Raw genomic sequence first — 115,343 nt, forward strand, 5'->3', positions numbered from 1 at the left:
CGCTGAACGAGCAGAACCTGAATGAAGCCCCAACATCATCTGGCGGAGTTATCACAACTGACGAAGATACATCAACCTTCATTGAATGGGATTCATTCGGAATTACCGATGTTGATTCACCTGATTCAGCTCTAGGTATTGAGATTACCGATTTACCAGATAACGGTCAGTTTGAGTATTTCGGTGATGATGGTCAGTGGCATGACATTTCGGTTGGTCAAGTTATTGACAAGGGCGAGTTTGATGCAAATAGAGTTAGATTTACTCCGGATGAAGATGAATCTGGGTACGATAGTCACTCAACTCCAGGTATCGGGGATCAACAACAAGATTATGCACAGATTGGTTTCAAACCAACGGATGGTGTAAACGTAGGCCAAGAGTCGACTATAGCGATAAATGTTACGCCAATTGCTGATGCGCCTAACTTGATTACTAACATAGACGGTATTGAACTACCGGATCAACAATTCAACGTAAATATGTGGAATAGTGTCTCTGTTGGTTCCCAATATGGGGTTGGTAATGGTGTGGACCCTGTTACCTTGATAAATGTCATCGATGGTTTGGATAGCAACAGTAGTTCTCCAAGTAATGTCAACGATGTGCGTGATGCTAGTCAAGGTGCGGGTCAAGCTACACTCATCACTGGCTTAATTTATTTAGAAGCAGGTAAATCTTATGATTTCGTTGGTAATGCGGATGATAGTTTAGCGATAAAAATTGGTGGCGAGCTTACAGATGATGCTCGATGGGGAGATAGTAGTGGGAGTATCCAAGGGATTGCATTTACACCGACTGTGTCAGGTTTCTATCCGATAGAGGTTTACCACCATAACCAGAGTGGCCCTGGTAATTTCGATGTCAATGTTTCTGTAGATGGCGCGAGTCCTGTCAACTTAGATAACACGAACTTTGGTGTAGTCAGTGATGTGTCTCAGCTTGATAATATTGACATAAGAACATCACAACTAATTAACGAAAATGGCGTTGAGTTCTATCAGGTCTATACAACGAATGAAGGTCCGCAAGACACCCTTATTCCACTGACGGAGCTGCAAGCAAATTTAAATGATACTGATGGTTCAGAAACTTTGGCTGTTAATGTAAGTGGTTTCCCTATCGGTTCTGAGTTAAGTGATGGAGTTAATTCTCACACATTCACTAGCACTAATGAGACGTTTGATATCAGTAGTTGGGAGATGACAAATCTAACTGTCTTACCGCCTTCGGGAAGTCACGACGATTTTACTATTGATGTGGAAGCGATCGCTAGTGAAAAGGATTCAACAAGTACTGCTACGACTACGACAAGTATTGATGTGGTTGTTCATGAATACAATGTTACAAACACGCAGCCAGACACCCGTACTGTAGATGAAGATACAAGCGTCTCTGGTAACGTTTTAACAAACGATACTGATGCAGATAACATATTATCACTGCAGTCAATTGAAGTAGGAGGAACCTCCTATAACGTTGGTGAAACTATCACGCTAACTGGTGGTGAGTTGACGGTTGAGCAAGATGGTAGTTACGCGTTTGTACCATCTGATCATTGGTCAGGTAACGTTCCGACGGTGACTTACACTACAAATACTGGTGTGAGCGATACTCTCGATATTACCGTTAGTGCGGTTGCTGATGCTCCTCGCGTAACTATTGCGGTCGGAGAGCTGCAACAATCACAAGCTGTGCCTGAATTTGGTACTTCACCTAGTGATATTAGAGACCTTGTAAGTAGTGGTGAGACATCTATTGGGGGTGTTAACTTCGACCACGTTGATCAGTCTCCAGCTTTCAATAATGGCAATCAAGGCGATGACTTGATGATCGCACCGGACAATGCGGCGGCTCAGCAGTTTGTTGGCGATCAGCAAGCCGTTAACCTGAGTCAGCAGGGTAGCGATACGTTTGTTGGTACTAGTGGCAATGATTCGTTTTATGGTGGTAATGGGTCTCAGGATAGTAAAGTTGAAACGGATACAGTTATCTATCAAGGTAAATTGTCTGAATACGATCTTGATTTTAGAGGCCTGGAGCATAGCCAAGTACCTTATTGGTTAGTTAAAGATTCTCTTGAAAGAGATACATCTAGTGATAATTCACCTTCTACTGAAGATGGTGATCACTTATATGGTATTGAACGAATTATTTTCTCAGATGCTGTTGTTGAGATTGATAGTGAGACCGGAGAATATACAGTCCTACAAGACAGCGTAATACCGCTAGATATTTCAGCGGAACTCGTTGATAACGATGGTAGTGAATCGCTAGGTAATGAATTTACTCTTGAAGGCATCCCTCATGGTGTCGACTTGTACGTTGGTGGTCAGCTTATATCTCCAAACATCGACGGTTCGTATTCAATTGTTATACCTGTTTCTGGTGATGTTAGTGCAGAGCTTCGAATTCCTTATTCTTATGAAGGAGACCTTGATTTTGAGCTTTCTGTATCTGCATCATCTTCTGAATTGATTAATAATGATGAAGCAATAACTATCACGTCAGCAGATATAAGTTTCAGAAGCTATGATTTGGAATCTGGTTCCCACGGGGATGACAATATCAAAGGGACAGAGAACAACGATTTGATTGTTGGTGATGTTCAAGGGATTCAAATTGTTGCCGGTGAGGATTACAACATAGCGTTTATTCTCGATACGTCGGGTAGCATGGGAAGAGATGTCGAAACCGCAAAAGATGAACTGTTGGTTGTTTTTGACGCGATTTTTGCTAGTTCACAGGGGCAACATTCAGGGCAAGTTAATATTCTAATCACGGATTTTTCAAACAACTCAAATACGTCAGTATCTGTCGACTTGAGCAGTCAGAACCCAAGAGAACAGTTTGTCGCAGCACTTGACTCCATCACTGATGTTGGCGGAGGTGGTACCAATTACGAAGCTGGATTTCAATCTGCTGTTGAATGGTTCGCTGACCAAAACGGTGGGAACAACATTTCATATTTCATTTCTGACGGTGAGCCGACTTCCTTTACTGACAGTAGGTTAATGAAAAGTGAGTTCGATGAAATATTGATCGATTATGATTTGAGTTCGAACCAAGTTATAACACTGGCCGATTTGTTACCTACCGGATATACAAGTGGTGTTGTTAATTATAAAGGTAGTGTATTAATTGATGATAATGCCAAGTTATATTCACCATTAACAGGGGATAGAATTGGTGACTTAAGCATTAATGGTAATTCTTACGATTACTATGATAAGGGTGGCGTCAATAAACAAGGTCAACATATGTATCAATTGCTCGCATTGATGTCATCTGTTGATGCTATTGGGCTCGGTAATTCATTAGATGAAGATGTTCTCGAAGATTACGACTCTGATGGCCTAGTTGAAACGTCAATAGACGTAACGAAATTATCAGAGGTTATTCTTGGTAAAGAGGTTAGCTTGTTGCAAGGTGAAGACCAGATCGATGCCTTGGCTGGTGATGACATCATGTTCGGTGACTTAGTGCAATTTGACGGTATTTCAGGACAGGGCGTCGCAGCGATACAGAAGTACGTAGCTCAAGAAACTGGTGAGCAATTATCTTCTGTGTCAGCGCGAGATATACACAACTATATTTCAGATAACGTACAAGATTTTGACCAATCTCGAGTGAACGACAAGGACGATGTTTTATCGGGCGGCGAAGGCGACGATATTTTGTACGGTCAAGGTGGTAAAGATACGCTTATCGGTGGTCTTGGTGATGATATCTTAACTGGTGGTGACGGTGACGATCTGTTCAAGTGGGTCGACGAACCTTTCCAAGGTGATGTCGATACGATAACCGATTTTGCTCTAGGGGAAGACCATCTTGATATCTCTGAGTTGTTACCAAACGAAAGTTCAATGTTTGATCTTCTTGATCATATCACTATTGAAAAGGTTGATAATGGCGGCGGTGATAAAGACCTCGTGATTACCATTTCAGAAAACACAGATAATACAGGCCAAAGTCAAACGATTGTTCTCGACAACGTAGGTAATCAGTTCGACTCGGTAAATTCACAAGGTGATGGCTCTGTTGTTAATGGTGATTTGACCAACTTGGTGAGTCAGTTGTTCGTGAACTTACCTGACCAATACTAAAAAAGGGCCGAAAGGCCCTTTTTTATTAACTCGTTATCTAAAGCTTAACTGTCTACAGAACTTTACAAGCAAAGCCTTTTAGGTAGAAGCCTTCTGGGTAAGCAGTGTCAGTTAGGTGGTCGGCTGCTTGCTCGAAGCGCTCTACGAACTTAACAGTGCGGCCTGCGTCTAATGCTGCATCAGCGATGATCTTTTGGAATAGGTCTGTACCCATTAAGCCAGAGCAAGAGTAGGTGAGTAGGGTGCCGCCTGGTTTCAGGATTTGCATTGCAAGCATGTTAACGTCTTTGTAGCCGTTAGCGCCTGAAGTTAGGTTGTTCTTGCTTGAAACAAACTTTGGTGGGTCCATGATCACTACGTCAAACTTAGTGCCTTGGTCACGGTACTCACGAAGCAGTTTGAAAACGTCAGCGTTAAGGAACACAGCGCGCTTTTTCGAGATATCAAACTCGTTAAGTTCAGCGTTGAATTTAGCCGTATCAAGAGCAAGTTGAGATACGTCAGCGTTGATAACACGCTTCGCGTCGCCTTTGAGTGCGTAAAGGCCAAAGCCACCTGTGTATGAGAAACAGTTAAGGACATCTTTGCCTTTAACGTACTTCATCGATTCTTTGCGGCTATCACGTTGGTCCATGTAGAAGCCCGTTTTGTGGCCTTCCATAATGTTCACGCTGATCTTAACGCCGTTTTCTTCAATCACGATAGACTTCGGTGGTTCTTCACCGTGAAGAACGCCAACAACCTGTTCTAAGCCTTCTTTCTTACGAACTGCCACGTCTGAACGCTCGTAGATGTTACAGTCAGGGAAGCATTCAATTAACGCTTCAACCAACACGCTTTTGTTAAACTCAGCGCCAGCACTTAGCAGTTGGCAAACAAGGAAGTCTTGGTATTTGTCGATTGTGATGCCAGGCAGGCCATCAGACTCTGCAGCTGTTAGACGGTAACCCGTTAGGCCGTCACGTTCGATGATGTCTTCACGTAAAGACTGTGCATCTTGAATTCGTTTTACAAAGAACGCCTTGTTGATTTCTTCTTTTTCAAATGTCCAAACACGAGCTCGAATTTGAGATTCTGGTGAGTAAGCCGCTTTTGCAAGCCACTGACCATTTTGAGCATATACGTCTACAGTTTCACCTTGTTTTGGTTCGCCTTCGACCTTATCGATACCGCGAGAAAATACCCAAGGGTGTTTGCGGCGTAGTGATTTATCTCGGCCTTTAGCTAGATGAATTGAAGGAGTCATAATTTACTCTGTTTGTTGAATTTGAAGGAGGGGTATTGTCGGGGAAGTACAGGTGAAAAGCAAATAAGAAAGGGCTGCAGAAGCAGCCCTAGTATGATTAATCAACACTTAGTGGTTGGATATCAGTATTAAGCTTTAAGACCTGTCAGCAAACCTTCCATCGTATCGCTTTGTTTACGAAGTTGGTCGACATTGGAATTACTCTTACTGATCATCTCGCAGATACTGTCTGATTGATGACGAATCTCTTCAACACTTTGTGCAATGTTGTCAGCGACTACGCCTTGTTCTTCAGCCGCGGTAGCAATTTGAGTGCTGCTATCTGAAATAGACTGGTTCTTTTCAGCTAATGAACCGATCTCAACGTTCACTTCCGACATCAGTGTTTGGCCTTCACCAGCATTGTTTACCGTTACTTCCATCAGTTTGGTCAGTGATTGGCTGTTACGTTGTAATGACTCAATCATACTTTGGATTTCAACCGTTGCTTGTTGAGTACGACCAGCAAGGGCACGAACTTCATCGGCAACAACAGCGAATCCACGACCTTGCTCGCCTGCACGTGCAGCCTCTATGGCAGCATTCAGTGCCAATAGGTTAGTCTGCTCTGAAATGCCATTGATGGTTGCGACCACTTCATCGATCTGCGCCGCGTTGGCATCAAGTTCTTCTACTGCTTGTGAAGCGGATTGGATCTCTTGAGATAGGTTAGAGATAGACTCCAATGTATTTGAAACCTTGACTTGACCACTCTGCGCAACGCCGCGAGCGTCCATCGTTTGTGAACTAGACTCATGAGCAAGGGTAGCTACTTCGCGAATCGTAGCAGCCATTTGCTCCGTTGCACTTGCTAAGCTATTCAGGTGTTCTTGTTGGTTACCAGAGATGTCTGAACTTTGTTGTGTTGACTGGTTTAAGTCCGAGCTGATCTGCTGCATTAGAGCGACAGACTCTTGGATTGACAGAACCATGTTTTGTTCACGCTCTGCTACTTTGTCGATCGTAATAGCGATTTCACTAAACTCATCACGAACTAAGAAGTAGTTCATGCGGCAAGTTAGGTCACCATTAGCCAGTGTGTTTAAAGCTTTGTTCATAGAGAACATCGCACCACCGATGAAGGTCATGATGTAGTAAACACCCAGCGCGATAAGCGTTAGGGTTACAGCGATGATAGAAACCTGAGTCGTAGACAGAGCAGACCAAAGGTTTTGGTCATGGTTAGCAACTAGGCTGAATGCACCATTCATTACCGAAACAGAACCAGCACCGTAGCCCAAAGAGATGGTTTCAGAGCTGCTGACAAGTTGAGCGACTTGATCTTTAGTGAGTTGACCTGCTTCGATAAGTCCTTTCATCAAGAGCATTTCTTCTTGATAAAGGTGAGCAAGCAAAGAGTCCGCGGCGCTATCTAAAACGAGAGTTAATATAACTAGGGCGAGAAGAGGTAATAAGAAGAGTAGATAGAACTTTTCTTGGATTTTTAGGTGAATGAGATATTTGTCAATCCAACGAAATGGGATTTCTTTCATAATCGTTATACTCGAAGTAAGTCCACCAATAAGTGGTGAATGAATAGAAGCTCAACTATATCATTCATATAAATTATGAGGCAACGTTATGGAAAGTTCACAATATATTTTTGTCGTGTCAGGCGTAGTTCAATGTGTTGGGTTTCGTTACCACACCAGTAGGCAGGCGCAAGCTATGGGTCTCTCAGGCTATGCGAAGAACTTAAATGATGGTCGAGTTGAAGTATTAGCTGTCGGAGAGAGTCAGCAAATAGAGAAGTTGCATGCTTGGCTCAACATAGGCCCTTCGAGTGCAATCGTAGACAACGTAGAGATGCATCAAGTTAAAGATAGTGAGCGCCAAGACGTACGTGTAGGGACGTTTAAAATACTGTAGTTATGGCACTACAGTATTTATATCGAGCGTAATTAAATAACTTAAAGCGGGTTAGGTTTTTACAAGCACTTTGCTGGTTTAGGTAAACCGGCGAGCTTGGTTGCTTGTTTTGCCGGCCCTTTTTTGAATAACTTGAATAGGTACTTGCTGTTACCTTTTTCTGGGCCGTGCGCTTTTTGCATCGCTTTAACTAGCATACGAACCGCTGGTGAGGTATTGAACTCTTCGTAAAAGCTCCTTACAAAATGGACGACTTCTAAGTGTGCATCCGTAAGTTCAATAGCTTCATCTTGAGCAAGTATTTCAATCATACCTTCTTCCCATTGCGTGTAATCCAATAGGTAGCCTTGAGCGTCGGTTTCGATTTGCTTGCCGTTATATTCAAACATGTTTAATCCAGAATCCAATTAACTATGCGGGTAGGGTACATGACCAAGTTTATCTTTCTCAACTGAAATTGTAGCTATCCATAGAAATATCGTACTTATAGATACAAAAAAGCCCAAGAGGTAGGCTCTTGGGCTAGATATTCTTCAATGATGGGAACGATTAGTCGTCGTTGCCCATGATGCCTAGGATGCTTAGCAGGCTGATGAAGATGTTGTAGATTGATACGTACAAGCTGATCGTTGCAGAGATGTAGTTTGTTTCACCGCCACGAATGATGTTTTGCGTTGTAAGCAAGATAACACCAGTCGAGAATAGGATGAACATACCGCTCATTGCCAATGATAGTAGAGGCATCTGTAGGAAGATATTTGCAACCATACCTACAAGCAGTACTACAAAACCAGCTAATAGCATGCCGTTAAGGAACGACAGGTCACGCTTAGTTGTTAGCGCGTAAGCTGATGCGCCCATAAACGCCAGTGCTGTACCGCCAAGTGCAGTTAGGATTACATCACCCATGCCTGCGCCAACGTACATATTAAGAATTGGACCAATGGTGTAGCCTAAGAAACCTGTAAATAGGAATGTGAAGACTAGACCCATGCTGTTGTCACGGTTCTTCTCTGTTAGGAAAAGTAGGCCGTAGAAGCCAACAAGCATGATAATAAGACCCGGGCGAGGAAGGTTCATCGCCATGGATACGCCTGCTACAACAGCAGACCAAAGTAGTGTCATAGACAGTAATGCGTAGGTGTTACGCAACACTTTATTGGTTTGCAGAGCACTTTCTTGAGATGCTGTGCGTGAAAACATAGGGCTGTTCATAATCTTCCTCGTAAGGTGACTTCAATAGTTATTAGTACATTTATGGGGGTGAAAGTTCGAAAAATCAAGTCTTTCATTCCTCCTGTATACGTAAAATAATAATAAAAATAGTCGGTTAAGTGTTTCTGAAGGTGTAACAAAGTATTTCTTTAGGCTGTAATTAAGTATAGCTAAAATACGATCTTCAACCTTTAGTCGTCATAGCCAGTTATTTAGAACTTTAGAAAACCATCTATAACCTTGAAAAATAAAGAGGCGACCTAAGCCGCCTCTATAGTTTATGCATCATAACACATTAATGGTGTAAGATTTGACTTAAGAAGTTCTGCGTTCTGTCTGATTGTGGGTTTTCAAAGAAGTCGACAGGGTTGTTCTCTTCTATGATTTCACCGGCATCCATGAAGATAACGCGATCTGCTACCTCTTTAGCAAAGCCCATCTCGTGCGTCACACAAAGCATTGTCATGCCTTCTTCCGCTAGCTCAACCATTACGTCTAATACTTCACGAACCATTTCTGGATCGAGTGCCGACGTTGGCTCATCAAACAGCATCACTTGAGGGTTCATACACAAAGAGCGAGCGATAGCTACACGCTGTTGTTGACCACCTGAAAGTTGACCTGGGAACTTGTCTGCTTGCTCAGGAATTTTCACACGCTCTAGGTATTTCATCGCAATCGCTTCAGCTTCTTCTTTCGGCATCTTTTTGACCCAGATAGGGGCCAAAGTACAGTTCTCTAATACCGTCAGATGTGGGAACAGATTGAAGTGCTGGAAACACATGCCTACATCTCGGCGAACGGCTTCGATGTTCTTGAGATCTTCCGTCAATTCATTACCTGAAACAAAGATATGACCCTTTTGGTGCTCTTCTAATCGGTTGATACAGCGGATCATCGTTGATTTACCTGAGCCGGAAGGGCCACAGATAACGATTTTCTCGCCTTTTTTAACTTCTAGGTTGATGTTCTTAAGTACGTGGAATTCACCGTACCATTTGTTCATGTCTTTCAACTCGATCATAAGACCTTGGGAGTTGTTTTCTGTCTGCTGCGTCATAATACGTCCTTGATCTTGTTAATTATCGTTTGTGACCGGTGTGAAGTCTGTTTTCTAGCCATATCGAATATCTCGACATGCCAAAACAAAACACCCAGAACACTAACGCGACAAATACATAACTTTCTGTTGAATACCCAAGCCATTCAGGGTCGGTATTCGCGGCTTGGCCAATTCCTAACACATCAAACATACCAATAATTAAAACAAGACTGGTATCTTTGAACAAACCAATGAAGGTGTTCACAATTGAAGGAATCGTGATTTTAAGAGCTTGAGGAAGAATGATAAGCCCTGTCTTTTTCCAGTAGCTTAGTCCCAGAGCATCAGCCGCTTCGTATTGGCCTTTTGGTATTGCTTGTAAACCACCACGAATTACTTCTGCCATGTAGGCTGCACTGAATAGTACTACCCCAACAAGTGCTCTAATCAGCTTATCGGTTTCTGTTCCTTCTGATAAAAAGAGCGGGAGCATAACTGAGGCCATGAATAGAACGGTAATGAGCGGTACGCCACGCCAAATTTCGATGTATACGGTACACATACTACGAATGATCGGCATCTCTGAACGACGCCCAAGCGCAAGTGCAACACCAATAGGGAGTGACACTACAATACCAACAAGTGCGATGATCAGTGTGACCAGTAGACCACCCCATTTATGGGTATCGACAACTTCTAACCCAAAGACACCACCGTATAGCAAGCCAGCAATGATAAATGGGTAGATGTTTACGAAGAACAACCAGATCCACGTACGTTTAGGTGTTTTTTCGTAGGCCAGTAAGGCCACAAAAATGGCTAACGTAGCGTAGAAGAGGCGAGGTCGCCACAGTTCAGCTTCTGGGTAGAAGCCATACATGAATTGCTCCCAACGAACGCTAATAAAGACCCAACAAGCGCCTTCGCTAGTGCAGGCATCGCGTGTGGTTCCTATCCAGTCGGCACTGATGAATGCCCAATCCGCTACTGCCCATATAAGGGTAAAAGCAAAGTAAGCAAGAACCACAGTGACGACGCTGTTAATTGGTCCATTAAATAGATTTTTTCTTAACCAACCGACTGGCCCAACGGTATTCGCTGGAGGCGGAAGATCAGGTTGAAATTGATGTGTACTCATCTTATCTCTCCACCAACGCTACTTTGCGGTTGTATATGTTCATTAGAGCAGATGTTAATAGGCTCAAGGTCAGGTAGACGCCCATTGTCATCGCGATTACTTCGATAGCTTGTCCAGTTTGGTTTAATGTTGTTCCTGCAAATACAGAGACAAGATCAGGGTAACCAATGGCCATCGCAAGTGATGAGTTTTTGGTCAGGTTTAGGTACTGACTGGTTAGTGGTGGGATAATAATTCTTAATGCCTGTGGGATAATGACAAGCTTAAGGGTTCTAGATCGTGGGATTCCTAGAGACATAGCAGCCTCTGTTTGCCCATGGTTTACGGCGTTAATACCTGAACGAACAATCTCGGCAATGAACGCTGCTGTGTAGATACTTAAAGCAAGCATCAATGCAGCAAGCTCCGGGATTATGCTAATACCACCCTTGAAGTTAAACCCTTTTAAAACAGGGTAATCCGCAGAGATAGGCATACCCATAACAAAGTAAGTCACCAACGGTAAGCCTAAAATCAACGCTGCAGCAATTCGAAACATCGGTGTTTGTTGGCCGGTAAGTTTCTGTTTGTTATTCGCCCAAATGTTGATAATAAACGTAGCGATAATACCAACAATCAATGATGCGATAACAATGCTACTGCCTTGCTCTAACACTGGTGCAGGGAAGTACAATCCACGTACGTTCAAGAAAATTGCTTCACCTAGGCTCATGCTTTGACGAGCAGAAGGCAAGGCTTGCAGAACGGCGAAGTACCAGAAAAAGATTTGCAAAAGAAGAGGGATATTTCGGAATATCTCAATGTAGACAGCTGCAAATCGGCTAACTAGCCAGTTTGAAGAGAGTCTAGCGATACCCATACTAAAGCCCAGTATCGTGGCTAGCATGATGCCTAGTACTGAAACTAAAGCGGTATTGAGAAGACCGATAAAGAATGTACGACCGTATGAGAAGGTCTCGTCGTATTCAATTAGTGTTAAGCCGATGCCAAAACCAGCTTCTTGGGAGAGAAAATCAAAACCAGTGGCGATACCACGGGAATCTAAGTTAGTGAGCGCATTATTTACAATCGTGTAAAAGAAAGCACAAAGCGCCCCGACGGCGATAATTTGGAAAATGATGGAGCGAAAAGTGGGGTTGTAAAATAAGTTGGCACTTTTGGCCTGTGGCTTTGCCTGCGCTGGAGAAATAGTTTCATTAGGTTTCATACTACTATAACCTCAAATCCATTTAATAAATAGGGCGGAAAACTCCGCCCTAATTGATGCTTGAAAATTTATTAACGGATTGGTGGAGCGTACATAAAGCCGCCCGCATTCCATAATGCATTTACACCACGAGAGATTTGAAGTGGAGAACCTGTACCAACAGTACGCTCAAAACTCTCACCGTAGTTACCAACTTGCTTAATTACTTGGTAACCCCAGTCGTCACGAATGCCAAGGCCTTTACCTTTAGGACCGTCTACACCAAGAATACGTTTGATGTTTGGATCTTTTGACTTAAGCATTTCGTCTGCATTTTTAGAAGAGATGCCGTATTCTTCCGCGTTAATCATTGCTGAAAGTGTCCACTTAGCAACGTTAAACCATTTGTCATCATCTTGACGAACAACAGGACCTAGAGGTTCTTTAGAGATGATTTCAGGAAGTACTTGTGCAGATTTAGGGTCAGCGAGGTTTAGGCGAAGTGCGTATAGACCAGATTGGTCAGTCGTTAGCACGTCACAACGACCTGCGTCGAAGCCTTTAGATGTTTGTGCTGCCGTATCGAATACCACTGGCTTGTAAGACATGCCACTGTTACGGAAGTAATCGGCTAGGTTAAGTTCAGTTGTTGTACCTGATTGAACACATACAGAAGCACCATCAAGCTCTTGAGCACTTGTTAGGCCAAGCTCTTTCTTAACCATGAAGCCTTGACCATCGTAGTAGTTAACGCCTACGAAGTTCAGACCTAAAGCAGTGTCACGATGTAGTGTCCATGTTGTGTTACGAGATAGTACGTCGATTTCGCCAGATTGAAGCGCAGTAAAACGCTCTTTTGCGGTTAGAGGTACATACTTAACTTTAGTCTTGTCACCGAGTACAGCCGCTGCAAGAGCTTGACAATACTCAACATCAATTCCTTCCCATTCACCTTTTGAGTTAGGGTTAGAGAACCCTGGAAGACCTGTACTTACACCACAAGTTAGAAAACCTTGAGATGTGACTTTGTCCAGAGTGCTTTCTGCCGCTGATGCTGATGTTGCCATCATCGCAGTTGATGCAGCTACTACTGAAGCAAGAAGTGTTAGTTTATTTGTCATTTGTATCCTTCCTTGTTAACCAGGTGACACCTGATACTCGTGCTCGTTTGAGTGTCTCTTATGTGTTGCGTTTTCTATGACCTTGTTGCTCAAATTACAAGAGTTGCATTTTGCAAATGAAACTGTGTGCGATTTAAGCAACTGTTTATAAGGTTAGGAAAGGATCCGTAGTTTCACAAATGTATAATTTAAAAAGAATTTTGAATGAAATCACAAATCCGAACACAATTAGAATGACCAAATGTTAACTAAATGTAAATAGTGCAACAGTTCACACTGTTGGTGCAACGAGATTTAGAGTTTTATATTGATAATTGACTAGATAAATATTCTGAATGAATGTCACAGTTGTGGAGCATTAACCTTAAAAAAGATTGAAATTTGGTCAATAAATATTTTTATTGCACTTCGATAGTTATGAATATGCTCCAAATTTGGTAGCATGGCTGAATAGTTATTGAAGTAATCTCAAGGAAGAACATGCGTTATTTCCCAATGTTTTTGGATGTAGAAAATAAGCCAATCTTAGTGGTTGGTGGAGGTGAGGTTGCTTGCCGTAAAGTCGACAGCTTGTTACGCGCTGGGGCTGATGTGACTTTGGTATCTCCCAAGGTCGCACCTTACTTAAAGCAGCTTGTTGATGAAAATAAACTTCACTGGGTGCAAAATTTTTACTCGTCACAGATCATATCGAATAATTACCTTCAGGTGTGGGCGACGACAGACAACCCAAGCTTGAATCATCAAGTACATAATGATGCAAAAAAATTAGGTATTCTTGTCAATGTGGTTGATGATTTACCCTATTGTGACTTCATTACGCCATCAATGATTAATCGCGGAAGGATCCAAATTGCCATCTCTAGTGGCGGTGCATCACCTGTTTTGGTGAGAAATATTAGAGAAAAACTCGAAACGGTATTGCCACAAAATATAGGTTTGATAGCAGATTTCGGTGCATCAAAACGCAATTCGATCAAAGAGTCATTCCCAACCGTCGACGAGCGTCGTAAGTTTTGGGAGCGTTTCTTGTCATCCAGTTTTATCGAGCAGGTGACTGACAGAGAGCAGTTAGAGTCTTACTATCAGCAAGCGCTAACGGAAGGCATTGATAGCGAAGGACAGGTGACTTGGATTGAATTCGAGCAGGACGTTGAGTTGCTGTCTATGAAGGCTTTACGTTTGATGCAAGAGGCAGAACTCGTACTTTCACCGAGCGATTGTCCATTTGAATTTATCGACCTGTGCCGTCGAGACGCAGAAAGAGAGAGCTATGCTAACAGCGGAGAGCTATCAACCAAGCTTGAGCAGGCAAGAGCTGAGAAATTGCGAGTGTGTGTGTTTATTCCACCAGCAAGCGTAGAGTTTAATCTGTTGGTCGGTAAAGACCTAAAATTGTCAGCAGCCCAAGTACTCAGTTGAGGTAGTTGTTTCTAGTTGAAATAAGAGCTTTCTGGTTGTTTTAAATCGGCTAGAGGCTCGGAATAAAACTAAAACTGGACCTGATAAATAAAAAGCCACTTCCGATAAAGAAGTGGCTTTCTGCTATTTCATACACGACATTGTGATGATGAATGAGCAACTGAAACAAGCGGTCGCTCATACTCAAAAATTAGTCGCGGAAGTTGTCAAACTGGAATGGTTGACCAAGCTCACCGCTGCGAACTAGAGCCATAACAGCTTGTAGATCATCACGTTTCTTACCTGTTACACGAACTTTGTCGCCTTGGATAGAAGCTTGAACTTTAACTTTGTTGTCTTTGATTAGTTTAACGATCTTCTTCGCTACATCAGTTTCAATGCCTTGCTTAAAGATAACCGTTTGGTGCCAAGTGCGACCTGTTTGGTCTGCCGCTTTTGCTTCCATCGCGTTAGGATCAACATTACGCTTTGTTAGGTTGCTACGAAGGATATCGCGCATTTGCTTCAGTTGAAAATCGTCTTGAGCAGTCAATTTTACTGATTCATCTTTGTAATCAAAGCTTGCTTCAACGCCGCGGAAATCGAAACGAGTCGATAGTTCACGGTTTGCGTTGTCTACCGCGTTACGCAGTTCTACTGCTTCTACTTCAGAGATAATGTCAAATGATGGCATTGTGTTGTTTCCTTAAGCTAAGTTTCTATCTTTAATTGCTGTTGCAAGCATGTCTAGCATTGTTGCCGTATCTTCCCAGCTTAGGCATGGGTCAGTAATTGACTTGCCATATTCTAGGTTGTTGATGTCGGTCATTGGTTGGTTACCTTCAACAATGAAGCTTTCTGCCATGATGCCTGCAATTTGGTTCTTGTTAGATTTAATTTGCTCACAAATGTCTTGTGCAACTTCTAACTGCTTACGGTGCTGTTTCTGACAGTTAGCGTGGCTGAAGTCTACAACCAAACGTTGAGGCAGGTCGAATTCAGCCAGTTGCTTACATGCGGTATCTACAGATTCAGCGTCGAAGTTAGGGCCTTTATCACCACCGCGTAGAATAACGTGACCGTATGGGTTGCCAGAAGTACGGTAAACCGTCATGCGGCCATTCTTATCTGGAGAGTAGAAGTAGTGTGACGCATGCGCTGCACGAATTGCATCGATAGCAATCTTGATATTGCCGTTGGTCGCGTTCTTGAAGCCAACTGGGCAAGACAGTGCAGAAGCCATTTCACGGTGAATCTGAGATTCAGTTGTACGAGCGCCAATCGCGCCCCAAGTGATAAGGTCTGCAATGTACTGACCTGTGATCATATCAAGGAATTCAGTTGCTGTTGCTAAGCCAAGCTTGTTGATGTCTAACAGAAGCTTACGAGCTTTGTTTAAGCCCGTTTCAAGTGCGTATGAACCATCAAGGTTTGGATCGGTAATCAAACCCTTCCAACCTACAACCGTACGAGGCTTCTCGAAGTAGGTTCTCATTACAACGAACAGTTCATCTTTGTACTGGTCTTGAATCTGGCTTAGGCGCTCAGCGTAATCAAGCGCCGCATCTGTATCGTGAACAGAGCAAGGGCCTACGATAACTAATAGGCGGTTATCACGACCAGTTAGGATGTCTTCGATTTGGCGGCGAGAATTTTTAATGCGCTCAGCAACGTCGTCAGTAATAGGGTGTGCATTGCCTAGTTCGGCAGGAGTTGGCATAGGACCCAGAGCTTGGGTTCTCAACTCATCAGTTTTTAATGGCATGTGATAGCTTTTTTATTCTATTGCGAAGTGGTTAAGATAACGGAATTGAACAGAGGAATAAACTCTATTGAGTCAAAGTTATCTCAGTTATTGCTAATATTCTTATTTTTATCAGCAGGCCAGCGTCAAATAAGGGATTTTCACTTGTATTAACAGGCAGCTATCGGTATTTTCGTTTGAACACAACATAAAAATGCTGGAGCAGCAATGACTCAAGAAAATCAAAGCACTTTGCACCCAGAACTTGTTTTAGGTGATGTGCTGCCTTCTTACAACGATAATAATAATTCCAACCACTTATACGTTTCATTATCCGAATTGGTAATGGACCGCGTCTTCTACCACCCAAGTATTGAAAGTCATTTAGATACACTTACTGATATCGAAAAAACGTCTTTAAATGCGATCCTTGGTGATAAAACAGTTGATGAGCATTTTGTTTCGACCTTGGTGATTGCGATTCAAGCTGCCGTTCAGCCAAATCACACTTCTGTTCGTATCGCATTAAGCAGTGCAGACAGTTATGGCTTCCGTTCGCTGCTTGGCGGTAACTGTGAAGCTGAAGAGATTAACCCAGCACTAGGCGTTCGTGGCGTTGCTCGTTACGCGACACCAGAGTACAGCAAGGCTTTCGCTTTAGAGTGCCAGGTCATTAAAACGTTGCGAGAGCAGGGCATTAACGTTGAAGTGGTTGTACCGTATGTACGAGCATTAAGCGATGCAGCTAAGATTATTGATCTGCTTGCAGAGCAAGGCTTACCACGCGGCCTGAATGGTTTGAAAGTACTGTTCTCGTGTGATGTGCCGTCTGCAGTGTTACTGAGCGAACGTCTACTACATTACTTTGATGGTGTTGTGGTAAACGTTGATAGCTTAGCGTCTTTCACTTTAGGTGTAGATAAGGACAATGAAGCTCAGAAACACGCTTTCGATCCACAAAACGAGGCTGTTATTACCTTGTTAGATATGATTGTTAAAGCGACGCTGCATGCGAAGAAGCCTGTACTGCTGGTGACTCAAGGCTTGGTGGATTACCCGCGTCTACAAGGTTACATTGCCGATCTTGAAGGCGTAGAAACGGTCGTGACTGCATAAATCGGCTTGCTGTTTAAGTTAAATCAACTTGCTTGAAGCGCTAAAGCTTTGAGAATGAAAGAGATATCATTATGCGATGATATCTCTTTTTTGTAACATTTTTTTGACATCCCTATCGCTAATCGATTAACTGGTCTGATGACTGATTTGACTAGGTAATCCGAATGTTGACCCCTCTACAAAAAGCAAATTTCTACTTGAGCATGTTTGGTTTTTTCAAAGTGCCTCTGATCTGGCTGTGCAGGCCAAAATTGCTCGCACTGGATAACCAACATGTTGAGGTCAAAATCCCTCTTAAAAGACGAACGAAGAACCATCTTAATAGCATGTACTTTGGCGTATTGGCTGTGGGTGCTGATGTGGCGGGGGGCTTTCTTGCGATGAGCAAATCTCAGCAGCAAGGTGAAAAGATTTCGTTGGCATTTAAAGAGGTGACGGGTAACTTCTTAAAGCGTCCAGAAGGCGATGTGCATTTCACTTGTAACGACGGTGAGTTGATCAACACTATGCTTGCAGAAACCATTTCCACTGGGGAGCGAGTGAATCAACCCGTAACTATTATCGCGACTTGCCCATCTTTGCATGGCGACGAGCCGATGGCCGAGTTCACGCTAACGCTTTCGATTAAGAAAGTCCCGTCTCGAAAATAGTTTGAAAGTAAAAGGTAACCGTTGAATTAGTGACAAGAACGGTATGTGAATTGAATATCCACATACCGTAACAAGATTAAGATTCTTGAGTGATTTGCTCGATGTCGACGATCTTTGAACGGTTCATCACGATTTTCCAACGGTAATAGGTCGGTTCGTTATCGTGATTATTTTCTTTAATGATCAGGTTGAGTAAGTGGCGCTTTTCTACTGATTCACGGCTGACTTGCCCTTCATTCAAGCGATATACCTTATTTGAACCCTTATCCATTAATCGTGTCAGCGCTCTTAAGCTGATGGATAAAGTTTCACGGGTCTCTTCATAACCACTCATGAACGTCGATGTCGACATCTCAGTATGAGAGCGATAATGCAAGATCTGCTCTTCACGTTGCACTACACGCTTCTTACGAATTGATTGAATACGATCTGCAAGCTTCGAAAAGTTCGCGTAGTCCAACCATTCCAGTTTATGGCCGACAGACTTATTGGTCGTTGGGTCATAGTAACGACGCTTCCATTTCGGCTTGCCTTTACGCAGCCATCGCCACAGGATGTCTCTCAAGTCATCTTTGAAGATTTCACGCAACGCATAGATGAATGACATCGCCACGATGAAGGAGGCGGTAATCTCACCAAGAAAGTCACGAGCCAAGATTACGGTAGTGGTCACGACAACCATCACCAAACCTGTCGCAATACCTTTAACGGCACGTTTGACGTTTTTACCCATGGAAGTGGTCTTCTCCTTGAGGACGATAGGGTGTTCTATCAAACGTCGCAGCAGTCGCATCTTGTTACTCAGGCGGGTGACGTCTTCACGTACCTTAGCTGAGTTGTAACGGTTGAGCTTGCGGTGAGCGGTTTCCTTATCACAAAGCGTCAAGAGTCGCTCTTTTATCGTCGAGTATTCGCTGCCACGTGGCATATGTGACACCAACGATAAGAATTTTTGCTCTGTGTACCATGAAAGGTAGTTATCAATGTTTGCGTAGTAGCGTTTGAGGTTCTCTTCATAAGGAATACTACGACGAAGCTTTTTCAGTATGTCTAACGCGAGCTCAATAACTTCATCTACTTCATCAGCCGTTACGTCGTCACTATCATTTTTATTCAGGCTACTTACCGCTTTATCTAACGCGATAACATATTGATAGGCGAACAAACTCAAACTGACACGATACTGCGTAATCGACAATCGTCCACGCTTAGCTAAGCGACTGTGCACCAACGGTAAAAGTGTTTTGTCACTGTAGTAGGCACGTTTTTGAGTGATTGAGCTGTAGAAAAAGGCACTTTCAGAAAGTACTTCAGGAGTTAGTCCAAGTTCACCGGGAATGAATAGATAAACGTCCATGTCGAGCTTTTTTGTCTTAGCCATGGCATGGTTAATTTTAAGTGTTATCGCATCTTGTTTATCAACGGTGATCAACGATGTCTCCTAGAATGTAAAAATATGAATGAAACTAGCGAAAGCATATCAGAGATCACGTATAATCTCTGCCAAATTTAAAGTAGAGACAATCTTGATGATTAATATTGGTCAAATAAACAACTTAGAAGTAGTAAAACAAGCAGACTTCGGTGTATTCCTTGACGCTAGCGACTATGGAACCGTGTTGCTGCCGAAACGATTTACTCCTGAAGGTGTTGAAATTGGTCAAAAGCTAGATGTTTTTTTATACATTGATTCTGACAACCAGATCGCTGCAACCACTGAAAAACCGATCGCTCAAGTAGGCCAGTTTGGTTTAATGACGGTTGAAGGTGTTAACAGCACTGGTGCATTCATGAGCTGGGGCGTGAAAGGTAAAGACCTTCTTGTTCCTTTCAGCGAGCAGCGCGGCCGTTTAAACGAAGGTCAGTCAATCTTAGTATATGTCTACATTGATAAAGCATCGAGCCGTATTGTTGGTACCACGAAGTTCAACAAATGGTTAGACAAAACGCCAGCGGCTTATAAGCAAAATGAACAAGTCGATCTAATTATCGCTGAGCGCAGCCAATTGGGTTACAAAGCGATTGTGAACGGTGAACACTGGGGCATGATTTTCCCGTCAGACATCATCGGTAAGCTATTCATTGGTAAAACGCTAAAAGGCTACATTAAAAACGTTCGTGAAGAAGACGGTAAGATTGATCTGTCTCTTCAGAAAATTGGCGTCGCTAAGATGGATGACCTAAGCACTAAGGTTCTTGACCTGCTTGAGAAGAAAGGCGGTTACCTGCCTTTGAATGATAAGTCTTCACCCGAGGTTATTTTCTCTGCATTTAGAACCAGCAAAGGTACGTTCAAGAAGACGATTGGTGGTTTGTACAAATCTGGCAAGATCACGATCGACAAAGAAGGCATCAGCTTAGTTAAATAAGCGATACTCTCGGTCAAAAAAAAGCCCAAACCTTCCTGTTTGGGCTTAGGGGAAAGGGCTCCGAAGAGCCTACGCTAATCGTTTTAATTCTTTAACTGTTAGATTGAAGTCTAGTTTAAATTCTCCAGTAAGCGATTTTTGTTATTAAAAATAGTGACTTGAATTGATATTTGTATAAATTAACTATTGATTTTACAATGCTTTCCCTCGAAATAAAGTTGCCGACGAGAATAGAAAAAGCCCAAACAATTAACGTTGTTTGGGCTTTTTGTTGTTTCATTACAGTGTGAGCTTTTATCGAGCGACTAGAAAAGGTTCTTATCGCGGACGAGTTCGCGTGGTAAACCATTCTTCACTCGGTTGCCAACCCACTTACCAAGGCCGATGATTGCACCATTGTACTTCACTAGTACTTCGCCTTTACCTGACAAGCCTTCCGGGCGAACATCTCGTCCCATGAACCACTCACGAGCGTCTTGGATGCTCAGGTCTACAATGTTGGCTTCATTGCCTGTGGCTAGCGTCGTTGCCACTTGGTGTTGCCAGCGGTAACCCTTTTTATGAGTTTCTGCGATCTTGATGCCCATACGAGAGAAGCGGAATTCACCGATCATTGGCTCGAGCGCTTCTGGGAATAGCCAAACGTCTTTGTCACGAATCCAAACTTGAGTGTCACTTGGCAGTTCGATATCGAGAGCACTTATTAGTTGTTCAGCGACTTCTTGCTGAGTTTTCTTTGATACTTTTTCAAATGGGAATTTACCCATACGCTTTTTAACTTCTGGTGGTGTCACAGACGCTAGCTTGCGGATACGTGCAACGAAGAAACCTTCTGAGTCATACACCTGTGGGAAGATATGAAGGAAACCTTCCTCTGTCGTGGTTGCTTTTGCGTTGTCGAACAGTGACTCTAAAGATTCAAATTCAACCGCGTCACCAAAGGTCTCTTTTAAGTGATGACACACTTGTTGGTTCTCTTCGGTGCTAAGCGTACACGTTGAGTAAACCAACACACCATTAGGTTTAAGCGCGTGGAATGCACTTTCAATCAGATCTTTTTGCGTGTCGGCAATGTCGACCACAGATTGATACGTCCAGTTCTTCATCGCATCAGCGTCTTTACGAATGGTACCTTCGCCAGAGCAGGGTGCATCAAGCAGTACAGCATCAAATTGTTCTGGTAGCCATCCACCAAATACACGGCCGTCAAAGTTACTTAGAGCTGCATTACGAACGCCACAACGTTCAATGTTAGCGTGAAGGACTTTCACACGGCTTGCTGCGTATTCGTTGGCAACCAATACGCCGCGATTATTCATTAGCGCAGCGATTTGCGTTGTTTTAGAACCGGGTGCAGCCGCCGTGTCTAACACCGCTTGGTAATCAGCTTCGCCTTGGAAAAGTGCCGAAGGTGGCATCATCGAGCTGGCTTCTTGGATGTAGAAAAGACCAGACATGTGTTCTGCCGTATTACCTAGTGGCGCTTCACTTTCGTCCGCTGTAATCCAAAAGCCCGTTTCGCACCAAGGTACAGGTTCCAGTTCCCAGCCTTTCTCTTTTGCTCGTACTAGGAAGTCTTCAACACTGATTTTCAATGTGTTGACTCGAATACTTTTACGAAGTGGTTTTTGGCATGATGCGACAAAAGAAGCCATATCTAGATGACTAGGCATGATTGCTTCGATGTGCGTTAGGAATTCTTCAGGAATATATACGTTAGCGTGCAAAAGAGTATCTCGATTTATTGCATTAATACGTGGAGTTTAAAGCAAAATGAGGCCGCCCTAAACCATATTTACAGCAAACAACAAAAATGCAGCCTAATGGCTGCATTTTGATGAAGAATTAATCTTCCTGGAATGTCAGGGGATTCACTATGGGCGAGGAATCGCAGTTCTCCATGACTTCCACTCATCTTCGGCTTTAGGATAGAGGTAGAAAGACTGATCTTCGCTTGCCACTGGTTGAAGTTCATTCGTCGGTGGCGTTGAGAATGTAATACCACCTCGTAATAAACTGTCTACCGTTCCAGCTTTGATGTTTGCGCCTGACAGACCGATAGAGACATCGACGCCCGATACGTTCCAGAACACAGTGTTTGCGCGGATTAGGTAGGCATAGTCTGGCTCGATTTGAATTGTAGAGATGATACGGTCAGCAAACTCGCCTAGCTGAACATCGATAACACTGCCGATTTCTAGCTCACGGAATAGGATAGGTGTGCCTTCAGATACCGAGCCTCGCGTTTCGCTTTGTAGCTGGAATATCTTACCTTCAGGCTGCACTGGTCCTTTGCTGAGCTTAAATTTCGTGTTTCTTTCGCCTTTGCCAGGATCTACATTTATGTGCTTAGAGAGCAGCGCAGAGACGTTTTTGATGCCGTTAAGGCCAATCTCAGGTTCAGCTAACCAGAAGTGACTGTTCGCCACGGCAATCTTGTCGACGTACTCTGGTAAAATACGCGCAGTAATTTCAATACCGCCCTTGTTGAAGTTCGGAATCACCAAAGTAACCTCACCAACAGTGACACCTTGATATTTGATCGCCATGCCCTTGCTGACTTCTTGATCGCCGGAAGAGGTGATGGTAATCGCGCGGCCAAATTTTCGAGCGGATTTCGAATCTTTATAAAGCTTCCACACATCGCCGAGTTTGTTGTCGATTCCCGGCAGAGAGTCAAAAGCAATACCGCCTTGGATAAGGGTTTTAACCGGTGCAGCTTTAATACTTATACCCGATAGCGACGCATCAACCTCAACGCCTGAACGGTTCCAGAAAACGGTATGTTTATTGAGTAAGTGCGTGTAACGATTTTCGATCGTGACCTTAATTCTTACGCCACCGTCTGCAAGCTGAAAATCAGAAATACTACCCACTTGTAGGTTGCGGTAGAGTAGTGGGCTGCCTTTAGAAATTGATGGCAGTTCACTCGCAAACAACGAAAGCGTCTTTGAACCAGACTGATTAAACTTGGCGATTTCTGCTAACGATTTACTTTGGAAAAGCTGGTAATTCGTTCTAGCCTCAGATTTTCCTTCACTCACAAAGCTAATTGAGCCAGTAAGAAGCTGCTTCGCCGGTGGGACCGTAACACTCAAGCCTGACTCGGTTAGCTCTGCCGTCGCACTGCCTGTCACAAAGAAACGGTTGTGGCTTTTGATAAGGTGCGCGTATTCATTATCGATAAGTGCATCCATGAACACTTCGTGCTTATCAGAGCCCGTCCCAACACCATCAACCAATCCCACATGGATGATAGAGCCAACAGCAATACCTTTGTAAAGAAGCTGTGTACCGACATCCAGCCCGAATGAATTGTTTGAGGTTAAGCGAATCGCGACCGACTTTTCTTGTTCCTGACTGAACTCGTTTTTACGGATCGCAGTAAATCGACGTGCTTTTTCACCTTCACCCGGTACCAAGGTTAAAAAGTTACCTGTCACTAAGTTGGCAATATTTTTCATGCCTGTAAGCGACAGTTCTGCTTCTTCTAGAACGAATTTACTGCCGCTATTCAAAAAGTCACTGAATGCCGGTTGGATAGCGGCAGATGCAACGACGTTTTCGCGACCTTCGCTTAACGATAAATCGGTAATTTGACCGATTTCGATGCCGCGATACATGATCGGAGCACCCGTTGCACTGATCTTGTTATCATCGGGAACGGCGATCTTGATAGAGATACCACGACCCGCTGTTTTCAAATCTGGGTAGAGCTTGAACTTGGTATTCATCTCAACCGGTTGGCCTTCTCCCGGAGAGTCGACCGCAATTGAACCGCCAAGCAATGCACTTAGGCTTTCTAAGCGAACATCAACACCAGAAAAACCAATACTTGCACCCAAACCACTGACATTCCAAAAGCGGCTTTGGTCGGTGATGATATGGCTGTATTCGTCTTTAATCGATGCTTGAATCGTAACGGATTTAGCGTTGTCGTTTAGTTGGTAGTTGTAAACCTCACCAATTGGAATTTTGCGGTAAACGATTTGAGAACCAACAGACACACCGCCTAGATCTTTGGTCGTCAGTGAAATATTCAAACCTTCAGAAGCCAGTAAGTCGGAAGGGGATGATTCTAAGGCTTGGAAAACGGTTTCTGGGTCTTCTTTGGTTTCGCTCGGGTGTATAGCAATATAGTTACCTGAAACAAGAGCGTCTAACCCTGAGATACCCGACAAACTTGCCGTTGGCTTCACAAGCCAAAAACGAGTGCCTTTTGAGAGAAGCTTCTTAGCTTCTGGGTAGATGTCAGCATCAACGTAGATGCTCGATAAATCTTTGGACAAGGTGATGTCACGCACCATACCCACCTCTAAGCCTTGGTAACGAATCGTTGTTCGACCTGCGACTAAACCTGCGGCATCTGAGAAGTATATCTGCACACGTTGCCCAGCATCGTGTATCGATTTCATGACCAACCAACCGGCTAATGCAACGGTTAATATCGGTAGAATCCACAAAGGTGAGATGCCTTTGTTTTTCCTTACTTCTGGTGAATATGACGTTTGTGATTGGTTATCGTTGTTCATTCACTGACTCATCTTTAGAGGTATAGTTATCCCAAATTAGCCTAGGATCTAAGCTTTCCGCTGCCAGCATCGTGAGAACAACTACGACGCCAAAAGCGACTGCACCATAACCTGGTGTAAAGTTTAAAATCTGTCCACGGTCGACCAAGGTCATCATGATCGAAATAACGAACAGGTCCATCACCGACCATTTCCCCACCCATTTCACAATGAAATAGATGGTCATGCGTTGTCTGTGGTAAACGGCGCGCTTCATCTTGATACAGATTAAGATGTACGCGAGGCCGAGTATTTTCGCGACGGGCACGACGATACTGGCAATAAAAATGATCGCTGCAATGCCGTACATATCGCTATTTATCAGCGACGCGACACCAGAAATTATGGTGTCTTCTAGCCTTTGTCCGTTTGTTATAAGGATAGAAATCGGAATAACGTTGGCTGGCACAATAGCCACTGATGCGGCAAACAGCAGAGCCCATGTCTTCTGTATAGAGTAGGGCTTGCGGTGGTATAAGTCATGGTGACAACGCACGCAAGTATGTCCATCCGGTTGAGATAGGTGGCAGTTGTGACAGTGTATGTTCTTACTTTCAGCAAAAGAGTAGTCAGATTCTTTTGCCCAAGCTTCCCAGTAGCGACGCACACTGATACGGCTTACCAACAATACGCTGAAAAGTTGCAGAAGAATCAAGCCAACCAATCCTGGGCCTACAAAAATATCTGAGTAATCTTGCAGTTTGAAACATGAGACCGCCAAACTTACCAGAAACACATCCAACATCATCCAATGTTTGAGGGTCTGAATAATGGCTAATGCATAGCGAAAGGGTGTGAAGATCTTAAAACGCAGTGATACATGGGTGATGAGCACCGAGCTACATACAAGCAACGGAGCGATCGAACTGCAGAACAGAATCAGCAAACCAAGCAAAGGGAAACCTTCGCCCATTAAGGTAAAGACGCCGGATGGTAAAGTCGCGGGTATCATGACACCAATCAAGCGAATACTGATGAATTCGAAAAAGTGCGATGGGATAAATAGCAATAAACAAGTGACAGCGATTGCTAGGTTTCCAGACAGGCTAGGGGTGCCGCCTCTATAAAGCTGAGTGCCACACCTTGGGCAGTAAGCGGATTTCCCTAAAGGGATGTCCATTTTATCAACGGGGAGTTCGCAGCCCTGACAAAGGCGCACTGAGCTACTATCGCATTGATGCTGAGTTGATAAAGGGTTGGTGGGGAATGGGGAGGTCACGCGACCTCCCAAGTTGAAACGTCAGTTAGGCTCGATGCCCGACTTAAATGCTTAGGACTACAAACATCAGGCGTGCGATTGCACACTGCCGTAGAGTGTTTGATAAAGTCCTTGTTGTTCAACCAATTCACCATGTGTTCCCGTTTGTGTGACTTGCCCATCTTCTAAAACATAGATTAGATCGGCTTGTTTCACCGCTGATAATCGATGAGCCACTATCAAAGTTGTGCGATCTTTCAAAAACTCGCTCAACGCTTTATGCAGTGCTGACTCTGTTGCTGTATCGAGTGCAGATGTCGCTTCATCAAGAATAACAAACTTAGGATTGCTCAGCACCATACGAGCTATTGCTAAGCGTTGTCGTTGACCGCCAGACAGTCGGACTCCATTCCTACCAATCTGTGTATCTAAGCCATTGCTGAGTTGCTTGATGACATCTTGCATTTGAGAGACTTCAAGCGCACGCCACAACGACATTTCATCGTATTCAGCACCAAGGGTCAGATTATGCCTCAATGTATCGTTAAAGAGTATAGGTTGTTGTAAAACAACGGCAATTTGATTACGTATTACATCAAAGCTGATGTCGTCGGTTGTTTCACCGTTATAGCGAATGCAACCTGAGTCCGCTTGGTAAACCCCAATTAGCAACTGGATTAAGGTAGATTTACCACCACCACTCGCACCCACCAAAGCGACTTTCTTACCTGCAGGGATGTGTAGTGATAGCCTATTTAAAACAGTGTTTTCTAATGTGTAAGAGAATGTAACGTCTTCGATGTCGACTGTCACTTCTTGATCTTCATAAAACGGGTTTACTTTGCTAATCGGGCGCTTCTCTTCTTCTAATTGAAGTAGATCGTTGATGCGTTGCAGTGCCGCTTTTGCACTATACCAAGAGAATTGAATCCCTAGCAGCTCTTGAACCGGGCCCAACATGAACCATAAGTAACCAAATACCGCAAAAATCTGACCAATGGTTAAGTCACTGAATAGAACCATTAGCATAGCGACAGCGCGGAAAAGCTCGAAACCTAACAAGAAGAGGAGAAACGAAACGCGGCCAGCAGCTTCAGATTGCCAAGCGTATTTGTCGGCATCGATTCTTACTTGGTTTGCTTGAATCTTAAGCTCATCGAGAAAAATGCGTTCTTTATTCGCTGCACGCAGCTGATAAATACCATCTAAGGTTTCCACCAAGCGATTCTGAAAACGTTCGAAAGATTGGTTCTCGTACTTTTTAAGGTGCTTAACCTTGCTGCCTAGTTTACGAGAGAAATAAATAACAACAGGATTGACCAGTAGAATGAACAACCCTAAACGCCATTCTAACCATAACAACACGATCGCGGTGCCGAACACAGTTAAGAAGCTGATGAGGAACTTAGAGAGCGTTGAGCCAATGAACTTATCGATTGTCTCTATGTCTGTTATTAGGTGAGCATTAATGCCGCCGCTGCCTTTGGTCTCGTATTGTCGAATACTAATACGGCCAAGTTTATCTATCATCTTGCTACGCATTTGATAGGTAATTGTTTTGGAGACGAGCGTGAATTGACGCCCTTGTAGAATGTTCAACGCTTGGCTAACGGTACGCATGATAATGACTAACAGTAAAGTCAGTGCAATATAGCCAGTGGGTGTCTGCAACGATGTTGGAAGTAGGTGGTTCATCATATCTAAGCCAGAAGCCGGCTTATCAAGTAATACTTCATCAACCATTAATGGCATGAGCAACGGGATAGGGACACTGATGAGAGTTGCAAGTATGGCAATAATGTTAGCAAACAGTAATTTGGACTTGTGTTTTTTTACTTGAGTTATTAACCAAGAACGGCTAATAGTGTCTTCTGAATCGTTCATTGTAATGAGAATAAGTCCTATTTAGTTTGATGGTCGCATTCTACTGCGTTCTCTTGATAATGGAAGTCTCAATTTAATTGGAAGTTAATATGAAAATAGAACATTACCAACGCTTAACCAAACAAGCCGTTGCATTAATTGAATCAGAAATCGATCTAACTGCTAATCTTGCTAACATCAGTTCATTATTATTCATGGAATTGGATGACTTGAATTGGGCGGGTTTCTATTTAATGAAGCAGGATCAAGCTAAGGAAAAAGACGAACTTGTACTGGGTCCTTTCCAAGGTCAACCTGCTTGTGTGCGAATTCCGGTAGGGCGTGGAGTGTGTGGAACTGCGGTTGCGACGAATACCGTTCAGCGTATTCATGATGTTCATGAGTTCGAAGGTCATATCGCTTGTGACGCTGCAAGTAACTCTGAAATCGTAATTCCGTTCTCTATTGGTGGAAAAATAGCGGGTGTTCTTGATATCGATAGCCCAAATGTTGGCCGTTTTTCTCAAATTGACGAGGACGGATTGACATTTTTCATGGCAGAAGTGGAAAAGCTGCTTAATTCGCACGCGAACAAGGCATAAATTATTCTCTTACTGTGGTTTTTCCCAAGCATCTCTCTATAATACGTAAAAATATTTTCTTAATGCTCGCGGAAAACCGCAAAAACCAGGAACCCACATGGAAAACACTGAAAAGTTAAAAAACAGCAAAGAAGTTATCGCATATATTGCTGAATGTTTCCCTAAATGCTTTACTCTAGAAGGTGAAGCGAAGCCACTTAAAATTGGTATTTTTCAAGATCTTGCTGAACGTCTTAATGAAGATGAAAAAGTAAGTAAGACTCAGCTTCGTGCAGCGTTAAGACAGTACACATCATCATGGCGTTACCTGCACGGCGTAAAAGCTGGCGCAGAACGTGTTGACTTAGACGGCAACGCGTGTGGCACTCTAGAAGAAGAGCACGTTGAACACGCTAAAGCTACACTTGCAGAAAGCAAAGCGAAAGTTCAGGCTCGTCGTAAAGAACAAGCACAAAAAGCTCGTGAAGAAGGCAAAGCGAAACCTAAGGCGAAGAAAGCTCAACAGCCTCGTCGTCAAGCGCCTAAAGCACCAAAAGTAGAAAAGCCTGTAGAAACACGCGCTTTGAACGCTGACGAATTCATCGCTGGCAAAGAAGTAAATGTGAACATGGGTAAAGGAAACATGGCTGCGACCATTGTTGAAATCAATAAGGAAGATGTGCGTGTTCAGTTAGCAAACGGCCTACAAATGGTTGTTAAAGCGGAGCACTTGCGCGCTTAAAGGAGATACTCCTACGCATGAAATGCCGTTCAAAATTGACACTGATTGCTGCTAGCTTTTGGCTAGCAGCTTCAGCTCAGGCTCTCGAAGCCAAATTAGATCAGGACGATTTACCTCTACTCGCTCCTGAGGTCCAACACGAAACTGCTAGTAAACGTGTTACTTCTCGATTTACTCGTTCTCACTATAAACACTTCAATCTCAACGATGATTTCTCTCAAGCTATCTTTAATCGTTACTTAGAGATGCTGGATTATAATCGTAATATCTTCACTCAAGCTGATATTGACTCTTTCGTTGCGTCATCTACACAAATTGATGATCAACTGAAAGCGGGTAATAACCAGATTGCATTCGATGTTTATAATTTGTCTATGCAGAAGCGTTTTGAACGTTTTCAATATGCATTGTCTTTGCTAGATACAGAGATTAAGTTTGATACCGATGAAAGTATTGAGCTAAATCGTAGCGAAGCGGAATGGCCAAAAGATATCGCTGAAGTGAATGAGCTTTGGAGAAAACGCGTTAAATACGATGCGTTGAATCTAAAACTTACTGGTAAAGAGTGGCCAGAGATTCAAGAAGTTTTGGAAAAGCGTTACAACAATGCGATGAAGCGTATTACGCAATCGCACAACGAAGATGCTTTCCAAATCTACATGAACGCATTCGCGCGAGAAGTTGATCCGCACACCAGTTACCTTTCTCCAAGAAATGCAGAGCAATTCCAATCCGAGATGAATCTATCTCTAGAAGGTATTGGTGCTGTACTTCAGATGACAGACGACTACACCGTTATTCGATCTTTAGTTGCTGGTGGCCCTGCGTCAAATAGTAAACAATTGAGCGATGGCGACCGTATTGTTGGAGTTGGTCAAGATGGTGAAGAGATTGTTGATGTTATCGGCTGGCGTTTAGACGATGTAGTGCAATTAATTAAAGGACCGAAAGGGACTAAAGTTAAGCTACAGATCTTGCCAGACGGTAAAGATGCAAAAAGTCACGTTGTCACAATTGTACGCGATAAGATTCGTTTAGAAGACCGCGCTGTAAAGTCAGAAGTTATCGAGAAAGATGGCAAGAAGGTTGGTGTACTAGAAGTACCAAGTTTCTATGTTGGCCTTTCTAAAGATACCGATAAACTGATCACCGAGCTTAAAGAGCAAGGTGTTGAAGGTATTATTGTTGACCTTCGAAACAACGGTGGTGGTGCACTGACTGAAGCAACCGAACTCTCTGGTTTGTTTATCAAAGAGGGACCTGTTGTTCAGGTTCGTGATAGCTACGGTCGTGTTAAAGTGAACAGTGATACCGATGGCCAAATCAGTTACCAAGGTCCGTTAACGGTATTGGTGAATCGCTATAGTGCTTCAGCATCTGAAATCTTTGCAGCAGCGATGCAAGATTACGGTCGTGCAATTATCTTGGGTGAAAACTCTTTCGGTAAAGGTACGGTGCAACAGCATCGCTCTTTGAATCATATTTATGATTTGTTCGATAAAGAGTTGGGTTACGTTCAATACACAATCCAGAAATTCTACCGAATCAATGGTGGTAGTACGCAAAACAAGGGCGTAGTGCCTGATATTGCTTACCCAACGCCAATAGATCCTGCCGATACTGGTGAAAGTGTTGAAGACAATGCTCTTCCTTGGGACAGTATCGACAAAGCGAAGTACTCAGTGTTACAGCGTAACAATGAGCAGATCGCAGCGTTGACGGCTAAACACCAAGCTCGTATCGCAACAGACATGGAATTTGGCTTTATCGCGCAAGATATTGAAAAATATAAGGCAGATAAAGACGACAACGACCTTTCTCTCAATGAAAAGGTTCGTCAACAAGAGAGTGATGATGCGGATGTGCTTCGTCTAGAGCGTATTAACCAACGTCAAAAAGCCGCTAAATTAGAGGCATTTAAAACGTTGGATGATATTCCAAAAGACTACGAAGCCCCGGATGCTTATCTTGATGAATCAGTTGCTATCATGCTGGATATGATCAAAAAATAAACAGAATGCCTGTTAAAAGGTGATTGTTTATAGACGTACTATTTTAAAAAGCGAGCCTAGGCTCGCTTTTTTTGTGTCTATGATTTGACAGGAATATCTGATTGTAACCGTTGAGATCGTCGTAAAGAACACGCAATATTAAGGGGTATTTAGCTCTGTTTTTCGTTGAATAATGACATTTAAGTTACTTCGTACTTAAAATTTAGTGACTTGGATCATATTTTTTCGCTTTCTAATCATTACGAGCCTAAGCTTAAAGAAAACGAGGGGGCGCGTATGAAATGGATTCTACTAATTTTATCTTGTTTAAGTTTTGTTGCTTTTGGGAGCGAGGTTGCTTCGAACAGTCAACAATCCAAAAGTGATAGTAATCTATCTCACTTTGACCTTCCTCTGTTGCTTGGCGATTGGTATTTGATGAATCCAGATCCTGAGCAAGGTACTGAAAATTTTAGAGCAATCAAACTCACTCTCGATTCAAATTACTCATTCACTATCGATATCCAAAAGAAAGACTACAGTGTTGATCATTGGGAAGGTTTGTATAACGCCAATGAAGATACGATTATTTTGGGTTTGAATACTTCTGAGCCCCAGGTTTACGCGTACAGCAGCAACCATAATATGCTGAATCTTAATGGTGTTATGTTCACCAAAGCCTTGCCCAACGCCCTGGCTGGAATTTGGTCAAGCGCCGAACTGTCTGGAAGCGATTTGCGTGCGAGTAACATTCAAAAAATGGATTTAGTGCTTCAACCTGATTTTATCTTCATGTTCCGAGTGTCAGATGAAGAAGGCGGTGAAGTCATTCGTCGCGGTGTGTATTACACCGAAGGCGACCAGCTAGTGTTACTTTATGAGAACGGTGAACACGGTACTCGATATACACTGAACAGTGATGTCTTGACGCTGCAAGGTGAAGAGGGAGACATGTTAGCAGTGCTTAATCGCATACGTTAAGTACGAGTTTTAGCTATAACATCGGCTCGTTGAAAATATGGTACACAGTTCATTTCTTAGCCGTTCCTTTCTGATTTGATTGATAAAATAGCAAAACATGGAGGCATTTTCCTACAATGCCTCCTTTTTTTAATATTCCTCTTGTGTTCTTGGCGTTCAACCTTTAGATATATACAGTTAACAAATAATTACGTATAACGATCAAAAGGAACCCGTCATGGCACATACACCTCAAGCCAAGTATCGTAAAGATTATCAATCACCATCTCACACTATTTCTGATATCGATCTTACTTTCGATTTATACGATTCAGCATCCATTGTTACGGCTGTTTCTAGTGTTAAGCAGGAGAAAGACAACGCGACATTAGTACTTGATGGTGAAGGCTTGAAGTTGGTTTCTGTTTTGGTTGAAGGCAACGAATGGACTCAGTACGAGCAGTCTGAAACTCAACTGACGCTGAATGACCTTCCAAAAGAATTCACTCTAACCATCGTTACTGAAGTGAATCCTGAAGGGAATAGTGCACTTGAAGGCTTGTATAAGTCGGGTGGTGCGTTCTGTACTCAGTGTGAAGCCGAAGGTTTCCGTCGTATTACTTATTACATGGATCGCCCAGATGTGTTGGCGAAATTCACCACCACAGTAATCGCAGACAAAGCAGAAAACCCATTCTTATTAAGCAATGGTAACCGTGTAGATGAAGGCGAAGCTGAAAACGGTCGTCATTGGGTGAAGTGGCAAGACCCACATCCAAAGCCGGCATACCTATTTGCTTTAGTTGCAGGTGACTTTGACGTACTTCGTGACGCATACACTACACAATCGGGTCGCAAAGTTGACCTAGAAATCTTTGTTGATAAAGGCAATCTAGACCGTGCAAACCACGCGATGGTTTCTTTGATTAACTCAATGAAGTGGGACGAAGAGCGTTTCAATCTTGAATACGACTTAGACATATACATGATCGTAGCCGTTGATTTCTTCAACATGGGTGCGATGGAAAACAAAGGCCTGAACGTATTTAACTCTAAGTTTGTTCTAGCAAACGACCAAACTGCAACGGATACAGATTACCTTGGTATTGAAGCAGTAATCGGCCATGAATACTTCCACAACTGGACTGGTAACCGAGTGACTTGTCGCGATTGGTTCCAGTTAAGTCTGAAAGAAGGCTTAACCGTATTCCGCGATCAGGAGTTCTCGTCTGATCTTGGCTCTCGCGCAGTAAACCGAATCAGCAACGTTCGTATGATTCGCGGGCCACAATTCGCTGAAGACGCAAGCCCAATGTCACACCCAATTCGTCCTGAAAAAGTGATAGAAATGAATAACTTCTACACATTGACTGTTTACGAAAAGGGCAGCGAAGTGATCCGAATGATCCACACATTGTTGGGTGAAGACGGTTTCCAAAAAGGCATGAAGCTTTACTTTGAACGTCATGATGGCACGGCTGCAACATGTGAAGACTTCGTCGCGGCAATGGAAGATGCATCTGGCGTTGACCTATCTCAGTTCCGCTTATGGTACAGCCAGTCTGGTACGCCGACGCTGTCTGTTGAAAGTCATTACGATGCAGAAAACAAACAATACACGTTAACAACTCGCCAAGTAACGGCACCAACGCATGAGCAAACTGAAAAGCAGGCTTTGCATATCCCTCTGGATATCGAGCTGTACACGGCTTCAGGTGATGTTGTTGAGTTACAATGTAACGGAAAGCCAGTTAATAACGTATTAGATGTCAAAGAATCGGAACAAACCTTCGTGTTTGAAAACGTTTCTGAACAACCAATCCCATCACTACTTCGTGAATTCTCTGCGCCAGTGAAATTGGAGTACGACTATTCAGATGAAGAGCTTATCTTCTTGATGGTGAATGCGCGCAATGAGTTCTCTCGTTGGGATGCTGGTCAAATGCTATTGGCTAAGTATATTCGCAGCAACGTTGAGAAGGTTCAACAGGGTCAAGCATTTGAGCTTTCTGATTCTGTTGTTGATGCATTCCGTGGCGTACTGCTGAGTGATTCACTAGAGCCTGCGTTTATCGCAGAAATGCTTTCACTGCCAAGCCATAATGAAGTATCAGGTTGGTACGAGCGTGTTGATATTGATGCGGTTGCATCTGTTCTTAACTCAATGAAAGTAACATTAGCCGCTGAACTTAAAGACGAGTTAGCTGCGGTTTATCACAGCAATGCTCTCACTGAATACACAATCGATCACGATTCGATTGGTAAGCGCACTTTACGTAAAGTTTGCCTAAGTTACTTAGCGCACACAGAACAGGGTAACGATTTGGTTGTTGCAATGTACCAACAAGCAAACAACATGACCGATACAATGGCAGCAATGGGTGCGGCAAACAGTGCGCAACTACCATGTCGTGAAACCTTGATGGCGGATTACAGCGACAAGTGGAAACACGATGGTCTGGTTATGGATAAGTGGTTTGCTCTACAAGGTACAAACCCAAGTTCCAATGCTCTTGAAGTGATCAAAGCATCGATGTCACATCAAGCGTTTAGTTTGAAGAACCCGAATCGAATTCGTAACTTGGTTGGTTCATTCTTAAACATGAACCCGGTACAGTTCCATGACAAGTCAGGTCAGGGCTATGAGTTTGCTGGCGAGATCTTGCGTGAGCTTAACAGCAGTAACCCGCAAGTTGCTTCACGTCTGATTGACCCGCTTCTTAAATTCCGTAAGTACGATGATGAACGCCAAGTTCTGATCAAGAAAGAACTTGAGACTTTAAAGGGGATGGACAACCTAGCTAAAGACTTATTTGAGAAAGTAACGAAGGCACTAGAAGCTTAAGTTAAACGTTCTCAAGTAACGGTTTACTTAAATCTGTTTACTGATCAAGAAAAGTCGTCAGTGGTAGAGAATATCTGCCACTGATTTTTTGTTTCTGGTTCATCGAATTTTCGATAAGCTAGAGCAGTTTCAAGTTCAGTTTCAAGTTCAGTTTCAAGCTAGGTTTCACAGTCAGACATCGTCAAGTGCCAAAAAATACTGGCACTGTATATTTATACAGGTATCGTATGAATCGCTATATTTTCCAACTTAACATCTCATATCAGCAGTTTTTAGCCAGCTATTCTGGTGCGGCGAGTAAAGTTCAAGTGATAACAACAACAGGTTTACGTTTACAGTTACCTGCAACTCGATTCAGACCATTTCTTACACAAATAGGGGTTAGAGGGCAGTTTAGGCTGACAACTGACCAAAAAAATAAGTTTATTAAGTTGGAAGCTCTGTAAACCTTGGCGTGCCTAGTGAGTTAAAAGGAATCTTAATCACATAATCAAACATTTCACCTCTTACCACCTCCAAAACAATTAACTATTTTTCAATAATGCTTTTACAATAAATGAATGCATTACCTTTGCTTAACTCGTTAGTAGAAAAGCGCTCAGCGGCACGTTTCAAACACTAGCTTAAGTGATCCCCCTAATAATAAAATATAATTCTAATTGTGGAGTGTGACTATGACCGCACGTGAAACTGTGGTTCCAGTTTTACTTGAAAAAGTTTACAAGCTGATTCAAGACAAACTTGACCTTGCTCATCGACCTCTCGTAACTCAACTTGCTCAACACTTGTTTAGTAACGTTTCTCACGACGATCTAACTCAGAGAAACGAATCCGATTTATATGGTGCTGTAGTTAGCTTATGGCATCACATCAATGAAAAGAAAGCCGACGAAATCTCTGTACGCGTTTTCAACCCGACGGTAAGTCGTCAAGGTTGGCAGTCTACTCATACTATCGTTGAGATAGTCGTTCCAGACAGCCCATTCCTTGTTGATTCCGTAAAAATGGCATTGACTCGCCTAGACCTTTCTTCTCACCTTATGCTTCATAACCCAACACAAATCTCTCGCTCAGATAAGGGCAGTGTTGTCGGTGTAAGCAATAACGAAGGTGCATTCCAATCGCTTTTCCATATTGAGGTTGACCGTCTTAGCAGTAAAGCTGAAATGACAGCGCTTAAAACGGAGCTACTGGATATCTTTACCGATACTAGCTTAGTTGTGAACGATTGGTTGAAGATGGTAGAACGACTTGAAGAAGTAACCAATCAAGTAGAAAAGCAGAAAGAGAGCATTCCTGTAGATGGCCAACGTTTTGATGAAACGTTGGCGTTTCTTCGTTGGTTAGGTGAACACAACTTTACATTCATGGGTTATAAGGAATATGACCTAGTTTCAGTTAACGGCGACACTGAACTGCAACCGACCAAGGAGCAAGGTCTTGGTTTGTTTGCGAACTCAGATCGTGTACGTAACGTTAAGTTATCTGAGTTTTCTGATTCGGCACGCCTTGAAGCGAAAAAGCCTTATGTACTTATCGTAACCAAGGGCAACACGGCTTCACGCATTCACCGCCCAGCTTACAACGATTACATTGGTATTAAGAAGTTCGATAAGAACGGTAAGGTCATTGGTGAGCACCGCTTTACTGGCCTTTACACATCTGCCGTTTATAACCAAACCGTTGAAACGATTCCTCTTGTTCGCGAGAAAGTAGAACGTATTTTGGATGCGAGTGGTTACCGTGAAGGTTCATACTCTTACAAAGCGCTGCACAACATTCTTGAAAACTACCCACGTGATGAACTGCTGCAAGCTCGAGAAGAAGAGCTACTAGAAGTCGGTACGGGCGTAGTACAAATGCAAGATCGCGATCTTCTGCGATTGTTTGTTCGCAAAGACCCGTTTGGTCGTTTCTTTAGCTGCATGGTTTACGTAACAAAAGATCGTTACAACACTGAGCTTCGTCGCCAAACACAGCGCATCTTGAAACAGTACTTTGGTTGTGAAGAAGAGGTTGAATTTACAACGTACTTCTCTGAAAGCCCGCTAGCAAGAACGCACTATATTGTTCGTGTTGATAACAACAACATGGATGTGGACGTGAAAACAATTGAGCAAAATTTAATGGAAGTATCGTCTACGTGGGATGACCGTCTGTCTGAATCAATCATTGCAAACTTCGGTGAGAGCAAAGGTCTTCCATTGTCGAAAGAGTACATGCGTGCATTCCCACGTTCGTACAAAGAAGACATGATGCCAGGTTCTGCAGTTGCGGATATTGAACGTTTAGAAGCACTAAGTGAAGACAACAAATTGGGTATGCTTTTCTACCGTCCTCAAGAAGAGGCGGCAGATTCAAAAGCAGTTCGTTTGAAGTTGTTCTACCACAGCGATGAGCCAATTCACCTTTCTGATGTTATGCCAATGCTTGAAAACTTTGGCCTACGCGTTATTGGTGAATCACCTTATGAAGTGCGTAAAACTAATGGTGTGACATATTGGATCCTTGATTTCTCGATGTTGCACAAGAGCGATAAGACTATCGATCTTCGCGAAGCGCGCGATCTTTTCCAACAAGCGTTCGCAGCAATTTGGGCGGGTGAGTTAGACAGCGATGGTTTCAACCGTTTGGTACTTGGCGCTGGTCTTTCTGGCCGTGAAATCTCAATTTTACGTGCTTATGCTCGTTACATGCGTCAAGTGGGTTTCCCATTCAGCCAACAATACATTGAAGACACATTGTCTCATTACCCAGAGTTAGCAAAAGGGCTAGTGAGCTTATTCGGCAAGCGTTTCGATCCTAAACTGAAGGGCAGCGTGAAAGGCCAACAAGATCTTATTAAGAAGATCACTGAACAGTTGGATCATGTAGAGAGCTTGGATGATGATCGTATCATTCGTCGCTACATGGAAATGATCACTGCAACGCTTCGTACTAACTACTACCAAGTAGATGAGAACAAGCAGTCTAAACCTTGGTTGGCTCTGAAAATGAGACCAAGCGAGATTCCAGATATCCCTGCGCCGGTTCCTGCGTTTGAAATCTTCGTTTACGCACCAGATATTGAGGGTGTTCATCTACGTGGCGGTAAAGTAGCACGTGGTGGTTTACGTTGGTCAGACCGTCAAGAGGACTTCCGTACTGAGATTCTAGGTCTAGTTAAAGCGCAACAAGTTAAGAACACGGTTATCGTTCCGGTTGGTGCTAAAGGTGGTTTTGTTTGTAAGCGTCAACACACTATGTCTGGCCGAGATGAGATCTTTGCTGAAGGTCAACGTTGTTACAAGCGCTTCATCCGTGCCTTACTAGACGTATCAGACAACATCATTGAAGGTGAGGTTATCCCACCTAAGAGTGTTGTTCGTCACGATGAAGATGACCCGTACTTGGTTGTAGCTGCCGATAAAGGTACCGCGACATTCTCAGATCTAGCGAACTCGGTAGCTGAAGAGTACAACTTCTGGTTAGGTGACGCGTTTGCCTCTGGTGGTTCTAACGGTTACGACCATAAAGCTATGGGTATCACGGCGAAAGGTGGTTGGGAATCTGTTAAACGTCACTTCCGTGAAATGGGCATCAACTGTCAAAGCACAGACTTCACTGCAATTGGTGTAGGTGATATGGCGGGCGACGTATTTGGTAACGGTATGCTGCTATCTAAGCATATTCGCTTACAAGCTGCGTTTAACCACATGCATATCTTCATTGACCCGAATCCAGAGTCGGCATCAAGCTGGGTAGAGCGTGACCGTCTGTTTAATCTGCCTCGTTCAAGCTGGGAAGATTACAATAAAGACCTGATTTCTCAAGGTGGTGGCATCTTCTCTCGTCGAGCGAAGTCTATTTCCCTAACACCTGAAATTCAGAAAATGCTGGGTACCAAGAAAGCTTCTATGGCACCAAACGACTTGATCAAAGCGATCTTGTCTATGCAGGTTGATCTACTTTGGAATGGCGGTATTGGTACTTACGTTAAGTCTTCTAGCGAGACTCATACTGATGTGGGTGACCGTGCAAATGACGTGCTACGTATTGATGGCCGTGACCTAAAAGCTAAGGTTGTTGGTGAAGGCGGTAACTTGGGTATGACTCAATTGGGTCGTATTGAATACGCTCTAACGGGCGGTCGAGTGAATACTGACTTTGTTGATAACGTTGGTGGTGTAGATTGCTCGGATAACGAAGTTAACATTAAGATCTTCTTGAATGGCTTAGTGTCTAATGGTGATCTAACCGTTAAGCAACGTAACCAAGTGCTTGAGTCAATGGAAGATGAAGTTGGTGAAATCGTACTAGATGATGCGTACTGCCAAGCTGAGTCCATCTCTGTGACTGAGCATCAAGGTGTTGGCTTAGTGAAAGAGCAAATCCGCTTCATCCACACAATGGAAAAAGCAGGGTATTTAGACCGTGGTTTGGAATACATCCCAGATGACGAAACGCTGTTAGAGCGTGAGAAGCAAGGCCAAGCACTAACAAGACCTGAGCTATCAGTATTGATCGCTTACGGTAAAATGGTTCTAAAAGAAGATCTTGTAAGTGATGATATTGCGAATGATGAGTTCCATGCTCAACAACTGATGCAATACTTCCCAACGGAGTTACGCCGTAACTACTCCCAGCACATGGATAACCATCCACTACGTGCCGAGATCATTGCAACTGCGCTTGCTAACCAAATGGTTAACGAGATGGGCTGTAACTTTGTGACTCGTTTGCAAGAAGAGACGGGCGCGAACATTGTTGATATTGCGAATGCTTACGCGGCATCACGTGAAATCTACGGTCTAGGTAAGGTACTAAAGAGCATCCGTGAACTGGACAACATCTCAAGTTCTGAAGCTCAATACGAATTGCTTTACCATGTGCGTCGTACGCTTCGTCGCCTAGCACGCTGGTTGCTAAGAAACCGTACGGGTAAACAGTCAGTGAACGCATTGATTGAGCTTTACCAAGGTGATGTGGCTGCGATTACTGAAAAACTGGACGAAAACCTAGTCGCATCAGAAGTAGAAGAGCATCAAGCAATGGCTCAACTATGGATTGATCAAGGTGTAAATGCTGAGCTGGCTAATTCAGTGGCTCGTTTGTCTAGCCTGTACTCAGCACTGGATATATCCACAGTGGCTCGTGAAACAGGTAAAACAGTCCAACAAGCGTCTAAGCTTTACTTCAACCTTGGCGACCGTTTGTCACTGCATTGGTTCTTGAAGCAAATCAATGGCCAAGCTGTAGACAACAACTGGCAAGCGCTGGCACGTGCTGCATTCAGAGAAGATCTGGATTGGCAACAACGTCAGCTAACTGGCCAAGTACTTAACTGTGGCTGTGCTTCAGACATCGATGTGATTAAAGCGCTTGATGACTGGATGGAAAGTAACTCTGTTTCTCTGCATCGTTGGGAGAGCATCTTGAACGAATTCAAAGTGGGTTCTGTTCATGAGTTTGCTAAGTTCTCAGTGGCGTTACGTGAATTGATGTTGTTGAATCTAAACTGCATGTCGAAAGACTAGTCACTAGATAAAACGAAAAATATAAGGGCAGGCCACAAGGTCTGCCTTTTTCGTTTCGGTAAAGTGGGATCAATAGAACTAACGATTTTTGAAGGACCAACCTCGACGGACACGTGGTTTGTTGTTAAGTGAGTTGGTGGCTGTACTAAGGTTGAGATTAGAAATGGGTTAATAACCTGAAGAAACGATAACGTTTGCTTAATAATGAACCTCATTCGTTAGCAAACTCGATTATCTTACCCTTACAGACAGTAATAGATTGAATAGTTGGGTAAATAAGTAAATAATATCGCCCCGTTTACACGGGGCTTTTTTCTATCGGAGGCACAATGCTTTACCGTCTAGCCAGAACTGGCTTTTTCCAACTTGATGCCGAAAAGGCACATGATCTTGCAATTCAAAATTTCAAACGCTTTACAGGCACACCAATTGATCTTTTGTATCGCCAACAATTACCTCATCGACCTGTAGAGTGCATGGGTCTTACTTTTAAAAACCCAGTTGGCCTCGCGGCAGGCCTAGATAAAAACGGCGAATGTATTGATGCATTTGGCGCTATGGGTTTTGGTTTCGTAGAAGTAGGAACAGTGACTCCACGTCCACAAGCGGGTAACGACAAACCTCGTTTATTCCGTCTTGTAGAAGCTGAAGGTATCATCAACCGCATGGGCTTTAACAACCTAGGCGTCGACAACCTTGTTGAGAATGTTAAGAAGTCGAACTACGATGGCATCTTAGGTATTAACATCGGTAAGAACAAAGACACACCAATTGAAAAGGGCGCTGAAGATTACTTGATCTGTATGGAGAAGGTATATCAATACGCTGGTTACATTGCTGTGAACATCTCTTCACCAAATACTCCAGGACTTCGTTCTCTACAATACGGCGAAGCTCTAGACGATCTGTTGTCTGAACTTAAAACCAAACAATCTGAACTGGAAGAGAAGCATGGTAAATATGTGCCTCTTGCTCTTAAGATTGCTCCGGATCTAAGTGACGACGAAATTAGCCAAATTTGTGAATCATTGATCAAAAATAAGATCGATGGTGTGATCGCAACAAATACAACATTGGATCGTTCAATCGTTGAAGGTATGAAACATTGCGATGAAGCGGGTGGCCTAAGTGGACGTCCAGTTCAATCTCGCAGCACTGAAGTAGTTCGCAAACTTCACGAAGAGCTTGGTGACAAACTGCCGATCATTGGAGTAGGTGGTGTTGACTCGTATGTTGCTGCAAAAGAGAAAATGATGGCAGGCGCGAAGCTTGTACAAGTTTACTCTGGTTTCATCTACAAAGGTCCAGGCCTAGTTGGCGACATCGTTAAAAATCTATAAGCTTAAAATTGCTTTTATTCTTGAAAAGCGACAATCTGGCATCGTCTTACTAAAAGAGACACTGTAACTTACTGAGTTGTAGAGAAAAGCGATAAGAAAGAGGAATTGATTTCCTCTTTTTTTTTGCCTATTGCTCAGTAAAATTACTGTAATTGAAGGTAATTTTGCGTTTTACCTAATGGAATGGTTCAACAGTGTGAGACGAAATGATGCTTAAACCTAGCGATACATGGAGTTGGTATTACGATGAGCAGCAATGTTCATTAATGCTAAACCTCGGAGAGGATATGATTTTCAAAACGAATCTGGTCCGCAATAAGCTGGTGGACTGCGCGTTTAGAGATAATGAATTCACCGTTGATGACGCATCTTCATACCAAACCTTCAAAGAACAAATTTCTGGCTTAGAACTGTCTGAGCCTCGTCAAGCTGAACTCGCGCTTTATTGTGTGGCAGCAAAACGCTTCCATAAGCCTGTACAGCCTAAGAGTTGGTTCTTCGACTCACAGGGCGCTGGGCATGAATATCCTCAAGAAGGGGATATCGTACAAATGAATAACGAACATAGCTTAGGGTATTTCATTGTATTAGAAGTGGGAGAGTGCGCGAGCCTATGTGCATTTGTCGACCTAGAAGAGTTTCTGCTTACACCTTCAAAAGGGTTACGCTTTGGCGACTCGATTAAGGTCATGCACGATAGAATGATAGACGCGAACGCTATTCTTCATCAAACGCACATTGCGATGGTCGGTTAGCCTTCTATTCAGTCCATCATTTCTCACACACATCGCAACGCGTAAACCTGTCAAACCTTCCCCAAAATCGGCTCAATAGCCGATTTTTTTGTGCCTAAAAAACCTCATCCTGATAAATACATCACTGCTTAACCATTTAAATAGTGAACTTACGACTATTTTTTCGCCTTAATTTCAGCTTTTTTTCATCGCTAGAAGTGTAGTTGGTCCATCTTTATTCCCTGTTTTTGGTCTTTTGTAGCTAAATTTCACCCATAAATCCCTCCTGGTATATACCAGTTTAAAGGTGAATATAAATTCACATTGCTGTTTTGGTTAACAAATGGTCAGAAATGGAGTTGGTTCGATAGGTCTTGTGTTCTAAGGGGATGTGGGTAAGCGATCGCTTCAAGACTGTGCATTTGCTAGCCAGTTAGTCGAAAGATTCAATGAAAAGACGCGTTTAGTGTGATGCTCTAGTTACAAATTCAGGTATAATCGAGCTCATTTTTATCAATAAAAGAACACTATGAATCAATATCTAGCGGTTACCTCAAACGGCCTTGAGAATTTATTAGTTGAAGAACTAACCCAACTAGGGATTACAAACGCAAAACCTGTTCAAGCAGGTGTTAAATTCAAAGCGACCAATGAGCAAATTTATCGTTGTTGTTTGTGGAGCCGTTTGGCTTCTCGATTTGTACGTGTCCTTTCTGAATTCACTTGTATGGACGACATGGATTTGTACCTATCAACCACTGCGGTTAACTGGGTAAATCAATTCCATAGCTCTAAGCGTTTCGTTGTTGACTTTAATGGTACGAACAACGAAATCCGTAACAGCCAATACGGTGCGATGAAAGTAAAAGATGCCGTTGTTGATTGCTTCGAGAAGAAGTCTTTGCCTCGTCCTTCTATCAGCAAAGAGAACCCAGACATTCGTATTCACGTTCGTCTACACCGTGATAAAGCGATTCTTGGTGTTGATATGGTGGGAAGCGGTCTTCACCAACGTGGTTATCGTCCTGAATCAGGTCGCGCACCTCTGCGTGAAACGCTTGCTGCAGCGATTCTTCTTCGTAGTGGTTGGGATGCAACGAAACCATTCTTAGACCCTATGTGTGGTTCAGGTACGTTAGTGATTGAAGCGGCAATGATGGCTGCAAACATGGCTCCTGGTGTTAAACGCCAGAAGTGGTGTTTTGAATCACTAGAAGATTTCGAACCAGAGCTTTGGGCTGAAGTTAAAGCTGAAGCGAACGTTCAAGGTCGTCGTGGCGTTAAGAAAGTAGAATGTAAGTTCTATGGTTACGACAACGATGAACGCATGATCAAAACAGCGCGCGACAATGCTCGTCGTGCTGGTGTAGAAGATCTGATTGAATTCGAAGTAGGTGATGCAGCAAAGCTTAAGCGCCCTACGGAATTTACTGATGGTGTGATTGTTTCTAACCCACCTTATGGTGAGCGTCTGGGTACAGAGCCTGGCCTAATTGCACTTTACACCGCATTCGGTGCACAACTTAAAGCGGAATTTGGTGGTTGCAACGCATCTATCTTCTCTAGCTCAGACGAGTTACTAAGCTGCTTACGCATGCGTGCAGACAAACAGTTCAAATTGAATAATGGTGCGTTACCGTGTCACCAAAAGAACTACTCAATTTCAGATCGTCCGATGTCAGAACGTCCAACGGGCGAGCAAGAACAGCTGATTGCTCCTGACTTTGCAAACCGACTTAAAAAGAACATCGGTAAAATTGGCAAGTGGGCTAAGAAAGAGCAATTAGATTGTTACCGTATCTACGATGCTGACTTACCAGAATACAATGTAGCGATTGACGTATACCCAGGTCACCTTGTGATTCAAGAATACGCAGCGCCTAAAGATGTTCCGGAAGAGAAGGCAAAACGTCGCTTAACCGATATCATCCGTGCTTCTATTCAAGTAACGGGCGTTGAAGCGAACAATGTGGTTCTAAAGGTTCGTCAGAAGCAGAAAGGCCGTTCTCAATACCAGAAGATGGCTCAAGACTCATCTAACCTAGAAGTGAACGAATACGGCGTTAAGCTGATTGTTAATCTTCATGATTACTTAGATACAGGCTTGTTCCTAGATCATAAGATCACTCGTCGTCGTATCGGTGAGATGGCTGCAGGTAAAGATTTCCTAAACCTGTTCGCTTACACAGGCAGTGCATCTGTTCATGCTGCTGTAGGTGGCGCGCGTTCTACAACAACGGTTGATATGTCTAATACCTACCTTGAGTGGGCAAAACAGAACATGGAGCTTAATGGCCGTGTTGGTCGTCAACATCAGTTTGTGCAAGCTGACTGCTTACAGTGGTTGGTTAAAGAGCAGGGTTCTTACGACCTGATCTTTATTGATCCACCTACGTTCTCAAACTCAAAGCGTATGGATCAATCTTTCGATGTTCAACGTGATCATATTCAGTTGATGGAAAACCTTAAGCGTCTTCTTCGTGAAGAAGGCACGATTGTGTTCTCTAACAACAAACGTCACTTCAAAATGGATCTAGAAGGTCTAGAAGCGTTAGGTCTTAAAGCTCAAAATATCTCAGCTAAGACGCTTCCATTGGACTTCTCTCGCAATAAGCACATTCATAACTGCTGGTTGATTACACATAAGTAGTTAAGAGATTGTATAAGGATATATAGTGCTGACTCTCTACAGTACAGAAGGGTGCCATCTATGTGAGATGGCATTCCAACTCACGGAACAGTTAAACATTAGCCATCACGTCAACGTTGTCGACATTGCATTTGATGATGAGCTCTTTTCCCGTTACGGGGTCACTATTCCGGTGCTCAAATTTGAAAGCTCTGACCTTTCTCAAAGCTCAGAGCTTAACTGGCCATTTGGCTTGTTAGAACTTAAAGATTGGTTAAAGAAGAATGGCATTACTTACAATTCATAATGGGCAATTAGCGTTTGGCGATCACCCGTTATTAGATCGTGCGGACTTCGCACTGCAAGAAAACGAACGTGTGTGTTTAGTAGGGCGCAATGGCGCAGGTAAGTCTACGTTGATGAAAATCCTGTCTGGGAACATCATCATGGACGACGGCAAGATGCAAATCACACAAGATGTGGTTGTATCTCGCCTTGAGCAAGATCCACCGCGCAATGAGCAAGGTACCGTTTATGATTACGTTGCTGGTGGCCTAGCGGAAATCGGTGAACAGTTGAAGATCTATCATGATCTTCTGGATCTCATCGGTACTGACCCTAGTGAAAAGAACCTAAATCGTCTTACTCGTGTTCAAGAGCAATTGGATCATGCGAATGCATGGCGCTTTGAAGATCGCGTAAGCAACGTATTGGCTGCACTTAAGTTGACAGCTGAAACAAAGCTGACTGATTTATCTGGTGGTTGGCAACGTAAAGCGGCGCTTGCTCGTGCGCTTGTATGTGATCCTGACGTGCTTCTACTTGACGAACCGACTAACCACTTGGATGTTGCGACCATTGAATGGTTAGAGGGTTTCCTGAAAGACTTCCGCGGTTCAATCATCTTTATCTCGCATGACCGTGCGTTCATTAAATCGATGGCAACACGTATTGTCGATCTTGATCGCGGTAAATTGAGCTCTTTCCCGGGTGATTACGAAAACTATCTTGTTGAGAAAGAAGAAGCGCTTCGTGTTGAAGAGATGCAGAACGCTGAATTTGATAAAAAGCTCGCTCAGGAAGAAGTATGGATTCGTCAAGGCATTAAAGCTCGTCGAACTCGTAACGAAGGCCGCGTACGTGCGCTTAAGAAGCTACGTGAAGAACGTTTGAACCGTCGTGAAGTGCAAGGCAAAGCGATCATCCAAATCGACGATGGCCAGCGTTCAGGCAAGATTGTATTTGAAGCTGAGAACATTAACTTTGGCTTCGAAGGCAAAGAGATTGTTAAAGACTTCAGCTTCAACATCATGCGTGGTGATCGTATCGCTCTGATTGGTCCTAACGGTTGTGGTAAGAGTACGGTACTTAAGCTGCTTCTTGACCAGCTTAAGCCTGATTCAGGTCGTCTGCATTGTGGTACTAAACTTGAAGTGGCTTACTTCGACCAATACCGCGAAATTCTAGACCCTGAGAAGTCTGTAATCGATAACTTAGCGGATGGTAAGCAAGAAGTCACTGTAGGTGGCCGTGAGCGTCATGCACTCAGCTACTTACAAGATTTCTTATTCTCTCCAAAACGTGCTCGTACTCCTGTTAAAGCACTATCTGGTGGTGAGAAAAACCGTCTGTTACTAGCTCGTATCTTCCTTAAGTCGAACAACTTATTGATTCTCGATGAGCCAACCAACGATCTAGATATCGAAACTTTGGAACTTTTAGAAGATTTGCTTGCCAACTATCAGGGTACGCTTCTTTTAGTGAGCCACGATCGTCAGTTTGTTGATAACACGGTTATGACAAGTTGGATCTTTGAAGGTAATGGCGTTATTGAAGAATTTGTTGGTGGTTATCACGATGCTCAGCAGCAAAGAAAACAAGCATTAGAGTACCGACAGGTTGAAAAGCCATCAAAGCCTGAGAAAGTAGTTGAGGAAACTCCCAAAACTGCGCCAGTTAAGGCTAAACCTAAGAAGTTATCGTATAAGCTACAACGAGAACTAGAAGCGCTACCAATGCGTTTAGAAGAATTGGAAACTCAAATTGAAACTCTTCAGGAAGAAGTCAACGATCCAAGCTTCTTTTCAAAATCTGTAGAGCAGACACAACCAGTATTAGATAAGCTATCTGCAGCAGAGCAGGAGCTTGAAGTTGCTTTTGAGCGCTGGGAAGAGCTCGAGGCACTACAACAGGAAAGTTAAGAAGTAATAATGACTTGTACTAAATTTAAATTAACAACAGTTGCAGCATTAGTTTTTGCTGCAACTAATGCGAATGCTGCGCTTTATAAGGTAGTGGAAGTTACTCCTTCGATTACTGGCGCATCAGAGATCTTTGGTGTTGCGATTCAGCCAGCGACTGTTTCTGGAACAGAGAGTTGTTTTACTACTGGTACTGTCGGTGGTGTTGCGTGTGACAGCTTCAAATTGGCTGGTGAAACTCGCAATACAGTCGAAGCTGTAAGTTATCGCGAAGAAGTGCCTTTCGCTATGGACGCTCCGTTCCAATACATCCAAGAGTTCGATGATTTCGAAAACTATTGCTACCGAGAGCTAAGATACTCTACATGTGAAAGTTGGGCGCAAAACCGTTGGAATGATACTTGGAGCAAGGAAAGAAATGACCTTACTCACGTCAATGCTAAAGCCTTTGTCGAAGGTGGCGCTACATTTGACACTCGTAATACGGTAATTAACTCTCTAGATGACAATGCTCAACCACTAGGTGTTAAATCTAAAGGTGATATTCGCAATAACGCGATGTTTACGACGACGGCTGGGCCTACTGGTACGTCTGAAACTCGTGCATGGAAAGCGATTAAGGCAAGCAACGGTACTGTTTATAATGTAGGTAGTGTCTCTGAAGAGTTTGTTCCGACTGATACATCAGAACCAGATAAGGCCTATGCTTCTAAAGCGGCGATCTGGGACGGTACTACGACCAAAGAAATCGATTGGATTCGCAGCGGTGACGCTAAACAAGGTGATTACTTTGCTCAAGGCAGTATGCGTTCAATCGTTGAATCAGGTTCTGGTTTTTACGGTGTTGGCTATAATACTGCAGATGGTAATGGTGACCTACAAGACATGAACGCCAGTGTTTTTGTGAGTGACTCATTAGATCTTACTGGTGCAACATGGACGACTACACAGATTAGCGGTGCAGAGGTTAAGTCAGGCTCGTCTAACGACGATGCTAGATACAGTAACTCTGTAGCGACTGACATCAACGATAATTTGTTCGCTGTTGGTTATTCTAAGCGTAATGGTTATGTACCAGAGAGTGGTAGTGCGGGTAATAAGCCTTTCGTTGTAACCGATGCTAAAAACCCAACAGCAACGTACTTGTCTGGTGGTATCTTCTTTGGTGGTTCGAGCGGTGAAGCTAAAGCAGTTAACAACTTTAATGAGTTTGTTGGCCAAATAGATGCAGAAACCACTCGTGAGGTTGATGGTAGTGAAAGAAGACACAGAGGCTTTATATATCCTTATAACGTGTCTTCATCAACTGAAGCTCGTCGTGTAGACATCTTTAACGGTCAGGCTTGGTGGTTAGATGATCTAACAAATGATGGTAATGTTTCCGGAGAGAACAACAAGTTCCGAATTATTGATGCTACTGACATTAACGATGCTGGTGTGATCTCTGCTACTGCTATCAAATGTACAGTTGGAGGAACGACTCAACCGTATGACACAACGTCTCACAACTCATACTGTGGTGGCGCGTCATCTAACGCGGTAGAAGAGGTTGTTGCAGTTAAGCTTGTACCAATTGCCGGTGCAACTAAAGCTGATATCCAAACTCGTAGTGCCGACTCAGAGAAAGTTGATCGTCAAGGTGGTAGCCTAGGTTGGTTAACTTTGACTGTGCTTGGTCTGTTAGGGTTCCGCAGAAAATTTAAATAATTTATCTCTTGGGCCCGAGTTCACAATTCTGAACTCGGGCTTTTTTTCGCCTTGAGAAAAGTGAAAATCTGATCGATTCTTAAAGTTGGAGTCACAAAAACTCCGCAAAGTTGTAATCATTGTATGTTAGTAAATGGAACACCCGTATGAGGACTGCACTATGAAGAGACAAAAGCGTGATCGACTAGAACGAGCACAATCTCAAGGCTACAAAGCTGGTTTAAATGGTAGGTCGCAAGAAGCTTGCCCATATAGCCAAATGGACTCTCGGTCTTATTGGTTAGGTGGTTGGCGTGATGCCAAAGATGATAAGCAATCAGGTCTCTATAAGTAGATAGGGCGTAAAGAATTCAAGGTCAGGGCTCCATTGTCTGTTGATTACAACGGCTGGAGCCTTGTTAGTTTCAGAACAATACAAAGATTCCCAGAGCTATATAGAATTCTAGTTTCGCTATCATAAGCGTATCGCTGGTGGATTTATCCTGTTTCAAGCTTAATACGGGATATTTTAATGCACTATAACTAAATTTATTGAAATGAAAATAAAGCAGCCATGGGCTGCTTTATTAAAAATCTAATAGTTAGATTAGAATGCTGACGTATCTTGGAAAAGGCCAACTTTCAAATCTTTAGCAACGTAGATCTCTTTACCATCAACAAGTACGCGACCATCCGCAAGACCCATAACTAGGCGACGGTTAACAACACGCTTCATGTGGATCTCGTAAGTTACTTTTTTCGCTGTTGGCAGAATTTGACCAGTGAATTTCACTTCGCCAACACCTAGAGCTCGACCTTTACCTTCGCCGCCAACCCAACCAAGGTAGAAGCCAACCAGCTGCCACATTGCGTCAAGGCCTAGACAACCCGGCATTACAGGGTCACCTGGGAAGTGACAATCGAAGAACCATAGGTCAGGAGTAATATCCAGCTCAGCAAGAACTAAACCTTTACCGTAATCACCTTCAGTTTCAGACATTTTAGTGATGCGATCCATCATTAGCATGTTCGGTGCTGGTAGTTGAGGACCTTGTGGCCATAGTTCGCCTTGGCTTGATGCTAGAAGCTCTTCGCGAGTGTAAGAATCACGTTTGTTTTGCATTATCAATTACTCCGATTTTTGATAGGTGCATATTAGTGAACAGGTGTACGCTAAACAAGTCCGATCAGTACTAGACAAACCAGTTTTTAATGCGTCCAACGATTCCAATAGGGTGCTCATGTCTTTCAAAGTTTTCAATACGTTCCGCGATTTTGCTCAGAACGCTTTCTTGTTCATCGTCTCTAAATGGTTTGTTCATAATGAGAGGAATTGCTTCATCTACATTAGACACAGACCAAATATGGAATTCTTCATTCTTAATGCTTTCAATAAGGTCTGGCTTCAGTGCAAGGTGCCTTAAATTTGATCTTGGAAGTATCACACCTTGTTCGCCAGTTAAGCCATTGTGCTTACACACATGGTAAAAGCCTTCGATTTTTTCGTTTAGCCCACCAACCGCTTGTACACGACCAAATTGGTCCACTGCACCAGTAACCGCAATTTGTTGATTGATAGGGTATTCAGACAAAGCACTCACCAAAGAGCAAAGTTCTGCAAGAGAAGCACTATCGCCATCTACTTCGCAATACGATTGCTCAAATACCACAGAAGCGGCATAAGGTAGCGGATCTTCAAGGTTGAGTGCGCTGCTCACAAATGCTTGCATGATCATCATACCTTTAGCATGAAGATTACCACCAAGTTCGGCTTTGCGCTCAACATCGGCAATATCACCATCACCAAAGTGAATAACACAGGAAATTCGTGCAGGTTCACCATACGATATCGGGTGCCCAGGAACATCGATGACTGTTAGGCCATTAACCTGACCAACTTGTTCACCTTCAGTTTCAATAATGACTTGGCCATCTCGAATATCATCAAGAGCGCGTTCTGGTAGGTACGACTCTCGGTTGTATTTGTGTTGTTGAGCTTGTTGGATATGGTGAATATCAATCTCACCATTGTTAGCTTCAATCAAAGCTTCGTTCAATAACGCATTGTGCCAAATAGGGCATAATGGAGTATAGCTTTGATCTTCAGTCTCTCTTGCTCCGGCAGTAAGAATGCCCGTCAACGCTTGTTGCGTGATGGTTGGCAGTTCATAGCGTAGTTGAAGCCACTTAAGGTAACCAAGATATTGAGTCAAATTCTCTTCAGAGATCTTGATATCTTGCTCAATTTCGCTAAATAGGCAAAAACCGGTTTGAATATCGCTGTCTAGATAATCAAGGTCACCTAATTGAGCTCTATCACCAACCACAATCAACTTAATGTTGTAGGTAAGAGGCAAAGTTGGAGATTGGTTCAAGTGCTCAGGGTTGCTACTGATAGGCTCTACGGCTTCACCAAGCAGCGCAGATTTAAGCAGTAACCAGCTTCCTGGGTTTGCTAAGATCAAGTTTGCTGAAACGATCAGATAACCGTTGTTTGCTCTAGCCAGGAGGCCAGGTTTTGTCGCAACAACCTTACCGTCTTTCGATTGAACTTGGTCAAAAAGAGAGGCAGCATTTAAAGATTCAGTTTTTATAACCGGTAGAGTGTGATCATCTAAAGCAGTGACTAGAGATTCAACAATCATTTGACGATAGATCGAATTGTCCGGAGCGTTTACAAGTAAAACACGCGAAAGGTTAGACAAACGGACAAAGCGGGTTAGCGCATCTTTGAATCTATGTTGAATATCTGAAAACGGGAAAGGCGAGATGTCAGGGAATTGCTCTAATTGAGCGCTATATTCGTCGTACTGAGGCGTAACATGTCGCCAATCTACTTGAGTCATTTAAGTTTCTGATTATGATAATGAGGTAGGGAGTATATAGAAAAACCGATCTCGCTTGTAGCTCTATGTGGTAGTTACTAATCACTAAGCTAATATAAGTATGATCTTGGTCTATTCTTTCAAGACAATAATTGTTAAACAGCCCATTTTGGGTTACGCTGTCACTAGGATTAACTCTCGAGATTAGACATGAAATATCAGCAACTTGAAAACTTGGAATGTGGTTGGAAATGGAACTATCTGGTCAAAAAATGGAAAGAAGGTGAATCGATCACTTGCCATATTGATTCAAGTGAAGCTGATGTTGCTGTTCAAGCCTTATTGAAGCTGGAACACCAGCCTACGGGTGTTCTTGAGTGGATCTCTAACAACATGTCTCCTGAGCTCGATAACAAGCTTAAACAAGCGATCAGAGCTAAGCGAAAGCGCCACTTCAATGCTGAACAAGTTCACACCAAGAAGAAATCAATCGACCTTGATTATCGTGTATGGGAAAAACTATCTCAACGAGCGAACGAGCTAGGTTGTACGCTTTCCGACGCCATCGAGTATTTGGTTAGCGAAGCGTCTCGTAGTGAACAGGCCAGCAAGACGGTGACTAGCCTTAAAGAAGACTTAAGCAAACTCCTTTCTGACGATAAATAACCATCAACAGTAGTGGTGACATTATGATGTACGTAATCTTAATCGGTGCGGTATTAGTTTTTTGGTTAGTAGCAGTCGATCGACCGGTGTTGAAAATTAAATTTAGTGACGGGGCGATCGAACAAGTTAAAGGGCATCTTCCACCGAGCTTTAAGCATAACCTTCAAGAGATTGGTCATAACAATACCTTTAAAGGTGAGCTAAAAGTGTATGCAAAACGTTCTGGCTACAATCTCAAGTTCACTAAAGATGTGCCTAAAAACGTACAGCAACGTATTCGTAACGTGTTCCCGCATAATGGTTTTAAGTCTAAAGGCTCAAAGAAAGCGTAATCGTTGAGAGTTACGCGCTAGCTAGTCAATCTTCATACTAAGTTAATCCTTCATTTCTCTTAAATCTCCGCATACTGTTCTCACCCTCAACAAAGAGAGAGCAGTATGAGATACCTAGTATTACTATTATGTTTTTTATCCCCAGTCGCTTTTCCCGACGATGCATTGGTTAATCCTGTAGCCAAAAAGATAAAAGTCACCGTCATGAAAGGGCTCAACAAGAGTAATGTTGATTTCGAGGGTTATTGCGATCTGATGATTGAGATGAAGCACTCTAAAGGTTACGCAAGAATCAAAAAGGTGAGAACGTCTGGAGATAGTAAAGTTTGCAAGCAGGCAAAAAAAAATCTACCGACGAAGAAAAGGTTCAAATACAGCTTTCCAGAAAAGTATATCCGGCTACATATCACACACTAGCCACTCTCAACGCACTATAACTAAATATCCTTAATTTTATTGAAACAATTTCGTGAACCAATCTCTAATTTCTATTAATATTAGTTTTGTTATAAAGGCAGGATATGCCGATACAAGAGCATTTACGGCAAAGGAAAGTCACTGTTGTTGTTAGCAAATAAAAGTTATACCCCTGAAGTCGTTGAGATCTCAAGGAAGGTCTCAATCAATGTTGAAGCTCGCTTTAATCGATGGTTAATCTCACCTGAATATAAGCTCGCACAATCTACAGTAGACACGTTACTAAGTTTGGAAAATAGGTATTGTGATAGCGTCATATTTGATGAATCTGACCGCATATCTCACAACCAACGTATTTTATTGCGCTGCGAGCAGGATAGAGTCAATGCTCATCGCGAGAAAGTCGACGCGAAGCAACAAACCTTACGATACGTTATCGATGATGTCAGCAATGCCGCTTCTGCGCTAATGCTTGAGAAGCTTCAAGGTACCTTAATAAGTTCGTTGTTTTCAGACTTACCCGATTACAATCAATTCGCTAGTGTTGCGTATTCGCCATCTTTAAACTTTTCCAAACTCCATGAAATATCCGCGAAAAGTAGGCCATTGAGCTCAAGTTTAATTGAGTTTGTTTCCAATCAAGAGTTTGCAGATAAATATGGAAAGAAATCTAAGGTGATTCTCGATCCAAAAATTGCAGCACGACAGATAGGTATTGAAAATTGTCGTTTATTGTTCCCTTTGTTAATGAGTCAACAGCTGATCAAGTGGAATGATGGCAATATTAAACACATCACACCTAAGGTTTGGCAGCACTTGGTCGTGACGTCAAATGCGACTCGAATTCGACTTCAAGAAACGTCAGTTAAAGATCCAAACGTAGGAATTTTACTTGGCGTGTTGCGAGTTCTGCCTTTGTTTCTAATTTGTAACCACTTTTCTTCCACGTTTGAAGACGCATTGGTAAAAACGATGCTTGGTTATCGTGAAGCAAGTGACAAACATGACGAATATTATGCTTGTACTGAGGTGATGCCAAATACACAGTTTCTCGAAGCGATGGTCGAGCAGTTAGAGCTTAAACTACTAAAAAACCTCGTTGAATTTATAGATTGGAGCCCTGGAAACCAGTTCATAAAGAGGGCACTTCTAGAGGAAGTGAATGACACTCCTGTACTTGAGCGAACGGTTTATGGGGCAGCTTTGGCTCAAGGTAGGAAGTATTCTGTTTTCGAAGCGTTAGAGAATAGTGAGTTATTTAACGTTAAGCACCGACCTTATTGGTTTTCAACTGTTCAAATGTCTATAGCGACGATTGAGCAGATGCAAGATCAAGTGCCTGGAAAACTGACGACGAACATGTAAAAAGGGAGCCACATTAAATGTGGCTCTCTTTTTTGTTGCACTGTAACGTAATGAAAGCGCCTGTAAATCTTGCTGTATACCGTTTAACAGACCACTTCGAATGTAAACGACTCCTGCTTGGCAATTGCATGCTTAACGGGTATACCAAGGCGCTGGCAAGTCATCAGAACTTTCAACTTCCTGTCGGCAGGAGCGTGCTCTGACAGAATCACCGAGCTTAGGCATTCTCTATTAAGGTAGAGCTTATTACCGATCATTTCCTCATCAGATAGCACCCAACGGTATTCCTTTTCGTAGCACCAATTAGAGTGCTTAACCTTGAACATTTCAGATCCCAATTCAGATCCTTGCAATTCCCCCAACGATACTGAGTGGAACATGCTTGGCTCATCTTCGTATTGGACTTCGAAACAGTTGAGATTGGCCTCACCGTTATAGCAGTTGAGGTCATACTCGATGCACATACCTTTAAAGTTGTCGCCATACTGAGACCATAGTATAGGGTGGTCGCTGGATTGAGAAAAACACATAACCTTGAAATTGTTTTGAAGTTCATTCTTGAATATGTGGTTAGATTCAAAAGGGTTATTGAAAGTTTTAGCATAATCGAACCACAGCGAACACTCGGCAATCGACTGTATGTTTCTATCATGGAGGGATCTGAACTTATAAAGTTTAGGCAACATATCAAACACCTAGTTTACAAAATTGCCTGATGTTAACACTTTAATTCATAGCTGAGACCTGAATGCATAGCATTTGATTGCCTAATCACCAAATATATTCATATAACTGTTTGATAGATCAAAATTTAAACATGAAATAGTAGCCTGTTTAAGTGGTTTATCTGGCAGCTGAGCGACAGTAATCTAACATTCGCTTGTTGAAAATAAGATACAACGTAACTTTTAGTTTGTCTGGGTGAGGTTGGTAAACAGGGACTGCTGAGTTTAATAATCTTCGTGTAAATACCTGAAAGCTATCGGATATATGCTCTAGATCGATTCCAACGACATCCCATAAACTAAGCGTGACATTAAAGTACCCATGTGAAACGCGTACGCATGTTAACGGTTTTAGATGTTAGTACGAACAGTGGCGCCAGAAGAAGAGCCACATGAAAAGTTGGTGACGGTTGTTAAAATAATTCAATTTGATTGGCTACTGATAAAGGTGTCGTTTTGGTGTTATCAATAAAGATGGTCGCCTGTGTGAAATCTGAAAAGAAAACAACAACCAATGCCCACAAGATTCACACACAACACAGCAAAAATGACTACAAACATGAGCATGAATCAGGAAACGAGAAGAGAAAAGCTTTCTGTTGATAAGGTTTGTGTGCACGGAGATCGAATTACGGACGGTACATACGTTGGGTACATATAGCTATTTGTTTTTTGTGATCTTAAAGAGCGCTGCTGCATGCTTAAAAAGACCAATACGTTAGATTAGGCGGATATTTTAAAGTAGTTCAAACCGGACATTAATAAATTGCTCTAACAATCCCACTGCGTATTATGTATATGGGGGTAAAGTTTTGGCGGCCCATTTAGTCGGGCCCGTTTTCCTCTAACACTCTAATAACTCTTTCATTTTTCTGCTTGTTAGGCAGAAGACCAAACACCACATTCTGATCCGTTTCGCCTAACATATCACCGATCTCGAACGCGACGTCCCAATCCATGCCAGAGATGCCTCTTCGCCAGTTGTAGAGCCGTTTGTCACTTACTTTGATTTTTTTAGCCAGTTGATACTCTGAAGGTAGGTCATACTTGGCTTTTACTCTATCTAAAAGTGCATTTGTATAGTTAATAGTGTGCATATGAATTCCCGTCCTTTGAACCGATTAAAAGATAGAACCCTCCGAATTACCATCCCTGACAGGCATTTCCAGTAGGTAAAAATTCGGATAGGGTGAACTTGATCGGGCTAGATATGCGCTAGAAGGACGTATGAAAAATCATGAACCAGACGTGGATGAAACGATAAATGCTGCTGAGCAAGCCGCGAAAGATGGCAAGCTCAGATCGAGTGTCAGATTGTTGATAGTCTCACTCAGACAGATATTAGAACGCCAAAAATCGGCGGTCAAAAATCGTAACAAAGGGGCCTAGCAGGCTTTGATTTGTTATGAACCAATTTCGCCCAAAGAAAGCCTCTCAACACAAACGAAGTGCCCGTCCTTTAGCGGCGCTGAATCGTGGCCGTTGGATAAAACTGCTCGATAACCCATCTCAATACGATTATTTGTTGTCTCCATCTGGCAAGTCCACACAACGCCAATATCTAACTGATGTCGCGCGCGTCATGGATTACCTTGTCAGCGAATTGGAGTTTCGAACCAGTAAAGTCGGTGTGGTCACCGCGAATGGTTTTTTGCTACGTACGTGGGCGAATGTCGCGAGAGGAACCGGATTACCTGAATGGCGAGTTAAACAGTGCGTGAAGTATGCAAAAGATCGTGGGTGGATCACGTCGAAACAACCACGAGAAAACATTAATGGGGATTGGTACGGACTGGCGTCGATAAAGCGTATAACAGACAAGTATTTCCGCGATATTGGTTTGAACTTGGCGTACTTGAACGCAAAACAAGCCGCGACCAAGAACCTAAAGAAATTATCGGCCTCAACCGGCGTTCACCTTCGTTATTTACTCACACCCATCACTTTATTGCGTAAGTTTGCCCGTCGTGCGACTCAAACTAACGCAGTTACTTTCCCTTAAAGTACATAGGCCAAACTGCGCCTCGATCCGTCTAAACCCTCATATTTGACCTATTTTAGCCAATATTGTCCTTAAAATGACCGAGTTTGAATCAGTGGGACTCGAGTTGTGGATAAGCGCGTCAGTAACTCATGTATGGCCGTCATAACTGCTCCATGACGTTATCCCACAAGATCCCAACGCATAGTCTAAAGACTAGTGATCTATCTAAAGATAGATGTAAGGGAGAGTTACTGTTACCCCGTGAAACACGGGGATAACTTTGATAATGATGGCGCTCTACGTGCTCGCAAGCGAGCTGGAGCTTAACGGCGCGAGACATTGAGTAGCATGGCGATAAACACGGTAAACGTTGAACGGCCACCAGCTTTGAGTCGCTACGCGACGGCTTAGCAGGAAAAGAAGTCGGGATCTAACTTGGCTTTTGATAATCAAAACCTATTAGGTTTCTTATTTTGATTGCTATAATCTATTGGTTAACGTCGAGAGACAGGGACACACCAACGTCGTGAGACAGAGGAAAAGACAATGAATCACCATCAACAGACTTACCATCAATTGGTTAGGGATCTGGAGAGCGTACAACAGACGCTCTCTCAGTCGGTACCCGACTGGGACAGTATCTCGGCTTTGAAAAAGCCCTTAGTTGCTATCCAAGCGGCGCAAGAAGCCAGCCACCACATCGCCACGTCGACTCAACTACTCAAAGCACTCATGGAAAACTTCCATCTTAGATTGTGTGAGTTGGAGGCGAAGCATGGCCAGTAAGAATCCAATCAAAGGCTACATTGCGTGCCCAACACACGGGTGCGGTGAAGTGTGCACGATACACGCCGTTGGCGAGCACAAAATCCTTGAAGGAGGCGACCCGCCCAAAAATAAGCGTCGGCTCGGCCAGCTTTATACGATATGTCCACGTTGCAAAACCAACCAAAGTGCAGGCAAACCGTTTCAAGATTGGTTAACAAACCACATGGTTTCCAGTCCAGAAAAAGCCACCACTGGTTATGCATCCAGTGGTGGTAAGTCTAACCCAACGCCATCATCGAAACTCAACGAAACCAAGCCAGATAAGGCTTCTAGCGTGATTGAACCGTCAAAGAGCGTAACCACCGAAACCACAAATCTTCGGTTAGGTTGGTCATTATTGGGATTAATTGGAACGTGTTGCCTCTTGTGGATCGCGTTATCGACCAGAAAAAAATCAGGAATCAGCCATGAACATTGAAACGACAACCACCCATGATGACAACGTCTTGGATGAACGTGATCAACAAGCCTTAGAGGCGGTGAAGGCGTTGAGACAAGAACGTGATCAACAAGCCTTAGAGGCGGTGAAGGCGTTGAGACAAGAACGAGAGCAAACGGAACAATCAGAAGATCCTCAAGAGCCAGAATCAATATCTGAAGGGATCAGCTTCGGTGAAGAAGACGCGCGCATGATGTTGTCGTATGGCTTGGGCGTGGTGGAAATGACCGTCGCCAGTGTGTTCGATGTGCCATTTGAAATTGAAACCCAAGCCGGTAATCAGTGGTTAGACGCCGCTTCGCCAATGCTCCAAAAATACGGCCCCGTAGGATTGAAATGGTTCGGGCAATATCAAGGTGAATTCATCTTTGCCATGGCTTCAATGACCTTGATCGGCGGATGTGCCAAACAAGTGCGTCAATTGAAGCAACCCCAAATGGAGGCAACCGAGCCCGAAACGCCACAGGAGGCTGACGGTGAAGTTACCCAATCCAGTGAACAAGAATAACGCCCACAATGCCGAGCATGTTTGTTATATGGGGACGACGGGCAGCTGTAAAACCACGGCCATTCGCCGGCTTAACTTCATTGAGCGCCAGTCTCAAGTGGTGATGTTTGATCCCTATAGTGAGCATCTTGAGGCGCCACTTAAAGGTGGTCGCGTGCAAGCGTGTTACAGCTTCGATGAGTTCTATCATAAAGCGTGGTTTGCCCGTAAGAAAAAGGCCGCGTTTCGTTTGGCGTTGGTTGAGCAAGACAGGACGCGCGAGAACCTTGAGCAGTTCGCTAATATGGTGTGGTCATTGGGTAATGGCCACCATCCTAAAAAGCTGCATTGCGTGATTGAAGAGTTAGCCAAGTTCACGCATTCACCGTCCAAACTCGATGGCATTGCTGGCGAGTTATGGACCGGTGGGCGCGGATTTGGTTTGGTTATGCATGCAACGTTTCAACGTGGCCAAGAAGTGCCAAAGACTGTGCTTGATGAATCCAAGTATGTGTATGTGGGGGCTGTCAGTTCAAGGCGTAACGCTAAGTACATCTCTGAGTATTTCGACATTCCAATCGACGCCATTCTTTCACTGCAAAGCTGCGTTGACCGTGAGCATTTAGGGCGTAAAAAGTTCGCCGATTACATCCTCAAATCCCCGGGTTTAGGGAAATGGCAGCAAGGTAAAATCTACCCAAACCGATAGAGGTAACCTAATAGGTTAAACCCTTTACCTAACAGGCTTTAGGCACTGGTGATTCTGATATGAAAGAGCCACGTTAACAGCATCAATCATTCCAAAGGAACTCCCATGAGATTGAATGTGAAAAACGTGGCGATTGTCGCCGGAATTGCGGCGGTAACGACGGGTGCAATCGTCTTTGCCGTGAATAATAAAGTCGGTGGCCTAGATAAGTTACTCGGTCGTTCTGGCTGGTTCTAAAGGGGATCACGATGTCAGTCAAACCAATCAAACTCAATTCGATGGTTGGCGCGTCGTGGGGACAGAAAGGCACGTTGCCTATCCCTAATGGCCCGACATACCACGAACTTATTCTCGAAACCAACGCGAGCGCGGCAGATATGTTACGCATCGCGATCACGCTCAATGCTGAAGAGATCTATGTCCTGAGTGGCGAAGAGCTGTTGATGCTAGAGCGTTATAAGCGACGTGATGCCATTGCGGGGCATTTTGTTATCCCGTTCAGTGACATTGTGGCGCGAACAAAAAACGGAGTGCGTTACACCGGTTTAGTGACGGAACTTGGCGATAACATTCACCTCGATATCCAGTTCAAAAGCAAGGCGGCCAATGCCGCAGCATTGTCGATTCAAGTCCATGCATGGGTGAGTAATTCGCAAGCCATGCGTGTGTTGGTTCCAATGATCAAACGCGAAACCATGCCAGCCAATGCTCAAGGTGAGAATGAGTTCACCAACTTGGTGACGAGTCCACTTATCAGCATCAGGCGCATGCATTTTATGCACGACAACATCAGCAAACTCGAGATAGAGCGTGATTTTGTCAAAGAGTACGAAGCCAACACCTTTATTTCAGAGGCCAATGCCAAGCGTAATCAGCGTACGCCACAAGACGGTTATTTCCATTTTGACCCAATTGTTCGTGGGTTCTCTATTGATGAGTTGTTTCCAACGCAACACAGCTCGAATCTCAAGTTTTCTGTCACGACAACGGATGTCCCTGGATCGATACCTATCTTAGTGGAATCGGTAAAAGTCACACGTCCTGAAGTGCTGCAAAGTGGCACGGGATAAGGAACGGCGATGAAAAGCTTCTTTGATGATCTCTTAGAGTTTGGTTCGGGTGCTTTGGATTCTGTAGGGGAAAACGCGTCGTGGCTTTTTCCGAGTAATGACCAATCAACTAACCCAGATAAGACCCAACAACCGAATCATCCTGTCGTCGATGACAGAGGGAACGCCGTGACTACACCTCAAGGGCAACGTCAGGTTGATCAAACCTTGCTGTATGTCGGTGGCGGAATTGGTTTGATGGTGGTTCTGTTATTGGGCGTACTCGCATTTCGAAAATAGGGAGAAGGTCATGCCATTAGTGTTGTGGGTGTTAGGTGGCGTAGGCGCGGGCAGTCTCATCGGGATCAGCGCGAGCAAAGGAATAACCAAAGTGTTGTTTGTGGCGCTCATCATTGCCTCATGGATTTGGTTTAAAGGAGGGCAATGATGCTCGGATCATTAACATCACTGACGGGTGGCGGCGGTTTGCAAGGCGGTATGGCAGGGCCTGCGACCTCTGGAACGGCAGGTAACACTACGAACAACAGTGGATTCGAAGGCGGGCACATCAGCCTCGGTGAATCCAAAGGAATGCCGTGGTGGTTCATTGTATTGATGGCGTTATTTGCCTTGTATGTGCTGTCAAAACGCTAGTTTGCGACCGGCGACATGGCAACAGGTTCATCAACAGTTAAAGCCGGTGCTTCGAGACTACTACGAACAAGCACAAACTGAGGTTGCACAAGGCTTAGAGGCGACGTATCAAATAAGTGACACTGTCATGTTGTTGCGTGGCGAAAGACTTAAAAATAGTACCAAAGAACTGGTTGTTGTCGGTTTGTCGGGTGATATGGCCACCGGCACGTTGGCCGCCGTTGAGCATGCTAAACAGCATGGCTTTGATTCGGTGCGAGCGCATTTTTATCGTGACGGTGCCGAGCGATTCATTGCAAGACGATTGAAATTACCGGTTCACGAAATAGAACGTCACGGTGATGAGCGAGTTTTACAAATAAGGTTAGCGGATATGGGTGGAAGAAGTTCTTCGAGAAGTCGTCAAAGCAGCACCACAACGACCACGAATACCAGCAGCAGTGCCGCGGTGGGTGGCGATAATACCGGCGTGATGATGTCGGGCGTGAGTGACTCGGACATCAATTTGACTATGACCGATCATGGCGCAATGGCCATTGCTGGACGGACTGCAGAAGAAGCGTTTGATTTTGGCACCCAAGCCTTGAGAGTCAATGAATCAGTAGTCGGAGATTCACTGAACATGGTCGATAACACCGTTGATGAAGCATTTGGTTTTGGGGCTTCTGCGCTTGAAGAGCAATCCGAAGTGAGCCAATACGCGATTGATTCAATCAAGTCGATGGCAGGCCAACAAACGGAAACCACCAAAGCGGCGATCGCTTTGGCCGATGGTGCTAAATCGCGGGAACAAACCGGCACCTCAGAATCGGACAATTCAATGTTGAAGAAACTGTCTCTCACAATGGGGATCATCGGCACCATTATCACGATCGGTGTTTTGATGGCAGGGCGCTCATCATGAAACAGACTCACACTCTTAAACCCGATCACACATTAACGTTTAACGCGGGTCAGTCCGGTAAGTACCTTATATTACGCGATACTACACACTCGTTACTGCTGCAGGGCGATACGATACGTCCCGTTGAGATCTTTGGTGGTGACACCGTTGATGTTTCAGCATTAGATAAGCTCGAATTACACAATCATCAAGCCGTAGATGTGACCTTTGAATACCAAGTGTCGGATTTACTGATCATGACCAAGGCTCAGAAAATCAGCGTCAACAATGCGCTGTTAGTCAGTGAAATTGAAAAGCCAATAAACGTTAGAAAACTGCTCGATCCGGTTAAGGTTAGTGACATTGTAACTCCTTTAAAAGTATCGGAAATACAAACACCTACCACGATTAGTCAGATTCAAACACCGGTCAATGTCAATCGAGTGGCCGAGCCGGTCACCGTCGACCAAATCACACAGCCGTTGACCGTTGAACGTATTCAACAACCGGTAAATGTTGAGATCGGAAATGCGTCACTAAACGTGCAAGCGACCATCACCAATAGTGAACTGAAAGTCACGTCAGAGCCGGAACGTGTGACGTTCGCCAGAATTGGCAATGGCACCTTGTTAATGACGGGAGGCTATCAACGCATTCAAGAGAAAAGCGCGAGAAAGGCGCTCATCTTACAAGCTCTGGCCACCAATGAAGGCACAGTCATCGTTCAAGGTTTCTTGGAGTTACGCCCGGGCGGGCATTTGATGCTCAACACCAATCAAGCCGTTAGCTTGAAAGGTACCGCAAGCGACCGCCTTAAAGTAGGAGAAGCGCTATGATGCTGTCATTAACCAATCCTGAGCCTAAGAGCCCTAATGATGATTTGTTGAACGTGGAAGCAAAACACGACAATCAGATGAAATTCATTTTCGGCTCACGTCGAAAGGCGACGTTCCCACTTTCTAGCCATGTCGAATTGCTCGATTTGACCATTAGGCGTTTTAAGCAAGCGCAAGCAACGCCACATAATCAGAGCAGTAGTTCTTCACGGATTTTGGCGAAACCTGGCATCGTTTATATCAGATTTCTCAGGGCTAACAACACGCAAGTGTCTTCTCGTCTCTTGTATCTGTATTTTGCCTCGAATTCCCTTTATGGCTATCCACTGTTTCTTATCAAACCGCAAGCCGCGACCAAGCTTGAGATCACCGTCTCCAACGTAGACGCCAGCGTTACGCTGCATTCGAGACTCCTAGTGAAACCGGAGGACGAATGAGATGGATAGTGTTACTCGCCAGTGGCTTACTGGCTGGAGTGTATCTTATGAATAAGAAAACCATCGATGAGTCGGTCAGCAACTTTGTGTTGTCTGCTCGCAGTGAAGCTCGAATGCTCGGTGTACATAGCGATTTGAAGAAAGTTGTCCGTAGAGCTTTGCAGATCTCACCATACGATTTCGGTATCACGGAAGGGCTACGTACCGCCAAACGCCAATACCAACTCTATCAGGAGGGCTTGAGCCAACTCGACGGCCACAAACGTCCAAGTCGTCATCAATCCGGCCATGCGATTGATTTCGTGGCTTACGATGAAAACAGCAAGGTGACATGGGACTTTAAGTATTACGAAGCGATCAGCAAAGCCTTTAAACAAGCGGCTAGGGAGCTTGAAGTCTCAATAATTTGGGGCGGTGACTGGAAAAGCCTTAGAGATGGTCCACACGTTGAATTGAATCGTTTGGTGTACACATGATTACCGCGTTACTGAATCTTGTGACCGGTGGCGTAGCGACGTATAAGCAGCTTAATCAAAACAAAGCTAAGGCGTTAAAGCGTAAAGATGAACTCGAAAATGAGAAGCATCAGGCGAGGGTGCGTCGATTGCAAAATGGCGAAGAGCAGGCCAGTAACCTTGATGACATCAGCATTCGAGATAGGGGGGTTAAGGATGAATTTATCCTGTTAGTCGTCTTCGTACCTCTCATCTTGTCTTTCATTCCTAATTACGCGCCATACGTCGAACAAGGCTTCAATGCACTACAGAACATCCCTAACCCTTATTGGTTTGTCGTCGGTGCCGTTGTTGTCGATACGCTAGGCATGCGTGCCATGGTGCGATACCTACTTGAATACTACGCATCACGATGGAAAACGAAGTGATGGCGTATCTCGAGGCGTTAATCATTGCACTAATTACAGGTGGAGTCTCAAGCCTTGGCACGATTGCAGCTTTGAAAACGGACATCAACTGGATAAAACGAGTACAACAAGACCAAGAGCAACGGATACGAAAATTAGAGGACCCCAATGGCTAAGAAAGGTTACACGCTCAAGAACGGGTGAGTGGTTAGGGCGAATACCACACGAAAACGTTACAAGAAACGCCGATAAAGCAACCAATACTAAGAGCTACTTTTTATCAAAGTAGCTTATTTTACATCCTATATATAAGGGATTAGGCGCTTAGCGTTTAGTTTTACAGCTAATGATTTAAATCACTGTTATAGATGAGGTTTATGGTTATAATCATTTACCATGAATCGGACTGAGTAGAAAGATAATGCATTTCAATGCGAATCATTCTGTTTAATTTTTGTTAATAGGTTATGGGGGCACCCTACACCTAAAGTATCAATACAGGAAAGTACTAAAATGAAAATAATATCGGTTTTCAATAACAAAGGTGGAGTAGGAAAAACAACTTTAACTTACCATGTTGCTAATGCTCTGTCAGAGATGGGAAAAAAAGTATTAGTCATTGATGCAGACCCGCAATGTAACCTTACTATCTATTCATTGAAACAGGACTACATCCACGACCTTTGGGCAACAGAAGATTCTTTCATTGATGAGGGGTTTGAAGCTTCGAAAGGTAAGTTACCAGAGAGTGACTACGAAAAAATCATTGATTCGCCAAGAAGTATTCATTTTCTCTTAAAACCAACAGAGGAAGGTACTGGCGATCATGAGAGGTTGCCTCCTCCAATCGCTCTAAACGAAAATCTACATATCATCCCAGGACGATTAACACTTCACTTGTATGAAGAAAAAGTTGCTAGTAGATGGACTGATATATACAGAGGTGAGCCCTTAGCGATTAGAACTATTACCAAAATTAGAACCTTAGCAGAACAGTATGCTGAACTTTATGAATATGATTATGTAATTATAGATACATCACCTAGTTTAGGTTCACTAAATAAGGTAATCATTTCCACTGTAGATGGTTTTTTTGTACCAGCATCTCCTGACTTATTCAGTCTATATGGTATAAAAAACATTGGCAAAGCTCTTAGTTCATGGAAGGCGGAGTTTGATGTTATTTACAAATTGATATCAGATGAAAAAAGACATGTATTCCCTGATAACTTTGTAACTTTCCTTGGTTATACAATATATAACGCTAAAAAGTATACGGGATATAATGAATGGGATTTAGCTAAAGCTCACCTCAACTACGCAAATAAAATACCAGCTACAATTGAACAAAATATCCAACCTGAAATGAGGTCACATCTAACCCAAGAATTAATGGAATCACCAATAGGTTTGACTTCAGTGATGCATACGCATAATACATTCCCTTCCATGGCTCAACATTATAATAGACCTATGTGGGTTGTACCTGACTTGCCTAATTTAGATAAAGAACACGTAAGTACTTTGGGTGGTTCTGGGAACAAATATAGGGAGACAAGACAAGGTTACATTAGTTTCTGTGACGATTTACTCTCACGAATAGATCTACTGGGGTAATGAAATGAGCATGGAAGATATAAACAAAATCGTTGAAACGTATGAAAATGAAAAGCACTACTTTGAGCGTTTTATGAATGGTGTTGTTGATACATTTACATTAGAGCCAAAACTCAATGAATACGGTAACCCGATTATTTACACAATTAAAAGTAGATTGAAAGATCCTGACCATCTCCGAGATAAAATTACGAGAAAATGGGATGATGAAGACCCTCTTACACCAGATAATGTATTTGAAAGGATTACTGATTTAGCAGGGGTTAGAGTGCTCCACCTGTATCAAGACCAATTCGAAATTTTACATGAGCATATTCAAAAACAAGTGGATAGTGGAGACTGGTTTTTAAAAGAGAGTCCTGTAGCTTATTCATGGGATCCAGAATCCACAAGCTATTTTCAAGATCTTGGTTTAGATCCTAAAATCAAAGACTCTTATTACACCAGTATTCATTATGTGATTATGCCTAAGGAAAACTCGAATATTTGTTGTGAAATACAAGTCAGAACTCTTTTCGAAGAAATTTGGGGGGAAATTGACCATACAATTAACTACCCACACCCGACAGAAAATGTTTCATGCAAAGAACAGTTAAGAGTTTTATCTAAATTGGTTTCTACTGGCACAAGATTAGCTGATTCTATATTTAGAACACACAACCAATAAGGTTTATTAAAAATAATTAAATAGGGAATGATAGTGGATAAGCTCTTTTAAATTATATTTAACTGTCATTTCCGTTTAATAAACCGTTGGTTTTTATAAGGGAATTTTCTAAACTGAAAATATTAAATAAATAACAAGGTTAGATTTTTTACATTGCTTCTAGTTTAGAAAATTTTTAACAAAGATATGTAAATTAGAAATACGGAGTAAAATATGGCACTTAGTAACGAATGGGAATATATGCACCTGACTCCAATCGGTTGGGTTCAAGGTAGTACAAAGCTAGACTTTCAAGGTAAAAAAGATGTTCCTGTGCCAGATGATGCTGTTTTTAGCGTTTATCGAAAAGTGTATGTTGGCGCTATCGGTGCGAAACCAGATATTACAGAAGAGACAAAAAATATTTCCAATGATTTACAGTTAATTGAAAAAATGTTAAAAAAATTCGGTGAGCCTAAATTTAGTGTATAAGTGCCTAATTTATTTAAAGAGGTCATTATGATTAAATCTAGCATTGGGGTTTTATTACTCGTAATAGCTATAATTTTTTCTTGGCTTAAATATCCAGAGTTAGTTCAATTAGCTTTTCAAACTAGCGTAGACAGTAATGAAAAGCGAGCATTATTTGGTGATTCTTATGGTTCCCTTAATACCTTATTTTCAGGGTTAGCCTTTGCCGGAATTATAGTATCAATATTTCTTCAATCACAAGAACTGAGATCAACTCGAGCTGAAATAAGAGCACAGAAAGATGAGTTTCAACTGCAAACTAAAGCTATGGATAAGCAAGTCTTTGAAACAACCTTTTTTCAGTTACTTTTACTCCATAACGAAATAATACAAGCTCTCAATATTGAGAGGGGTTTTGGGTCTAGTAAGGCTCCCGTTCATGGGAGGGACGTATTTTCGACTCTTTATCAAGAGAGGTTCGTCAATGGCACTTTTTTGCATGAGTTTAAACACCTGCCTGGTAGTGACGAAAGCTTGTACTCTAATGATATTAATGGGCATTATCTTAAATTCCATAAGGTTTATGGTCACATGGTCGGGCATTACTTTCGAAATATTTATCAAATTCTAAAGTATGTTGACTCATCTAAAGTTGAAGATAAAAAGTTTTATTCGAACTTACTGCGAGCCCAACTTTCAGACTATGAACTTGGTTTATTGTTTTATAATTGCCTAAGCGACTTGGGGAATGAGATGTTTAAACCTCTTATTGAAAAGTACGAATTTTTTGAACATTTACACCAACTCGAAGGAATTGAAAATTGTGAAATCGGTGAATATAAAAAAGGAGCATTTGGTAAAACGAACGCGCATATGATTAAAGTGTGTGTCCAAAATACGCGATAAACTAAAAGTGGGATAGGAGAGTCATACCTTTTTCTCGGTACCTTACAATAGGAATTCATTACCATGATTTGGCATTTTGGGTTCTTATTATGCGGATGGTAATTCCCTAAGGTCTGCGTGAAGTGTTACTTGAATTTGGCAGGCACCCAAGGCTTCGCTGGCATGCGGCGGCCGCCACGAAATGGCAACGGATGCTCCTTAGGTGGGTAAAACTTTGGGGAATCAATTCGACCGTGGCGTTCGACGAGCTGACGATGTTCATCGCGCCAATACGCAAAACTGAGCAATTCTTTCGGATTAAACTCGCGTCGTTCTGGCGTGATCAAAGTGGCACGGTCAAAGTGTATCTTAAATCCATTCCAACGATGATCTAAGGGCAAATAACCGCGAGCGTGGATGTTCATCAATTTTTCGGCCATCGGGTTCACAGGGACTTCACCTGAGAGCCAGCGTTGGACCGTGATCGGTTGAACGTGAAAAAAGGCCGCGGCGTCGTGGATATCATCAAAGTGATGATGCACGAGATCCGCAAAGTGTGGCGTGAGCATGTGATCTCCTTCAAAAATTAAGATAAGCGTGCAAAGTTTTTTTCCTCCTCATAAAGTGTGTTTGTAGTAGAAAGTCTCTGGAAACGGCGACACGTCAGCGTAAGAATCAGAGACACGAAAACCAAGTATAGCCAACAATATCAAACTCAACGCGCATAAACGTGCAGACAAATTCCATAAAACCAACGACATTAAGGACTTAATTCGGCGTGGTGTGCAAAATCCACAAGGACTAAGGTACTGAAACCTCTCAGATTTCACGTGCCATCACTGCGTATTATGTCTGATTATGTTTAATGGTGCATATCTTATAAAATCAGTGCAACCTCTTGTATTTAGAGGTTTTATCATTGAAGTATCGCGAAATGAGTAAGAATTACATTTTTCGAGAGTTAGAGTGCCAAATGACGAAGGAAGAGGTTGCTGAACTGTGTTTTAAAACTGTGAGAACAGTCACAGGTTGGGATGAGGGAAAACCAATACCTCCCGAATGCAAAAGACTTATGCGGATGGCCAAAGGTAGAGAACTTAGCATTAGTGAAGATTGGGTGCAGTTCAAAATGTTATACGACAGAATGGAGCTGCCGACAGGCCAAGTGGTTAGGCCGCAACAAATATTGGCAGGAATTGCACTATTGGGGATTCAATCTGAGTTAGAAATTAAGACTTCAACACATTTACTGGGTCTTGCTAGAGCGATAGCGAGTATCAAGAAATAGGATTAGAAAAGTATGGTTTTCTCAAGGCCAATTCAAAGCCTAGTTACCTTAGTGCGCACGAAGTAATCTTTGTTGATAAGGTTGTTTTGACTGGAGTGAAGACACGTCCTGTTTAGATGTCCAGTCCTCCTTTTTGGTCATATCAAGGAGAAGGAAGCCGAACCTATATCGAGTGGGTTCGGCTTTTTTATATACAGGTTGATCTAAAGCCAATTCAAAACTTAACCTTTGTTGTCTGGCTTTGTTGATGTTGATGGAGTGTCGCTAGTATTTTGTTTCGGCGAATGTATTTTACTGAGAGTCTTTGATAACAAAGCGACATCTTTAATTTGCTGCACCATATCAGGAACATTACTAACGTCCGCTTTTCCATCAGCTGGGCCATAAAAGGTTTTAACCAAATCTTGCTTTATAGTCGTTTTAACTTCTGCTGGGACATCTTCCAAGAACGCACCAATTGAGCCTAACTGCACGCCTCTGTTTCTATAAACAAGTTCTTGTTTTCGATGGTAAGCTGACTCTTTGAGCAAATAAACGGATGGCGAACTAAACAAGATGATGGTTAAGAACCTAATCAAATATCCTGAGACATCACTAGGTAGGGTGACAATCGCAGAGTAAGCACCCTCCTGATGTTCAATTGATACGAAAAACAGTACAAATGCTAATAACGGTAACAGCATCGAACTTAAACCGTAACGGCGAAGGCTATCTGCCTGTTGCCTCTGATAGTCTGCATTGGATATATCGGATTTTGCTCGTCTAAACTCGCTTAATGAGCCTAGTACTTGAGTGAGTTTATTTTTTTGATTAGCAAAACTTTTAACTTCAACTTTAATTGCCTTCTCTAGTTCAGAGTTTAAGCTTACGACTCTCGCGTCTAATGAGTCTTGTATATCAGTGATTTCATTTACTAATTTGTCCTCAAGTGAACGTATGGCTTGTCCTAATTTTGAGGTTTCTGAACTGACTTCTTGCTCAAATGAATCAAGTAACTTTTCTTTATTAGCGTCTAGTTCTAATTTTGCGGAGTTTCTTAACTCGGTTAGTTCTTTAGAAGCTTCAAGAGCTGCGCTCTTAATTAAGTTGATGTTGTTTAATTCAACTTGTTTTAGCGTAGTTGACAATTCATTCTGCTCATCGTTAATTTCTTTGAGTGAATGAGTTAGAAGCGTAACCTCATCGTGCATTTTCTTTATCGCTGGCGGTGTGAGGTTAACCATGTAGGGCTTAATATCGTTTTTGTATTCTTCAAGTCTGTCTTTAAAAGACTCCCAAACGTCCTCAGGAATACCTAAATCTGAAATCTTCATTCCATCCCGAAGGTTGAAAGGAACCCATACCGACAGATTCATTAGTTTGGTATCTACTTTTTGCAAGTGGAAAAACTCATCTGCGTAAGAAAGCTTTGGATAGGCTTCAATGAAAGCTTTTAACTCATTAAGTAGGCTAGCTAGGTCAATTCTAAGTTTTTTTAATTGCTTAGTCTCACCTTTAGGTATCTCAAATGTTTCTAAATAAGATACGAATTTTTGACTACTTAATGAAATTTCATATCCAGACTTTACCGCTTTTGTTTGGGTCATGCAGAGCTATACCAATAGTAAGAATAATATTCGTGTAGTTTATATTCAATTGAGTATATAACAATGAAAATGTTATATGAGGTTGATTAATAGCAATAAATTTAGCATTAAAACGAAAAGTGGTTAGGTCATGAGTACCGTGAAGGTTGATAGTTTGGTCGAATTTACCCCCGTGATACAACACGGGGGTTGGCTTCCTCCCGCCGCGCTCGTCCTCCTCAGTCTTCGTCGTCCTCACTTGTTGTCCGTCAGCACTGAAAAGAGATCCTTTTCGACACTCAAATGATCTTAAAGAAAGCCAGTGAACACAAAAAAGCCTTACCGATGTGGTAAGGCCTTAAAGAGCGATTCTGGCAGGATGAGGGAGGGTGCTACTTAGATTGGCATTGGCAGTTAGAAACACTCGCCAGATAAGACATACGGACTAATAACCTCTACGGTGTGGCTCGGTGCCTCGTTCGCGCTTCGCACTCTCTTATCCCTGCGGGGCTAGTTAGAACAAACTTACATCAGCTCGACTCACTTCTGGCAAAGTGGCCGCGGCAGCTGCGTAAGGCTTACATGTTATCAACTTCGACAGCTGGCCTCTGTTCAGCTTCAACAAGCAATCATCAATCCGGTCAAACGTAATGTCATAAGCTTTTAGAAAGTGTTCGTTTACCGAGTAGAAACCATCGAGCGCTTCCACCTCGATGCTAACGTGACGTTCGATAGAGCCATTTTTAATAGCGAAGTTCACACCCGTTACAAACGCTTTCTTGATTCCCTCAAAAGGAAGCACCTCAGCTATAGGAACATGAGAAAGGCTATCTTTGTCAGTGCCTTTACTGCTATCCCCACTAGAAGATACATCCCCAGAAGTTTCACTATTTTTTCTAGGTAGTGTTTCACTTTGCTTAGGAACGGCAGTTGAAGACGTTGCTTGTCCCGCTTCCTCCACCGTCTCAGTAGTTTCAAAATAACGATTGGATAAGTCATAGATTATGTACCCGAAACAGAATATGGATAAAAGGAAAACCAAAATAGCTTTAGGGCTACGAAAAAGCGTATTCATAGCGAGTTGTTGTTTGGCGCTGCCTGTCCCCGTAGATTTGTAAAGTAGGAAAGAGTCTAGAGGGATTTTTTGGTTGGTTAAGTTAACGTCTTTCTTTTTGGGAATGACCGGTGTTGATACCGATTTGTCATGCTTCAAGATATAGGGATTTCGTTTCGTCCAGAAAAACTGATCGCGTCCCTTATGAAAGAAGTTTTGGTTTGCACATGCCTTGATTCCTGAATCGATTTGCTTCCAGTCAGGTGAAAGCAACTCGATATCCCAATCATACTTTCGGTGCCTCATGAATCCTTCATTGAAGCTGTGAGGATAGATAATTCTGCCTTCAGAATCGTACTCAGCAATTCCTCTATCATCGATTTCAGAATCTTGTAACTCGTCCATGTTCGCAGGGGTGTAACGAGAGTTAAAAAAGCGTTCGTAGTCTTTAGGTAATAAACCGTCACGAGGCGATTGGGTGATGAAGTCAGACAAAGGTTTGTACTTCACTTTGCGTATATCGAAGCCAACGTTTTTAGAGAAGATATCCTGACATTCATCAATAACAATCAGAGCGCCAATAGGGCACCAACAGAAAAAGTGCGTCCATAGGTGAACGCCAGATTCGTCCCTAGAGCTAATACGAAAGAGTTTAGCGGTGCTAGGAAACTGGATATTAAATCGTTCTTCAATGACGTTTAAGGGCTGCATACCCTCGATGTTAGTTACAACTGTTCTACCTGCTTTTAGAGCTTGATAGATAGAGAAGTAAGCCGTGTATGCAGATTTGTAAGAGCCGTTAGCCCCCGTTCTTATGGTAATAGCCATTATCTAGAGAGCCTCATTACTAAAGCGGTAGTGAAGAAGTTAGCCCAGACGGCAAGGCCTTGAGGGACGCCAAACTTAAACGCATAGAATCGCAACTCGTCAGGCAAAGCATTAAAAGCTTTGGACAAAATGTCGTTAAAGCCGATCTCTTTTAAGAGGATTTGAGCCGAGTTGTAAGAGAGCTTGATAAACTCCAATTCCGCTTTTAACTTCATCTTAATCATGAAAATCTGAATGTATGAAAAGAGGTCTAGCGTCATTTGGGGGATAGCTTTAAAGAAGTCAGTGATGAATGACATCTGTAAGCTAATCCAATCAATAAAAGAGTAGATGTAATCCATAACTAATCCTTACCTAACATTCTGATTCCAGATAAAACAAACAAGAACATCACAACAGCTGAGATGAGTGTGGCGTTATCGAGTAGGGCAGAGAGCACGCCCGATTTGAAAGAGCGTTCAGCATGGTTAACATTGAGATTTAAGGAGTGCTCTTTGTAAGTACCGTTGTTGAAAGAGCTGGTATCGATAGAGAATAGCGCTTTGAACTTTTCAAATTCGTCGGTCATTTCTTGTTTGATTTCTATGACTTCGTTTTGAACTTCAGCAATTTGGTCTGGAGTGACAATAAACCCTTCGCCATTGAAACTAGAGCTAGGCTCAACGAAGTTATTATTGTTAGTGATGCCGTTGATTAGTTCGTCAATCTTACCTTCAACCCCAGACATATCGCCCGTTTCAAGGCCGTCGATTTTGTCTGATAGATCAGAAATACTGGACTCGACACCAGATAAATCCGGAGAGCCCAAGGAATCTATTTTTGAATTAACATCTTCAAATTCGTAGTAAAGGCCATCAATCATAGCGTTATTGCTTGAAACCTTTTCTTTGATATCAGAAGTGTCAGAAGCTAGGGTTTTTAGTAATTTATTATTAGCATTTGCTTTTGCTGCATTTCTTAATTGAGTTTTTTGTTGGTCAGTAAGACCAGAGCCAGAGCCGGAAGATTCAATAGCGTCAATAACCGCGTAATGCATACCAGTCATCATCTTACGCTCACTGTCTTGACCTTGCATAAGCTGCTTAACCGTTACTTCATTAAACAAGCTGCTTCGGTAAGCCTCAAGAAGCCAGTCATTTTGGTCTTTAGTCAGACCGCCATCACCACCAGAGCCGCCTCCATTAGAGTTGATTAATTCTTCCAAATCATCAAACCTGTAAAACGTCTGGTTGTAACGGTCTTCCAAACGATTCTTTATATCTTGCCTTGCTGCCCAAACACTTTCTCTAACGGTGTTTTCCAAACCACCTTGAGCAGCAGTCAAAGAATCTATTTTGTGAGCAAAAGATAAGTCGTTAGTCTTTTGAGTATTAATCAGCTCGGCAACCGCTTGATTAAACGCATCTTTAGTTAAGTTCTGTTTACTTAATTCAGAAATGATATGAATTAACTTACTATTGTTAGTATTCAGTTTGTTCATAATGTATCTGTAGTTGGAACAATCTTCAGACTCAACATTACAATTTAGAATCTCTTTAGTTTCTTCTAACAAATCATAATATTCGTCTAGATTGTCAGGAACATTATTGCCATCAGAATCCGTAACCTGGTTGTCATTGCTATAAGGGTTAGGGTCTTCGCCGTTTTTAATGCCGTCACCATCCCAATCTTCTAAATCATCTTGAACGCCATTTTGGTTAACATCACCTTCAAATGGAAAGAGCTCAGGAACGTCACCTGAATAGCGGTTGATTTGGTCAAAGCCACAAGTAGAACCCGTATAATAAAACTTATTAGTCCAGCGTCCCGCTTCAACAGAAATAGAAACTGAACTAGGAGCCATGTTACAAGCAGCACCAGTAGAGCGATCACCAATGCAATAAGAGCGAGGATTATCACCCCATACATAAGAGTCCCACGTTAAATTTTTTCCCGTTCCCTCTAGTATCTTACAAGAACTAACGCAAACGCCATCAACCTCAACTTCACCCGCACCACACTGCAAAGCGTTGGAATTGAAAGCCACAATGACGAGAAGAAGAGAGAGGTATTTTCGATATTGTTTCACTGTAAAACCCCAGATAAGAAAACGCCCCCAAACTAGGAGGCATTGATACCCGTATATACGCCATATACGAATGACATAGCCATAACCACCCCAAACAGGACGGTTACGACTTGAGAGACAATGTCTCCCATTAGTTCCCCATAGAGTTCATGATTGCGCGAAGACCAAAGCCAATCGCAGCAAGACCGATAAGACCAACCACAACCAAACCGTAGTTAGATTGACCAGTCGTTACAGCATCATTAATGGCTTTCTCGACTGCCGTGTTATCAGCAAATGAAGAAGCAGATACAAATGCAGTAGAACCTAAAACCAATAGACGTTTTTTCATGATATTTCCTTTTTTAAGAGTGTGTTACTAAAAGTTGACCCTTAGCCTTTGCCAAGAGTTTTTAAGATTCGTCCTAGCACATGGCCAGAAACGAAAGATAATAAAATCCAACCTGAAACAGCGGTATAGAGTTCACTGTCGATGTTCAAAGACTGAGACGCAGAGACTAAATTGTTGTATTCAGAATCTGTGAGCATTACGAGCTGACAATCAAAGTCGGTTGACGTTCTTAAGTAACCTTGCCGAGTGGTCGTAATGCAGTTCATTGTTCAGCCTTACTTGAAGCGCTTTTTTGACGATTGAGAGAGCCAATTTCAGACAAAAGAAAGTCTCTTTTAACCTCTAAATCACGGATAGTTCTCGTCAGGAGCAAGCGGTCAATCCAATCAATTACAAACGAGCAAACACGACCAAATAGTGAGAACACGACCATGGTAATAATTAGAGCTTCAATCAGTGCATCCAAATCATTGCCAGTTAATTGATAAACGACCGTTTCCATAATTAAGCCTTGTTAGTTTTCATAAAGTTATCGAAGTGCTTTTTGACTTCTTCATCGACAGGAACAAGTTTGTTTACCAAGATATCGAGTGGATCATTTGGGTTAGCACCAAAGCTCAATTCGTATTCACGGTTAGCAACAAAAGCGCGTGATTGGATAAGCTGACGAGCGTAGGCCACATCAATTTTCAGAGCTTGTTTGTTGTAAGGGATGTCAGTTGAGAAACCGATACCAGTTTGCTGAAACTTCTCGTTATCGACTTCTTCAACAGCACGTAGGACAGACAGCTCCGCGAACTCCATATTAGATTTCGGGAAACGCTTGATAGAGATACCAGTTATTGTAGGCATATTCTTGACTCCAAAATTTCGATTTTCTGTTTAGTGTATTCGTCAGGAATGCCTAACGAGGTTTCAAAGTTGGCGCGTCTATGGTGCGTAGGAATGAGCATTCCGAATGCTTCACCCAAGTCACCTTCAGTCATTGCCACAACTTCAGAAAGTGCTTTACCACATTGGCGACGAACCCAAGCAATACGAGCAAAGAACTCAAGACCGGCTTTCTTTTTGTTAAGCTCAATCTTCATCGGTTCAGCAGGGTCGATACTTGCTGAGAAGTCACACAGACCAGCAAAGGCCGAAGCAGGCGAGGCGAGTAGTGCCAAATCACACTTCTTCAATTCCACTTCGTTGCGATACCAAATCACTTCAGGGTCAGCGATGTTTTGCTCGAACTTCTTGTTGTACACACGCCAATAAATTGCAGAGGTACGAGAGCCAACAAGGACAGCTTCCTCTGATAATTCACCGGATTGTGAAACGCGCTTATGAGGAACCATTGTGGGACCACGTCCACGAGAAGCAGTGCGAAATGCTCCCTCATAAAAACATTTCTCAGCATACTTACAGTCAAAGATTCCGGTGTAGTCATCCACGCAGAGATCCAAACGGGCTAGGCGAGTGATACCCAAAAGCGACAACCACCAATGCACCTTTTTGTGTGTGGTGAAGTCGAACAACTTAGCGCAACCCGTACCATTGATTTGTACGTAGACCGTATCGTTGTTGCCGCCAACACCCACCAAACCACATTCAACCGTTCCCGTAGAATCGTAAATCACCATTGAATCTTCATAGCCATGCAGACCACGGCCACGCATAGGAGACAGACGGAAATTAAAGACTTTTGCCATGAACTCATCGAACCTATCGGCTAAAACCTTACGACACTTGTTACGGTGTGACTCAATTGATTTCTCTATAGCTTCTGATGAGTTAAAGCGACCTTTAACGCTTTGCTTTTTAAACTCAGGGAACTGCATGTTGATAAAGTCTTGTTCGTTCGAGTTGTCCAAGTGTCTAAGCGAACCGTACGAAAATGAAAACGCTAAGTGATCCACTTGAACCGGACGAATTTCATCATGGAACTTATGAGGCTTTTTAGATGGCATGGAACACACCCTTAACCAAAAGCTCTTGGTAGTTCTCATCGGTGATTTCGACAATCTGAAATGACACCATGCCGTAATGAACCTCCATGAACTGGAAGAACTCACGCTGAGTCTTAAAGAAGTTATGACCCCAAGGAAAATAGGCGTTGATACCGTGATTGGGTTCGTTGTCGAAGTAGATAGAATCCATAATTAAGCCTCAACCACTTTCATTAGAGGCCAAGCAGGAAGAAGTCTATTGAAAGCGTCTTGAATATCAGCATCAGTCAAAGGCATTGCTTTAGATTTGTTAACCGTAATAACAGGAGTAAGACCAATATCGGTAACTTGATAATGAGAAAGGTATCGAGGGAGAATCCCAGAGCAAACTTGAACGATGTACATAGCAATCCACCTTGAAGCCAAATTAATAACCAGAATTGGTTACTCGGAAGAAAGCATATACACCAAATTTGGTTACTGCAATAAACCAAAATTGGTTACTAATAAGCTATGATTAGGAAAACGGAGGATTTAGCATGTATCAAAATGAACTGATTGAAGCCTATAAAAAGGCTCAAAACTACGTTCAAGACAAGCAAATAGCTATGGATATGAACATTCCACAGCAAAGAATCAGTGATTTTAGGAAAGGTCGTCGCTATCTGTCTGATTCACAAACAGTTTTCTTGGCTGAAAATGCAAAGTTAGACCCGCAAGTAGCATTGCTTGGTTGTCACGCTGACCGCAGTGATAATCCACAGATAAAGCAGATGTGGGAACACATGGCAAAAAAGTTTAACGGACTTAATATGTCAGGCGTTTCAATGGCTTGTGGTGGATTAGCGTTATGGATGATGCCCACTCAAGAAGCCCTAGCCAACTGCGTATTATGTATATTATGTTAAATTGACTTTGGTGTTTATAAGGCAGGTATCTTTATGTGATGCCCTGCCTCTTGTTTATCTACCAAATCGATGTTCTATTTAACAGTAAGGCTATTTACCATAAAATACCTAATAAACATATTTCCTAATCTTCGATTAAGAATACGTTTATTAGACTTCAAGCATCAATCGATCAATTGCTTCTGTGATCTCTTTGGTTCTTACTGGCTTGGTCACGAAATCATTCATACCAACATCTAAGCACGAACATTTGTCTTCAACAGATGTGTGTGCTGTTAGCGCGACAATTGGCGTTTTGATGTTCGCGTCTCTCATGTATTTGGTTGTGGTTAATCCATCCATTACTGGCATCGACACATCCATTAAAATAATGTCTATCGAGTCATTGGCTCTTTCCACAAAGCCTATCGCTTCCTCACCGTTGCTGGCGATGAAAACTTCGTGGCCTTGTCGCGTTAGGATTAATTTGATCACCATTTGATTGGTTGGGTTGTCTTCGACAACTAACACTGAATAACGGCTTCTTAAATCTCGTGGACAATCATTATCTTCAATGTTGGCCAGATTGTTCGTGACTCTGGTTAGTACTGGCAGTTGTACTTCGAATTTAGAACCTTTTCCTGGTTCACTCTCTACCGATATACGCCCTTGCATCAGCTCAACCAGTCTTTTGGTGATTGCCAAGCCTAAACCTGTGCCGCCAAATCTGCGTGTGATTGTGCTATCAGCTTGCACAAATGGACTGAACAGCGACGAAAGTTGTTGTGAGCTGATACCAATCCCTGTGTCTTCTACTGTTATATAGAATGAACTCTGCTGGTACTTGATAGAAACATGGACACGCCCACGTTCAGTGAACTTAATGGCGTTACCAATTAGATTAAATAGGATTTGTGCCAAACGACTTGGGTCGAGATAATGAAGTTCACCCTCAGGGATATCGCTGGTTACGGTTAGCGACAAACCTTTATCGTCTGCTGTCTTCTTTTGTTCAGACAACACAAAAGTTACAGTGTCGCTTACGTTGCTCCATTGAGGCGCTAACGAGAAGCATCCAGATTCAATCTTAGAAAAATCCAACACATCACTGATAATTGCCAATAGGAGCTCAGATGATGTGCTCATGTTGAGTAGTATAGACTGTTGTTCTTTGTTCAATGATGTGGATTTGAGGGTGTCTATTAAGCCAATAATGGCGTTTAGCGGTGTTCTTAATTCATGACTCATCATTGCGAGGAATTCAGACTTTGCCTTATTAGCTCTTTCGGCGTCTTTTCTTGCTGTGACAAGCTCTGCTGTACGTTCTCGAACGGTTGCCTCAAGCTTTTCTTTATTCTCAATATCGAAAACAGCACGTTCTATCAACGGTCGGAAACGGTTTAATGTGGCCTTGGTTTCAATACTAAAGTGCTTGGTATTAGAGTGGATAAAGATGATGACGGATTGTGTTAGTCCGCTATCTATACCCGTAATTAGAACGGAGTTGATTTGGTCGAGAACAATGGGATGCAGAGAGTTGAATTCCCCAAGAGACTTGGGTTCGAAAAGGATGGCGCATTCACCATTGATAACTCGCGATAGCTTGCCACAATCGCTCCAATTCATTTGTTCGAAGACTTTGTTATTGGTTAGCAGGGTTTTGAAACTGCCTTCGTTCCCTACCCTTGATACCACGATAAAATCATCAAACCTAATGTATTTTTTGAGGACAAACTCAAGGCTAGAGAATATCTCAGATATGTTACTCGCCTTACTGATCGCAGAGATGGTTGATAAGATCACTCTGTTCTCTTCAGCCAGTTTTCGCTCACGGGCTTTTAGTTTTTGCAGTTCAATACGAGCTTCTTGCAGCGCTTCTTGACCTTCAGAACCCATTACTTTTTCAACCTATAAAACGTTGCAGACGATACCATTAAATTCCCGTGTGCGTTTTCGCCACCAGAGAGCCTGCCTTGCTCACCAAACGTGAACGGACATATGTATGGAAGCCCATTAAGTGCTTGATTTATTTGCTCGCAAACCTCTTCCATATCTTGCTTTAGGTTGAGCATTGGGCCCGCGCAAAAGATGTTGATTGCTCCGAGCTTCTCTTCAAGATCCATATCGTTGTAATAAGAAGAATGAATGATATTAGCGGCACGGCTTATTAACTGTTGTTTAGAGCCTTGCATTAGATAGATGGTGTCACCTTCACTAATGTCGGTGAAGAGCTCGATCCCGTTGCACTCTGTTTCTCGGATAGAGTGAGAGAGCTTGAAATACGGATAGTTGTAAGATGAGCCAACTTTCCTCCCCAAAGGATAAACAGAAGATTTTTCAAAGATATAGCCATCGTCACTGCCACCTAGGTGAAAATTGGTCCATTCGTTATAAACTGTGGCAGCTGGCCGATGGTCTATCTCCAGCAAAATTCTATTTCGTACTTTAGTCACAGTGCCTGAGTAACGTGTAGGCGTATGACCTGCACTGAAAGAGGAATAGATTGACTGAGACGCAAACACCACCGTTAAAGATACGCCATTTATAGATAGCGACTCTTCGGTGAAGATGCTCCAATTTCCAGAAACCTGATTGTCCGCAGCACTACCGCCAATAATAGGCACCTCAGTACCAAACTTTTTATCGATAGCTGCCATCACCTTCTCTTCATTACCAGGAGTGGAATGCAGCAAGATAAGATCGGGGATTTCGCCCTCTCGGTTGGCGTTCTTAAGTGCTTTGTCGATCGCGCTGAAGGTGCTGCGGTCTATGGAGTCGCTAAAGTGCTCGATACCTGTACCGTAGGCGTTGATTCCCGAGTCATAAATGATGAGTACGCCAATTACCGGACCAGAATGAAACCCAGTTTCTGTCATAATGCCGTGACAAGTGGTACAGCCATGTACAGGAGTGTTAGGGAGAGCGTCTACGAAATATCTCTGAACAGCGAGTGTCGAATATTCTTCTGTGCAGTAGCAAATGAGACAAGCAATATCGTCAGCGTTTTCTACCCCGCTGAGCAACTCATCTACTGCGATTTTATCGTCTAGGGAGTAAGAGACTTTTGATAGAAATTTCATAGATTCTGGGAAACTTTATTAATGTTCTCTTTATAACACTTTAATGCATTGTGTTTCACTGATTTGGTACATATTTCTATCAAAAGAACCGAGGCGTACCCCAGTTTTCTCTCTGTTACTCTTTAGACAGGTTTACAGAAAACGTGCTCACCTGTTGTGGAAATGTAACCGTTATTGAGGAAGTCTTATCATTAGTTTGTAACAGCCAATCTGATGGCCCTTTTTCTTTCAGAATTCCGCTTTCATTATAGCTAATGATAAATTTGCCAGTTTTAGATGTTTCGATCGAATACCCTAGATTATCGCCCGAAATTAAAACATTATGATTATCAATACCAAATTTACAAGGTTTTGAAACGATACAGTTCACTGTTTCGTCATTATCGTATGTTACTGTTCTCCAAGTAAATGCAGCTATTAAAATAACCAACATGACGATAATTTGAACAAGCCTGCCTTTTGTTAGCTTTTGTGCCGCCATTATAATCTTTACTCCTTGTTACAAAGTTCAAAGTTTTTAAATAAAAATCCAATTCCTGACCAAGCGTAAGGTTACTACTCTGTCATTGATTTGTTAATTCAAGTATAGTGTCGCTTTGAAAATGCCACTTTTTTTTAAAATCAGCAAGTGGAAATAAAGCCCTGAATAGGCTGAATTTCCTTTTCTAATTTGGGTGGCATTACGACGTGAGTCGTGTTGGAAGTAAAGTGTAGTAAATAAGAAATTGGAAGCATGCAAATGAGCCAAGAAAAGCAGCTTGAACAAAACTACAACTATACGGTCGTCCGTCAATTTACCCTAGTTACAATTTTGTGGGGTATTGTCGGTATGGGCGTTGGTGTTTTGATTGCCGCTCAATTAGTTTGGCCACAGCTAAACTTTGATACGCCGTGGTTGACGTACAGTCGTTTACGTCCCCTGCATACTAATGCGGTTATTTTTGCGTTCGGTACAAGTGCGCTGTTTGCAACATCATATTATGTTGTACAACGTACCTGTCAGACGCGTCTCTTTGGTGGCCCTCTCGTAGCCTTTACCTTTTGGGGTTGGCAAGCGATTATCCTGTCCGCTGCAATTACTTTACCGTTAGGTTTAACCTCTGGTAAAGAATACGCAGAACTTGAATGGCCAATAGATATTGCTATTACTCTTGTGTGGGTAGCTTATGCAATCGTGTTCTTCGGAACCATGATTAAGCGTAAGACATCGCACATTTACGTAGCGAACTGGTTCTTCGGAGCCTTCATCATCACGGTTGCCGTGTTGCACATCGTTAACAGCCTGGCTGTTCCTGTATCTGCGTTTAAATCGTACTCGATTTATTCCGGTGCGATCGATGCAATGGTGCAATGGTGGTACGGACACAATGCGGTAGGCTTCCTATTGACAGCTGGTTTCCTAGGTATGATGTACTACTTCGTACCTAAACAAGCTGGTCGCCCTGTTTACTCTTACCGTTTGTCGATTGTTCACTTCTGGGCTCTCGTGTCTCTGTATATCTGGGCTGGTCCTCACCACCTACACTACACAGCACTTCCTGACTGGACTCAATCTCTAGGTATGGTTATGTCTTTGGTTCTGTTTGCTCCATCTTGGGGTGGCATGATCAACGGTATTATGACTCTATCTGGCGCGTGGCATAAGCTTCGCTACGACCCAATCCTACGTTTCCTAATCGTTTCTCTATCATTCTACGGCATGTCGACATTCGAAGGCCCAATGATGGCAATCAAAACGGTTAACGCACTATCTCACTACACGGACTGGACTATCGGTCACGTTCACTCTGGTGCGTTAGGTTGGGTTGCAATGGTTTCTATCGGTTCGGTTTACCACTTAGTTCCTAAACTATTTGGTCAAGAGCGTATGTACTCTGTATCTCTAATCAATGTTCACTTCTGGTTAGCAACGATTGGTACGGTTTTCTACATTGTTGCAATGTGGATCTCAGGTGTGATGCAAGGTCTGATGTGGCGTGCAGTTAACTCTGACGGTACATTAACTTACAGCTTCGTTGAATCTGTAGAAGCATCTTACCCGTTCTACTTTGTACGTTTCTTAGGTGGTTTCATCTTCCTATCTGGTATGTTCTTAATGGCATACAACACGTACAAAACTGTTTCTGCACCTAAAGATAGCCTTAAAGCTATCCCTCAACCGGCTTAAGGAGATTTAGAATGAGCTCAAATTCAAATAATCGCCATGAGTTGGTAGAGAAGAACGTTGGCCTACTAGCGATTCTTATCGTTATTGCTATCAGTTTTGGTGCTTTAGTAGAAATTACCCCGCTTATTTTCCAAAAGCAGACGACTGAACCTGTAGAAAATCTACGCGTTTACTCTGCTCTGGAAATGGAAGGTCGTGATATCTACATTCGCGAAGGTTGTAACGTATGTCACAGCCAAATGATTCGTCCTTTCCGCTCTGAAACGGAACGTTACGGTCACTACTCTGTAGCTGGCGAAAGCGTTTGGGAACACCCATTCCTATGGGGTTCTAAGCGTACTGGTCCTGATCTAGCGCGTGTTGGTGAACGTTACTCTGATGAGTGGCACCGTGTTCACCTTATCGACCCTCGTGAACTTGTTCCTGAATCAAACATGCCTGGTTTCCCATGGCTTGCTGAGAATGTACTTGATGGCAAATTGACTAAACAGAAGCTTGAAATCTTCCGTAATCAATTTGGTGTTCCTTACACAGACGAACAAATTGCTAACGCTAAACAAGATGTTGAAGGAAAAACAGAGATGGATGCAATCATCGCTTACCTTCAATCGCTTGGCCACGCAATGAAATAAGGAATAATTATGGACATTATTACATTTCAAAGTGTTTGGACTGTTACTGTTTTTGCTTGTTTCATCGGCATCGTTTGGTGGGCTTTCGGTAAAAATCGTAAGTCGCGCTTCGACGAAGATGCAAACCTAGTGTTCGCTGATGAAGCACCTGCGAAAGATAAAAATCAAGGAGTGACGAAGTAATGAGTACATTCTGGAGTATTTGGGTAACAGTAATCACAATCGGTACGTTGATTGGCTGTGCAGCCTTACTTCGTTGGTGTTCCAACGATAAAACAGGTGTAGAAGAAGGTCATGATATGGGCCATGAATACGATGGTATTCGTGAGCTTAATAACCCACTACCTAAATGGTGGACATACCTTTTCGTTAGCACAATTGTGTTTGCAGCTGTTTATCTAGCTCTATACCCAGGCCTTGGCAACTTTAAAGGTCTACTAGGTTGGACGAGTTCAAACCAAACAGTTCGTAGCGTAGAAGAGTCTCGCTCTGCAATCGCTGCTGCGCAAGCAAACAAACAGTTAGATGCATACGCGAAAGAGCTTGATGATGCAGACACCTACTTTGGTGAAGCATTCAGAAAGTTAGCTCACGACGAAAATGGTCTACGTTCTGTCCCTGACATTGCATCAGATGCTGATGCAATCAAAGTGGGCCAACGCTTGTTCCTACAAAACTGTTCTCAGTGTCACGGCTCTGATGCTCGTGGTCAGAAAGGTTTCCCGAACCTAACTGATAACGCATGGCTATATGGTGGTGAACCACAAGCTATCGTTACTACCATCATGCATGGTCGTGTCGGTCAAATGCCAGGTTGGAAAGACGCTCTTGGCGAAGAAGGCGTAAAAGAAGTAGTTAGCTACACGCTTAGCCTTTCTGGTCGTAGCGTAAACGCACGTGAAGCAGAGGCTGGTAAAGCTCGCTTTGTAGTGTGTGCAGCGTGTCACGGTACTGATGGTAAGGGTAACCCTGCTGTTGGCGCACCTGACCTAACTGACCGCGACTGGCTATTCGGTGATTCTCGCGCTGATGTGACGGAAACAGTCATGTACGGACGTTCTGGTGTAATGCCGGCTTGGAAAGACATCCTCGGTGAGGATAAGGTTCAGCTCGTCTCAGCCTACGTCTGGAGCCTCAGCAACTCAGATAAAGAGTAACATAATGATAACAGCCCCTTCTTAAGGGGCTGTCTTTCTTTTACAGTTATAACCTTAAGTGTTTGTAAAAAATAGTTTTATTTCATTGTATATATTGAGAATAATAATATGGAACAACCTTGGTATAAGCAGTTTTGGCCGTGGTTTTTGCTCTTCCTAACCGTTGGCGTTTCTATGCTAACGTTGGTTCGAGTCGCGATACTTACCAACCATTCAGTTCACGTTGTTACTGAAGATTACTATAAAAAAGGTAAAGGTATTAATGTCGACATTTCAAAAGTAAACGTTGCTAAAGAGCTTGGCCTATCAGCTTCAGTTAGCGAGAAAGGTAACTCGGTTATCATTACTCTCGACAAAGGCAAGCTAGACCACTTCCCTGCTATTAGCGCAATGTTCGTGCACCGAACGCTGCCTGACCGTGATTTTACTCAGCTACTGACCGCTGATGCGAGAGGCAACTACACGTTGACTCTGGACCATGAAATGCAAGGTCCATGGTTTATCGAGCTTTCTCCGCATAATTCTGAATGGTTAGTTCAAGGTCGCATGAACTTCCCTATTGATACTCCTACTCAACTAACGAACTAAAGCTTATGTGTGAATCCTGTTATCACTGCGGTGAAGATGTACCAGCGGAAACGGATTTTAAAGTAGAAATCTTAGGATCGGTGCGGCAGATGTGTTGTCCGGGCTGCGAAACCGTAGCCCAGACAATCGTTGATGGCGGCTTGGTCTCTTACTACCAATATCGTACCGCTCCAGCTGAAAAAGCGGATCTCGTGCCAGAGCAACTTCTGGCACTCAGTCATTACGACAACGAAGATGTTCAATTGGAGTTCGTCCGTAACTCTGAAAATACCTCTGAAGTGACATTGTCACTAGAAGGTGTCTCTTGTGCTGCTTGTGCATGGCTTATTGAGAAGCAAGTCTCTTCAAAGTTAGGGGTTGTTAGTATTCGTGTTAATACCACGACTAACCGCGCCCTGCTCAGTTGGGATAACACTCAGGCTAAACTGAGCGAGCTGTTGTCTGCAATCCACACCCTAGGTTATAAAGCCGCACCATTCGAGGCTGATCAACAAGAAGCCGCCTATCATCGTTCGATGAAGAATTATCTCTATCGTCTTGGTATTGCTGGTTTAGCAACCATGCAGGTCATGATGCTGGCTGTGGCGCTTTATCTTGAAGTCTTTGGTAACCTTGAACCTGAATTCAAAAGCTACTTCCGTTGGGTGAGCTTAATCTTCGCAACACCGGTTCTGCTCTACTCTGCATTGCCTTTCTATATCAATGCGTGGCGTAGCCTCAAAGGTCGAACATTGGGTATGGATGTGCCTGTGTCGATTGCTCTGTTGTTTGCCTACGTTGCAAGTTTGGTCGCAACGGTGACAGAGAAAGGTGAAGTATTCTTCGAATCTATCTCGATGTTTACCTTCTTCTTACTGCTTGGTCGTTTCCTTGAAATGCGCGCTCGTCGTAAAGCAGCTGCCGCTAGTGGTAACCTGCTTAAGCTCGTTCCTGCTATGGCAACAACATTAGAAGGCGAACAAGTTCCGGTAAAAACTTTAAAAGTTGGCGACCAAATTCGCGTTCTTCCGGGTGAACACATTCCTGCCGATGGCAAAGTATTGTCTGGTCGAGTTCATATTGATGAATCGATGCTGACTGGTGAATCTATCCACGTAGTAAAAAACGAGGGTGATATTGTCTTCGCTGGTACATTGAATGGTGACGAGTCGTTTGAACTGGAAGTGATGACATCAAAAGCGGATTCGGTGATTTCCAATATCGTTCGCCTGCAAGATGAAGCGCAACTTTCTAAGCCTAGAATTGCTGAAATTGCCGATGTAGTAGCGCGATACTTTGTTGCGGTTATCTTGATCATTTCATTTGGCACTTGGTTCTACTGGCACCAAACACGACCAGAAGATGCTTTCTGGATCATGTTGTCTGTACTCGTTGCGACTTGTCCGTGTGCTCTGTCACTCGCGACACCGACGGCAATTACCTGTTCCACTTCTCGTATGGGTAACTTCGGTATCTTGCTGCGTAAAGGCCATGTATTTGAAACCTTGTGCAAAGTGAATCACTTGATCATTGATAAAACAGGCACATTGACTGAGGGTGATATTCGTATCAGCCAAGTTGAAACCTTCGCTGAGCTTGATAAAGACACCTGTCTCAAAGTCGCGGCGAGCTTGGAGCAACACGCTAACCACCCTATTGCGAAAGCGTTCAAGACTCATATTTCAGATGATATTGAAGTAGAGTCTGTCAATAACGTGATCGGTTCAGGTATTACTGGTGAGTGGAATGGCCTGGAAGTAGCGATCGGCAGTAGTGAGTTCATTTTGGGTGAAGCTCAACCATCGGAAAGTAACGGTATTTACTTGTCGATGGCGGGCCGTCATATCGCAACGTTTACTTATGAAGATCCCATTCGCAAAGAAAGCATCGAGTTTATTAAGCAATTTAAAGAAGCGGGAATCAAAACGACTCTGCTTACTGGCGATTCTTTGATTAACGCGAAGCCTGTTGCTGAAGAGATCGGTATTACAGACATTGTTGCTAACGCGAAGCCTGAAGATAAACTTGCTTACTTGAACTCTCGAGATGCAAGTGACATTACCATGATGGTTGGCGATGGCATTAACGATGCCCCTATTCTTGCGGGTGCTCACCTTTCAGTTGCTATGGGTGGCGGTACGGATGTGGCGAAAGCTTCTGCGGATATGGTATTGTTGGGTGATAAACTCGATAGATTACTTAAGTCGCGTACTTTGGCGTTAAAAACGCGTAAGATAATCCGTGAAAACCTAGCTTGGTCATTAGGGTATAACTTACTCATTCTTCCATTGGCTGTTGCAGGTTTGGTTGCTCCATACATCGCCGTTGTTGGCATGTCTGCCAGCTCTATTATTGTTGTGTCTAACTCGTTAAGGCTTTTAAAAGAGCAAGGTAAATAATGGAAAGTTTATACATCCTGATCCCCATTGCGATTGTACTAGTGTGCATCGCTGTTGGTATTTTTCTATGGGCCGTTAAGAGCGAACAGTTTGAAGACCTTGAGCGACAAGGCCACAACATTCTGTTTGATGAAGACGAAAAAGCTCACAACCATTCAGATAGCAAACTTGCTAAGAATGAAAAAGCCAATACAGAAAGCCAACCTAACTTAGATAAAAAGAATGATGACGCCTGATTGGATCGGAGCTTTTATTGTTGGATTGATCGGCGCGGGACACTGCATGGGAATGTGTGGTGGCATCGCGTCGCTTCTTTCGATTGGTAACACGAAGCCTTCCCCTGTTATTCCCCTGCTTTATAACCTTGGACGCCTATTAAGCTATGCCGTGATTGGTGGCGTGATAGGCGGAGCAATCTCTTCGATTGGCCAGCTCAGCGATTTTAATGCCTTGCTCGGTTGGCTGCGTCTATTTGCTGCTGTCTTTATGATCATCTTAGGTTTATACATTGGCAAATGGTGGTTCGGCTTGCTGTTCTTTGAAAAAGTCGGCCAGAAGCTTTGGCGTTATATCTCTCCAATCGGTAAGTCTTTTCTTCCGCTCAAACACCCAAGCCATGCCCTGCCTTTTGGTTTTATCTGGGGTTGGCTTCCATGTGGCCTGGTTTACTCTATGCTAACGTGGGCTGCGGTATCGGGAAGCTGGTACAACGGAGCGGGCATCATGCTTGCCTTCGGTTTAGGGACGCTTCCAGCGATGCTGACGGTTGGTATGGGCGCTAATTTCCTCAAGAAACTGCAACAAGCTGACTTATTTCGCCAACTAGGCGCAATTTTAATCCTCATTTATGGTTTCTATACCGGTTATATGGCATTGCAGCTCATTATTTATACCGTATAGCTGTTCTTTAAATCCGGTTTTTTTACTACCCAACTGGATAAAGGAATGCTAAAATATTGACGTATATCAAATAGTGAAAGATTGTTATGATTTCTGAAAAGCCTGTGACGAAACGTGTTCAGTCTGGCGGCTGTGCAATCCATTGCCAGGATTGTAGTATTAGCCAGCTCTGTATTCCGTTTACTTTGAATGAATCTGAACTCGATCAACTTGATCAGATCATTGAGAGAAAAAAGCCTATTCAAAAAGGCCAAGAGTTATTTAAAGCCGGTGACGAGCTTAAATCTCTATACGCTATTCGCTCTGGAACGATCAAGAGCTACACGATTACCGAGCAAGGTGATGAGCAGATTACTGCATTCCACCTAGCGGGCGATCTTGTTGGCTTCGATGCGATTACTGGTGACCTACACCCTAGTTTCGCACAAGCGCTAGAAACTTCTATGGTATGTGAAATCCCATATGAAATTCTTGATGACCTATCAGGAAAAATGCCTAAATTGCGTCAGCAAATTATGCGCCTGATGAGTAACGAGATTAAAGGTGACCAAGAAATGATTCTGCTTCTTTCTAAGAAGAACGCGGAAGAGCGTCTTGCTGCATTCCTTTACAACCTTTCTACTCGCTTCTCTCAGCGTGGCTTCAGCCCGCGTGAGTTCCGCCTAACGATGACTCGTGGCGATATTGGTAACTACCTTGGCTTGACTGTTGAAACAATCAGCCGTCTTTTAGGTCGTTTCCAAAAAGCAGACATCTTGAGCGTTAAAGGCAAATATATCACTATCGAAGATCACGATGCGTTGATGGAACTTGCTGGCGTTTCAAAAGAATAGTCTAGATATCAATGATGTAGTTCAATAATGAGCTACATCATGTTTCTCTCTTAAAACCTCTTTTATTTCTCTTAATCTCCCCATAACTACGCTACATTATTTATATGTTCGGTCTGAAAAGTAGGCTTAGTTATGAGTATCTATAACAAAATTTTAGTTGTCGCAGACATTAATCACGATGAGCAACCTGCTCTAGTTCGTGCTATCCAACTTGCCAAGAAAAGCACCTCAACAAGCCACATCACTTTCTTTTTGTCGATATACGACTTCTCGTATGAAATGACATCTATGCTCTCTATCGATGAAAGAGACGCAATGCGCAAAGGTGTAATTCACCAACGCGAAATTTGGATGAATAAAGTCGCAGAACCTTACCTAGATGATTCTATTGAATTTAATGTACAAGTGGTTTGGCACAACCGCCCGTACGAAGCGATCATTGCCGAGGTGTATAGTGGCGAGCATGATATATTAATCAAAGGTACGCGTAAGCATGATACCTTGGAGTCTGTCATCTTCACTCCAACTGATTGGCATCTGTTGAGAAAATGCCCTAGCCCAGTGCTATTGGTTAAAAATGATTTCTGGCCAGATCACGCGAAGATTTTTGCTTCAGTTCACGTTGGTTCGGAAACAGAAGCTCACTTAGAGCTTAACGACACTATGGTCGACAGGTTACTAGAGATCACGGGTCGTTTGGATGCTGAACCGTTCTTGGTGAATGCCTACCCAGTGACACCTGCTAATATCACGATTGAACTGCCAGAGTTTGATCCAACGTCTTATACTGACGCAGTTCGTGGTCACCACTTGACGGCAATGAAAGCGCTTCGCCAAAAGCACGGTATGTGTGAAGAACAAACTGTGGTTGAGCAAGGCTTGCCTGAAGATGTTATTCCTCGTGTGGCTTCTGAAAATAACGCTGCAATGGTTATTCTGGGTACCACGGGTCGTACTGGCTTGTCTGCCGTGTTTATTGGTAATACAGCGGAGCATGTTATCGACAAAATTAACTGTGATGTGTTGGCTCTTAAACCGTCTGGTTACGTGAGCCCATTAGACCCTAACCTTTCGAAAGGTTAAGTCGTTTAAGCACAGAGCTTCACTACAAGTTCAACTCATAAAAAAACGCCTCAAGCATTGCTTGAGGCGTTTTTGTTTATCTAGAGCAACGCCATTCCAAATACAGAATGGCTAATATCATCTTTATCGACTCAAATGGCTAAACGTTGGTTACGTCGATGAACATTGACTCATCAATGTTTGAAGATGAGATTTCAGCTTCTTCGAATTCGTATGCTTTGCGATCTTCACTACGGTCTAGAGTAAGGTTCACGAAATCAAACAGCTCGCGGTCAGCCAGTTGACTTGGGCTTACGTTCTGGATTGACTTGAAGATCTTCTCAACACGACCTGGCGTTTTCTTATCCCAATCAATTAGCATCGCTTTAATGTTCTGACGCTGTAGATTCTCTTGTGAACCACATAGGTTACAAGGAATGATTGGGAACTCTTTGTGCTCAGCGTATTTGATTAGGTCCGTTTCGCGACAGTAAGTCAGTGGACGGATAACAACGTTACGACCATCATCTGAACGAAGCTTTGGTGGCATAGCCTTTAGGCGCGCGCCGTGGAACATGTTTAGGAACATGGTCTCAACGATGTCGTCTAGGTGGTGACCAAGTGCGATCTTAGTTGCGCCGATCTTCTCTGCGAATGAGTACAAAGTACCACGACGAAGACGAGAACATAGGCCACACGTTGTTTTGCCTTCAGGCACTTTCTCTTTAACCACTGAATACGTATCTTTATCTACGATGTAGTAAGGAATGTTCAGCGTTTCAAAGTACTCAGGAAGAATGTGTTCAGGGAACCCAGGTTGTTTTTGATCTAGGTTTACTGCCACAACATCAAACTTGATAGGCGCTGCTTCACGTAAACGTAGCAAAATGTCTAGCATCGCAAATGAATCTTTACCGCCACTAATACATGCCATTACTACGTCATTCTCTTCGATCATGTTGTAGTCGATGATGGCATTTCCAACATTTCTTCTCAGACGTTTCTGAAGTTTGTTGAATTCAAGTGTTTCTTTTCTATTATCGTTTTGGTTCATTGCGACTCTCACACCGTCGTATTACCGACTGTAGATTGCTAGTGGGACTGTTTTAGGGCGTGGATTATACGGATTTTTATTTCATGTTGAAATAGTAACGGCAGGATAAACAAGCTGAGTATTAGAAAGATTCGGCTTTTATTATTCGATAAGCTCCCTAAGCGGTAGGGAAACGCGGCTTCACAAGCTCTCGGTTGGTATCACAGATAAAGAAAAGCAGCCTGCTCTAATTCGATCAGGCTGCTTTAAGATATGTCATGAAAGTTTGGAGACTGATTCTGCTAACAATAATTCCTTTAAAAATTATTGCGCGGGAATGTACGGCAATACGCGAACTGTTGGTTCTGGTAACGTGATGCTGTCACTTCCATTCAGTTCTTCTAAGGTGAATTTCGCTCGCCCTTCTTCGATTGGTAGTTGCTTGCCGTTTGAAACCTCTATGTTGCCTTCAAGCTTATTAGCGAATTCCAGCGTTAACCCTTGTATATCAGGCGTGAACCAACCAGAGAACATACCGCTGACATCTTCAAGCATCGCCTGCATCTGTGGTAATAGGTTTTCTAGTTGAGTTACTTCTACTGTGCCAGCTAAAGGCTCTTGCGTCATCACAACCAAAGAATACGCACACTCTTCTTCTTGAGTTTGTACAAAGATAAGAGGATTAGCTGAACGTAGGTTTTGATCTACAGGTAGAAGCAGTTCATTCGCAGGAGAGACTTTTAGCTCTTCGTAGTGCTCTTCTTTTTCCATCCAAGCTTTGCTGATGTGACAGGTTTGCTGAGCTTGTTGATCAACAAAGAAGACCGCAACTTTGACATCATCATGCCCTTCTTTGGTGTTGTTTTTCAGCTGAGTATAAAGTTTAGAATACGTGAACATGTACTCTTGCGCGGAAGCTGGAAGAGAAACCCCAAGGCTTAATGAGGCTAATATAGCGAGTGCTGTCTTTTTCATTATTATAATCTTGTCGAAGTTGAGCGTTTATAAATAGAAAGAGCAGCCAATGAGCTGCTCTTTATGTGATGTTATTTGGTCGAACTTATCGTATAAGCTCAACAAATGACTATCAAATCGAGTTACTTTGTCCAGTATACCTCGTTGTGACGGATCATAGCTTGTAAATCAGTCACATAGTCTGAACCGCGCTCAGAATATTTTAGCAAGCCGTTGGTGAGCTCTGTTGCGGTTTCGGTCGTTAACAGATCGTCGCCCTGTGTTGCTAGTTTTGCGCGAATTGCTCTTAGGTCTGCGTAAGCACGGTTTCGGTTTAGGTTCATGAAGTAACGGTGCACAGACTCTTGGCTTGAAGAGAATGTTGCGACTTCATGAGAGCTACCTTCGTTACGTTGTAGCGGAACAAGGCCACAACCTTTGGTGTAACACCAGTGTCCGAAATAGTTGTTCGCTTTGGTGGCGAAACGCGACGTTCCCCAAGCTGACTCATTCGCTGCTTGTGTCAGTACGAGCGCTTCTGGCAGTACATTGACGCGATTAAGCATCTCTGTCAGCCATGCCAGATCTAAACCTTCACTAGGCACAGGTAAGCTGTATAACTTCCCTAACCTTTTCGCATAAGACGCGTCTTCAGAATCAATTTTGTTTAAACCAGATTCAGAGAGCTTAGTTAAAAACGCGCGCTCTTTGGTGATACGTTTGTTTTCAATATTGATGCTTGGACGTAGGAACGAAAAAAATGTGTCCTTTTTCTCGTTCACATCTTCGATGGCCGCAAAATTTGGTGTGCTCGAAGAAACCGTCAAGTCGCCAAATTGGTCAGTGGAATTGGCGCTCTGCTCTGTCGTACGTCGACGCTCCTCTTCTTGGTAAATATAAGGACCAATTAGTGAAATAGAGCCAACAAGAGCCAGTGCCGTCACTTTAAGCGCAAGTGATTTGCTTGCGCTTGCCTGTGTGTCTTTATGCATCGAACACCTGTGGGTTTTTGTTATTGTCGTCGTTATTGCTGTCGTTGTTATCGTCATCACTCTTTGGACGATCTGAAGCAATCAGTTTCAACTTGATGCCAAACATTTCACGGTAAAGGATACCTTTCACGTGGAAGAAGAATGGAAGAACGAAGATTAAGCCAATGCCGTACATCATCGCAGCCACGATGAACATCAACATAACCATTAGGTAAATAGACGCGACCACGAAGATCTTCTTGTTTACCGCTCTTAATGAAAGCAGAAGCGATTGCATTGGCGGCACTTTCTTATCACAAATCAGCAGAATCGAATGACTGAACGCAAGTGAAAAGTAGATAGATAAGAACGGCAGAATCATACCTGCTATGCCTTGAAGCATTAGGCTAAATAAAGTCACTAGGATAACGGGAACCGTAAACTGCAAACCTTTACCAATATGGCGTACTTTGGTTTGTAGACCAGCAGCGTGGCTCATGGCCATTAAACAGATACCAGCATAGATAGGTGCACTGATCACTTCATAGCTAAAGTTCGCAATAAAAATTGATTCAACGATTTGTGGTGTAAACGACTCTGGGTCGATAACCGCATCCAATATAACCGCAGGGTCACCAAGCTGTAGTTTAAGTGCGATATAAAAGATAGCGAGTTGCACAAACATCAAAGCAATAATCGCAGGGGAAAACGAAAGAAAGTGACTTATCGTATGTTTCCAAGCTTCTTGGAATACAGCCGTTGCTTTGAGCTCATAATCGCCAGAAAGTGCACGGTTGATACTACCGCCCAAATTAAAATCTTTTTCGATGTCGTTGTTCATATTGATACCTAGGTGCGCCGATTAAGCGAAACCACCTAACTTATTGATAAAAAATTACCTTCATTATACTCATATGTCGGATACAAACTAAAATATGATTCTGTAACAAGGCTTGCTTTTGCGTCTTAATGGTTAATAATTAGACACTTGTTGGGGTGTAAACCCAGTAAATAACAGTATGGTAAAGGATGTTTACTTTTACCTGCGAAATTTTTTATCTTCGAAAGGTAAAAAATGCTTTGAATTCACGTTTTTGGTGATTATGATGCGCGCCTTAAAGGTGTATAGCAACAGGTCTCAAATAGAACCAAGGTGGAGAAAAACAGACGTTGAACGCTAAAAAATCAGTAGGAAAGCCAGTAGTACAGCTAACTGGCATCAGTAAAAGTTTCGATGGTAAGGAAGTCATCGGCAATCTGGATTTAAACGTAAATCATGGTGAGTTTCTCACGATTTTAGGCCCATCAGGTTGTGGTAAAACAACCGTACTAAGAATGATTGCGGGTTTTGAAACGGCAGATAGTGGTCAAATACTATTAGCTGAACAAAACGTAACCCAAGTTCCTGCTGAACAAAGGCATGTAAACACTGTATTCCAAAGCTATGCCCTATTCCCACATATGACCGTTTTCGACAATGTGGCATTTGGCTTACGCATGCAGAAAGTTCCAAACAGCGAGATTGAACCTCGTGTAATGGATGCTTTGAAAATGGTGCGCCTAGAACAAATGGCACAACGAAAGCCACACCAGCTATCTGGTGGTCAACAGCAACGTATTGCAATCGCTCGTGCTGTCGTTAATAAGCCTAAAGTTCTTTTGTTGGATGAATCTCTATCTGCTCTGGATTACAAACTGCGTAAACAGATGCAAATCGAGCTGAAACAATTACAACGCCAACTTGGTATCACGTTCATTTTTGTAACGCATGACCAAGAAGAAGCGCTGTCTATGTCTGACCGTATTATTGTTATGCGTGATGGCGTGATTGAACAAGACGGAACACCAAGAGAGATCTACGAAGAGCCTAAGAACCTATTTGTAGCGCGCTTCATTGGTGAAATTAACGTATTCGAAGCGACAGCGAAATCTCGTCTAGATGAAAAACGCATTGTTGCGACAATCGAAGGTGAAGAGTCGGTTATCTATCACGATAAAGACGTCACACCGGGTCAAAAACTGCAAGTATTGCTTCGCCCTGAAGATCTTCGTATCGAAGAAATCAAAGAGTCTGAGCAACGCGGTATTGTTGGCCACATTGTCGAGCGAACCTATAAAGGCATGACATTAGATTCAGTTGTAGAACTTGAATCTGGTATGCGTGTCATGGTTAGCGAATTCTTCAACGAAGATGACCCTGATGTTGATCACTCACTGGGCCAAAAAGTTGCAGTAACTTGGGTTGAGAGCTGGGAAGTGGTATTAGAAGATGAGCAAGAAGTTTAATTTACAAAACGCAATTGTTGCTTTAATCACAGGTTGGTTAGTGCTGTTCGTGATGATTCCAAACATCATGATCATCGGTACTAGCTTCTTAACTCGTGATGAAGCGAACTTGATCGAGATGACCTTCACCCTCGATAACTACGTGCGTTTGGCTGACCCGCTGTATTTTAAAGTGTTGATGCACTCTTTCTATATGGCAATTGTCGCAACCCTACTTTGTTTAATTATTGGTTACCCGTTCGCTTACATCGTGGCAAAAATGCCTGCGAAGTGGCGTCCAATCATGTTGTTCCTAGTGATTGTCCCATTTTGGACTAACTCTTTGATTCGTACTTATGGATTGAAGATTGTACTGGGTACGCAAGGTGTCTTGAACAAAAGTTTGTTAGCGCTAGATATCATTGATAAACCGCTACGTATCATGTACTCAGAAACCGCAGTAATGATCGGTTTAGTGTACATCCTACTTCCGTTTATGATTCTGCCGCTGTATTCAGCGATTGAGAAACTGGATGATACGTATTTAGAAGCGGCTAAAGATTTAGGTGCGAACAAACTGCAAACGCTATTGAAAGTTGTACTGCCCCTAACAATGCCGGGCATTATCGGCGGTTGTTTATTAGTACTACTGCCAGCGTTAGGTATGTTCTACATCTCTGACCTATTAGGCGGAGCTAAGAACCTATTGATTGGTAACGTGATTAAGAGCCAAGTGCTCAACGCTCGAGACTGGCCGTTTGGTGCAGCGACGAGTATCGCACTGACCATGGCAATGGCTGTGATGCTGTATGCCTACTACCGAGCAGGTAAGCTATTGAATAAGAAAGTGGAGCTAGACTAATGGGGCGCACAGTTAAGTTCAGCTTTATGGCGCTGGTATACGCCTTTCTATACCTACCTATTATCGTATTGATTGCTAACTCGTTTAATGCCAATAAGTTTGGTATGAAATGGGGTGGCTTCACGACTAAATGGTATGACGCGCTTATTAACAACGACAGCCTAATGCAGGCTGCGTGGCACTCGATCAATGTAGCGGTGTTCTCAGCAACAGCCGCAACGATTGTCGGTAGCCTTACAGCAGTAGCCCTATTCCGTTACCAATTTAAAGGTAAAGGCATCGTAAATGGCATGTTGTTCATCGTAATGATGTCACCAGATATCGTAATGGCAATTTCGTTACTGGCTCTGTTCTTAGTAATGGGTGTACAACTTGGGTTCTTTACCCTACTTGCTGCTCACATTACCTTCTGTCTACCGTTCGTTGTGGTAACGGTTTACAGTCGCTTGAATGGCTTTGATGTGAAGATGTTAGAAGCAGCAAAAGACTTAGGTGCGAGCGAATGGACGATCCTAAAACAGATCATCTTACCACTTGCTAAGCCAGCGGTTGCTGCGGGTTGGTTATTGAGTTTCACTCTGTCTCTGGACGATGTGATCATCAGTTCTTTCGTAACCGGTCCAACGTATGAAATCTTACCACTGAAGATTTACTCAATGGTTAAAGTGGGTATCTCTCCTGAGGTAAACGCCCTAGCAACAGTGATGTTAGTGGTGTCGTTAATACTGGTGATCATTTCTCAGTTATTAGCGAGAGAAAAAATCAAGTAAGTCTCCTACTCTATAAAGAGACAGGCTTGGTAAGAAGTTAAGCTACTTCAAGTTCAAAAAAGTGTTAATCATAAACAGAATGGAAATTGCCATTCTGTTTTTCTATCTACTGCCTTCGGGCAACGTTTAGTTTGGAGCTAACGTCAATGAAAAAATGGGCTACTCTATTAGCTGGTAGTGCATGTGCGCTTTCAATGTTATCTGCACCATCATTTGCAAAAGATAACAAAGAATTGGTATTCATGAACTGGGGACCTTACATCAACAGTGAGATTCTAGAACAGTTCACTGATGAAACTGGTATCAAGGTTATCTACTCGACTTACGAGTCGAACGAAACCCTGTACGCAAAGCTAAAAACACACAACAAAGGCTACGACCTAGTTGTGCCGTCGACTTACTTCGTATCTAAGATGCGTGACGAAGGTATGCTACAAAAGATCGACAAAACTAAGCTGAACAACTTCAAGAATCTAGATACTAACTACCTAGATAAGCCGTACGACCCAAGTAACGACTACTCTATTCCACACGTAGTTGCGATCACAGGTCTTGCTGTTAACACTGACATGTACGATCCAGAAGATTTCCAAAGCTGGGCTGATCTATGGAAGCCTGAGCTTGAAGGTCAACTAATGATGATGGATGACACTCGTGAAGTGTTCCACATCGCACTACGTAAGTTAGGTTACTCTGGTAACACAACAAACGAGAAAGAGATCGACGAAGCGTACGCTGAGCTACAAAAGCTGATGCCAAACGTTCTAGTATTTAACTCAGATAACCCAGGCGCGCCATATATGTCTGGTGAAGTTGGACTTGGTATGCTGTGGAACGGTTCTGCTGCCGCTGCGCAAAACGAAGGTCTACCAATCAAATTGGTTTTCCCTAAAGAAGGCGGTATCGGTTGGGTTGATAACTTTGCAATCAGTTCTGGTGCGGTAAACGTAGAAGCGGCTCATAAGATGATCGACTTCCTACTTCGCCCTGAAATTGCTGAGCAGATTTCTCGCGATACTGGCTACCTAACGGCAGTTAAAGCGTCTAACGAGAAGTTCAAAGACAGCCCTGCTCTGTTCCCGTCTCAAGAAGATCTTGACCGTGTTGAATGGCAAGCTGCAGTTGGCGACAAGACAGTGAAGTACGAAGATTACTTCATGAAACTTAAAGCAGGTCAGTAACTTAGCTTATTATCTAATGGCGACTAAGTAATAGGTTTACTTCACAAGCCTAGCTAGATAATCAACAAGTTAAAAATAAGAATATCAATGAATAGGCAGCTTAGGCTGCCTATTTTATTATATCGCTGCTATAATATACCCCGATTTTTAGGAATCCTTTTACTTTGGGCTCACTACCCAACTTCAAATCAAACAAATGAACGGAACAGTAATGAAAAAAACACTGTATACCGGCGCATTGTGTGCTGCTACTTTACTTTCTACACCCTCTTTCGCAGCTGACCAAGAACTGTATTTTTACAACTGGTCTGAATATATCCCAAATGAAGTATTAGAAGACTTCACAAAAGAGACGGGCATTAAGGTTTATTACTCTACTTATGAGTCTAACGAAAGCATGTACGCTAAGTTAAAAACTCAAGGTACGGGTTATGACTTAGTGGTTCCTTCTACTTACTTCGTTTCTAAGATGCGTAAAGAAGGCATGCTTCAAGAGCTTGATAAAACTAAGCTAAGCCACTTTGCTGATTTGGATCCAAATTACTTAGATAAGCCATTTGACCCAAGCAACAACTACTCAATCCCATACATTTGGGGTGCAACGGGCATTGGTATCAACTCAGATATGCTAGACAAGTCTTCAGTGAAAAACTGGGGTGACCTGTGGGATACACAGTGGGAAGGTCAGCTGATGATGATGGATGACTCTCGTGAGGTTTTCCATATCGCTTTATCTAAATTGGGTTACTCTCCAAACACAACCAACCCAGAAGAAATCAAAGAAGCGTACGAAGAACTTCGTAAGCTGATGCCAAACGTATTGGTATTTAACTCAGACTTCCCTGCGAACCCTTACCTAGCGGGTGAAGTGTCACTTGGTATGCTTTGGAATGGCTCTGCTTACATGGCACGCCAAGAAGGCGCAACGATTGACATTATCTGGCCAGAGAAAGGCGCTATCTTCTGGATGGACAGCCTAGCGATTCCATCTGGTGCTAAGAACATCGAAGCCGCTCATAAGATGATCGATTTCCTTCTTCGCCCAGAGAACGCAGCGAAAATTGCTCTAGAGATCGGCTACCCGACTCCAGTAAAAACCGCTTACCCTCTTCTTCCAAAAGAATTTGCTGAAGACAAGAACGTTTTCCCACCACAATCAGTGATGGATAACGGTGTATGGCAAGATGAAGTTGGTGAAGCGAGCGTCATTTATGACGAGTACTTCCAAAAACTTAAAGTGAACAACTAAGTTATTGTTAGTTAATCAGTTAAGTAAATAAAGCGGCGTAAGCCGCTTTATTTTTTTCAGATTCAGAAACTGATGTGCTTTATTAAAGACAAGGCTTAGGCCGTTAAAGAACCTTTCTCTGAACATAACAATTCCCCGACGAGTTTAGGTACCTCGATACTCGCCTTACCGTAACGTTTCTCTTCAAACTCACTTTCAACCGCGCTTGGTTCTAGATTGATCTCTATTGTGTGCGCACCATGCATTTTTGCATCATGAACAAAGCCTGCAGCTGGATAAACAACACCTGAAGTTCCGATAGAGATAAAGAGATCGGCTTCTTCGAGTGCTGAATAGATGTCACCCATTCTTAATGGCATTTCGCCAAACCACACAATATGAGGACGCATTTGCGCTGGAATTTGACAACAGTGACAAAGTTCACCAGTTTCAATGTCACCTTTATATTCGATAACTTGATTCGATTCACTGCAACGTGCTTTTAGAAGTTCACCGTGCATGTGGATAATGTTGTTACTACCGCCTCTCTCGTGCAGGTTGTCGATGTTCTGAGTGATGATTGTTACTTTACCATCAAGTTTGTCTTCAAGCTCACCTAGCGCCTTGTGGGCTGAGTTTGGATGAATGCCCTCACCTTGTAAACCATGGCGACGCTTGTTATAGAATGCTTGAACCAAGTCGGGATCTTTTGCAAACCCTTCAGGGGTCGCGACATCTTCGATTTTATGGTTTTCCCATAATCCGTCTTGTGCTCGGAATGTTTGAATCCCCGACTCCGCGGAGATGCCGGCGCCAGTAAGAATTACGATATTTCGATATGGGAAATGCATATAACGTCCTTTTAAATATGTCACTTTGTAACAGCTTAGCACTGTTCAAATTCCAACAATAGTTTTAGGGATTAGACCATAGTCTTAGGTAACTGAATTCATTGGCTATTTGTGACATAACTCGCTTGATCGTTGTGACCGTTCTTACTCAAACTCTCGGTTTTACTTTTCATAGAAACAAAAAAAGCGACCGAAGCCGCTTAGTTTTGTATAACTGTTATGTACTTGATGAGTTTAAAACTCATCGCAGCAACTAGAGTTAGTCTTCGTTGATAGATGAGATCTTATGGATTGAAAGATCAGCACCGTTGAACTCATCTTCTTCACTTAAACGTAGGCCAGTTAGCTTGCTGAGCACGCCGTAAACAATCAAAGCACCAATCAGAGCAACAGCAATACCCGCCAGTGTGCCAACCACTTGAGAAGCAAAGCTCACACCGCCTAAGCCCCAGAATGTTTGCGAACCGAAGATACCCGCTGCAATGCCACCCCAAGCGCCACATACACCATGCAGAGGCCATACACCCAATACATCATCAATCTGTGTTTTGTTTTGCATGTACGTGAACAAGTAAACGAACAACGCGCCTGCCACACCGCCTGTCACCAAAGCGCCTAATGGGTGCATTAAGTCTGAACCTGCACAAATTGCTACTAAGCCAGCCAAAGGACCATTATGGATAAAGCCCGGGTCATTCTTACCAGCAACAAGCGCCGCAAGAATACCGCCAACCATTGCCATCAGTGAGTTCATCGCCACTAGGCCGCTGATGCCGTTGATTGCTTGTGCAGACATCACGTTAAAGCCAAACCAACCCACACATAAGATCCAAGAACCTAGTGCTAAAAATGGAATGTTCGATGGTGCGAAGTTAGTGTGTTTACCCGCGCGGATGCGACCTTTACGCATCCCTAAGAAGTAAACCGCAACCAATGCAATCCAACCGCCGACACCGTGAACCACTACCGAGCCTGCGAAGTCATGGAAACCATAGCCAAACTGGCCTTCTAGCCAATCTTGGAAACCAAAGTTACCGTTCCAAATGATGCCTTCGAAAAATGGGTAGATGAAACCAACGGTAAATAACGTTGCGATCAAAATTGGATAGAAACGTGCACGCTCTGCGATACCACCAGAAACAATCGCAGGAATTGCCGCAGCGAAGGTCATTAGGAAGAAGAACTTAACCAGTTCGTAACCATTACCTTGTGAGAGCGTTTCAGCGTCGGCAAAAAAGTGTGCACCGTAAGCAACCCAGTAACCGATAAAGAAATAAGCGATGGCGGAGACACCAAAGTCGGAAAGGATTTTAACCAGCGCGTTTACTTGGTTTTTCTTTCGCACGGTACCGACTTCGAGAAAAGCAAAGCCTGCATGCATCAGGAAGACCATGATTGCGCCAAGTAGTAGGAATAAAGTATCTGAACTTTGGGTAAGGGTTTGTACTGCACTATGAACTTGAGTCACCGTTTCACTCATTAAAGCATTCTCCTTCGCTTTATCTGATTTGCACTGATATCGTGCGATTCAATGTTGTAATTAATTAAAGACTCAACAGTAAACGCAAGATGTGTTCCAAGTGTTAAGGGTAATTTTCGTGCAACAGATTTTAACTTTAAGTCGTTGATTATTAAAGTCTAAATATTTACGTGCACTTTTATGGTTATTAAAAATCGAAAAAACAACCACTACAATTGCACCAAATAAGGGAGTTGCACCATATTGAAGCGGTCAATAAGTAGGTTCTGATACAGAGAGCGGCTGACAACAATTTACTGTTCCATAGCCTAAAAACAAAAAGCCCAGTGAATTTGAATCACTGGGCTTTCTTTAGAGATGTCGTTAACGTGTTAGTGTTACAGGTTTGGCCCTGTCGACGGGTTTTGCGGTAGGTTTTGACTTAAACGCTGCATGCCTTGATACATACGGATAAACCAAACCACAATCGCAACACCACCGAACAACATGCCTACGTATGGAATGTAGTAAGCGATGTCATCGATAATATGGTTTTGATACCAGTAATCGTTCACACCGATTAACACGCCATTAGAGGTCGCTACCGTTACGATAAGCACCACGAAGAACGTCAGGTTCAAGAAGAACGAGCGAATCAGTCCGTAGTAATGGGTATCCACTACTTCCCCGTCTTCGCCTTTATCTAAACGATAGCCCGCGTAGATGATGGCAACCACACCAGAGAGAAGGCAAGTAAATGGTGTAAAGCAGCTTAGTATGTAAGCGACCCAAATACCTTTATGAGGTTTGTTCATTCTTATTCACCCCTTCCGTTTTCTCTGTTGCTGCGTTAGCGCTTTGCTCAACGCCGTTTTTCTCTTGTTCCATCACTTCTTTGTACCAAAGGTCATGGTGCTCTTTAGCCCAAGTCTCATCAACTTCGCCTGTTACCATGCCTTCTAGTGCCCCTTCCATACCGAACAAGCCGATGTAGATGTGGAACACGAAACCACAGATAAGGATCAAAGCAGCTAACATATGGACTAGGTTTGAAAGCTCCATATCTCGACGCGTTTGACCGAAGATTGGGAAGTCTAAAACCAAGCCACTGATCGCAGCCACACTACCCATAACAATCAATAGCCAGAACAGTGCTTTTTCACCCGCGTTCGAGAACTCTGCAGATGGGTGAGAACCTTTATGTTTCCCTACCATGCCACCCAGTTTCATGAACCACTGGATATCGACCATCTTAAAGATAGACTTGCGCCACCACTTGATCAGAACAGCCATCAACAGCACATAGAAAATCGGTCCGATGTAGTTGTGGTATTGCTTAGCCAGTAGAACAATGAAGCCCCATAGATCCGTTGGGATATAAGGTTTCAAGAAGTGTTTACCGTAAACCAACATCAAACCACTGAATGCCAGTGTTAAGAAGGTAAACGCCATGCTCCAGTGCAATGCACGATCAAGTCGAGACCAACGTTTGATCTTACGACCTGTTCTTGGTGCGCTTAGCATTAGCGGTCCAATCACAACGTACATCAAAGTCACGAAAGCAATACTGCCAAAGATAGCGACGGCACCGGCTGGTGACATCCACTTCTCTTTCAATATGTACCACGTCTGACCTGGAGTACTGATTAACACACCGTGTTCAGCCGATTGAGATGTGGTGTAACCTTCTTCACCATTTCTTACTTGTCGCCAAAAATCGGCACCAGCAAGTTGAGTGATTTCTCGTTGAGCAGAGCTCGATTGAGTTTGTGATGAGTTCGTCTCAGATGCATGACTCATAGGAGAAAGCATTGTTAGTGCTGCCAACATAGGCAGCACAACAAGGAAGAGACGCTTAAACATTGTAAGCATATGTCTCTCCTACTTAGCTCTTAGTCGCATCGTAAGAAAGGTCGTTGCCGTCTGTCCAACCTGCACCTTTCGCACCACGTTCAACTACACGCTGACGGAAAACATCAGAAACTTTCTCTGCGTCACCCGCTAGCAGTGCTTTGGTTGAACAAAGCGAAGCACACATTGGCAGTTTGCCTTCTGCAATACGGTTCGCACCGTACTTTTGACGCTCTTCAACAGAACCTGGCTCTGTTTCTGGGCCGCCAGCACAGAAGGTACATTTGTCCATCTTACCGCGCTCACCAAACGCTTCCTGTTTAGGGAATTGAGGTGCGCCAAACGGACAAGCAAACAAGCAGTAACCACAACCGATACACAGATCTTTGTTGTGAAGTACGATGCCGTCTTCTGTATGTTCAAAACAGTCTGCAGGACAAACTGCCATACATGGCGCATCAGTACAGTGCATACACGCAACTGAGATAGAGTTTTCACCCGGTTCGCCATCGTTCAATGTCACAACGCGACGACGTTGAATACCCCATTCCAGAGCATCATCATTTTCATTCTTACATGCAGTGACACAACCGTTACATTCGATACAACGCTTGGTGTCACAAAGAAATTTCATTCTAGCCATTTTAAGACTCCTTACGCTTTACGAATATTACAAAGGGTTACTTTCGTTTCCTGCATCAACGTGACAGGGTCGTAACCATAAGTGGTTGCTGTGTTAGCAGCTTCACCAATAACGTAAGGATCAGTGCCTTCTGGGTATTTAGAACGCAAATCTTCGCCTTGGAACTTACCACCGAAGTGGAATGGGATGAATGCCAGACCCGGTTTCACACGACGTGTAACCATCGCTTTCACCTTAATTCGGCCCTTCTCAGCACCCTCAACCCAAACATCATCACCGTCTTTAAAGCCGATGTCGTTCGCGTCTTTCGGGTTCACTTCAACGAACATCTCTTGTTGAAGTTCTGCTAGCCAAGGGTTAGAACGGGTTTCTTCACCACCACCTTCGTACTCAACCAGACGACCAGAAGTCAGGATAATCGGGTATTCACCAGATTTGTCTTGCTCTTGAATCGACTTGTAAAGCGTAGGTACACGGAAGATCGCCTCTTTGTCATCCCATGTTGGGTAGTCAGCAACTAGGTCGCGACGTGGTGTGTAAAGCGGCTCACGGTGCAGTGGCACGCGGTCTGGGAATGTCCAAACAATCGCACGCGCTTTTGCATTACCAAACGGGATACAACCGTGCTTGATAGCCACACGTTGAATACCGCCAGAAACGTCGGTCTTCCAGTTTTTACCTTCAGCAGAGGCTTTCTCTTCTGCTGTTAGGTCATCCCACCAACCCAGTTGTTTCAGTAGTTTGTCACTGAACTCAGGGTAGCCATCTTTGATTTCGCTGCCTTTCGAGTAGCTGTCTTCAGCCAGTAGGTTTTGACCTTCAAACTCAACACCGAAACGAGTGCGGAAGTTACCACCACCTTCAGCGACAGTCTTAGACGTATCGTAAAGGATATGTGTGCCTGGGTGTTTCATTTCTGGCGTACCCCAACATGGCCAAGGAAGACCGTAAGTCTCACCATTTGCAGGCCCGCCCTCTGCTTCCAGAGACGTTTTGTGGAATGTATGCCAGTTCTGTTGGTGCTCTTTCAAACGTTCTGGGCTTTGACCTGTGTAACCGATCGTCCACATACCTTTGTTGAATTCACGAGTAATGTCTTCAATCAATGGTTGGTTGTTCTCAACACGGATGTTTTTGAACAGCTGATCAGAGAAACCCAGCTTCTTAGAAAGAAGGTACATGATTTCGTGGTCAGGCTTAGATTCGAACAGAGGATCTACCACCTTGTCACGCCACTGTAGAGAACGGTTCGATGCCGTTACACTGCCGTAGGTTTCAAACTGAGTCGTCGCTGGTAGCAGGTAAACGCCGTCAGTACGATCATTCATTACCGCTGCAACCGTTGGGTATGGGTCAACAATAACCATCATATCCAGCTTCTGCATCGCTTTCTTCATCTCTGGACCACGAGTCTGAGAGTTCACTGCGTGACCCCAGTAGAACATCGCGCGGATGTTTTCACGTTGACGAATCTTGTCTTTGTCTTCAAGTACACCATCAACCCAACGAGAGACAGGAATACCTGCACTGTTCATTGGTTTTTGACCGCCGTAAGCGTTGTCGTCGAAACGGCCTTTGATCCAATCAAAGTCGATATCCCAAACTTTCGACCAGTGGCGCCATGAGCCTTCAGACAAGCCGTAGTAACCTGGCAGCGTGTCAGACAGTACGCCAAGGTCAGTTGCACCCTGTACGTTATCGTGACCACGGAAGATGTTTGCACCGCCGCCTGATTTACCGATGTTACCTAGCGCAAGCTCAAGTACACAGTAAGCACGTGTGTTGTTGTTACCTGTGGTGTGTTGAGTACCACCCATACACCAAACGATACAACCCGGACGGTTTTCAGAAAGCAGTTTCGCTGTGTGGTAAACGTCTTCTTCGCTTACGCCTGTTACACGTTCAACTTCTGCTGGGCTCCACTTCGCAACTTCTTCACGGATCTCGTCCATGCCGAATACACGTTGGCGGATGAATTCTTGGTCTTCCCATTTGTTAGCAAAGACATGCCATAACACACCCCAGATAAACGCAACGTCTGAACCTGGGCGAAGTGATACATAGTGATCAGATTTCGCAGCAGTGCGCGTACGACGCGGATCCGCAACAACGATCTTACAGTTGTTCTTCTCTTTCGCGATCAAGATGTGCTGCATCGCTACTGGGTGAGCTTCTGCTGGGTTTGAACCAATGAACAGCATTGACTTACAGTTGTGCATGTCATTGAACGAGTTGGTCATTGCACCGTAACCCCAAGTGTTTGCAACACCGGCTACTGTGGTTGAGTGACAAATACGCGCTTGGTGGTCAACGTTGTTCGTGCCCCAAAGCGACGCCATCTTACGGAATGCGTAAGCTTGCTCGTTACTGTGTTTTGCACTACCTAGGAAGTAAACCGAATCAGGGCCAGACTCTTTACGAAGTTCTAGCGCTTTGTTACCGATCTCTTCAATCGCTTGTTCCCAAGAAAGCTTCTTCCACTTACCGCCTTCCAATTTCATTGGGTACTTAAGACGACGTTCACCGTGGCCGTGCTCACGTAGAGCAGCACCTTTCGCACAATGTCCACCAGCGTTGAATGGGTGATCAAATGCAGGCTCTTGACCTGTCCAAACACCGTTTTGTACTTCAGCGTAGATACCGCAACCCACAGAACAGTGAGAACAGATAGTACGTTTCACTTCTGTTTTCGCTTCTGGATCGACTGATTTAGCCTGTGCTTTCTTCATCATGCCCGGTGCGAATAGACTTGCGCCTACCACTGCGCCACCAGCAGCTAATGAAGTGTTTTTCATGAAGGCACGTCGAGACACGCCTAGCTGATTGGTTTCTTTGCTCACACTATCGGAGCGTTTGACAAGTTTCATCCGTTATCTCCTAAAGCGTGTCGTAGTAATCGCGAATGTGTTGCGTTTCACGATAGCCCGTCTTCTTCATGTCTTCTTTCGGCATTTCAACCGTTTCTGAAGCAGTTGCCACTTTCGTTGTACCAGCGACAACGGCACCAGCTACGGCTGCAGTCGTTAAGCCTTTGAGTAAGTCCCTACGGCTTGTGTTTATTTCTTTATTATCTTTCATCATTGCTTCCTTACCTTACGGTAGATCTTTTGGAGGCTTAATGCCCCTCTATCGATATAATCGCGTACTGCTCGATTACTCGTAATCAGTGACGTTTTTCACATCAATCTTTAATTTATGCTTACTGCTTTTTGTATTAACGCTAAAACGCACTTGTTCTAACGTTAAAAATGCTTCACACAGCTGAGCGGCCGATTTGTAGAAGTTGGCACTTTCTGCACTTTCAAGCTGACGCGTAAAAGAGTTGAACCAAGGACCAAGGTGCTTATTGAAAACCGCTTGTTGCAGGGCTTCTTCTTCACCGGTTAGCATTGCCATTACTTCACACAATGCCGCAATATGATCTTCTGGCTCTTTTACTTGATCATCACGTTCAATGCCTAAAAGCTCTAAATCATGACGAATCTCTGCTAATGGTTTTTCCATCATGGCGCCAGTGCGATGCCAAGAACCAAATGGAACAATCTCTCCACGGCCAATGCCAATGAACAGGTCTTGATATTCGTCTTCTAACGCTTCGCGATTTGATTCTGTTGCCGCTTGTTGAATAGCAATCCAAGCTTTTTGCATTGCACTTTCAGATGCTTCAATATCTAGCGTTTTTAGAAAGTCGATCACCTCTTCAGAAGGTGCGCTACGAAACAGTGCAGATAGAACCAAATAGATCTCAGTTCTTAGTGTCTGTTCTTGTGCCTGATCCAAATTAGTTTCCAAGGCTAACTCCTAGTATTTCAATTGTTTCAATGGGTCTTGCGCCATTGAATCGAACATATCCACCACACGACAGTCCTCACACATAGCAATACGATTGATCGCTGCTTCATCTGAAAAGTGAGAGTGACCGCGTAACTTGTTCTGTAACATGTCGATCATAGACTGAGGTGCAAATGGTTTATGGCAACGTACACATTCCGCAGCTTTCTCTTCATGAATCACAACCGCTTTCTGACGTTCTTCTTTCACCCAGTTCATACGAGGAGTAAGAGTCAGAACATTTTCAGGACATGCCTTTTCACACAAGCCACATTGAATACAGTCTTGTTCTACAAATTTAAGTGATGGAGAAGCCCCGTCGGTATGAAGTGCACGTGTCGGACACACAGCCACACAACTCATACACAAAGTACAATCTTTGCTTTCACACGAAACCGTGCCATATGGCGCATTCGATGGAAGCTCAACAATGTTCTCAACTGGAATTCGAGCTGAAGACATCGCATCAAGTGCTGTGAATAGACGTTGACGCTTGTTGCCTTGAAGATCGCCAAGTGCAAGATCGAACGAATCCACACAAAGTGTTGGAGGACCTTCACGTAGCGATTCTAGATACAGGATATCGATGGTTTCTTTTGGAATACCGATTTGGTCTAGTAACTCTTGAGCGATCCCTACTTCGTTATTCAGAACTCGAATAATGGTTTCTGGCATAAAGCGAGATGCTGCAAACAGAACTTGAGTTGCGCCATTTACTAAAGCTGCAAACCAAGTATCAATACCAATAGATGGCAGTTCTTCTACGACAATTGGAATCACGTTATCTGGTAGCGCTTTAAGAGCCATCACGTTGTAAGTTTCATGACGTGAGCTACAGATAAGCACGATAGGATCAAGACCGCCCGCTTGCTCGTAATTCGCTAGCGTACGTTCAATGAATTTTTGAGTATCGTCAGGATTCGGCAATGCGTAAGAGATTGCTTCTGTCGGACAACTCGTTGCACAAGTACCAACGCCTTGACATAGGTAAGGGTTGATCTCAATCTTATGGCCAGTCTTATCTGAGCCTTCACTTGACAGTGCGCCAGCAGGACAAGCATCAACACAACGCTCACAACCTTTTACGCCACGAGAACTGTGCGCACAAAGGTCAGTGTCTAGACGGAAGAACTTAGGTTTATCGAACGTGCCCATTAGCGTTGGAATCTCTTCCAGTGCTTCAGCCAGTTTTGGATAGCCACGGCCTACTGGGTAATAACCCGGTACAGGCACTTCTTCTGTCATGCAGCTATTCAGACATAGGTCTAGAACAACATCGAAACAATCGTGATTAATCGCGATTTTCGCTAGGTTGCTTGATGTGCCTTTACTTTCGATCACAACTTCAAACGTGCCAAGGAAACCGGAGACTTGAACCGAATTCGCGAAATACAGTTCTGGGTTTGTGCCCTTTTCGCCGTCTGTCGACAATAAGGTTAGGCTCGTCAATTGAGGTAATTGCGCCGCAGCACTTTCAATGATCGCAGTTGGACCAATAACAAGAGTATTACCACCGCTTTCGTAGCTAACAGTAGGTGGAATCAGATTTGTTAACTCAACTGTATTTTCAAATGCATACAGTCTTGCTTTAGCGTTATTTGAAGTTGCTTGTTCTAATAATTGTTTAAGCATTGCTCAGTTCCATCTTTGGACATGGATAATCTGTTCAACTTTCATTGTAGTAAGCGATAGAGAACTTGCTGAGTAATCCGTTAACAACTAACCCTTTAGCCAGTGTGCCGTTCGTCAGACCATGAACTCGTCTATCTACAAAAAAGTTGATAATGAACGTTATTTAGCAAATGCCATGCCAGTTTAATAATCCCTATATATCAGTAGTTTAATGATTTATAGCGTTTATTGTGCGTATAAAAAAACCGCTTGGGACATTTTGTCGCAAGCGGCTCATTGAGTGTTTAGTCAAAATGTACCTATTCTTTGTGTGGTATATTTTGTCCCATCTTTTTCAGGTCAGCTTCGTCTGACATTGTAGCATCAACATCTGATACTGTATTTTTATACAGTTCATTTTCTTGTTCTGTTATTTCGTCAATTTCTGACGTTTCAAGTTCATTATCAGATACCTCAAGATCGCTTTCAGAATTTCCTAAAACCTCACCTTCATCTTTATTATCAATGGCTTGCTCTTCTTCTGGTGTGGTTTCGTCTTCCGTTTTGTCTTTAACCCAATCACGCAAGGTTTCCGCAACCCCTTCAGAAAGAGACTTTAAATTACTGTAATCGTCGTCGTAATCATCTAAACCATCACGAACGTTGAACTCTTCTGAGAGGAATAATTTACGCAAGGCCGCTTTTTTTACGCTCTCAGATGCTTCTGACACCAATAATTGAGCAACAGACAAGTCTTCAGTCGTTTCTGATGCTATCTCCTGAGAGTCAATAGCTTGAGAATCGACAGCATGAGTTTCTTCATTGCTTTCTGGAGAACCATTTTCTAAAGTTCTATTTTCTAAAATCTGACGGTCTAATGACTCTGATGTTTCTGCACCTATAGATGAAGCAGCAGACGAAGCCTCTGAAGAAATAAGTTCGGCTTCCTCAAGCGTTTGTTGCGCTTCTAATGGTTCATCAGACGATTCATCGAGCTTTCGTTGAGACCAACGGCTAAAAAAGTTAGTTGCCATTTGATCGACCCGCGCCTTTACGTTTCTTACGTCTTGCTTCTAGTAACTCGCCATGACGGCCAATGAATGCTTCCATCCAAGCTTGTACAGGCAAAGGAATGTCGTATGAAAGGACTTGGTTGTCACCGTCCATGTATTGCCCAGCAACGGTTTGTGATGCCGTAAGTAACTGAATGACTGGCTCAACACCAGAATCGACGTTATCCATCACTAAGAAAAGCTTAGGTTGTTGAGAGCTAAGGTTGAAACGATAGTCTGTACGCTCGTCTTTATGTAATTGGAGTAAACAAACGTCTTGGGCATCGTCTTCTGGCGACAGTTCAAATCCCGTCAATTCCCATTGCGTCGTTACCCAGATACCTGTTTTGATCTCTTTCTCTATTCTTTGGACACCGATTGGCCAAGCTGCTTCTGTTTTTTCATATTGTTCTTGGAATTCTTTTATCTCAGACATACTTCACCCAATTGATTTTCTTTGGTCTGAATGCACTTAGGACATTTTGTACTGTGCGCAATCATATACACCCCATAAAGCAATAAACACGCCAATACGGATTACCTACGAGAGCGTATCTATAGCGTTCGTTATCAAGTTGTCATTATAACGTTAGTCGATACTGGTTATTTCAGACAACTCGACCCAGTGAACTCTCATATTTTGCGCTATTTTAATCTAATGCTTCCTGTTTCCATCAATCCCCGTTATTTTGGAATAAGATTTGCTTTAGCTAATTCGCTAATGTTATTCACAGAGCTATGTATTCTCAGAGCTATGGCGCGCTCGATAACGTTAATCGAAACCTAAGCTATAGCGAACTAACAAACTAGCGCATTGATGAATGAGAGCCTTATTGCTCTTGTTGACTTCTTATCTCATAAAATCGCTATCTCATTAAGTAGGAAATGACTGTGGTAAAACCAAACATAATAAAAACCAGTGAGAACCCACTTCAGACAATCGAAGTTGAAGTGTTTGATGAATATGGCGAAAAGCTAACGAAACAAATCGCGTGTGAGCGCCCTCTTACCGTGATGTTGAACTGGAAAGAGATCGTAACGTTGATGACATTGGGTTCTCGTCCTGAGTCATTAGTATTAGGCTATTTGAAGAACCAAAGCTTTCTGTCTGATCCAGAAGCTATTGAATCTATCATTATCGATTGGGAAACCAGTTCTGCAGCGGTTATCACCAAAGAAGACACGAGCCAACTTGAACAAGCATTGAAGAAGAAGACAGTAACGTCTGGCTGTGGTCAAGGCACCATGTATGGCAACGTGATGAAGCAATTGGAAGATTACCAAGTGCCTCAAACTAAGATTAAACAATCTGAAATCTACACAGCGCTTGAAGCGCTGACTCATTATAACGATACCTACAAGAAAGCAGGCGCGGTGCACGGCTGTGCGGTTTGTAAAGACGACAAGGTTCTATCGTTTGTTGAAGATGTTGGCCGACACAATGCCGTTGATACATTGGCTGGTGAGATGTGGCTTAACAAAGAGTCAGGTGAAGATAAGATCTTCTATACCACAGGCCGTTTAACGTCTGAGATGGTGATTAAGGTTGCTCAGATGGGTATCCCTGTTCTGTTATCACGTTCTGGTGTAACTCAAATGGGCTTAGACTTGGCTCAGAAATTCGGCATCACCACTATTGCACGCGCAAAAGGTTTACGCTTCCAAGTGTTTACAGGCGCAGACAAGATCGACTTTGATGTGAAAGGCGAACAAGTTCTTTAAAGACAAACTTTTCTAAAGGCAAGTGCTATCTAAAGCCAATTTTCAGATGAACTCATATAAGGTGTAGGCGAAGGCTTGCACCTTTTTCTTTTGTGTCCTCTATTCGATTTAGTCTCCTTATCATTCCCTCTCCTTGCTCCATCATTTTATCCGCATAATTTTTACAGCCAGTTCGCTGTTACCACCCTTTCTGCACGTTATTTCAGCAACAGAACGCGCTCAATATTACTGTTTAGTTTTACTTAACGTTAATTTCAAAATTACTAGATATACCAAACGTTAACAATTCTTTATCTTGTGCTCCGTGAACAGAACGAAGCACGCACTTATTGTGCTGCTTGGCGAAAGTTTCACTTCTTTGAATGCTCACTTCGAAGAAAACACATAAGAAAAAAGAATTGGATAACAATATGAAACAGCCTTTAAAAGCTTTAGCAATTGCTCTTGGATTGACCTTGGGCGCCAACTGTCACGCAATTGAACTTAAGCCGGTCGATACTGACTTTACATTACAAATACTGGGTTCAGGTGGTCCTATCTCGGATGACCTACGTGCATCATCAGGTGAAATCGTATGGTGGAAAGGCAAATCACGAATCATGATTGATGCCGGTGGCGGTGTTTACCTACGTTTCGGTCAGGCGGGTGCAAAACTTGAAGACCTAGATTTTATGGGTATTACTCACTTCCATACCGATCACGTCAATGACATGCCTGCTCTTCTTAAAGGTGGCTACTTTTTTGAACGTGAAAAGGCGTTGGAGATTTCAGGTCCAGCCGCAGGTTCAGCCTTTCCAAGCCTCAACGGTTACTTTGCAGCGAACTTTGACCCAGACCATGGCGCATACGCTTACCTTGCTGGCTTATACGATGGAACCGATGGTCTATTCCCGGTCAATCTTACCGATGTTGACTATCAATCCACAGTGCCAACCGTTGTTTATGAAAAAGATGGTTTGAAGATCACTGCTCTGGGTATTCCTCATGGTGATGTGCCTTGTCTCGCTTACCGAATTGAAAGTGAAGAAGGCGTAATGGTGATTTCAGCTGACCAAAATGGTAGCAACCCTGCCTTCTTAGACTTCGCTCGCGGCGCCGACATCATGATGATGCCAATGGCGATTCATGAACAAGCCGATGGTGTCTCTACATTTATGCACGCTAAGCCTTCCGTGATTGGTGAGATTGCTAAAGAGATTAATCCAAAAATGTTGGTACTTAACCACTGGATGGGTCTAGGCCTTAAGCGTAAATCTGAATCGATCAAAATCGTACGCGAATACTACGACGGACCAATCATGTCCGGTCGTGATTTAGCCAGCTTCCCTATGTCCGCTGTAAAGGAGAAATAACATGAACAACAAAATCGCCCTATCAATCGCGATCACGTCTGTGATTAGTCTTAACTCTGCAATGGCGTTTGCTGATGCACCTGCCGAAGCCCCTGTTGAAGCTAAACAATCTTCAGGACACGGTGGTAAATGTGCCGCAGGTAAATGTGGTACCGAAAAACGTTTCGAAAAAGCGGAACTGACCAGTAACCCACAAGACCGTTTAGTTCGAGCTCGTGACGGGAAATGTGGCTTAACAGCTGAAGGTATCTCGCCAAGTAAAGAACGCATCTTAATGGCAAATAGCAAGGTGACAGGTGGAGTATGTGGCCAGTAGAAACGCATAAAACTAAAGCTATAAAAAATAAGGCTTTAAAAACCAAAGCTTTAGCATCAAATGACCGAGTCCCTAAAAGCAGAGAGTTAAACCATAAAGTGCGAACCATTCAGAATACAGACAAAGGCATTGGGCTACGCGGTGAGCACATTGAACTGCTCGCTCGTTCCCCAAAGCACCCTGATATTGATTTTCTCGAGTTAGCACCAGAGAACTGGATGAGCTTGGGTGGACTTAAGCGTGAGCAATTACAAGATATATCTAAGCTCTACCCCTTGATTGCACACGGTTTAAGTTTGTCTATTGGCGATTGCCAGCCACTTAACACAAAGTTTGTACGTCAGGTTGGTCAGTTTCTCGATGAATTGAATATCGAAGTCTATAGCGAGCACTTGAGCTTCTCTAGAGACAATCAAGGGTACTTGT

Annotated in this window: 114 protein-coding genes (1 of these 114 running past the window's edge); 65 read left to right on the plus strand and 49 right to left on the minus strand. The window is 43.2% G+C overall.

The annotated features are described in order from the left end of the window. Positions 1–4,106 (plus strand): VWA domain-containing protein (locus BCV39_RS10670; RefSeq protein ID WP_102432724.1); only part of this gene is annotated, 4,106 nt, incomplete at its 5' end. A gap of 52 nt (positions 4,107–4,158) precedes the next feature. Here BCV39_RS10670 and BCV39_RS10675 read toward each other — a convergent pair. Together BCV39_RS10675 and BCV39_RS10680 are read right to left on the minus strand one after the other, a co-directional pair. Beyond that, complete coding sequence (locus BCV39_RS10675; protein WP_017059708.1) at positions 4,159–5,352, minus strand: class I SAM-dependent methyltransferase; 1,194 nt, start codon at positions 5,350–5,352, stop codon at positions 4,159–4,161. 128 nt (positions 5,353–5,480) lie between these two features. Beyond that, a complete protein-coding gene (locus tag BCV39_RS10680) occupies positions 5,481–6,884 on the minus strand; it encodes a methyl-accepting chemotaxis protein (protein WP_102432723.1) in 1,404 nt (467 codons plus the stop codon). A gap of 88 nt (positions 6,885–6,972) precedes the next feature. On the opposite strand from BCV39_RS10680, the gene yccX reads away from it, so the two are divergent. Continuing rightward, positions 6,973–7,260: an acylphosphatase gene (gene yccX, locus BCV39_RS10685; RefSeq protein WP_048660773.1), complete on the plus strand. Its 288-nt coding sequence runs from the start codon at positions 6,973–6,975 to the stop codon at positions 7,258–7,260. Between the two features lie 59 nt (positions 7,261–7,319). Here the strand turns inward: yccX and BCV39_RS10690 are convergent, their stop codons facing one another. The 6 genes from BCV39_RS10690 to BCV39_RS10715 form a co-directional block, all read right to left on the minus strand. Continuing rightward, on the minus strand, positions 7,320–7,649 hold the full coding sequence (locus tag BCV39_RS10690; protein WP_102432722.1) for a TusE/DsrC/DsvC family sulfur relay protein: 330 nt from the start codon (positions 7,647–7,649) through the stop codon (positions 7,320–7,322). 160 nt (positions 7,650–7,809) lie between these two features. Next, a complete protein-coding gene (locus BCV39_RS10695; protein WP_102432721.1) occupies positions 7,810–8,475 on the minus strand; it encodes a Bax inhibitor-1/YccA family protein in 666 nt (221 codons plus the stop codon). Between the two features lie 295 nt (positions 8,476–8,770). Next, entirely contained in the window at positions 8,771–9,535 is a 765-nt protein-coding gene (locus BCV39_RS10700; protein WP_017059704.1) for an amino acid ABC transporter ATP-binding protein, read from the minus strand. Between the two features lie 22 nt (positions 9,536–9,557). Next, positions 9,558–10,655: an amino acid ABC transporter permease gene (locus BCV39_RS10705; protein ID WP_048660774.1), complete on the minus strand. Its 1,098-nt coding sequence runs from the start codon at positions 10,653–10,655 to the stop codon at positions 9,558–9,560. A gap of 1 nt (position 10,656) precedes the next feature. Next, entirely contained in the window at positions 10,657–11,862 is a 1,206-nt protein-coding gene (locus BCV39_RS10710; protein WP_102432720.1) for an amino acid ABC transporter permease, read from the minus strand. 71 nt (positions 11,863–11,933) lie between these two features. Continuing rightward, positions 11,934–12,962 (minus strand): amino acid ABC transporter substrate-binding protein, encoded by a 1,029-nt coding sequence (locus BCV39_RS10715; protein WP_004733634.1) that lies wholly within the window; start codon positions 12,960–12,962, stop codon positions 11,934–11,936. Between the two features lie 480 nt (positions 12,963–13,442). Between BCV39_RS10715 and BCV39_RS10720 the strand changes: the two genes are divergently transcribed. Next, positions 13,443–14,384 carry a bifunctional precorrin-2 dehydrogenase/sirohydrochlorin ferrochelatase gene (locus BCV39_RS10720; RefSeq protein ID WP_102432719.1) on the plus strand — a complete coding sequence of 314 codons (942 nt, stop codon included), beginning with the start codon at positions 13,443–13,445 and terminating at the stop codon, positions 14,382–14,384. 190 nt (positions 14,385–14,574) lie between these two features. On the opposite strand, the gene BCV39_RS10725 is transcribed toward BCV39_RS10720, so the two are convergent. After that, complete coding sequence (locus BCV39_RS10725; protein WP_004733632.1) at positions 14,575–15,057, minus strand: YajQ family cyclic di-GMP-binding protein; 483 nt, start codon at positions 15,055–15,057, stop codon at positions 14,575–14,577. Between the two features lie 12 nt (positions 15,058–15,069). Then, entirely contained in the window at positions 15,070–16,128 is a 1,059-nt protein-coding gene (locus BCV39_RS10730; protein ID WP_048661946.1) for a 3-deoxy-7-phosphoheptulonate synthase, read from the minus strand. A 207-nt stretch (positions 16,129–16,335) separates the two neighbouring features. Here BCV39_RS10730 and BCV39_RS10735 point away from each other — a divergent pair, with 207 nt between their 5' ends. Together BCV39_RS10735 and BCV39_RS10740 are read left to right on the plus strand one after the other, a co-directional pair. Further along, a complete protein-coding gene (locus BCV39_RS10735; protein ID WP_102432718.1) occupies positions 16,336–17,223 on the plus strand; it encodes a putative PEP-binding protein in 888 nt (295 codons plus the stop codon). Between the two features lie 164 nt (positions 17,224–17,387). After that, positions 17,388–17,873 carry a DUF4442 domain-containing protein gene (locus tag BCV39_RS10740; protein ID WP_102432717.1) on the plus strand — a complete coding sequence of 162 codons (486 nt, stop codon included), beginning with the start codon at positions 17,388–17,390 and terminating at the stop codon, positions 17,871–17,873. Positions 17,874–17,949: 76 nt separating this feature from the next. On the opposite strand, the gene BCV39_RS10745 is transcribed toward BCV39_RS10740, so the two are convergent. Then, positions 17,950–19,305: a hypothetical protein gene (locus tag BCV39_RS10745; protein ID WP_048660779.1), complete on the minus strand. Its 1,356-nt coding sequence runs from the start codon at positions 19,303–19,305 to the stop codon at positions 17,950–17,952. Between the two features lie 28 nt (positions 19,306–19,333). On the opposite strand from BCV39_RS10745, the gene BCV39_RS10750 reads away from it, so the two are divergent. Then, a complete protein-coding gene (locus BCV39_RS10750; RefSeq protein ID WP_181359915.1) occupies positions 19,334–20,242 on the plus strand; it encodes a S1-like domain-containing RNA-binding protein in 909 nt (302 codons plus the stop codon). Between the two features lie 305 nt (positions 20,243–20,547). Here BCV39_RS10750 and rsmF read toward each other — a convergent pair whose 3' ends face one another. The 4 genes from rsmF to BCV39_RS10770 form a co-directional block, all read right to left on the minus strand. Beyond that, positions 20,548–21,969 carry a 16S rRNA (cytosine(1407)-C(5))-methyltransferase RsmF gene (gene rsmF, locus BCV39_RS10755; protein WP_102432716.1) on the minus strand — a complete coding sequence of 474 codons (1,422 nt, stop codon included), beginning with the start codon at positions 21,967–21,969 and terminating at the stop codon, positions 20,548–20,550. Positions 21,970–22,116: 147 nt separating this feature from the next. Next, positions 22,117–24,774, minus strand: coding sequence for an MlaD family protein (locus BCV39_RS10760; protein WP_048661950.1), 2,658 nt, complete (start codon positions 24,772–24,774; stop codon positions 22,117–22,119). Then, a complete protein-coding gene (locus tag BCV39_RS10765) occupies positions 24,761–26,044 on the minus strand; it encodes a paraquat-inducible protein A (RefSeq protein ID WP_048660782.1) in 1,284 nt (427 codons plus the stop codon). Before BCV39_RS10765 ends, BCV39_RS10760 begins: the two co-directional genes overlap by 14 nt. A gap of 54 nt (positions 26,045–26,098) precedes the next feature. Continuing rightward, positions 26,099–27,895, minus strand: coding sequence for an ABC transporter ATP-binding protein (locus tag BCV39_RS10770; protein ID WP_102432715.1), 1,797 nt, complete (start codon positions 27,893–27,895; stop codon positions 26,099–26,101). An 89-nt stretch (positions 27,896–27,984) separates the two neighbouring features. Here BCV39_RS10770 and BCV39_RS10775 point away from each other — a divergent pair, with 89 nt between their 5' ends. From BCV39_RS10775 to rmf, 14 genes are all read left to right on the plus strand, one after another. Beyond that, entirely contained in the window at positions 27,985–28,476 is a 492-nt protein-coding gene (locus BCV39_RS10775; RefSeq protein ID WP_057622357.1) for a GAF domain-containing protein, read from the plus strand. A 97-nt stretch (positions 28,477–28,573) separates the two neighbouring features. Beyond that, the gene (gene proQ, locus BCV39_RS10780; RefSeq protein WP_017057223.1) at positions 28,574–29,197 is read left to right on the plus strand and encodes an RNA chaperone ProQ; all 624 of its coding nucleotides are present in this window, start codon (positions 28,574–28,576) and stop codon (positions 29,195–29,197) included. A gap of 17 nt (positions 29,198–29,214) precedes the next feature. Next, positions 29,215–31,209 carry a carboxy terminal-processing peptidase gene (gene prc, locus BCV39_RS10785; RefSeq protein ID WP_102432714.1) on the plus strand — a complete coding sequence of 665 codons (1,995 nt, stop codon included), beginning with the start codon at positions 29,215–29,217 and terminating at the stop codon, positions 31,207–31,209. Between the two features lie 276 nt (positions 31,210–31,485). Continuing rightward, positions 31,486–32,169, plus strand: coding sequence for a hypothetical protein (locus BCV39_RS10790; RefSeq protein WP_102432713.1), 684 nt, complete (start codon positions 31,486–31,488; stop codon positions 32,167–32,169). Positions 32,170–32,386: 217 nt separating this feature from the next. After that, entirely contained in the window at positions 32,387–34,993 is a 2,607-nt protein-coding gene (gene pepN, locus BCV39_RS10795) for an aminopeptidase N (protein ID WP_102432712.1), read from the plus strand. A 227-nt stretch (positions 34,994–35,220) separates the two neighbouring features. Then, the gene (locus tag BCV39_RS10800; protein WP_004733645.1) at positions 35,221–35,439 is read left to right on the plus strand and encodes a DUF2835 domain-containing protein; all 219 of its coding nucleotides are present in this window, start codon (positions 35,221–35,223) and stop codon (positions 35,437–35,439) included. A gap of 228 nt (positions 35,440–35,667) precedes the next feature. Next, positions 35,668–40,509 (plus strand): NAD-glutamate dehydrogenase, encoded by a 4,842-nt coding sequence (locus BCV39_RS10805; RefSeq protein WP_102432711.1) that lies wholly within the window; start codon positions 35,668–35,670, stop codon positions 40,507–40,509. Positions 40,510–40,838: 329 nt separating this feature from the next. After that, positions 40,839–41,849: a quinone-dependent dihydroorotate dehydrogenase gene (gene pyrD / locus BCV39_RS10810; protein ID WP_017059681.1), complete on the plus strand. Its 1,011-nt coding sequence runs from the start codon at positions 40,839–40,841 to the stop codon at positions 41,847–41,849. A gap of 206 nt (positions 41,850–42,055) precedes the next feature. Beyond that, entirely contained in the window at positions 42,056–42,604 is a 549-nt protein-coding gene (locus BCV39_RS10815) for a cell division protein ZapC (protein ID WP_017059680.1), read from the plus strand. 508 nt (positions 42,605–43,112) lie between these two features. Next, the gene (gene rlmKL, locus BCV39_RS10820) at positions 43,113–45,233 is read left to right on the plus strand and encodes a bifunctional 23S rRNA (guanine(2069)-N(7))-methyltransferase RlmK/23S rRNA (guanine(2445)-N(2))-methyltransferase RlmL (protein WP_102432710.1); all 2,121 of its coding nucleotides are present in this window, start codon (positions 43,113–43,115) and stop codon (positions 45,231–45,233) included. Positions 45,234–45,258: 25 nt separating this feature from the next. Continuing rightward, the gene (locus tag BCV39_RS10825; protein WP_102432709.1) at positions 45,259–45,519 is read left to right on the plus strand and encodes a glutaredoxin family protein; all 261 of its coding nucleotides are present in this window, start codon (positions 45,259–45,261) and stop codon (positions 45,517–45,519) included. Further along, positions 45,497–47,413, plus strand: coding sequence for an ABC transporter ATP-binding protein (locus BCV39_RS10830; RefSeq protein ID WP_055318436.1), 1,917 nt, complete (start codon positions 45,497–45,499; stop codon positions 47,411–47,413). Before BCV39_RS10825 ends, BCV39_RS10830 begins: the two co-directional genes overlap by 23 nt. A 9-nt stretch (positions 47,414–47,422) precedes the next feature. Next, entirely contained in the window at positions 47,423–49,120 is a 1,698-nt protein-coding gene (locus tag BCV39_RS10835) for a DUF3466 family protein (protein WP_102432708.1), read from the plus strand. Positions 49,121–49,280: 160 nt separating this feature from the next. After that, positions 49,281–49,454 (plus strand): ribosome modulation factor, encoded by a 174-nt coding sequence (gene rmf, locus BCV39_RS10840; protein ID WP_017059676.1) that lies wholly within the window; start codon positions 49,281–49,283, stop codon positions 49,452–49,454. Between the two features lie 252 nt (positions 49,455–49,706). On the opposite strand, the gene fabA is transcribed toward rmf, so the two are convergent. Both fabA and BCV39_RS10850 read right to left on the minus strand, forming a co-directional pair. Continuing rightward, on the minus strand, positions 49,707–50,222 hold the full coding sequence (gene fabA / locus BCV39_RS10845) for a bifunctional 3-hydroxydecanoyl-ACP dehydratase/trans-2-decenoyl-ACP isomerase (protein WP_017059675.1): 516 nt from the start codon (positions 50,220–50,222) through the stop codon (positions 49,707–49,709). Positions 50,223–50,292: 70 nt separating this feature from the next. Further along, entirely contained in the window at positions 50,293–51,945 is a 1,653-nt protein-coding gene (locus BCV39_RS10850) for a Lon protease family protein (protein ID WP_048660791.1), read from the minus strand. Between the two features lie 189 nt (positions 51,946–52,134). On the opposite strand from BCV39_RS10850, the gene matP reads away from it, so the two are divergent. The 4 genes from matP (at position 52,135) to BCV39_RS10870 (ending at position 54,704) form a co-directional block, all read left to right on the plus strand. Beyond that, on the plus strand, positions 52,135–52,590 hold the full coding sequence (gene matP / locus BCV39_RS10855; RefSeq protein ID WP_010440786.1) for a macrodomain Ter protein MatP: 456 nt from the start codon (positions 52,135–52,137) through the stop codon (positions 52,588–52,590). 23 nt (positions 52,591–52,613) lie between these two features. Then, positions 52,614–52,922, plus strand: a complete 309-nt coding sequence (locus BCV39_RS10860) for a DUF3634 family protein (RefSeq protein WP_017059672.1) — start codon at positions 52,614–52,616, stop codon at positions 52,920–52,922. A gap of 105 nt (positions 52,923–53,027) precedes the next feature. After that, positions 53,028–53,339, plus strand: coding sequence for a hypothetical protein (locus BCV39_RS23355; RefSeq protein WP_055318438.1), 312 nt, complete (start codon positions 53,028–53,030; stop codon positions 53,337–53,339). A gap of 144 nt (positions 53,340–53,483) precedes the next feature. Then, complete coding sequence (locus tag BCV39_RS10870; RefSeq protein WP_048661960.1) at positions 53,484–54,704, plus strand: hypothetical protein; 1,221 nt, start codon at positions 53,484–53,486, stop codon at positions 54,702–54,704. Between the two features lie 83 nt (positions 54,705–54,787). Here the strand turns inward: BCV39_RS10870 and BCV39_RS10875 are convergent, their stop codons facing one another. Both BCV39_RS10875 and BCV39_RS10880 read right to left on the minus strand, forming a co-directional pair. Then, positions 54,788–55,390, minus strand: coding sequence for a DUF2971 domain-containing protein (locus BCV39_RS10875; RefSeq protein WP_102432707.1), 603 nt, complete (start codon positions 55,388–55,390; stop codon positions 54,788–54,790). Between the two features lie 863 nt (positions 55,391–56,253). Continuing rightward, a complete protein-coding gene (locus BCV39_RS10880) occupies positions 56,254–56,526 on the minus strand; it encodes a hypothetical protein (protein WP_048668531.1) in 273 nt (90 codons plus the stop codon). Positions 56,527–56,656: 130 nt separating this feature from the next. Here BCV39_RS10880 and BCV39_RS23270 point away from each other — a divergent pair, with 130 nt between their 5' ends. The 20 genes from BCV39_RS23270 (at position 56,657) to BCV39_RS10965 (ending at position 68,237) form a co-directional block, all read left to right on the plus strand. After that, complete coding sequence (locus tag BCV39_RS23270) at positions 56,657–56,818, plus strand: hypothetical protein (protein ID WP_170960648.1); 162 nt, start codon at positions 56,657–56,659, stop codon at positions 56,816–56,818. A 16-nt stretch (positions 56,819–56,834) separates the two neighbouring features. Beyond that, positions 56,835–57,431 carry a hypothetical protein gene (locus tag BCV39_RS10885; protein ID WP_102362167.1) on the plus strand — a complete coding sequence of 199 codons (597 nt, stop codon included), beginning with the start codon at positions 56,835–56,837 and terminating at the stop codon, positions 57,429–57,431. A gap of 528 nt (positions 57,432–57,959) precedes the next feature. Continuing rightward, positions 57,960–58,199 carry a hypothetical protein gene (locus BCV39_RS10890; protein WP_102432706.1) on the plus strand — a complete coding sequence of 80 codons (240 nt, stop codon included), beginning with the start codon at positions 57,960–57,962 and terminating at the stop codon, positions 58,197–58,199. Between the two features lie 449 nt (positions 58,200–58,648). Further along, positions 58,649–59,188 carry a hypothetical protein gene (locus tag BCV39_RS10900; protein ID WP_102432704.1) on the plus strand — a complete coding sequence of 180 codons (540 nt, stop codon included), beginning with the start codon at positions 58,649–58,651 and terminating at the stop codon, positions 59,186–59,188. Continuing rightward, complete coding sequence (locus BCV39_RS10905) at positions 59,157–59,876, plus strand: hypothetical protein (RefSeq protein ID WP_241902312.1); 720 nt, start codon at positions 59,157–59,159, stop codon at positions 59,874–59,876. Before BCV39_RS10900 ends, BCV39_RS10905 begins: the two co-directional genes overlap by 32 nt. A gap of 105 nt (positions 59,877–59,981) precedes the next feature. After that, positions 59,982–60,113: a hypothetical protein gene (locus tag BCV39_RS23430; RefSeq protein ID WP_016787086.1), complete on the plus strand. Its 132-nt coding sequence runs from the start codon at positions 59,982–59,984 to the stop codon at positions 60,111–60,113. A gap of 11 nt (positions 60,114–60,124) precedes the next feature. After that, entirely contained in the window at positions 60,125–60,946 is an 822-nt protein-coding gene (locus tag BCV39_RS10910) for a major capsid protein P2 (protein ID WP_048668537.1), read from the plus strand. Between the two features lie 9 nt (positions 60,947–60,955). Next, on the plus strand, positions 60,956–61,225 hold the full coding sequence (locus BCV39_RS10915; RefSeq protein WP_048668538.1) for a hypothetical protein: 270 nt from the start codon (positions 60,956–60,958) through the stop codon (positions 61,223–61,225). Between the two features lie 10 nt (positions 61,226–61,235). Beyond that, on the plus strand, positions 61,236–61,373 hold the full coding sequence (locus BCV39_RS23155; RefSeq protein WP_170960649.1) for a hypothetical protein: 138 nt from the start codon (positions 61,236–61,238) through the stop codon (positions 61,371–61,373). Next, positions 61,373–61,579, plus strand: a complete 207-nt coding sequence (locus BCV39_RS10920) for a hypothetical protein (RefSeq protein WP_102432703.1) — start codon at positions 61,373–61,375, stop codon at positions 61,577–61,579. Before BCV39_RS23155 ends, BCV39_RS10920 begins: the two co-directional genes overlap by 1 nt. A gap of 1 nt (position 61,580) precedes the next feature. Next, entirely contained in the window at positions 61,581–62,483 is a 903-nt protein-coding gene (locus BCV39_RS10925; protein WP_241904585.1) for a hypothetical protein, read from the plus strand. After that, a complete protein-coding gene (locus BCV39_RS10930; RefSeq protein ID WP_102432701.1) occupies positions 62,480–63,298 on the plus strand; it encodes a hypothetical protein in 819 nt (272 codons plus the stop codon). The genes BCV39_RS10925 and BCV39_RS10930 overlap by 4 nt, the downstream gene beginning before the upstream one ends. Next, entirely contained in the window at positions 63,295–63,735 is a 441-nt protein-coding gene (locus tag BCV39_RS10935) for a hypothetical protein (RefSeq protein ID WP_102432700.1), read from the plus strand. Before BCV39_RS10930 ends, BCV39_RS10935 begins: the two co-directional genes overlap by 4 nt. A 47-nt stretch (positions 63,736–63,782) precedes the next feature. Next, the gene (locus tag BCV39_RS10940; RefSeq protein ID WP_102432699.1) at positions 63,783–64,211 is read left to right on the plus strand and encodes a M15 family metallopeptidase; all 429 of its coding nucleotides are present in this window, start codon (positions 63,783–63,785) and stop codon (positions 64,209–64,211) included. Next, entirely contained in the window at positions 64,208–64,618 is a 411-nt protein-coding gene (locus BCV39_RS10945) for a hypothetical protein (protein ID WP_102432698.1), read from the plus strand. Before BCV39_RS10940 ends, BCV39_RS10945 begins: the two co-directional genes overlap by 4 nt. Continuing rightward, a complete protein-coding gene (locus BCV39_RS23160; RefSeq protein ID WP_165887217.1) occupies positions 64,618–64,773 on the plus strand; it encodes a hypothetical protein in 156 nt (51 codons plus the stop codon). Before BCV39_RS10945 ends, BCV39_RS23160 begins: the two co-directional genes overlap by 1 nt. Before the next feature lie 337 nt (positions 64,774–65,110). Then, on the plus strand, positions 65,111–66,214 hold the full coding sequence (locus tag BCV39_RS10950; RefSeq protein WP_102432697.1) for an AAA family ATPase: 1,104 nt from the start codon (positions 65,111–65,113) through the stop codon (positions 66,212–66,214). Between the two features lie 10 nt (positions 66,215–66,224). Then, a complete protein-coding gene (locus BCV39_RS10955) occupies positions 66,225–66,881 on the plus strand; it encodes a RelA/SpoT domain-containing protein (protein ID WP_102432696.1) in 657 nt (218 codons plus the stop codon). A 213-nt stretch (positions 66,882–67,094) separates the two neighbouring features. Then, on the plus strand, positions 67,095–67,352 hold the full coding sequence (locus tag BCV39_RS10960; RefSeq protein WP_102431910.1) for a translation initiation factor 1: 258 nt from the start codon (positions 67,095–67,097) through the stop codon (positions 67,350–67,352). A 27-nt stretch (positions 67,353–67,379) separates the two neighbouring features. Further along, positions 67,380–68,237, plus strand: a complete 858-nt coding sequence (locus BCV39_RS10965) for a putative phage abortive infection protein (RefSeq protein WP_102431911.1) — start codon at positions 67,380–67,382, stop codon at positions 68,235–68,237. A gap of 125 nt (positions 68,238–68,362) precedes the next feature. Here the strand turns inward: BCV39_RS10965 and BCV39_RS10970 are convergent, their stop codons facing one another. After that, positions 68,363–68,785 (minus strand): phage protein, encoded by a 423-nt coding sequence (locus tag BCV39_RS10970; protein ID WP_102431912.1) that lies wholly within the window; start codon positions 68,783–68,785, stop codon positions 68,363–68,365. Positions 68,786–69,135: 350 nt separating this feature from the next. On the opposite strand from BCV39_RS10970, the gene BCV39_RS10975 reads away from it, so the two are divergent. Further along, the gene (locus BCV39_RS10975; protein WP_016793470.1) at positions 69,136–69,504 is read left to right on the plus strand and encodes a phage protein; all 369 of its coding nucleotides are present in this window, start codon (positions 69,136–69,138) and stop codon (positions 69,502–69,504) included. A 221-nt stretch (positions 69,505–69,725) separates the two neighbouring features. On the opposite strand, the gene BCV39_RS10980 is transcribed toward BCV39_RS10975, so the two are convergent. The 11 genes from BCV39_RS10980 to BCV39_RS11035 form a co-directional block, all read right to left on the minus strand. Then, on the minus strand, positions 69,726–71,090 hold the full coding sequence (locus BCV39_RS10980; protein ID WP_017070461.1) for a hypothetical protein: 1,365 nt from the start codon (positions 71,088–71,090) through the stop codon (positions 69,726–69,728). Positions 71,091–71,583: 493 nt separating this feature from the next. Continuing rightward, positions 71,584–72,951: a zonular occludens toxin domain-containing protein gene (locus BCV39_RS10990; protein WP_102431914.1), complete on the minus strand. Its 1,368-nt coding sequence runs from the start codon at positions 72,949–72,951 to the stop codon at positions 71,584–71,586. Continuing rightward, complete coding sequence (locus tag BCV39_RS10995; protein ID WP_055319869.1) at positions 72,951–73,292, minus strand: hypothetical protein; 342 nt, start codon at positions 73,290–73,292, stop codon at positions 72,951–72,953. The genes BCV39_RS10990 and BCV39_RS10995 overlap by 1 nt, the downstream gene beginning before the upstream one ends. Before the next feature lie 2 nt (positions 73,293–73,294). Then, positions 73,295–75,019, minus strand: coding sequence for a hypothetical protein (locus BCV39_RS23165; protein ID WP_198591306.1), 1,725 nt, complete (start codon positions 75,017–75,019; stop codon positions 73,295–73,297). A gap of 130 nt (positions 75,020–75,149) precedes the next feature. Then, positions 75,150–75,350, minus strand: coding sequence for a hypothetical protein (locus tag BCV39_RS11005; protein WP_048659345.1), 201 nt, complete (start codon positions 75,348–75,350; stop codon positions 75,150–75,152). A gap of 41 nt (positions 75,351–75,391) precedes the next feature. Further along, a complete protein-coding gene (locus tag BCV39_RS11010) occupies positions 75,392–75,616 on the minus strand; it encodes a hypothetical protein (protein WP_102431915.1) in 225 nt (74 codons plus the stop codon). Continuing rightward, complete coding sequence (locus BCV39_RS11015; RefSeq protein ID WP_102431916.1) at positions 75,613–75,852, minus strand: hypothetical protein; 240 nt, start codon at positions 75,850–75,852, stop codon at positions 75,613–75,615. The genes BCV39_RS11010 and BCV39_RS11015 overlap by 4 nt, the downstream gene beginning before the upstream one ends. Before the next feature lie 2 nt (positions 75,853–75,854). Beyond that, a complete protein-coding gene (locus BCV39_RS11020; RefSeq protein WP_102431917.1) occupies positions 75,855–76,202 on the minus strand; it encodes a DUF1293 family protein in 348 nt (115 codons plus the stop codon). Continuing rightward, entirely contained in the window at positions 76,190–77,302 is a 1,113-nt protein-coding gene (locus BCV39_RS11025; protein WP_102431918.1) for a replication initiation factor domain-containing protein, read from the minus strand. The genes BCV39_RS11020 and BCV39_RS11025 overlap by 13 nt, the downstream gene beginning before the upstream one ends. Then, the gene (locus tag BCV39_RS11030; protein WP_020699819.1) at positions 77,292–77,492 is read right to left on the minus strand and encodes a hypothetical protein; all 201 of its coding nucleotides are present in this window, start codon (positions 77,490–77,492) and stop codon (positions 77,292–77,294) included. Before BCV39_RS11030 ends, BCV39_RS11025 begins: the two co-directional genes overlap by 11 nt. Positions 77,493–77,494: 2 nt before the next feature. Then, positions 77,495–77,686, minus strand: coding sequence for a hypothetical protein (locus BCV39_RS11035; RefSeq protein ID WP_102431919.1), 192 nt, complete (start codon positions 77,684–77,686; stop codon positions 77,495–77,497). A gap of 134 nt (positions 77,687–77,820) precedes the next feature. On the opposite strand from BCV39_RS11035, the gene BCV39_RS11040 reads away from it, so the two are divergent. After that, the gene (locus tag BCV39_RS11040; RefSeq protein WP_102431920.1) at positions 77,821–78,189 is read left to right on the plus strand and encodes a DUF3693 domain-containing protein; all 369 of its coding nucleotides are present in this window, start codon (positions 77,821–77,823) and stop codon (positions 78,187–78,189) included. Between the two features lie 150 nt (positions 78,190–78,339). Here the strand turns inward: BCV39_RS11040 and BCV39_RS11045 are convergent, their stop codons facing one another. From BCV39_RS11045 to BCV39_RS11055, 3 genes are all read right to left on the minus strand, one after another. Further along, positions 78,340–80,064, minus strand: coding sequence for an ATP-binding protein (locus BCV39_RS11045; RefSeq protein ID WP_102431921.1), 1,725 nt, complete (start codon positions 80,062–80,064; stop codon positions 78,340–78,342). After that, entirely contained in the window at positions 80,064–81,248 is a 1,185-nt protein-coding gene (locus BCV39_RS11050) for an FIST N-terminal domain-containing protein (protein ID WP_048658752.1), read from the minus strand. The genes BCV39_RS11045 and BCV39_RS11050 overlap by 1 nt, the downstream gene beginning before the upstream one ends. A gap of 115 nt (positions 81,249–81,363) precedes the next feature. After that, positions 81,364–81,729 (minus strand): hypothetical protein, encoded by a 366-nt coding sequence (locus BCV39_RS11055; protein ID WP_102431922.1) that lies wholly within the window; start codon positions 81,727–81,729, stop codon positions 81,364–81,366. Between the two features lie 252 nt (positions 81,730–81,981). On the opposite strand from BCV39_RS11055, the gene ccoN reads away from it, so the two are divergent. The 10 genes from ccoN (at position 81,982) to uspE (ending at position 90,986) form a co-directional block, all read left to right on the plus strand. Beyond that, the gene (ccoN, locus tag BCV39_RS11060) at positions 81,982–83,415 is read left to right on the plus strand and encodes a cytochrome-c oxidase, cbb3-type subunit I (RefSeq protein WP_102424429.1); all 1,434 of its coding nucleotides are present in this window, start codon (positions 81,982–81,984) and stop codon (positions 83,413–83,415) included. A gap of 11 nt (positions 83,416–83,426) precedes the next feature. Further along, positions 83,427–84,047, plus strand: a complete 621-nt coding sequence (gene ccoO, locus BCV39_RS11065) for a cytochrome-c oxidase, cbb3-type subunit II (protein ID WP_102431923.1) — start codon at positions 83,427–83,429, stop codon at positions 84,045–84,047. A 9-nt stretch (positions 84,048–84,056) separates the two neighbouring features. Then, positions 84,057–84,230, plus strand: coding sequence for a CcoQ/FixQ family Cbb3-type cytochrome c oxidase assembly chaperone (locus tag BCV39_RS11070; protein ID WP_004733679.1), 174 nt, complete (start codon positions 84,057–84,059; stop codon positions 84,228–84,230). Beyond that, positions 84,230–85,204 (plus strand): cytochrome-c oxidase, cbb3-type subunit III, encoded by a 975-nt coding sequence (gene ccoP / locus BCV39_RS11075; protein WP_048658749.1) that lies wholly within the window; start codon positions 84,230–84,232, stop codon positions 85,202–85,204. The genes BCV39_RS11070 and ccoP overlap by 1 nt, the downstream gene beginning before the upstream one ends. 108 nt (positions 85,205–85,312) lie before the next feature. After that, positions 85,313–85,792, plus strand: a complete 480-nt coding sequence (locus tag BCV39_RS11080) for a FixH family protein (RefSeq protein WP_048658748.1) — start codon at positions 85,313–85,315, stop codon at positions 85,790–85,792. Positions 85,793–85,797: 5 nt separating this feature from the next. Next, the gene (locus BCV39_RS11085; RefSeq protein WP_102431924.1) at positions 85,798–88,170 is read left to right on the plus strand and encodes a heavy metal translocating P-type ATPase metal-binding domain-containing protein; all 2,373 of its coding nucleotides are present in this window, start codon (positions 85,798–85,800) and stop codon (positions 88,168–88,170) included. Beyond that, entirely contained in the window at positions 88,170–88,406 is a 237-nt protein-coding gene (gene ccoS, locus BCV39_RS11090) for a cbb3-type cytochrome oxidase assembly protein CcoS (protein WP_102431925.1), read from the plus strand. Before BCV39_RS11085 ends, ccoS begins: the two co-directional genes overlap by 1 nt. Next, on the plus strand, positions 88,396–89,070 hold the full coding sequence (locus tag BCV39_RS11095; RefSeq protein ID WP_102431926.1) for a sulfite exporter TauE/SafE family protein: 675 nt from the start codon (positions 88,396–88,398) through the stop codon (positions 89,068–89,070). The genes ccoS and BCV39_RS11095 overlap by 11 nt, the downstream gene beginning before the upstream one ends. An 86-nt stretch (positions 89,071–89,156) precedes the next feature. Next, positions 89,157–89,903 carry an FNR family transcription factor gene (locus BCV39_RS11100; protein ID WP_017632474.1) on the plus strand — a complete coding sequence of 249 codons (747 nt, stop codon included), beginning with the start codon at positions 89,157–89,159 and terminating at the stop codon, positions 89,901–89,903. Positions 89,904–90,035: 132 nt separating this feature from the next. Then, positions 90,036–90,986 (plus strand): universal stress protein UspE, encoded by a 951-nt coding sequence (uspE, locus tag BCV39_RS11105; protein WP_017070547.1) that lies wholly within the window; start codon positions 90,036–90,038, stop codon positions 90,984–90,986. 139 nt (positions 90,987–91,125) lie between these two features. On the opposite strand, the gene ttcA is transcribed toward uspE, so the two are convergent. The 4 genes from ttcA to BCV39_RS11125 form a co-directional block, all read right to left on the minus strand. Beyond that, positions 91,126–92,019 (minus strand): tRNA 2-thiocytidine(32) synthetase TtcA, encoded by an 894-nt coding sequence (gene ttcA, locus BCV39_RS11110; RefSeq protein WP_102431927.1) that lies wholly within the window; start codon positions 92,017–92,019, stop codon positions 91,126–91,128. 303 nt (positions 92,020–92,322) lie between these two features. Next, positions 92,323–92,973 (minus strand): DUF2987 domain-containing protein, encoded by a 651-nt coding sequence (locus tag BCV39_RS11115; RefSeq protein WP_102431928.1) that lies wholly within the window; start codon positions 92,971–92,973, stop codon positions 92,323–92,325. Positions 92,974–93,095: 122 nt separating this feature from the next. Continuing rightward, positions 93,096–93,944 carry a glucosaminidase domain-containing protein gene (locus BCV39_RS11120; RefSeq protein ID WP_102431929.1) on the minus strand — a complete coding sequence of 283 codons (849 nt, stop codon included), beginning with the start codon at positions 93,942–93,944 and terminating at the stop codon, positions 93,096–93,098. Further along, complete coding sequence (locus tag BCV39_RS11125; RefSeq protein ID WP_048612081.1) at positions 93,937–94,764, minus strand: hypothetical protein; 828 nt, start codon at positions 94,762–94,764, stop codon at positions 93,937–93,939. The genes BCV39_RS11120 and BCV39_RS11125 overlap by 8 nt, the downstream gene beginning before the upstream one ends. Before the next feature lie 329 nt (positions 94,765–95,093). On the opposite strand from BCV39_RS11125, the gene potA reads away from it, so the two are divergent. From potA to BCV39_RS11150, 5 genes are all read left to right on the plus strand, one after another. Then, entirely contained in the window at positions 95,094–96,209 is a 1,116-nt protein-coding gene (gene potA / locus BCV39_RS11130; RefSeq protein WP_048658741.1) for a spermidine/putrescine ABC transporter ATP-binding protein PotA, read from the plus strand. Further along, a complete protein-coding gene (gene potB, locus BCV39_RS11135; protein WP_017059630.1) occupies positions 96,193–97,050 on the plus strand; it encodes a spermidine/putrescine ABC transporter permease PotB in 858 nt (285 codons plus the stop codon). Before potA ends, potB begins: the two co-directional genes overlap by 17 nt. Further along, entirely contained in the window at positions 97,050–97,820 is a 771-nt protein-coding gene (potC, locus tag BCV39_RS11140) for a spermidine/putrescine ABC transporter permease PotC (RefSeq protein WP_004733706.1), read from the plus strand. Before potB ends, potC begins: the two co-directional genes overlap by 1 nt. A gap of 146 nt (positions 97,821–97,966) precedes the next feature. Then, positions 97,967–99,001: an extracellular solute-binding protein gene (locus BCV39_RS11145; protein ID WP_017059628.1), complete on the plus strand. Its 1,035-nt coding sequence runs from the start codon at positions 97,967–97,969 to the stop codon at positions 98,999–99,001. Positions 99,002–99,212: 211 nt separating this feature from the next. Beyond that, positions 99,213–100,250 (plus strand): extracellular solute-binding protein, encoded by a 1,038-nt coding sequence (locus tag BCV39_RS11150; protein WP_008217941.1) that lies wholly within the window; start codon positions 99,213–99,215, stop codon positions 100,248–100,250. Positions 100,251–100,345: 95 nt separating this feature from the next. Here BCV39_RS11150 and cobB read toward each other — a convergent pair whose 3' ends face one another. The 11 genes from cobB to BCV39_RS11205 all read right to left on the minus strand — a co-directional run bounded on the left by cobB (position 100,346) and on the right by BCV39_RS11205 (position 111,963). After that, entirely contained in the window at positions 100,346–101,080 is a 735-nt protein-coding gene (gene cobB / locus BCV39_RS11155; RefSeq protein WP_102431930.1) for a Sir2 family NAD+-dependent deacetylase, read from the minus strand. Between the two features lie 259 nt (positions 101,081–101,339). Beyond that, positions 101,340–102,560 carry an ammonium transporter gene (locus BCV39_RS11160; protein ID WP_102431931.1) on the minus strand — a complete coding sequence of 407 codons (1,221 nt, stop codon included), beginning with the start codon at positions 102,558–102,560 and terminating at the stop codon, positions 101,340–101,342. A gap of 377 nt (positions 102,561–102,937) precedes the next feature. Further along, on the minus strand, positions 102,938–103,354 hold the full coding sequence (locus BCV39_RS11165; RefSeq protein ID WP_048658737.1) for a hypothetical protein: 417 nt from the start codon (positions 103,352–103,354) through the stop codon (positions 102,938–102,940). After that, positions 103,338–104,411 carry a formate dehydrogenase subunit gamma gene (locus BCV39_RS11170; protein ID WP_012603931.1) on the minus strand — a complete coding sequence of 358 codons (1,074 nt, stop codon included), beginning with the start codon at positions 104,409–104,411 and terminating at the stop codon, positions 103,338–103,340. The genes BCV39_RS11165 and BCV39_RS11170 overlap by 17 nt, the downstream gene beginning before the upstream one ends. A gap of 13 nt (positions 104,412–104,424) precedes the next feature. Further along, entirely contained in the window at positions 104,425–105,033 is a 609-nt protein-coding gene (gene fdh3B, locus BCV39_RS11175; RefSeq protein WP_004742271.1) for a formate dehydrogenase FDH3 subunit beta, read from the minus strand. A gap of 11 nt (positions 105,034–105,044) precedes the next feature. Next, on the minus strand, positions 105,045–107,900 hold the full coding sequence (locus BCV39_RS11180) for a formate dehydrogenase subunit alpha (protein ID WP_048665029.1): 2,856 nt from the start codon (positions 107,898–107,900) through the stop codon (positions 105,045–105,047). A gap of 10 nt (positions 107,901–107,910) precedes the next feature. After that, positions 107,911–108,111 (minus strand): twin-arginine translocation signal domain-containing protein, encoded by a 201-nt coding sequence (locus BCV39_RS11185; RefSeq protein ID WP_004733728.1) that lies wholly within the window; start codon positions 108,109–108,111, stop codon positions 107,911–107,913. A gap of 75 nt (positions 108,112–108,186) precedes the next feature. Next, complete coding sequence (locus tag BCV39_RS11190) at positions 108,187–108,825, minus strand: molecular chaperone TorD family protein (RefSeq protein WP_055318797.1); 639 nt, start codon at positions 108,823–108,825, stop codon at positions 108,187–108,189. 9 nt (positions 108,826–108,834) lie between these two features. Beyond that, positions 108,835–110,496: a 4Fe-4S dicluster domain-containing protein gene (locus BCV39_RS11195; protein ID WP_102431932.1), complete on the minus strand. Its 1,662-nt coding sequence runs from the start codon at positions 110,494–110,496 to the stop codon at positions 108,835–108,837. A gap of 299 nt (positions 110,497–110,795) precedes the next feature. After that, positions 110,796–111,509 (minus strand): DUF3306 domain-containing protein, encoded by a 714-nt coding sequence (locus tag BCV39_RS11200; protein WP_102431933.1) that lies wholly within the window; start codon positions 111,507–111,509, stop codon positions 110,796–110,798. Beyond that, positions 111,499–111,963, minus strand: a complete 465-nt coding sequence (locus BCV39_RS11205; protein ID WP_102431934.1) for a DUF3305 domain-containing protein — start codon at positions 111,961–111,963, stop codon at positions 111,499–111,501. Before BCV39_RS11205 ends, BCV39_RS11200 begins: the two co-directional genes overlap by 11 nt. Positions 111,964–112,418: 455 nt before the next feature. Between BCV39_RS11205 and fdhD the strand changes: the two genes are divergently transcribed. The 4 genes from fdhD to BCV39_RS11225 all read left to right on the plus strand — a co-directional run. Next, positions 112,419–113,249, plus strand: a complete 831-nt coding sequence (fdhD, locus tag BCV39_RS11210) for a formate dehydrogenase accessory sulfurtransferase FdhD (RefSeq protein ID WP_102431975.1) — start codon at positions 112,419–112,421, stop codon at positions 113,247–113,249. Between the two features lie 410 nt (positions 113,250–113,659). Further along, positions 113,660–114,601 carry an MBL fold metallo-hydrolase gene (locus BCV39_RS11215; RefSeq protein ID WP_046225231.1) on the plus strand — a complete coding sequence of 314 codons (942 nt, stop codon included), beginning with the start codon at positions 113,660–113,662 and terminating at the stop codon, positions 114,599–114,601. Between the two features lies 1 nt (position 114,602). Beyond that, the gene (locus BCV39_RS11220; protein WP_017112074.1) at positions 114,603–114,917 is read left to right on the plus strand and encodes a hypothetical protein; all 315 of its coding nucleotides are present in this window, start codon (positions 114,603–114,605) and stop codon (positions 114,915–114,917) included. Positions 114,918–115,015: 98 nt separating this feature from the next. Then, positions 115,016–115,343: the 5' end (the start) of a DUF692 domain-containing protein gene (locus BCV39_RS11225; protein WP_102431976.1), read on the plus strand. Its footprint extends 575 nt past the window's final position; only the first 328 of its 903 coding nucleotides appear in the window; it begins with the start codon at positions 115,016–115,018; the stop codon falls past the right edge of the window.

Source organism: Vibrio sp. 10N.286.55.E10, assembly GCF_002872555.1.
Classification (GTDB): Bacteria; Pseudomonadota; Gammaproteobacteria; order Enterobacterales; family Vibrionaceae; genus Vibrio; species Vibrio crassostreae.

Excerpts from the sequence above, each read along its gene's own strand:
- BCV39_RS10675 (WP_017059708.1), bottom strand. The coding sequence starts at position 5,352 with ATGACTCCTTCAATTCATCTAGCTAAAGGCCGAGATAAATCACTACGC.
- BCV39_RS10680 (WP_102432723.1), bottom strand. The coding sequence starts at position 6,884 with ATGAAAGAAATCCCATTTCGTTGGATTGACAAATATCTCATTCACCTA.
- yccX (WP_048660773.1), top strand. The coding sequence starts at position 6,973 with ATGGAAAGTTCACAATATATTTTTGTCGTGTCAGGCGTAGTTCAATGT.
- BCV39_RS10690 (WP_102432722.1), bottom strand. The coding sequence starts at position 7,649 with ATGTTTGAATATAACGGCAAGCAAATCGAAACCGACGCTCAAGGCTAC.
- BCV39_RS10695 (WP_102432721.1), bottom strand. The coding sequence starts at position 8,475 with ATGAACAGCCCTATGTTTTCACGCACAGCATCTCAAGAAAGTGCTCTG.
- BCV39_RS10700 (WP_017059704.1), bottom strand. The coding sequence starts at position 9,535 with ATGACGCAGCAGACAGAAAACAACTCCCAAGGTCTTATGATCGAGTTG.
- BCV39_RS10705 (WP_048660774.1), bottom strand. The coding sequence starts at position 10,655 with ATGAGTACACATCAATTTCAACCTGATCTTCCGCCTCCAGCGAATACC.
- BCV39_RS10710 (WP_102432720.1), bottom strand. The coding sequence starts at position 11,862 with ATGAAACCTAATGAAACTATTTCTCCAGCGCAGGCAAAGCCACAGGCC.
- BCV39_RS10715 (WP_004733634.1), bottom strand. The coding sequence starts at position 12,962 with ATGACAAATAAACTAACACTTCTTGCTTCAGTAGTAGCTGCATCAACT.
- BCV39_RS10720 (WP_102432719.1), top strand. The coding sequence starts at position 13,443 with ATGCGTTATTTCCCAATGTTTTTGGATGTAGAAAATAAGCCAATCTTA.
- BCV39_RS10725 (WP_004733632.1), bottom strand. The coding sequence starts at position 15,057 with ATGCCATCATTTGACATTATCTCTGAAGTAGAAGCAGTAGAACTGCGT.
- BCV39_RS10730 (WP_048661946.1), bottom strand. The coding sequence starts at position 16,128 with ATGCCATTAAAAACTGATGAGTTGAGAACCCAAGCTCTGGGTCCTATG.
- BCV39_RS10735 (WP_102432718.1), top strand. The coding sequence starts at position 16,336 with ATGACTCAAGAAAATCAAAGCACTTTGCACCCAGAACTTGTTTTAGGT.
- BCV39_RS10740 (WP_102432717.1), top strand. The coding sequence starts at position 17,388 with ATGTTGACCCCTCTACAAAAAGCAAATTTCTACTTGAGCATGTTTGGT.
- BCV39_RS10750 (WP_181359915.1), top strand. The coding sequence starts at position 19,334 with ATGAAACTAGCGAAAGCATATCAGAGATCACGTATAATCTCTGCCAAA.
- BCV39_RS10760 (WP_048661950.1), bottom strand. The coding sequence starts at position 24,774 with ATGAACAACGATAACCAATCACAAACGTCATATTCACCAGAAGTAAGG.
- BCV39_RS10770 (WP_102432715.1), bottom strand. The coding sequence starts at position 27,895 with ATGAACGATTCAGAAGACACTATTAGCCGTTCTTGGTTAATAACTCAA.
- BCV39_RS10775 (WP_057622357.1), top strand. The coding sequence starts at position 27,985 with ATGAAAATAGAACATTACCAACGCTTAACCAAACAAGCCGTTGCATTA.
- proQ (WP_017057223.1), top strand. The coding sequence starts at position 28,574 with ATGGAAAACACTGAAAAGTTAAAAAACAGCAAAGAAGTTATCGCATAT.
- prc (WP_102432714.1), top strand. The coding sequence starts at position 29,215 with ATGAAATGCCGTTCAAAATTGACACTGATTGCTGCTAGCTTTTGGCTA.
- BCV39_RS10790 (WP_102432713.1), top strand. The coding sequence starts at position 31,486 with ATGAAATGGATTCTACTAATTTTATCTTGTTTAAGTTTTGTTGCTTTT.
- pepN (WP_102432712.1), top strand. The coding sequence starts at position 32,387 with ATGGCACATACACCTCAAGCCAAGTATCGTAAAGATTATCAATCACCA.
- BCV39_RS10800 (WP_004733645.1), top strand. The coding sequence starts at position 35,221 with ATGAATCGCTATATTTTCCAACTTAACATCTCATATCAGCAGTTTTTA.
- BCV39_RS10805 (WP_102432711.1), top strand. The coding sequence starts at position 35,668 with ATGACCGCACGTGAAACTGTGGTTCCAGTTTTACTTGAAAAAGTTTAC.
- pyrD (WP_017059681.1), top strand. The coding sequence starts at position 40,839 with ATGCTTTACCGTCTAGCCAGAACTGGCTTTTTCCAACTTGATGCCGAA.
- BCV39_RS10815 (WP_017059680.1), top strand. The coding sequence starts at position 42,056 with ATGATGCTTAAACCTAGCGATACATGGAGTTGGTATTACGATGAGCAG.
- rlmKL (WP_102432710.1), top strand. The coding sequence starts at position 43,113 with ATGAATCAATATCTAGCGGTTACCTCAAACGGCCTTGAGAATTTATTA.
- BCV39_RS10830 (WP_055318436.1), top strand. The coding sequence starts at position 45,497 with ATGGCATTACTTACAATTCATAATGGGCAATTAGCGTTTGGCGATCAC.
- BCV39_RS10835 (WP_102432708.1), top strand. The coding sequence starts at position 47,423 with ATGACTTGTACTAAATTTAAATTAACAACAGTTGCAGCATTAGTTTTT.
- rmf (WP_017059676.1), top strand. The coding sequence starts at position 49,281 with ATGAAGAGACAAAAGCGTGATCGACTAGAACGAGCACAATCTCAAGGC.
- fabA (WP_017059675.1), bottom strand. The coding sequence starts at position 50,222 with ATGCAAAACAAACGTGATTCTTACACTCGCGAAGAGCTTCTAGCATCA.
- BCV39_RS10850 (WP_048660791.1), bottom strand. The coding sequence starts at position 51,945 with ATGACTCAAGTAGATTGGCGACATGTTACGCCTCAGTACGACGAATAT.
- matP (WP_010440786.1), top strand. The coding sequence starts at position 52,135 with ATGAAATATCAGCAACTTGAAAACTTGGAATGTGGTTGGAAATGGAAC.
- BCV39_RS10860 (WP_017059672.1), top strand. The coding sequence starts at position 52,614 with ATGATGTACGTAATCTTAATCGGTGCGGTATTAGTTTTTTGGTTAGTA.
- BCV39_RS23355 (WP_055318438.1), top strand. The coding sequence starts at position 53,028 with ATGAGATACCTAGTATTACTATTATGTTTTTTATCCCCAGTCGCTTTT.
- BCV39_RS10875 (WP_102432707.1), bottom strand. The coding sequence starts at position 55,390 with ATGTTGCCTAAACTTTATAAGTTCAGATCCCTCCATGATAGAAACATA.
- BCV39_RS10880 (WP_048668531.1), bottom strand. The coding sequence starts at position 56,526 with ATGCACACTATTAACTATACAAATGCACTTTTAGATAGAGTAAAAGCC.
- BCV39_RS23270 (WP_170960648.1), top strand. The coding sequence starts at position 56,657 with ATGAAAAATCATGAACCAGACGTGGATGAAACGATAAATGCTGCTGAG.
- BCV39_RS10885 (WP_102362167.1), top strand. The coding sequence starts at position 56,835 with ATGAACCAATTTCGCCCAAAGAAAGCCTCTCAACACAAACGAAGTGCC.
- BCV39_RS10890 (WP_102432706.1), top strand. The coding sequence starts at position 57,960 with ATGAATCACCATCAACAGACTTACCATCAATTGGTTAGGGATCTGGAG.
- BCV39_RS10900 (WP_102432704.1), top strand. The coding sequence starts at position 58,649 with ATGAACATTGAAACGACAACCACCCATGATGACAACGTCTTGGATGAA.
- BCV39_RS23430 (WP_016787086.1), top strand. The coding sequence starts at position 59,982 with ATGAGATTGAATGTGAAAAACGTGGCGATTGTCGCCGGAATTGCGGCG.
- BCV39_RS10910 (WP_048668537.1), top strand. The coding sequence starts at position 60,125 with ATGTCAGTCAAACCAATCAAACTCAATTCGATGGTTGGCGCGTCGTGG.
- BCV39_RS10915 (WP_048668538.1), top strand. The coding sequence starts at position 60,956 with ATGAAAAGCTTCTTTGATGATCTCTTAGAGTTTGGTTCGGGTGCTTTG.
- BCV39_RS23155 (WP_170960649.1), top strand. The coding sequence starts at position 61,236 with ATGCCATTAGTGTTGTGGGTGTTAGGTGGCGTAGGCGCGGGCAGTCTC.
- BCV39_RS10920 (WP_102432703.1), top strand. The coding sequence starts at position 61,373 with ATGCTCGGATCATTAACATCACTGACGGGTGGCGGCGGTTTGCAAGGC.
- BCV39_RS10930 (WP_102432701.1), top strand. The coding sequence starts at position 62,480 with ATGAAACAGACTCACACTCTTAAACCCGATCACACATTAACGTTTAAC.
- BCV39_RS10935 (WP_102432700.1), top strand. The coding sequence starts at position 63,295 with ATGATGCTGTCATTAACCAATCCTGAGCCTAAGAGCCCTAATGATGAT.
- BCV39_RS10940 (WP_102432699.1), top strand. The coding sequence starts at position 63,783 with ATGAATAAGAAAACCATCGATGAGTCGGTCAGCAACTTTGTGTTGTCT.
- BCV39_RS10945 (WP_102432698.1), top strand. The coding sequence starts at position 64,208 with ATGATTACCGCGTTACTGAATCTTGTGACCGGTGGCGTAGCGACGTAT.
- BCV39_RS23160 (WP_165887217.1), top strand. The coding sequence starts at position 64,618 with ATGGCGTATCTCGAGGCGTTAATCATTGCACTAATTACAGGTGGAGTC.
- BCV39_RS10950 (WP_102432697.1), top strand. The coding sequence starts at position 65,111 with ATGAAAATAATATCGGTTTTCAATAACAAAGGTGGAGTAGGAAAAACA.
- BCV39_RS10955 (WP_102432696.1), top strand. The coding sequence starts at position 66,225 with ATGGAAGATATAAACAAAATCGTTGAAACGTATGAAAATGAAAAGCAC.
- BCV39_RS10960 (WP_102431910.1), top strand. The coding sequence starts at position 67,095 with ATGGCACTTAGTAACGAATGGGAATATATGCACCTGACTCCAATCGGT.
- BCV39_RS10965 (WP_102431911.1), top strand. The coding sequence starts at position 67,380 with ATGATTAAATCTAGCATTGGGGTTTTATTACTCGTAATAGCTATAATT.
- BCV39_RS10970 (WP_102431912.1), bottom strand. The coding sequence starts at position 68,785 with ATGCTCACGCCACACTTTGCGGATCTCGTGCATCATCACTTTGATGAT.
- BCV39_RS10980 (WP_017070461.1), bottom strand. The coding sequence starts at position 71,090 with ATGACCCAAACAAAAGCGGTAAAGTCTGGATATGAAATTTCATTAAGT.
- BCV39_RS10990 (WP_102431914.1), bottom strand. The coding sequence starts at position 72,951 with ATGGCTATTACCATAAGAACGGGGGCTAACGGCTCTTACAAATCTGCA.
- BCV39_RS10995 (WP_055319869.1), bottom strand. The coding sequence starts at position 73,292 with ATGGATTACATCTACTCTTTTATTGATTGGATTAGCTTACAGATGTCA.
- BCV39_RS11005 (WP_048659345.1), bottom strand. The coding sequence starts at position 75,350 with ATGAAAAAACGTCTATTGGTTTTAGGTTCTACTGCATTTGTATCTGCT.
- BCV39_RS11010 (WP_102431915.1), bottom strand. The coding sequence starts at position 75,616 with ATGAACTGCATTACGACCACTCGGCAAGGTTACTTAAGAACGTCAACC.
- BCV39_RS11015 (WP_102431916.1), bottom strand. The coding sequence starts at position 75,852 with ATGGAAACGGTCGTTTATCAATTAACTGGCAATGATTTGGATGCACTG.
- BCV39_RS11020 (WP_102431917.1), bottom strand. The coding sequence starts at position 76,202 with ATGCCTACAATAACTGGTATCTCTATCAAGCGTTTCCCGAAATCTAAT.
- BCV39_RS11025 (WP_102431918.1), bottom strand. The coding sequence starts at position 77,302 with ATGCCATCTAAAAAGCCTCATAAGTTCCATGATGAAATTCGTCCGGTT.
- BCV39_RS11030 (WP_020699819.1), bottom strand. The coding sequence starts at position 77,492 with ATGGATTCTATCTACTTCGACAACGAACCCAATCACGGTATCAACGCC.
- BCV39_RS11035 (WP_102431919.1), bottom strand. The coding sequence starts at position 77,686 with ATGTACATCGTTCAAGTTTGCTCTGGGATTCTCCCTCGATACCTTTCT.
- BCV39_RS11040 (WP_102431920.1), top strand. The coding sequence starts at position 77,821 with ATGTATCAAAATGAACTGATTGAAGCCTATAAAAAGGCTCAAAACTAC.
- BCV39_RS11045 (WP_102431921.1), bottom strand. The coding sequence starts at position 80,064 with ATGGGTTCTGAAGGTCAAGAAGCGCTGCAAGAAGCTCGTATTGAACTG.
- BCV39_RS11050 (WP_048658752.1), bottom strand. The coding sequence starts at position 81,248 with ATGAAATTTCTATCAAAAGTCTCTTACTCCCTAGACGATAAAATCGCA.
- BCV39_RS11055 (WP_102431922.1), bottom strand. The coding sequence starts at position 81,729 with ATGGCGGCACAAAAGCTAACAAAAGGCAGGCTTGTTCAAATTATCGTC.
- ccoN (WP_102424429.1), top strand. The coding sequence starts at position 81,982 with ATGCAAATGAGCCAAGAAAAGCAGCTTGAACAAAACTACAACTATACG.
- ccoO (WP_102431923.1), top strand. The coding sequence starts at position 83,427 with ATGAGCTCAAATTCAAATAATCGCCATGAGTTGGTAGAGAAGAACGTT.
- BCV39_RS11070 (WP_004733679.1), top strand. The coding sequence starts at position 84,057 with ATGGACATTATTACATTTCAAAGTGTTTGGACTGTTACTGTTTTTGCT.
- ccoP (WP_048658749.1), top strand. The coding sequence starts at position 84,230 with ATGAGTACATTCTGGAGTATTTGGGTAACAGTAATCACAATCGGTACG.
- BCV39_RS11080 (WP_048658748.1), top strand. The coding sequence starts at position 85,313 with ATGGAACAACCTTGGTATAAGCAGTTTTGGCCGTGGTTTTTGCTCTTC.
- BCV39_RS11085 (WP_102431924.1), top strand. The coding sequence starts at position 85,798 with ATGTGTGAATCCTGTTATCACTGCGGTGAAGATGTACCAGCGGAAACG.
- ccoS (WP_102431925.1), top strand. The coding sequence starts at position 88,170 with ATGGAAAGTTTATACATCCTGATCCCCATTGCGATTGTACTAGTGTGC.
- BCV39_RS11095 (WP_102431926.1), top strand. The coding sequence starts at position 88,396 with ATGACGCCTGATTGGATCGGAGCTTTTATTGTTGGATTGATCGGCGCG.
- BCV39_RS11100 (WP_017632474.1), top strand. The coding sequence starts at position 89,157 with ATGATTTCTGAAAAGCCTGTGACGAAACGTGTTCAGTCTGGCGGCTGT.
- uspE (WP_017070547.1), top strand. The coding sequence starts at position 90,036 with ATGAGTATCTATAACAAAATTTTAGTTGTCGCAGACATTAATCACGAT.
- ttcA (WP_102431927.1), bottom strand. The coding sequence starts at position 92,019 with ATGAACCAAAACGATAATAGAAAAGAAACACTTGAATTCAACAAACTT.
- BCV39_RS11115 (WP_102431928.1), bottom strand. The coding sequence starts at position 92,973 with ATGAAAAAGACAGCACTCGCTATATTAGCCTCATTAAGCCTTGGGGTT.
- BCV39_RS11120 (WP_102431929.1), bottom strand. The coding sequence starts at position 93,944 with ATGCATAAAGACACACAGGCAAGCGCAAGCAAATCACTTGCGCTTAAA.
- BCV39_RS11125 (WP_048612081.1), bottom strand. The coding sequence starts at position 94,764 with ATGAACAACGACATCGAAAAAGATTTTAATTTGGGCGGTAGTATCAAC.
- potB (WP_017059630.1), top strand. The coding sequence starts at position 96,193 with ATGAGCAAGAAGTTTAATTTACAAAACGCAATTGTTGCTTTAATCACA.
- potC (WP_004733706.1), top strand. The coding sequence starts at position 97,050 with ATGGGGCGCACAGTTAAGTTCAGCTTTATGGCGCTGGTATACGCCTTT.
- BCV39_RS11145 (WP_017059628.1), top strand. The coding sequence starts at position 97,967 with ATGAAAAAATGGGCTACTCTATTAGCTGGTAGTGCATGTGCGCTTTCA.
- BCV39_RS11150 (WP_008217941.1), top strand. The coding sequence starts at position 99,213 with ATGAAAAAAACACTGTATACCGGCGCATTGTGTGCTGCTACTTTACTT.
- cobB (WP_102431930.1), bottom strand. The coding sequence starts at position 101,080 with ATGCATTTCCCATATCGAAATATCGTAATTCTTACTGGCGCCGGCATC.
- BCV39_RS11160 (WP_102431931.1), bottom strand. The coding sequence starts at position 102,560 with ATGAGTGAAACGGTGACTCAAGTTCATAGTGCAGTACAAACCCTTACC.
- BCV39_RS11165 (WP_048658737.1), bottom strand. The coding sequence starts at position 103,354 with ATGAACAAACCTCATAAAGGTATTTGGGTCGCTTACATACTAAGCTGC.
- BCV39_RS11170 (WP_012603931.1), bottom strand. The coding sequence starts at position 104,411 with ATGCTTACAATGTTTAAGCGTCTCTTCCTTGTTGTGCTGCCTATGTTG.
- fdh3B (WP_004742271.1), bottom strand. The coding sequence starts at position 105,033 with ATGGCTAGAATGAAATTTCTTTGTGACACCAAGCGTTGTATCGAATGT.
- BCV39_RS11180 (WP_048665029.1), bottom strand. The coding sequence starts at position 107,900 with ATGAAACTTGTCAAACGCTCCGATAGTGTGAGCAAAGAAACCAATCAG.
- BCV39_RS11185 (WP_004733728.1), bottom strand. The coding sequence starts at position 108,111 with ATGAAAGATAATAAAGAAATAAACACAAGCCGTAGGGACTTACTCAAA.
- BCV39_RS11195 (WP_102431932.1), bottom strand. The coding sequence starts at position 110,496 with ATGCTTAAACAATTATTAGAACAAGCAACTTCAAATAACGCTAAAGCA.
- BCV39_RS11200 (WP_102431933.1), bottom strand. The coding sequence starts at position 111,509 with ATGGCAACTAACTTTTTTAGCCGTTGGTCTCAACGAAAGCTCGATGAA.
- BCV39_RS11205 (WP_102431934.1), bottom strand. The coding sequence starts at position 111,963 with ATGTCTGAGATAAAAGAATTCCAAGAACAATATGAAAAAACAGAAGCA.
- BCV39_RS11215 (WP_046225231.1), top strand. The coding sequence starts at position 113,660 with ATGAAACAGCCTTTAAAAGCTTTAGCAATTGCTCTTGGATTGACCTTG.
- BCV39_RS11220 (WP_017112074.1), top strand. The coding sequence starts at position 114,603 with ATGAACAACAAAATCGCCCTATCAATCGCGATCACGTCTGTGATTAGT.